The following is a 115,343-nucleotide window of genomic DNA, read 5'->3' as shown; positions in this document are numbered from 1 at the left end:
CCATTTACGTCATCGCTATGCGCCGGGTATTGAGCGCAATACGGAATCGTGGTTCTGTCTCGCGCTCCCCCATGAACGGGAGATCGTGTTTACCGAACACCTGACCTACCGCTGGGTGGATGCGGCGGATGCCGCTGCACTGACCAAATCGTGGAGCAACCGGCAGGCGATTGAAGAATTTGTAATTAACGTAGCCTGAAAAGGCGCGCTCTTTGAGGAAATTTTTATGGCAGGTCATAGTAAGTGGGCCAACACCAAACACCGCAAAGCGGCACAGGATGCCAAGCGCGGTAAGATCTTCACCAAAATTATTCGTGAGCTGGTTACAGCGGCACGTCTGGGCGGCGGCGATGCGGCGTCTAACCCGCGTCTGCGCGCGGCAGTGGATAAAGCCCTGTCCAACAACATGACGCGTGACACCCTGAACCGTGCTATCGCACGTGGCGTAGGCGGTGATGAAGACGCGAACATGGAAACCATCATTTATGAAGGTTACGGTCCTGGCGGTACGGCGGTGATGGTTGAATGTCTGTCCGACAACCGTAACCGTACCGTAGCGGAAGTGCGTCATGCCTTCAGCAAATGCGGTGGTAACCTGGGCACTGACGGCTCCGTGGCCTATCTGTTCAGCAAAAAAGGCGTCATCTCCTTCGAGAAAGGCGACGAAGACGTAATCATGGAAGCGGCGCTGGAAGCCGGTGCAGAAGACGTTGTGACCTATGATGATGGCGCAATCGACGTCTACACCGCGTGGGAAGAGATGGGCGCGGTACGTGACGCGCTGGAAGCGGCGGGTCTGAAAGCAGACAACGCTGAAGTTTCCATGATCCCGTCAACCAAAGCGGACATGGATGCGGAAACGGCACCTAAACTGCTGCGTCTGATCGACATGCTCGAAGACTGCGACGACGTGCAGGAAGTGTATCATAACGGTGAAATCTCTGATGAGGTTGCAGCGACTCTCTGATGAGAGCGTATAAACCGTTTACGGGAGACGCGTGATGTCGATTATCCTCGGGATTGACCCCGGCTCGCGCGTCACCGGTTATGGCGTCATCCGGCAGGTAGGGCGCCAGTTAACCTACCTTGGCAGCGGCTGTATTCGGACCAAAGTGGACGATCTGCCGTCGCGCCTGAAGCTAATCTATGCTGGCGTGTCGGAGATCATCACCCAGTTTCAACCCGACTTTTTTGCCATCGAGCAGGTCTTTATGGCGAAAAACGCCGATTCAGCGTTGAAACTGGGTCAGGCACGGGGCGTCGCCATTGTTGCGGCGGTGAATCAGGATCTTCCGGTGTTCGAATACGCAGCCAGACAGGTTAAACAGACCGTCGTGGGGATTGGTAGCGCGGAGAAAAGTCAGGTGCAGCATATGGTGCGCACGCTCCTGAAGCTTCCCGCGAACCCGCAGGCAGATGCCGCCGATGCGCTGGCGATAGCCATTACCCACTGTCATATAAGCCAGAACGCGGTTCAGATGAGCGAATCGCGGCTTAATCTGGCGCGAGGCAGGTTACGATAATGACAAATCAGGCTGGATGTTTATCCAGCCTTTTTTTATTATGTCGGCAGTTAATTTCTTCCAGAACGCAGGAGCGTCACGTGATAGGCAGACTCAGAGGCATCATCATTGAAAAACAACCCCCGTTAGTGCTGCTGGAAGTCGGTGGCGTGGGCTATGAAGTCCATATGCCGATGACCTGCTTCTATGAGTTGCCGGACGCGGGCAAAGAGGCAATTGTCTTTACCCAGTTTGTGGTGCGTGAAGATGCCCAGTTGCTATATGGCTTCAACAACAAACAGGAACGGATGCTGTTTCGCGAGCTGATCAAAACTAACGGCGTCGGGCCGAAGCTGGCGCTGGCAATTTTGTCCGGCATGTCCGCTCCGCAGTTCGTCAATGCCGTTGAGCGCGAAGATCCTGCTGCGCTGATTAAACTCCCAGGTATCGGCAAGAAAACCGCGGAGCGTCTGATTGTCGAGATGAAAGACCGCTTTAAAGGTCTACATGGCGATCTGTTCACGCCTGCCGCTGATCTGGTGCTTACCTCGCCGGGCGCACAAGCCTCTGACGATGCAGAACAGGAAGCGGTTGCTGCGCTGGTGGCGCTGGGATATAAACCTCAGGAGGCCAGCCGGATGGTGAGCAAAATTGCCAAACCGGATGCCAGTAGTGAAACCCTGATTCGTGAAGCGCTACGCGCGGCATTGTGAGGTAAAGGATGATTGAAGCAGATCGCCTGGTATCGGCAGGCACCCTTCAGGCAGAAGACGTGGTGGATCGCGCCATCCGCCCGAAACTGCTTGATGAGTATATTGGCCAGCCGCAGGTTCGTTCTCAGATGGAGATCTTCATCCAGGCGGCAAAACTGCGCGGCGATGCACTCGATCACCTGCTGATTTTTGGCCCTCCCGGTCTGGGAAAAACCACGCTGGCGAACATTGTCGCCAATGAAATGGGCGTTAACCTGCGCACAACCTCTGGCCCGGTACTGGAAAAAGCGGGCGATCTGGCGGCAATGTTGACCAACCTTGAACCGCATGACGTGCTGTTTATCGATGAGATCCACCGTCTGTCGCCGGTTGTGGAAGAGGTGCTCTATCCGGCGATGGAAGATTACCAGCTGGACATCATGATCGGTGAAGGTCCGGCAGCACGTTCCATCAAAATCGATCTGCCTCCGTTTACCCTGATTGGCGCGACGACGCGTGCCGGGTCATTGACCTCTCCGCTTCGCGATCGTTTTGGTATCGTTCAGCGTCTGGAGTTCTATCAGGTTGCGGATCTTCAGCATATCGTTGGCCGCAGTGCCCGCTATATGGGGCTGGAGATGAGCGAGGAAGGGGCGTTTGAGGTAGCAAAGCGCTCCCGGGGGACGCCGCGTATTGCGAACCGCCTGTTGCGTCGCGTACGTGACTTTTCCGAAGTAAAGCACGATGGCACGATCTCGGCTGAGATTGCAGCGCAGGCGCTGGATATGCTGAATGTGGATGCCGAAGGCTTTGACTACATGGACCGTAAGCTGTTGCTGGCGGTACTGGATAAGTTCTTTGGCGGTCCGGTCGGACTGGATAACCTGGCGGCAGCGATTGGTGAAGAGCGCGAGACAATTGAAGATGTGCTTGAGCCGTATCTAATCCAGCAGGGTTTCTTGCAACGTACCCCGCGCGGTCGTATGGCAACGGTGCGGGCGTGGAACCATTTTGGTATTACCCCGCCAGCGATGCCGTAGCAGAGGTCCCCTCTCCCGGGTGGGAGAGGGGAGAGGCGATCAGCTTGCAGGCTTCTTCATCATACTGAAGATAAACAGCAGCGCCGCACACAGCACCACAGACGGGCCGGCTGGGGTATCGTAGAACGCCGAGAAGGTTAACCCTCCCGTTACCGCAATCATCCCGATGATAACCGCGATACCGGCCATTTGCTCCGGCGTACGGGCAAAACGACGCGCAGTGGCCGCGGGGATAATCAGCAGGGAAGTGATGATCAGCGCGCCGACGAATTTCATCGCCACACCAATCGTTAACGCCGTCACCAGCATCAGCAACAGCTTCACGCGCTGCAGCTTCACGCCGTCGACAAACGCCAGATCCGGGCTGACGGTCATCGCCAGCAAATTACGCCACTGCCAGAGCAGAATACCCAGCACGACCACCACACCACCGGCGATGGAGATCAGATCTTCAGGCGTCACGGCCAGCAGGTCACCGAACAGGTAGGCCATCAGATCAACACGAATGTTCGACATCAGGCTCACGACCACCAGACCCAGCGACAGGGCGCTGTGGGCCATAATACCAAGCAGCGTATCGATGGCGAGGTGAGGGCGCTTTTCCAGCCATACCAGCCCTGCGGCCAGCAGCAGCGTGACCACAATCACCGCGTAGAAGGGATTCACGTCCAGTAACAGGCCAAAGGCAACGCCCAGCAGAGATGCGTGTGCCAGCGTATCGCCAAAATAGGACATTCTGCGCCACACCACAAACGAGCCCAGCGGGCCCGCGGCGCAAGCAAGCATAATCCCGGCCAGCCAGCCGGGCAGTAACAGTTCAATCATGAGTGTCCATTTCCCCGGCGCAGGACAATTCGTCCCTGTAAATCATGGCGGTGATTGTGATGATGGCGATAAATTCCCAGCTGCTCAGCGCCGCGAGGGCCGAACATGGAGATGAATTCAGGGTGCATTGACACCACTTCCGGCGTGCCGGAACAGCAGATGTGATGGTTAAGGCACAGCACTTCGTCGGTCTTGGCCATCACCAGATGGAGATCGTGGGAAACCATCAGCACCGCACAGTTGAGTTCGCGGCGTAGCTGGTCGATTAAATCGTAAAGTGCGACCTGACCATTCACGTCCACACCCTGCGTCGGCTCATCCAGCACCAGAAGCTGTGGGCTGCTCAACAGGGCGCGGGCAAGCAATACGCGCTGGGTTTCACCGCCGGACAGTTTCTGCAGCGGGGCATCGATCAGATGGCCTGCCTGCACGCGTTTCAGCGCCGGAAGAATATCGGCTTTATGTGTCCCGGGGCGCAGACGCAGGAAGCGGCTAACCGTCAGCGGCAGTGTGGCGTCGAGGTGGAGTTTTTGCGGCACATAGCCGATGCGTAATTTTTCCTCACGGCGGATAACCCCTTCGTCAGGTGTTACCAGACCCAGCACCACGCGCACCAGGGTGGATTTCCCTGCGCCATTGGGGCCGAGCAGCGTCAGAATTTTGCCGGGTTTCAGATCCAGCGACACGTCAGAGAGGACGCGGCGTTGGCCAAATGAGACCGAAATATTGTCGAGAGAAACCAAAGTCGTCATGTCAATTTAAGCTTGCAGAAGTCAACGAATGTTATAATATCACATCCCACGCATTCATTACGATGATTAGTCGCATTATGTTACATAAAAATACGCTTCTTTTCGCAGCATTATCCGCTGCCCTTTGGGGTTCAACAGCACAAGATGTTAACGCTGCTGTTGTCGCTTCGCTTAAACCGCTCGGTTTCATTGCTTCCGCGATTGCAGATGGGGTTACTGACACCCAGGTTCTGCTCCCTGATGGGGCTTCCGAGCATGATTATTCCCTGCGTCCATCTGATGTAAAACGCTTACAAAACGCGGACTTAGTTGTCTGGATTGGTCCAGAGATGGAAGCGTTTATGCAGAAGTCGGCAAAACAGGTGCCGGGCGAAAAACAGGTCGCCATTGCCGAACTCCCGGGCGTGAAACCGTTGCTCATGAAAGGGGCTGATGACGACGGTGATGAACATGATGCCGGACACGCCGACGGCGAAAAAGGTGATGGGGATCACCATCACGGCGAGTACAACATGCACCTTTGGCTATCCCCAGAGATAGCGCGGCTTTCGGCGGTTGCAATCCATGACAAATTAGTGGAACTTATGCCGCAAAGTCGAGCCAAACTAGACGCCAACCTGAAGGATTTTGAGGCACAATTAGCCGCAACTGATAAGCAGGTGGGTAATGAGCTCGCACCGTTGAAAGGAAAAGGGTATTTCGTTTTTCATGACGCCTATGGCTATTACGAGAAACACTACGGCCTGACCCCGCTGGGGCACTTTACCGTCAACCCTGAAATTCAACCTGGTGCGCAGCGTTTACATGAAATCAGAACACAGTTGGTTGAGCAGAAAGCGACATGCGTTTTTGCTGAGCCACAGTTCAGGCCAGCGGTCGTAGAAGCCGTGGCCAGGGGAACATCCGTGCGCATGGGAACCCTTGACCCGCTAGGAACGAATATCCAGTTGAGCAAAGCGAGCTATTCGCAGTTTCTCAGCCAACTGGCGAACCAGTATGCGAGCTGCCTGAAAGGAGATTAACGAGGAAGTGAATACGTGCAACAGATAGCCCGCTCTGTCGCCCTGGCATTTAACAATCTGCCTCGACCCCATCGCGTTATGCTGGGGTCTCTTACAGTTCTCACGTTAGCGGTCGCCGTCTGGCGGCCCTATGTTTACCATCCGAGTTCTGCCCCAATCATCAAAACCATCGAGCTTGAGAAGAGCGAGATCCGCTCTCTCCTCCCTGAGGCCAGTGAACCTATCGACCAGGCGGCTCAGGAAGATGAAGCCATCCCGCAGGATGAGCTGGACGATAAAACCGAGAATGAAGCGGGGATCCACGAATATGTCGTTTCGACGGGTGATACGTTAAGCAGCGTTCTGAACCAGTACGGTATCGACATGGGAAACATCAGCCAGCTGGCGGCGGCTGATAAAGATCTTCGTAATCTGAAAATTGGTCAACAGCTCTCCTGGACGTTAACCGCTGATGGCGATCTGCAACGCCTGACCTGGGAAATGTCCCGTCGCGAAACCCGCACCTACGATCGCACTGCAAACGGTTTCAAAATGACCAGTGAAATGCAGAAAGGCGACTGGGTGAACAGCGTGATGAAAGGGACCGTAGGCGCAAGCTTCGTCTCCAGCGCGCGCGATGCGGGGCTGACCAGCGCCGAAATCAGCTCGGTAATTAAAGCCATGCAGTGGCAAATGGACTTCCGCAAACTGAAGAAAGGCGATGAATTCTCCGTTCTCATGTCCCGTGAAATGCTTGACGGCAAGCGTGAGCAGAGCCAACTGGTGGGCGTGCGTCTGCGCTCTGATGGCAAAGATTACTACGCCATTCGTGCCGAAGACGGTAAGTTCTACGACCGCAGCGGTACCGGGCTTGCGAAGGGCTTCCTGCGCTTCCCGACGGCTAAACAATTCCGTGTCTCATCCAACTTTAACCCGCGCCGTTTGAACCCGGTCACCGGGCGCGTTGCGCCGCACCGTGGCGTTGACTTTGCCATGCCGCAGGGGACACCTGTGCTGGCTGTGGGTGATGGCGAAGTGGTGATTGCAAAACGCAGCGGTGCGGCCGGGTATTATGTCGCGGTGCGTCATGGTCGTACCTACACCACCCGCTATATGCACCTGCGTAAGCTGCTGGTTAAGCCGGGCCAGAAAGTGAAACGTGGCGACCGTATCGCGCTCTCCGGGAATACAGGGCGCTCTACCGGGCCGCATTTGCACTATGAGGTGTGGATTAACCAACAGGCAGTGAACCCGCTTACGGCGAAACTGCCGCGTACCGAAGGCCTGACAGGTAAAGATCGTTCCGATTACCTGGCGCAGGTGAAAGAGGTGATTCCGCAGCTGCGCTTTGATTAAGCCCTCTGTTTAGTGAAAAAGCCGGCCTCAGTATGTGCCGGCTTTTTGTTTTGTGCGCGAGCGGCTGCCTCGCTACACTATCTGAATGAAATTTTGCGTCACCAGACCCTGGAACCAGCATGGAAACCCAAAAAAACAATATTGAGTACATTCCTGAGTTTGAAAAATCTTTTCGCCACCCGCGCAACTGGAGTGCCTGGCTTGGCGTTTACGCATTTGCGGGGATTGCGATGTTACCTGCCTCGGTTCGCGATCCGGTACTGGGAAAAATAGGCCGCCTGGCGGGCCGGTTTGGTAAAAGTGCCCGTCGCCGTGCGCAGATTAACCTCCTGTACTGTTTCCCGGAGAAGAGTGACGCCGAGCGCGAAGCGCTGATTGACGACATGTATACGACCGCGCCTCAGGCCATGGCAATGATGGCCGAACTGGCGCTCAAAGGGCCGGAGAAAGTTCAGACGCGTGTTGACTGGAAAGGGCTGGAAATCATCGAAGAAATGCGCCGCAACAACGAGAAGGTGATCTTCCTCGTTCCTCACGGCTGGGGCGTGGATATTCCTGCGATGCTGATGGCGTCACAGGGGCAGAAAATGGCGGCAATGTTCCATAACCAGGGCAATAAGATCTTTGATTACGTCTGGAACACCGTGCGTCGCCGTTTTGGTGGCCGTCTGCATGCGCGTAATGATGGCATCAAACCGTTTATACAGTCCGTGCGTCAGGGCTACTGGGGTTACTATCTGCCGGATCAGGACCACGGCCCCGAGCACAGTGAGTTTGTGGATTTCTTCGCGACGTATAAAGCCACGTTGCCGGCGATTGGCCGCCTGATGAAAGTCTGCCGTGCGCGCGTCATTCCGCTGTTTCCGGTATACGACGGGAAAACCCATCGCCTGAGCATTGAAGTGCGTCCACCGATGGATGATTTACTGACGGCGGACGATCACACCATTGCGCGCCGAATGAACGAAGAGGTCGAGATTCTGGTGGGACCGCATGCTGAGCAATACACGTGGATACTGAAGTTGCTCAAAACGCGTAAGCCCGGTGAAACAGAGCCGTACAAACGCAAAGAACTTTTCCCGAAGAAATAAGCAGAAATAAAAAAAGCCCGCTCCGAAAAGAGCGGGCTTTTTAACAGGGACGTGCTTACTCGACGGTCAATACGCGAGTGGTATTGGTCGAGCCGATGGTGCTCATCACGTCACCCTGAGTCACAATCACGATATCACCGGAGACCAGATAGCCTTTGTCGCGCAGCAGGTTCACGGCGTCGTGGGCAGCCGCGACACCGTCGTTGGTGCTGTCGAAGTGAACCGGCGTGACACCGCGATACAGCGCCGTCAGGTTCAGCGTACGCTCGTGGCGAGACATGGCGAAGATGGGCAGACCGGAGCTGATACGGGAGGTCATCAGCGCGGTACGGCCAGATTCGGTCATGGTGATAATCGCCGTTACGCCTTTCAGGTGGTTAGCGGCGTACATGGCAGACATCGCAATCGCTTCTTCCACGTTGTCGAACTGCACGTCCAGACGGTGTTTAGAGACGTTGATGCTTGGGATCTTTTCAGCACCCAGGCAAACGCGTGCCATCGCGGCTACGGTTTCAGCAGGGTACTGGCCGGCTGCGGTTTCTGCAGAAAGCATTACGGCATCGGTACCGTCCAGCACGGCGTTAGCCACGTCCATCACCTCTGCACGGGTCGGCATTGGGTTGGTGATCATGGATTCCATCATCTGGGTTGCGGTGATCACGGCGCGGTTAAGCTGACGTGCACGGCGGATCAGTGCTTTCTGGATCCCCACCAGCTCAGGGTCGCCAATTTCCACGCCCAGATCGCCACGGGCAACCATCACCACGTCAGACGCCAGAATCACGTCATCCATCGCGTCCTGATCGCAAACGGCTTCCGCACGTTCCACTTTAGCAACGATTTTGGCATCACAGCCCGCATCACGTGCCAGACGGCGCGCGTAGTTCAGGTCTTCGCCACAGCGCGGGAAGGAGACGGCCAGATAGTCAACGCCAATCAGCGCAGCGGTCACGATATCCGCTTTGTCTTTATCGGTCAGCGCTTCGGCTGAGAGACCACCGCCAAGTTTGTTAATGCCTTTGTTGTTTGAGAGCGGGCCGCCGACGGTGACTTCGGTGAAAACCTTCATCCCCTGAACTTCCAGCACTTTCAGCTGAACGCGACCGTCGTCGAGCAGCAGGATATCGCCAGGCACAACGTCAGCCGGCAGACCTTTATAGTCGATCCCAACTTTTTCTTTATCGCCTTCGCCTTTACCCAGGTTGGCATCGAGCAGGAATTTATCACCGATATTGAGGAAGACTTTACCTTCTTTGAAGGTTGAAACACGAATTTTTGGACCCTGCAGGTCCCCGAGGATAGCAACATGACGGCCAAGTTTGGCCGCAATTTCACGCACTTTGTCGGCACGTAATTTATGGTCTTCTGGCGTACCGTGAGAGAAGTTCATACGCACCACGTTGGCACCCGCGGCGATAATTTTCTCGAGATTGTTATCGCGGTCAGTGGCCGGGCCTAAGGTGGTTACGATCTTGGTTCTGCGAAGCCTTCTGGACATGTAATACTCCGTTGACTGAAACAACTTTGGTGTTGCGTGAACATTAAATCGGCCTTCATCTGCTGCAAGGCAACAGAGAGAGGACCGAATGCCGTAAATCGTTACATCGTAGTTATTAAACTATTTAGGGAACATCGCTTTTCATAAGCAATTCTTTATCAAAACGCGATTCCTTAAGCGCTTCCTTGACACGCTTCAAGTTATCTCTGAATTTTGCGCCACGGCGCAGGGTGAAACCGGTTGCCAGCACGTCAATCACCGTGAGCTGCGCCAGACGGGAGACCATCGGCATATACATGTCGGTGTCTTCCGGGACGTCAAGGGTGATGGCGAGCGTCGCTTCTCTTGCCAGCGGCGTGCCCGCCGTCGTGAGGGCAATAACCATGGCATCGTTTTCACGCGCCAGTTGCGCCAGCTCCACCTGGCTTTTGGTGCGCCCGGTGTGCGAAATGAGTACCACGACATCATCTTCACTGCAATTCATACAGCTCATGCGTTGCAGGACAATGTCATCGGAATAAATGACCGGGACGTTAAAGCGGAAGAACTTATTCATGGCGTCATGCGCCACGGCCGCCGACGAGCCGAGGCCAAAGAACGCAATGCGCTTGGCCTGGGTCAGTAAATCCACCGCGCGGTTCACGGAATTCATATCGAGGGACTGGCGAACGTGGTCCAGCGTAGCCATGGCCGACTCAAATATTTTCGCCGTATAGGCATCAACACTGTCGTCTTCATCCACATTGCGATTAACATAAGGCGTGCCGTTTGCCAGACTTTGTGCAAGATGCAGTTTAAAATCAGGAAAGCCGCGCGTTTCAAGGCTACGGCAGAAGCGGTTAACCGTCGGTTCGCTGACGCCTGCCTCCTGCGCCAGAGCGGCGATGCTTGAATGAATCGCCTGAGCAGGAGCGGCAAGAATGACTTCGGCCACTTTTCGCTCGGATTTGCTAAGGTGTTCCAGTTGGAACTGGATTTTTTCCAGCATGTTCATTGTTAACAGGGCGCTCATGGGTGGAAACGATTTCATTAATTCATGAAATCATGATTCGATTTAGCCGATATTACCCCTGTGGCTTCCATAAAGGGTAACAGTCGACAAGATAATGTTGTTGTTTTTTTTCATTACTTGATCGGTGTCGGGTTTTGTTATGACCCTGTAGTTCAAAGAATCAACGCTTTTTGCGTGATTCCGCCACCACACGCGTCTGACGGCGAAAAAATCGCGGTATCGCACGCGAGGTTAAGCGCTAATGGTTTCGGGAATGACGTAAAAGCAGTACAGTGCAACGTAATAAAATTACAACGATACCTGGCAGAAGTACCAGGTGATCCAACTGAGGAGAATGACATGGCGGTAACGCAAACAGCCCAGGCATGTGACCTGGTCATTTTCGGCGCGAAAGGCGATCTTGCACGCCGGAAATTGCTGCCTTCCCTGTATCAACTGGAGAAAGCGGGCCAAATTCATCCGGATACGCGTATCCTGGGCGTTGGGCGCGCCGACTGGGACAAGGAAGCTTATACCAAGGTCGTACGCGAGGCGCTCGAAACTTTCATGAAGGAAAAGATTGATGAAAGTTTGTGGGATACCCTCAGCGGACGTCTTGATTTCTGTAACCTGGACGTGAACGACGTCAGCGCGTTTAACCGTTTAGGCGCGATGCTGGATCAGAAAAACCGTGTCACCATTAACTACTTCGCCATGCCGCCAAGCACTTTCGGTGCAATCTGCAAAGGCCTGGGCGAAGCGAAGCTGAACGCTAAACCGGCACGCGTGGTGATGGAGAAACCGCTGGGGACCTCTCTTTCAACCTCCCGCGAAATTAACGACCAGGTCGGCGAGTACTTCGAAGAGTGCCAGGTCTACCGCATCGACCACTATCTTGGTAAAGAGACGGTACTGAACCTGCTGGCGCTGCGTTTTGCCAACTCCCTGTTTGTGAATAACTGGGACAACCGTACCATCGACCATGTGGAAATCACCGTGGCCGAAGAGGTGGGGATTGAAGGCCGCTGGGGTTACTTTGACCAGGCCGGTCAGATGCGCGACATGATCCAGAACCACCTGCTGCAAATCCTTTGCATGATTGCCATGTCTCCACCGTCTGACCTGACGGCGGACAGCATCCGTGATGCTAAAGTGAAAGTGCTGAAGTCGCTGCGTCGCATCGATCGCTCAAACGTGCGTGAGAAAACGGTACGCGGCCAGTACACCGCAGGGTTTGCTCAGGGTAAAAAAGTGCCGGGCTACCTGGAAGAAGAGGGCGCCAACAAGGCGAGCAATACCGAGACGTTTGTGGCGATCCGCGTGGATATCGATGACTGGCGCTGGGCGGGCGTTCCGTTCTACCTGCGTACCGGTAAACGTCTGCCGACCAAATGCTCTGAAGTGGTCGTTTACTTCAAAAACCCTGAACTCAACCTGTTCAAAGAGTCCTGGCAGGAGCTGCCGCAGAACAAACTGACCATTCGTCTGCAGCCAGACGAAGGGGTGGACATCCAGATCCTGAACAAAGTGCCGGGCCTGGATCATAAACATAACCTGCAGACCACCAAGCTGGACCTGAGCTACTCCGAAACGTTCAATCAGACGCACCTTGCCGATGCTTACGAGCGTCTGCTGCTGGAAACCATGCGCGGTATCCAGGCGCTGTTCGTGCGTCGTGATGAAGTGGAAGAGGCGTGGAAATGGGTCGACTCCATCACTGAAGCCTGGGCTGCGGATCAGGATGCGCCGAAACCGTATCAGGCGGGCACCTGGGGGCCTGTCGCGTCCGTCGCGATGATCACCCGTGATGGCCGCTCCTGGAATGAGTTTGAGTAAAATAATCAGCTGCCTCTTAGGTGTTATTTTACCGGTAACATGATCTAACACAGCTCGTGGCACAATTTATAAACTTTTAAGCTCCGCGTGGATTCACCCGCGGAGCTTTTTTTATTACACTGCCGGAAGTGATTTTGCCCCTGAGCTCCGGACAGCAAGCGTTTCAGCGTTGTTAATAATCGCCAGCGACTTTGTAAACTCCCGAGCCCGGACAGATAAATTAGAGGAGCTTTTATGAATCCGACATTGTTACGCGTAACACAACGCATTATTGAGCGCTCGAAAGAGACCCGTTCTGCCTACCTCGCCCGGATTGAACAGGCTAAAAGTAATACCGTTCATCGCTCACAACTCGCCTGCGGTAACCTGGCGCACGGTTTCGCCGCCTGCCAGCCCGACGATAAAGCCTCGCTGAAAAGCATGCTGCGTAACAATATCGCCATCATTACCTCCTACAACGACATGCTTTCAGCGCATCAGCCGTACGAAGTGTATCCGGAGATCATCCGTAAAGCGCTGCACAGCGTCAATGCGGTAGGCCAGGTCGCGGGCGGCGTGCCGGCCATGTGCGACGGCGTGACGCAGGGTCAGGATGGGATGGAGCTCTCTCTGCTGAGCCGCGAAGTGATTGCGATGTCGGCCGCAGTGGGCCTGTCTCACAATATGTTTGATGGCGCGCTGTACCTCGGCGTGTGCGATAAAATCGTCCCGGGGCTGGCCATGGCAGCGCTATCGTTCGGCCATCTGCCTGCGATCTTCGTGCCATCAGGTCCGATGGCAAGCGGTCTGCCAAACAAAGAAAAAGTGCGTATCCGTCAGCTGTATGCGGAAGGTAAAGCAGACCGTCAGGCACTGCTGGAAGCGGAAGCCGCTTCCTACCATGCGCCGGGTACCTGTACTTTCTACGGTACGGCCAACACCAACCAGATGGTGGTGGAATTTATGGGCATGCAGCTTCCTGGTTCCTCTTTCATTCAGCCGGATGCGCCACTGCGTAAGGCCCTGACTGAAGCAGCTGCCCGCCAGGTAACGCGTCTGACCGGTAACGGCAACGCGTGGATGCCGCTGGGTAAAATGGTCGACGAGAAAGTGATCGTCAACGGTATCGTTGCGCTGCTGGCAACCGGCGGCTCAACCAACCATACCATGCATCTGGTGGCGATGGCGCGCGCGGCGGGCATCCTGATTAACTGGGATGATTTCTCTGATATCTCGTCTGTGGTGCCACTGATGGCGCGCCTGTACCCGAACGGCCCGGCTGACATCAACCACTTCCAGGCTGCCGGTGGCGTGCCGGTGCTGATGCGCGAGCTGCTGAAAGGCGGTCTACTGCATGAAGATGTGAACACCGTGGCGGGCTTTGGTCTGCAGCGTTATACCCATGAGCCGTGGCTCAATAACGGTGAGCTTGACTGGCGTGAAGGCGCCACCGCCTCGCTTGACGCACAGGTTATCGCCACCTTTGAACAACCTTTCTCTCGTCACGGCGGCACCAAAGTGCTCAGCGGTAACCTGGGGCGTGCGGTGATGAAAACCTCCGCCGTACCGGAAGAGAACCAGATTATCGAAGCGCCGGCCGTGGTGTTTGAAAGCCAGCATGACGTTTTGCCTGCGTTTGATGCCGGTCTGCTCGACAAAGATTGCGTCGTTGTGGTGCGCCATCAGGGGCCAAAAGCGAACGGGATGCCAGAATTACATAAACTTATGCCGCCACTTGGTGTATTATTGGACCGCCGTTTCAAAATTGCGTTAGTGACCGATGGACGCCTCTCTGGTGCATCAGGTAAAGTGCCTTCTGCCATCCACGTGACCCCGGAAGCTTACGACGGCGGTTTGCTGGCGAAAGTTCGTGATGGAGACATGATCCGCGTCAACGGTCAGACAGGTGAGTTAACCCTGCTGGTGGATGACGCTGAACTGGCGGCACGTAAGCCACATATTCCTGACCTGAGCGCATCGCGCGTGGGAACCGGACGCGAAATGTTTGGCGCGCTGCGTGAGAAACTCTCCGGTGCGGAGCAGGGCGCAACCTGTATTACGTTTTAAGACGACTTGATTTTATCGATCTGGCGAGAGAAAACTCTGATGAAAAACTGGAAAACAAGTGCAGAAGCAATCCTGACCACTGGCCCTGTCGTGCCGGTAATCGTGGTGAACAAGCTGGAACATGCTGTCCCGATGGCGAAAGCCCTGGTCGCGGGTGGTGTTCGTGTTCTGGAAGTGACCCTGCGTACCGCCTGCGCGATGGACGCTATTCGCGCTATCGCCAAAGAAGTGCCGGACGCGATCATCGGTGCGGGTACCGTACTGAACGCACAGCAGCTGGCTGACGTGACCGAAGCGGGCGCGCAGTTCGCTATCAGCCCTGGCCTGACCGAGCCGCTGCTGAAAGCTGCAACCGAAGGCACGATCCCTCTGATCCCGGGTATCAGCACCGTATCTGAACTGATGATGGGTATGGATTACGGCCTGAAAGAGTTCAAATTCTTCCCGGCTGAAGCTAACGGCGGCACCAAAGCGCTGCAGGCTATTGCGGGTCCATTCTCTCAGGTTCGCTTCTGCCCGACGGGCGGTATCTCTCCGGCAAACTACCGTGACTACCTGGCGCTAAAAAGTGTCCTGTGCATCGGCGGTTCATGGCTGGTTCCTGCGGATGCGCTGGAAGCAGGCGACTGGGATCGCATCACTAAACTGGCTCGCGAAGCGGTTGAAGGCGCGAAGCAGTAAGCGAAGACAGTATGAAAAACGGGCCTGCTGGCCCGTTTTTTTATCCTGCAACCTTCACGTTCGCGGCGGCTGTTTTGGCTCTTGCCACAGCCTCATCCACGTTTTCACCGGTCGCTAGCGCCACGCCAAGGCGGCGCGTGCCGTCAATCTCCGGTTTCCCGAACAGTCGAACCTGCAAGCCTGCACCCATAGCCCCTTCGACGTTATCAAAGGTGACGTTCTGGCTGGTTAATTGCGGCAGGATCACCGCCGAAGCCGCCGGGCCGTACTGACGAATGCCGCCAACGGGCAGGCCGAGGAAAGCGCGCACATGCAGGGCGAATTCAGAAAGGTCCTGTGAAATCAGCGTGACCATCCCGGTATCGTGCGGGCGAGGGGAGACTTCACTGAAAATTACCTCGTCGCCGCAGACAAACAGTTCCACGCCAAACAATCCGTAACCGCCCAGCGCCAGAACCACTTTACGGGCAATTTCCTGCGCACGTGCCAGCGCCAGGTCGCTCATCTGCTGCGGCTGCCAGGATTCACGATAGTCGCCATCTTCCTGGCGGTGGCCAATCGGATCGCAGAAATGGACGCCATCAACGGCGCTGACCGTCAGCAGCGTGATTTCGAAATCAAACTTTACGACGCCTTCGATAATCACGCGACCGGCACCGGCACGTCCTCCCTGCTGGGCATACTCCCACGCTTTATCCAGAGTGCTGCTGTCGCGGATAAAGCTCTGTCCTTTACCGGAGGAACTCATGACGGGCTTAATGAGGCACGGGTAGCCAATTTCGTCGACAGCCTGCAGGAAAGCGGCTTTATCGCCGGCAAAACGGTAGCCTGAGGTAGGTAAGGCCAGCTCTTCAGCCGCCAGACGACGAATGCCTTCGCGGTTCATGGTGAGTTTGGCTGCTTTTGCGCAGGGCACCACGCGCTGGCCTTCCTGCTCAAGGGCGATCAGCGTATCGGTAGCAATGGCTTCAATTTCGGGTACCACGAAATCTGGTTTCTCCTGCGTAATGAGCGTATGCAGGGCATCGCCATCCAGCATATTGATCACATAAGAACGGTGGGCGACATGCATGGCAGGTGCGTCAGCGTAACGATCCACTGCAATGACTTCCACGCCCAAACGCTGGCACTCAATGGCGACCTCTTTACCCAGTTCGCCCGATCCTAACAGCATCACACGCGTCGCCGCAGGTCGCAGCGCGGTTCCTAAACGAGTCATAACAATCCCCCTGAAAAAGTTGCGCGCATTATAAACGTAAACGTTTGCGTCTGTCTTGTTCAGGGCCCGAGAGCGATCAAGAAATTTGCGCTTCTTTAGCCGTGGCAGACATTTCCTGACGCCTGCTCGCTTACGCTGGGAGACATATTCACCGTTAAGTGAGGGAAACCATGTCAGGCTGGCTAAATCAATTGCAATCCATGTTGGGGCAGAAAACGTCGTCATCCGGCGAGCAGGGGCTGAGCAAACTCCTGGTGCCGGGGGCGCTTGGCGGGCTGGCTGGACTGCTGGTTGCCAATAAATCCTCGCGTAAGTTACTGGCAAAGTATGGTACCGGCGCGCTGCTGGCGGGCGGCGGCGCTATTGCGGGTACCGTACTGTGGAACAAATACAAGGACAGAGTGCGGACCGCGCACAGCGACGAACCCCACTTTGGTGAGCAGACCTCGCCGCTGGATCTGCGTACCGAACGGCTCATCCTGGCACTGGTGTTCGCGGCGAAAAGCGACGGGCACATTGATGACCAGGAACGATCGGCGATTGAGCAGCAACTGCGCGAGGCCGGTGTCGAAGAAAGGGGCAGAGCGCTGGTGGCGCAGGCCATCGAACAGCCACTCGAACCGCAGCGTCTGGCGCAAAGCGTGAAAAATGAGGAAGAGGCGCTTGAGCTCTATTTTCTGAGCTGTGCCGCCATCGATATCGATCACTTTATGGAGCGCAGCTATCTCAATGCGCTGGGTGATGCTCTGAAGATCCCACAAGATGTCCGGGACGGGATCGAGAAGGATATTCAGGAGCAAAAACGGGCATTACAGGGCTAACTGCCGCCGTCGCAGCCATGTTTCGCTTGCATCATGCGTGGGTTTTGCCAACCTTATAGGGTGTAAAACTCAAAAGAATGATGACATGCCACCGAAAGCCCGACGTACTCCTTATGCGATCACCACGCATGGCGATACGCGTATAGATAACTATTACTGGCTGCGGGACGACTCCCGTTCCCGGCCAGAAGTGCTCGACTACCTGCACGAGGAAAACGACTATGGCCGCAAGGTCATGTCCAGCCAGCAGGCGTTGCAGGAGCAGCTGTTAAATGAAATGGTGCAGCGTATCCCCCAGCGCGATATTTCCGCGCCCTGGACCAAAAATGGCTATCGATATCGCCATATCTACGAACCTGGCAACGAGTACCCTATCTACCAGAGACAGTCGGTGTTATGCGCCGAATGGGATGAGTGGGATATCCTGCTGGATGCCAACCAGCGCGCTGCTCACAGCGAGTTTTATACCCTCGGCGGCATGTCCATCTCCCCCGATAACACCATTATGGCGCTGGCGGAGGATTACCTCTCCCGTCGTCAGTACGGTTTGCGTTTTCGCAACCTGGAAACCGGTAACTGGTATCCGGAAATGCTGGATAACGTTTCGCCGGACTTTGTCTGGGCGAATGATTCCGAAACGGTCTACTACGTCAAAAAGCATGCCTCCACGTTGCTGCCTTACCAGGTGTGGCGCCACACCGTTGGGACAGATTCTGCTGACGACGAACTGGTTTACGAAGAGAAAGACGAAACGTTTTATGTCAGCCTGCACAAAACCTCGTCCCGCCACTATGTGATTATCTTCCTGGCCAGCGCCACAACCTCTGAAGTTCTGCTTCTGGACGCCGAGCTACCTGATGCGCAGCCGCTGTGCTTCCTGCCGCGACGTAAAGATCATGAATACAGCCTCGATCACTTCCAGCACAGCTTTTACCTTCGCTCTAATCGGGAGGGTAAAAACTTTGGCCTCTACAAAACCAAAGTACGCGATGAACGTAAGTGGGAAGTGTTAATCCCCGCCCGGGAGCAGGTGATGCTCGAAGGGTTTACGCTGTTCACCGACTGGCTGGTGGTTGAGGAGCGCCAGCGGGGGCTGACCAGCCTGCGGCAAATTAACCGCAAAACGCGGGAAGTGATCGGGATTGCGTTTGACGACCCGGCCTATGTTACGTGGATAGGGTTTAATCCTGAGCCGGAATCGTCGCGTCTGCGCTACGGCTACTCGTCTATGACCACGCCCGATACGCTCTTTGAGCTGGATATGGACACCGGGCAACGTCAGGTGCTTAAACAGTCCGAAGTGAAAGGGTTTGATTCCGACAACTACCGAAGCGAACACCTGTGGGTTACCGCCCGCGATGGCGTCGAGGTGCCGGTCTCGCTTGTTTATCATCGGGCGCATTTCCAGAAAGGTAAGAATCCGATTCTGGTTTACGGCTACGGCTCCTACGGCTCAAGCATGGACGCTGATTTCAGCAGCAGCCGGCTAAGTCTGCTGGATCGCGGTTTTGTGTTCGCCATTGCGCATGTTCGCGGCGGCGGGGAGCTGGGACAGCACTGGTATGAAGACGGGAAATTCCTGAAAAAGAAAAATACTTTCAATGATTATCTCGATGTCTGCGATGCGTTGATTGAGCAGGGCTATGGCGATCCTGAGCTTTGCTTTGGTATGGGCGGCAGCGCGGGAGGATTATTGATGGGGGCTGTCATCAATCAGCGCCCCGATCGCTTTAAAGGGATTATTGCGCAGGTGCCGTTTGTCGATGTGGTAACGACCATGCTGGATGAATCCATCCCGCTGACGACCGGAGAGTTTGAAGAGTGGGGCAACCCGCAGGATGAGATCTACTATCGCTACATGAAAGAGTACAGCCCGTACGACAATGTGGAAGCGAAAGCGTATCCGCACATGCTGGTGACCACCGGATTGCACGATTCACAGGTGCAATACTGGGAGCCTGCAAAATGGGTGGCGAAACTGCGGGAACTGAAAACCGACGACAACCTGCTGCTACTGTGCACGGATATGGACTCCGGTCACGGCGGGAAATCGGGACGATTTAAATCTTACGAAGGCGTGGCACTGGAGTATGCGTTTTTGATTGGCCTGGCACAGGAGACGCTGCCAGGCCGTGCGGAGCGTTAAGCTTCGCCAAGATAGTGCTTAAGCGTTAAACGCAGTTCCGGGCTCATCTTATCGAGGTTGTTATAGAGCCAGCGCAGATAGCCCGGATCTTTATCCGCAATATCGGAAACCGCCCGACCGCGGTATTTGCCAAAGGTGAAGGTAGTCAGCAATGCCGGACGCCCGGTAATGGTCGCCATATCATCAGGGGTCCAGCCGGAGTTATTCATAATATCAATGAGTAACGCGGCGGTGATGTAGCAGTCATACAGGGCGCGGTGATGGTGCAGACCCTCCGGCGTTCTGACGCTCAGCTTACGGGATTTGTACAACGCCATATTGCTGTACTTAATCCCAGGCCAGAGACGACGCGCCAGTTTCATCGTGCAAATCCATTCTCCGGGCATGTCGGGGAGCACCCGGCGGTCAAAACTGGCGTTGTGCGCGACGTACCACGGGCTACCGTAATAATGGGGTATCACCTCTTCTATCCACGGTTTGTCCGCCACCATCGATTCTGTAATGCGATGAATAGCCATTGCCTGCGGGCTGATCGGGCGGTCGGGACGTACCAGATGGCTCATTGGGTTGACTATTTTTCCATCAATCACGTCGACAGAAGCCACTTCCACTATTCCGCCCTGAAGATCGCAGGTTTCGGTATCGATGACGCGCAGCATTGAACTCTCCTGAGCCTAAAACGCCTAGCCTAAAGGAATGATATCGCCTTGCCAACCCTGTCTGCCAAGAGATCCGGTCAATAGCAGTTCACCTTTGTCCGCGCGGACGATCAGCTGACCTTTTTCATCCCATAACGCGCTGCCGCCGCGCGCGTTCGCCATTAACACCGCAATGGCATATTTGTGTGCGAATCGCTGCAGGGTACTGATGGATTGCCGCCAGCGGCTATCTCCCACTGACTGGCTGCTGGTAAACAGCGTCGCCTGTGGGTCGAGATTTGGCGAATCAGCATGTGCATCGATGATCGTCAGCTGTTTATCACCCGGGATCAGGCTTGCACCACGACCCTGAGGGTAGCGCAGGATGCTATGGCGAGAAGGGGTAAACAGGGCAAGGCCTTTCTGGCGATGGCCATTCACGTCGAGCGGAAGCCCGGCAATAATAGTGATCCGGTATAATTTCGCGGCGTTTAGCAACGGGGCCAGCTGTTTATCATCGGGAGGGGCAGGGAGCGTCGTTGTCCCTGGGCCAGTTAATGAGAGCTCCGGGAATACCAGCAAATCGCACTGCTGTCGTGCCGCTTCGGCAATGAAACGGAGATGGTGCGCGACATGTTCATCTACACTGTGGTGCAGCCCGGCATACTGGGCCGCAGCAATATTCCATTGTGACATCGTGACTTCCTTTACACAGAGTCGCAGTGATTTAAGAATACACCTAATTTAATCAGGGTTTTCTTATCCTGCCATATTCCGCGTAAGGAAGTGTAACGACTCGTTAAGCTTATTTAACTTTAGGTTCGTACGGTAAACGAGAAAGGTTAACTGAGGCGAGACGATGCGCAATTAAGCGTTCGCGAAACCAGTCGCGCAGATGAGCAGGTTGCTCACGTTCGACCACTTCAGCCACGATGGGCATGTTGTAACGCTCTTTAAATGCGACGCCGGCGGCAGCGAGATCGACATTCACTTTATCCATCTCGTCCTGAGGAAGGGCGGCCAGATTGATCTTCATTACCTTCTCCTTTTTAGACGGCGGCAACGTTACCGCGATTGCTCGACGATGACAAGCAGAGGTGGGATGATCCTCGACTCGCTTATTATACAGAGTTATTCTTTGCCATACAGGCATAACAAAAAGGAATGATTGCGATGGGTTTATCCTCTTCCCGCGCGGCAGGCGCACTGGTCTTTCTGGCCTCTTGCGTGATGTCACCCTCCGTGCTGGCGCACGCTCACCTTAAACAACAGACTCCGGCAGCAGATAGCCTCGTGACGGCACCGCGGACGCTGACGCTGACGTTTTCAGAAGGTATTGAGCCCGGTTTTAGCGGTGTGGTGGTGACGGATGCACAAAAGCAGACCATCAGGACCGGTGCCGTTAAACGCGACGAGAAAGACAAGACGCAGCTGAATGTGCCGCTGGATCGCGAGTTGACGCCCGGAACCTACCAGGTTGACTGGCATGTGGTGTCGGTAGACGGCCACAAGACAAAAGGCAGTTATCACTTTAGCGTGAAATAGCATGCTGGCGATGTGCTACGTAGGGCTGCGCTTTCTCCATTTCGGCGCGTTAATGCTTATTTTTGGCAATGCGCTTTATAGCGTCTGGTTTGCTCCTTCCTCTCTGCAACGGCTCATGTCCCGGCGTTTTCAGTCGCAGCAGAGAATGGCGGCGTTAATCAGCCTGGTGACAGCGCTCCTGATGTTTACGCTTCAGGGTGGGTTAATGGGGAATGGCTGGGGCGATGTCGTCAACCCCGACATCTGGCGTAGCGTGCTGGGGACGCAGTTTGGAAGCGTCTGGCTGTGGCAAATCATTCTCGCGGCCCTTACTGCCGGTACAGCATGGCTGGCTCCGCATAAAGGCTCACGGCTGTTACTGCTCGCCATGGGACAGTTCGTCCTTCTGGCCGGAGTGGGACATGCAACAATGAACGAAGGCGCGGTGGGCGCATTACAGCGTCTTAATCACGCTCTTCATGTGTTATGTGCTGCAACCTGGCTTGGCGGATTACTGCCGCTGCTGTTTTGCATGCGTCTGGCGAAAGGGCAGTGGCAGCCTGCTGCAATCTACACCATGATGCGCTTCTCACGCGTGGGGCATTACGCCGTAGCAGGCGTGGTGCTTACCGGCGTTTTCAATGCGCTGTTTATTCTGGGTATCGATATTCCCTGGCAGACCCGTTACGTGCAATTTTTGTTGTTCAAATGTGCGCTGGTGGCTTTGATGGTGGTAATTGCGCTGGCAAATCGGTATTTTCTGGTGCCACGGTTTCGTGCGCAAAGCGGGCGAGAACAACAAATATTTATCAGAATGACACAAGCAGAAGTGGTGCTGGGTGCGCTGGTGCTGGCTACAGTCAGTCTGTTCGCGACCTGGGAACCCTTCTGACAAGGTTAACTATCCTATGAAAAAGACACTACTTTCTCTCATCTTACTGGCCTGCACGGGGAGCGCCCTGGCCGCACCACAGGTCATTACCGTCAGCCGTTTTGAAGTGGGTAAGGACAAATGGGCGTTTAATCGTGAAGAGGTGATGCTGACCTGCCGTCCGGGGCACGCCTTGTATGCGATTAACCCAAGCACGCTGGTGCAATACCCTTTAAATGATGTCGCAGAGCAGCAGGTCGCCAGCGGCAAAAGCAGTGGACAGCCAATCAGCGTTATTCAGATTGATGATCCCGCGCATCCAGGGCAGAAGATGAGTCTGGCACCGTTTATCGAGCGTGCAGACACGCTTTGTTAATCTTCGGGTTTCCAATAAAAAACCGCAGATGCTTGCGAAAGCACTGCGGTTTTTCACTTTTAATGATGCTCATACGCTTTTTTTCCGGCCGCTTTAACTGAGGACTGGAAAACCTGGCGTCGTCATCTATTCTTAAAAGGCAAGGCGACTTAGCCTGCATTAATGCCAACTTTTAGCGCACGGCTCTCTCCCAAGAGCCATTTCCCTGGACCGAATACAGGAATCGTATTCGGTCTCTTTTTATCTATTTTAAATTTCAGTCACTTACAGCGATCTGCCACCAAAGTACTCTAAAATTGTCCGAACTTGAATATTCGGTATTTCCCGTTATACCACACCGTTTTTAACATTCACAATTCATTTACACGCAAATTTAGGGATCATCACGCACTCTTTTATCCTGCATCCCATTGTGTCCATGCGACGACAGTCAGTGCTGTTTGCCGCTTGAGTGTATGTCGGGACAGTGGCAATCATGGAAGATCGCTTGCAAATTTGCTTACAGGAACTGGGGTAACGGAGAGGTGTAGCACACATATGCGCGGCCATTAACCGTCAACTGTTGCGGAGCTATATCTTTTATCCGGGAAAGACTACGTTAAGGACAACCGGGAAAGGAGAGGGGGCATGGCATCAATGTTGATATAACCACAACACCCCGTTATGTTTGCTGGAAAGATATGACGTGATTAAAGGATAAAGTCTTTAAACTTATCTTTATTGTCAACGAGATAGGCTGGGAATACGGGTTTTTCTAGCGCCTGCCTGATTAGCTTCCTGTCTCTTCCCCAAATATCTTCTGCATTTTTGAGTACTTTCATAATGTGTTCTGGATTATTGAAATCAGGAGTATTGTATTCCTGATGAGAAATAGTCGCCATCTTCTCAGAAATGCGTTCAGGGGACATTACCCAGGAGAAATGCCAGCCACCATTATCGATAGTTTTATTCTTTAATTTAAAGAAGTTCCATTTAAACCACGACCAATTTTTATTTTTACGGGCATGCTTTATATTTCTGAAAGATTCAGGTTCACCATCAAAATAATTTAATAAATTTTTATATGTTGTTGCTCTCGGTAACGTGCATTTTCGGGGAGTACCATTAGTATTAAATACTTGCATATTAAACTGATAATTATAAAAATTTTGATGGATAGTCGTGCACAGATGGCGTGGGTTAATCCTGTCGATCACTGCGGGATCAAAAATTTCGTCTACATCAGAAACAAGAATGATATCGTCAGGCTGTGCGTTTACAAGCCCTTGCATAATGCTATTGCGGTGGTGCGATTCTACAGCCCAGGGATCAACTTCATTATCAGTGGTATATTTTGCACCCGGAATTTTTGTTGGGTCCGTATCGTTTACAACATAAATGATTTTATCGGCGAAACACGTGAACTTCTCGATGTCGAAATTGAGTTTCTTTGGTTTCCCGGTAAAAGTATATGTTGATTCAACAATAACGAATTTGTCAACGACATCCGAGAGTGTGTGTAGACGGATGTCTAACAACATATCTTCATCATAATATAAAAAACAATCATAAATCATCATCAATTCCTTAATCTTTTGCACCGATATCGCGCATTTTTCCTGTCACTTTATTTAATTCGTTTTCATTTAAAACTAAATGAGCGGCCAAAAAACACCCTGTACATCCCCATTACGCGAGGTAACTCACCGCCGGTGTATTTTCGCCAGCGATTGCTTCCTGCAAGCCCGGCAAACTTTGCCATTTGGGTACCCGTAAGACCGAGCGATGACTTGAGTAGAGCAAGGTCTTCCGGCGTAGGTGAGGCATAGTTTTCAATCAGAGGCATAACACACCAGTAAAAGCCGAACGGACATAGTTGGTTATCTAAATATAAGAAAATTAGGGTGGAGACAGCAATTGCATTCGTAAATCAGTATACAATTATAATCGTATCCCAACGAAATATCAGCAAAGTTTAGACACTTCAGTAATGAATAGCACCAGCATTTCTGTGACGATGATTGTACTACCTTTCGGGAGGTGAGACCCCGTGGCAAGAGGGCACGCTTTCGCACAACGGTAGCCCCTTCAGGATTTTTCATCAACGAACCAAAACAGAAACAAGCTTAATGTTCAGTCCGTTATTGTAAAATACCTTTGCAACAGCGGCAGAGTGGAGAGTAAATCACATTGAAAAGCGGGGCAAATGCACTGGAAGGAAGGTGAATTTTACCCCAAAGATCATCTGTTCTGGCCGGACGTAACCTCAAGGATCACTTTTTACCTATAAAAAAAAACCTTTCGACCGAATCGACATCAATCACCCGGCAAAACAGCATGCCCTTTTTGCCGGTTTTGTTAAATTTTTGTGCAGAGTTGAAGAAAGCTCTCAGCGCGCTTAAAAGCGTGATTTCACCTCAGCCTCAATGCAGTCAAGCAGTTCAAAGCGACGGCGATATTCCGCCCGTTTTTTACTGGCGATATCTTCCAGTGATTTACGCTCCATCTGTAACGGCAGTTGCCAGCAGAAGGGGGAGATTTTCTTACCGTCCAGACTCGCCCAGAATTCGTCATAGCTGGCATGGAAATGACGGCCTTTGCTCAGGCGGTAACGCAGTGCGCGGAAAACGTGCCCCTCATCACCGACAGCAAAAATCGCCCGGACGGATGAATGTGCGGCCAGCTGGAAAACCACTTCCATCAACACGCGTTTTGGAAACAGGCCATGGCAGGCGCGGGTCGCCAGTTTAATGGCGTCATGCGAGACGTTGCGACGTGGCCCCTGAAGCCCACCAATCACCAGCACTCGCTGCCCGTTGCTGCGTGCGACGCTAAACGTCAGGCTTGCGAGCACGGTATTCTCGCTGTCGCGCAGCCACAGCGTGCTTTCACCTTCCCGCTCGGCTTTGCCGGCAGAGGAGGCACTCACGGTATACGTCGCGTCGTTTTTTGCCTGAAATTGCACTATCGTCTGCTCTTGCGGGCTGGTCAGCGCGTTGGCGAGGGTGATATTTTTCAGGCTATCGACCCAGTGATAATGGCTGATGATAGCGTCAGCCCGATCGCCGGCCGTCAGGCCACGCATCAGATACTGCCGATGGGTTTTACTCGGTAAGGTAATTTGAGAGGCCAGCAGACGGTCAAAATCATCACGTCCTGAGAGCGTTTCCAGCACGCGATGGGTGGAAGACCAGAACAGGAGCGAGCGCAGCAGGAACTTCAGACGATACTCGCGCTTCTGCCAGATTGGACCCGGAACGCGTTTTCCTTTCACCAGCTCGGAAATGATATTTGTGCGATGCGGATAGAACACATCGTTGTGCAGGTGCATATTAGACACGTTAAGACCTCTCGTTTAATTCATGCCTTATTCTAAAGAGTCAGCAAAAAGGGATTAATAGCGCGCGGATCTTTATTTCCATTTGGTTTACCGTTCGTTTGGCTTTGTGAATGCTGCACGTGTCAGCTGCAATTTCTGCTGCGTCTATACTTAAGCAAGGAGGTTTTATGTATCAGCGAATCGATGGTGGGAAGTGGCGGCACGTCTGGGTTGTCAGCGACATACATGGTTGTTATCAGTGGCTCATGGATGAACTGAAACGCCGGCATTTTAATCCTTATGAGGATTTGCTTATTTCCGTAGGGGATGTAATTGACCGTGGCCCTGACAGTATTAAATGTTTACAGCTCATGAATGAAAAATGATTTCGTGCAGTACGGGGCAACCATGAACAAATGGCTATCGACAGCCTTGATAATAATGATTTTGCACTCTGGACAATGAATGGCGGAATTTGGTTTACCCGCCTTGAGCACACACAGCAGCAGCTGGCGCTGACGTTACTTAATGCGTGTCGGGAACTGCCGCACATTATCGAGATAACCTGTGCAAACGGTTTGAATGTGATTGCTCACGCTGACTATCCCGCAGCGGAATACCGCTGGCAAAAACCCGTAAGCGCCCAGCACGTACTATGGGATCGCGATCGGCTGATGGGGTTTATGGTCGGGAAAGGGCAGGGGATCGGCGGTGCGGACCATTTCTGGTTCGGACATACGCCACTTGACCGGCGGTATGATTTTAATAACCTGCACTACATTGATACCGGCGCCGTTTTCGATGGTTACTTTACGCTGGCGCAGCTTCAGTAATAAATAACCCGCCTTCGGGCGGGTTCTCTTTAGGTCAGGCAAGACGCATGACCCAGGCATCGGATTGACTATCGTAATGCTCACGGTAAAGGACTGAGTGTTCGCCATCAAGTATTGCCGGTACGCTGGTATCGGCATCCCAGGCATCCAGTTGCATGCACAAGTCCGGGTCGGATTTGCAGGGAATACTTAACGTTCGTTCGCCCTGTGCTTCGCCGCGCAATTCTGCGTCGTCGATTTCGAAAGCGCCAATACGCACGCTGGTTTTCGTCATATTGCTCTCCGGGTGTGTTATCAAAATCTGGTATGACCAGTATGGACATCCATTTTTGATCGTAGACAAGGAGAGCAAAATCGCCAGTAAAAAAATGCGCTTTTTTCAGCCGGTGCGATCGTTACCGGTAAACAATCGCCCATCACGAACCAGCTCTCGCGGATAGCTGTTTTTCAGTCGTGAGCCTACCTTTTTCGCCAGCCCTAACGGATAACCCTGATAGGTCACTACCACTTCATCATGCGATGGCGTGTTGTCCGGATATACATCACGGCCCCGGTACCACTCTTCGGCTTCCTGGTGCGTCAGGGCGAACGTATTCTCGCTGCCGGCGAGGGCGATAACAGCCTCATGCTGCCAGCGATAGCCTTTATTGTGCACTTCCGCGAGGCGGATCCCGATGCGGGAAAAACGTACCTTGCCGATAAGCGGCTCAATATTTGCCGGGAAAAGCCAAATCTCTTTATCGCGAATCCAAAGATGGCATGTGTCATCCCAGGCAAGCCCGACCTTAGCGGCGGCGGTAGTGACTTGCTCCGCCTCACGCCTTTTCATGGGGGCGAAGGGGAAATTGCCGACCTTAAACGTCGGGGCTGGCAGTGGCTCAACCGCCTGCGTTTTACGCAACCGTGCGACAAAAAAACCTTCGCAGTCATAAATCTGGGGGAAAACGTGCAGAAATCCTTCAGGCGTGACGGCTTCATTGGCTGAAGCGAACAAGCCGTTTAACGGCAGGAACTCGACGGCATCAGGGTATTGCGCCTTGAGCCACAGACAGACGTCCTCGTTCTCGTCACGGTTTAAGGTGCAGGTCGAATAAACCAATGTGCCACCGGGACGTAGGGCATGGAAGGCGCTGTCGATCAGTTCGCGCTGGGTGGCGGCAATCTCAAGGTTACTCTCCACAGACCAGTTTTTTAACGCATCAGGATCTTTACGCACCACCCCTTCGCCGGAGCAGGGCGCGTCCAGCAGGATGGCATCAAACGCTTCTGGCAGGGCTGCGCCAAATACGCGGCCATCGAAGTGCGTCAGGGCAACGTTATGGATCCCGCAGCGGCTGATGTTAGCGTGCAGAACTTTAACGCGACTGGCTGAAAACTCGTTGGCGAGAATGGCCCCGCGATTCCCCATCCTGGCGGCAATCTGCGTGGTTTTGGAGCCCGGCGCGGCAGCGACATCCATGACGCGTTCCGGCGCATTATCATCCGCAAACAGGGCGGCAACCGGCAGCATCGAGCTGGCTTCCTGGATATAAAACAGACCACTCAGATGTTCTGCGGTACTGCCCAATGGCAACGACGCTTCGTCATCCCGTTCAATCCAAAAACCCTCTGCACACCATGGTACTGGCGTCAGTTGCCAGTTATACGGCGAGACCAGCGCCAGAAAATCGGCGACGCTTATTTTCAGCGTGTTGACGCGAATACTCCGGCGCAACGGCCGCTGACAGGCGGCGATAAAATCGTCTAACGAGAGGTGAGAAGGAAGCGCCTCGCGCATCTGCGCCAGGAATTGTTCAGGAAGAAATACGGAGTTTTGAGCCACGTGCACACCACAGGGAAAAGTTCAGGGGCGCAGTGTAACATAAAGGCTCCGGTGCGTTGACACCGGAGCCCTGAGATTAACGCGGCAGGGCAGTGCCCCATTCACGCCACTCTTTCGGCTCGCTTTCGAGCAGCAGGAAGTGTTTGCCCGGTTGCGCTTTCGGCGCCAGCGGCGTCCCCGGTGGTGTAGCGAAAGCAATACCGCCACGAATGAACTGGTTGAAGGTGCCGGTTTTCACCACCCCACCCGTCAGACCGAAGTCCAGTGAATAGCCGGAGGCCAGCCAGAACACCGAGTTATTACGCACCAGGTGCTGGTAACGATCGCTGATGCGTAATGCCACCATCACGCGGTCAGAGAGCGTACCGAGCGTCAGGCCCGTCACTGTACCCACCTCAATCCCGCGGAACAGCACCGGTGTGCCGATGTTCAGCGAGCCTGCTTCCGGCACTTCCACCACAATGCTCAGGCCATCCAGATAGCGAGAGTCAGTGATCGTGGCTTCCTGCAGTTCAAAGTCACGGCGAGCATTCCCTTTACCGGGTTCGACGTTGATATAAGGCTGCAGGATGGTGTCGAGGTGCTCAACGCCAGCGGCCGAAATCTGTGGCGTCACCACCGAGAAGCGGGAGCCTGAGCGGGCGAAGGTTTGAACATATTCCGGGTAGAGCACGGCGGTGGCCTGCACCTCGTTACGCGCGGTGATAAGCGTCAGCTTCTGGATCTGCCCGATATCAATACCCAGATAACGGATAGGCATCCCTTCCGCCAGCTTCCCTGCATCAAAAGCATGCAGGGTAATCTGCCCGCCAACGGCACGGGCAGCGGTTTCAGACGGGAAGAGAATACGCTTATCGCCTTTACGCAGGTTTGCACCCGCACCGCTGAGGTTATCGAAGCTGATCGCTCCGCGCAGCGCACGTGAAAGCGGGGAGGCCTGCACGGTCAGCCCGTTACCGTTAAGCTGCACTTTCGCACCACCTTCGGCCCAGAACACGCTATTCGGTGTCAGCAACTTGCGATACTCCGGTTTGATATGCAGTTCGATATCAAACGCGTCCGCATGAGGGCGTACGGCAATCACTTCCCCGACCTCAAACTTACGGTACAGCACAACGGAGCCAGCCTGGACATCAGGAAGCGTCTCGGCGCTTAACGTCAGTGTCGTGGTTGGGAGATCGCTCATGCTGTTTTCAATCGCTTTGTCCAGGTTGGCATACAGCGGATAACTGTCGCGCACCGGGCCTTTATTGCCCGGTAAAATGCGGATCCCGCCGTTAACCCATTCGCTGGCGCTGGCACCGAGGAACTCAACGCCGTCGAGGCCAACCTTCACGTCGACGCGGCTGTTCACCACAAATTTACTGTCGCCATGGACAAGGTCGCTGTATTGCGGATCGATAGCCACCGAGAAGCTCACGCCGTTTTCAGAGAGCGTACGCTCCAGTACCTGGCCCACCTGGACGCCATGCAGAATCAGCGGCTGGCCGGCTTCGATACCGTAACTTTCAGGCGCGGTCAGTTTTACCGTTACGACGCCCGGTTTTTGCAGCAGCGCTTTATCTGCCGGCGCAACAACGAAACTGTTGCTGGGTTGACCTTCACCGGGGATCAGTTCAAACGTATTGCCGGTCAGAAGATTGCTCAGGCTGGTATCGTTCAGAGACAGTTTTGGGCTGCGCATCTCGATACGCGTTTTTTCACGCAGGAGATCAACCACGCTCGGGTCGACAGTCATCTCACCGGTCACGGAACCGCCTGGATTGAGCGTCATTTTGGTGAGTTGCCCAACCTGCAATCCCTGATACATAAGCGGTGTGGAACCCGCTTTCAGCCCTTTAGCGTCGGGCAGGGCGAGTTTGACGATCACGCCGCGCTGGCTGTGCGCCAGGTCAGCATACAATCCGAAGGTGTCATCTGCCGTGGCCGGGCTGGAGTTTTCCGGAGAGTCGAAGGCAACGGCACCGTTGACCAGTGCGGCCAGGCTCTCGAGCTTCACTTTGGCACCGCTCAGACTGAGATCGGCATCCACGCCGGAGACGTTCCAGAAACGGCTGCCTTTTTTCACTAGGTTAGTGAAGCGGCGATCGATTAACACATCAATCGTCACGCCCTGTTTATTCGGGTTGATGGCGTAATCATAAACGCGACCTACCGGAATTTTACGGTAATAAACCAGTGAGCCACTGTTGAGGGAACCCAAATCTGGTGCCTGCAGATGGATCATCAGATCGCCGTTGTTCAGTCGGTATTTTGGTTGGGTATCCAGCGCAACAAAGTGATCCTGCGGTTCACCTTTACCCGGCATCATGCCGATGTAGTTACCGCCAACCAGTGCATCCAGCCCTGAAACACCCGCCAGAGAGGCCTTAGGCGTTACCAGCCAGAACTGCGTTTCGCTGCGCAGCGCATCCTGCATATCGGACTTAATGCTGGCGCGGACCTGAATTTTATTCAGCCCTTTTCCCAGGCTGATGTCCTGAACGGTACCCACTTCAACCCCCTGGAAGCGGACAGGGGTTCGCCCGGCCACAATGCCGTCGGCAGACTGGAAGTCAATGGTGATGGTGCTTCCGCGATCTTCATAGCTCGTCCAGATAAGCCAGCCTGCAATCATCAGGGCGATGACAGGCAGCAACCAGAATGGAGAAATGCGGCGTTTTGTTTTAATTCTCGCTTCAGTCGGCGAAGCGGGCGTTTCCTGACTCATGTGCATCCCAAAGTAAGCGGCTATCCAGCCATTCCACAGCAAGAATAGTCAATATCACCGCGGAGCCGAAATAAAAAGCTGCGGGTCCCATTGTAAAAGCCAATAACTGGTCGCGATTGATCAGCGACATCATCAACGAAATCACGAACAAATCCAACATCGACCAGCGGCCAATCCAGGTGACGAATCGCAAAAGCAGAATTCGGGTACGTAACCCTTGCTCACATTTGAAGTGAATACTCAGGAGCAGGGTAAACATCACCACCACTTTGGTAAACGGCACCAGAATACTGGCGATAAACACAATTGCCGCCACCCCCACGTTGCTGTGGGCGAGGGAGATGATCCCGGAGAGGATGGTATCCTCCTGGCGCCCACCATTCACGTAAATGATGGAAATCGGCAGCATATTGGCCGGGATCAAAAAGACCAGCGAGGCAATCAGCGCGGCCCAGCATTTTTGCAGACTGTTGTTGCGCCGCAGTCTCAGGGGAATATGACACCGCGGGCAACGGCCACGTGGGTCGGGCAAGCCAGTATAGTGACACCCCAGACAGACCCGGAGACTTTCATCCGGTCGCGTGGCCGGGCGCTGAGGGTAAAAGCGCTCCCAGAGCTGTTCGACGTTCAGATGAATGAGTGTGAGGATGCTGAGCAAGACCAGGCAAATAAATGCAAAGAGTCCGACCCCGGGCTGCAAGAACGCATAGTCCTGGACTTTTATGGACGCCACGCCGACGCCCACCAGGTAGATATCCAGCATGACCCACTCTTTCAGTTTGTCCAGCATCAGCAACACGGGGCGGAGATTCATCCCCAGAATGTTACCAAACCAAAGATAGGCAATGGCGGCGACCAGCACCAGCGGCGCGCCGACCGTACAGAACAGCACCATGGCGGCGGTGAGCGGGTCACCCTGGCGCGTCATCTGCCAGATCCCCTGCAGTACGTTGGCATCAATACGCACACCAAGCAGGTACAGCTTCAGCAGCGGTTCGCCCCAGGCAAACGGCATAAGAAGCATCATGGTGATGGCCATCGCGGCGAGGCGGGTCAGCGACCAGTCGCGGCCGTCGCGAATTTTAGCGTCGCAGCGGGGGCAAAAAGCACTTTCATGCGATTTCATCTTCGGCAACATAAAAAGCGTATCGCACTGCGGGCAACGCTGATAATGTGCACGAGGCAAAGCTTCGCTTACCGTATGGACAGTTATCTTTTTTGTCGGCGTAATTTTGGTTGTTTTTAAGGCCATCAGCTGCGCACAAATAAGTATTGTTGAACGTTATATTAACTCATGAACGGATTCATCTTGAGCATGAGCGCATTTAATGCTTATTTTAATAGGCTATGCGGTAATTTTGTAAGACAACTAAGTGATTGAATAATGAACAAAACAGAATTCTACGCGGATCTTAACCGCGATTTTAAGGCATTGATGGCGGGTGAGACCAGCTTCTTAGCCACTCTGGCAAATACTAGCGCATTGCTGTTTGAACGGCTATCAGACGTTAACTGGGCCGGTTTTTACCTTCTGGAAGGTGAAACGCTGGTGCTTGGCCCGTTCCAGGGGAAAATTGCCTGCGTGCGTATTCCCGTAGGACGCGGCGTTTGTGGTACAGCGGTCGCGACTAATCAGGTACAGCGCGTCGAAGACGTCCATGCGTTTGACGGACACATTGCCTGTGACGCAGCCAGTAATTCTGAAATCGTTCTGCCTCTGGTGGTAAAAAATCAGATTATTGGCGTTCTGGATATCGACAGCACGGTCTTCAGTCGCTTCACAACCGAGGACGAACAAGGGCTGCGCGAGCTGGTGGCGAACCTCGAAAACGTTCTCGACGCAACCGATTATCAAAAATTCTTTGCGAGCGTAGCAGGATAATCAACGGATAACGTAGCATTTACTGATAGCGTCATTATAATGACGCCTGTTCATGCCTGCGCTTGTTGGCAACGTCCGTTGTAATCAGGAAATTTCATGGAAAATCAACCTAAGTTGAATAGCAGTAAAGAAGTTATCGCATTTCTGGCCGAGCGTTTCCCACAGTGCTTCAGTGCTGAAGGTGAAGCTCGTCCCCTGAAAGTCGGTATTTTTCAGGATCTGGTGGCACGCGTTGAGGGGGAAATGAACCTCAGCAAAACTCAGCTTCGTTCCGCCTTACGTCTTTATACTTCGAGCTGGCGTTACCTGTACGGTATCAAAGCGGGCGCGACGCGTGTTGATCTTGACGGCAACCCTTGTGGTGAGCTGGACGAGCAGCACGTTGAGCACGCACGTAAACAGCTGGAAGAAGCCAAAGCACGCGTTCAGGCACAACGTGCAGAACAGCAAGCGAAAAAACGCGAAGCCGCAGCGGCAAACGGCCAGGAAGAAGCGCCTCGTCGTGAGCGTAAACCACGCCCAGCGCCGCGTCGTAACGATAATAACGATCGCAAACCGCGTGCTGACAAACCAGCAGCTAAAGCCCCGCGCGCCCCTCGTGAAGAGCCGCGCCATACGCCGGTTTCTGACATTAACGCCCTGAGCGTGGGTCAGGCACTGAAGGTGAAAGCGGGTAACAACGCAATGGACGCCACCGTACTGGAAATCACCAAAGATGGCGTTCGTGTACAGCTGACTTCTGGTATGTCAATGATTGTACGCGCAGAACACTTGTTGTTCTGAAACGGAGGCCAAGCCTGGCATGAACACTTTTTTTAAGCTCACCGCGTTGGCGGGCCTGTTTGCTATAACGGGCCATGCTTTCGCAGTGGACGATATCACGCGTGTTGATCAAATTCCGGTCCTCAAGGAAGAGACGCAGCACGCGACGGTGAGCGAGCGTGTGACCTCACGCTTCACCCGTTCGCACTATCGTCAGTTCGATCTCGATCAGGCCTTTTCGGCCAAAATCTTTGACCGCTATCTGAACTTGCTGGATTACAGCCATAACGTACTGCTCGCCAGCGATGTCGAGCAGTTCGCTAAGCGTAAATCCGGGGTGGGTGACGAGTTGCGTTCAGGCAAGCTGGATCTGTTCTACGATCTCTATAACCTGTCGCAAAAGCGCCGCTTTGAACGCTATCAGTATGCGCTGAAAGTGCTGGAACGTCCGATGGACTTCACCGGCAACGACACCTTTAATCTGGACCGCAGCAAAGCGCCCTGGCCGAAAGACGAAGCCGAGCTGAATGCGCTGTGGGATGGAAAAGTAAAATACGACGAGCTGAGCCTGAACCTGACCGGCAAAGATGAAAAAGAGATCCGTGACACGCTGACGCGTCGTTACAAATTCGCTATTCGTCGTCTGGCTCAGACCAACAGTGAAGATGTTTTCTCACTGGCGATGACCGCTTTCGCTCACGAAATCGATCCACATACCAATTATCTCTCGCCTCGCAATACCGAACAGTTTAATACCGAAATGAGCCTGTCTCTGGAAGGTATCGGTGCGGTGCTGCAGATGGACGATGATTACACCGTGATCAACTCAATGGTCGCCGGTGGCCCGGCGTCGAAAAGCAAAGCGATAAGCGTAGGCGATCGCATTGTTGGTGTGGGTCAAACCGGACAGAACATGGTCGATGTGATCGGCTGGCGTCTGGATGATGTGGTTGCGCTGATCAAAGGCCCGAAAGGCAGCAAAGTTCGCCTTGAAATTCTGCCAGCCGGTAAAGGCACCAAAACCCGTATCGTTACCCTGACGCGTGAGCGTATCCGCCTGGAAGACCGCGCGGTGAAAATGTCGGTGAAGACCGTGGGTAAAGAGAAGGTGGGTGTTCTGGATATCCCGGGCTTCTACGTTGGGCTGACTGATGATGTAAAAGTCCAGCTGCAGAAGCTTGAAAAGCAGAACGTGAGCAGCGTCATCATCGACTTGCGCAGCAACGGTGGTGGGGCGCTGACCGAAGCGGTTTCACTGTCCGGGCTGTTTATCCCGTCTGGTCCGGTGGTTCAGGTGCGCGATAACAACGGTAAAGTACGTGAAGATGCCGACAATGATGGTGTGGTCTACTACAAAGGCCCGCTGGTGGTCTTGGTCGATCGCTTCAGTGCTTCCGCGTCTGAAATCTTTGCCGCCGCTATGCAGGACTATGGCCGTGCGCTGATTGTCGGTGAGCCGACATTTGGTAAAGGTACCGTACAGCAGTATCGTTCTCTGAATCGTATCTACGATCAGATGCTGCGTCCGGAATGGCCTGCACTGGGTTCGGTTCAGTACACCATTCAGAAATTCTATCGTGTGAACGGTGGCAGTACGCAGCGTAAAGGCGTGACGCCGGATATCATGATGCCGACAGGCACGGAAGAGACTGAAACCGGCGAGAAGTTTGAAGATAACGCATTGCCGTGGGATAGCATTAACGCCGCGACCTACGTGAAAGCGGGTGATATGACGCAGTTTGGTCCTGAACTGCTGAAAGAGCACAACGATCGCATCGCCAAAGATCCGGAATTCCAGTACATCATGAAGGACATTGCTCGTTTCAATGCCCTGAAAGATAAGCGGAATATTGTTTCTCTCAACTACGCTCAGCGTGAGAAAGAGAACAACGAAGATGATGCAACGCGTCTGGCGCGTATCAACGATCGCTTCAAGCGTGAAGGTAAGCCTCTGCTTAAGAAACTGGACGATCTGCCAAAAGATTACCAGGAGCCGGATCCTTACCTCGACGAGACGGTGCATATCGCTCTTGACCTGGCGAATCAGGAAAAGGCGAAGCCCGCCGTGCAACCCGCACCGGCAAAATAATCCCCCAACAGGCACAAGAAATTGTGCCTGTTTCTTTTTGTTCCGCATTCTCCCGTCAGGCAAATTTCCAATTGTGTAAAGTTGTGTCTTTCTGGTGACTTACGCCCGATGGATGCTTGAAAATAGCCGTAATACCCATACGATGTGGGTAATCGCATAGTGCGCTTTGTTAAACTGAGGTTAAAAGAAAATTATGATGCGAATCGCGCTCTTCCTGCTCACCAACCTTGCGGTGATGGTGGTTTTCGGGCTCGTGCTAAGCCTGACAGGAATTCAGTCGAGCAGCGTTCAGGGTCTGTTGATTATGGCGCTGCTGTTTGGTTTTGGTGGCTCATTCGTTTCACTTCTGATGTCGAAATGGATGGCACTGAAATCGGTAGGTGGTGAAGTCATTGAGCAACCGCGTAACGATATGGAACAGTGGCTGATGAATACTGTGGCTCAGCAATCGCAGCAGGCGGGTATCGCCATGCCGCAGGTGGCCATTTACCACGCGCCAGATATTAACGCCTTTGCCACAGGTGCCCGCCGTGATGCGTCTCTGGTTGCCGTCAGCACCGGGTTGTTGCAGAACATGAGCCGTGACGAAGCCGAAGCGGTTATCGCTCACGAAATCAGCCATATCGCGAACGGCGACATGGTCACCATGACCCTGATCCAGGGCGTAGTGAACACCTTTGTTATCTTCATCTCCCGTATTCTGGCGCAGATCGCGGCAGGCTTTATGGGCGGGAACCGCGATGAAGGGGAAGAGAGCAACGGCAACCCGCTGATCTACTTCGCGGTTGCGACGGTACTGGAGCTGGTATTCGGTATTCTGGCCAGCATCATCACCATGTGGTTCTCCCGTCACCGTGAGTTCCATGCGGATGCCGGCTCGGCGAAACTGGTTGGCCGTGAGAAGATGATTGCCGCGCTGCAGCGTCTGAAAACCAGCTATGAACCGCAGGAAGCGACCAGCATTATGGCATTCTGCATTAACGGTAAATCAAAATCGCTGAGCGAGCTGTTTATGAGTCACCCGCCGCTGGATAAACGTATTGAAGCGCTGCGCAGTGGTGAATACCTGAAGTAACGCTAAGAAGAGCAATGAGCCGGGCTGGAGATATCCGCCCGGCTTTTTTATGCCTGTACTCTGGGCTGGGTAATGCGCAGCCCGCTGATGATGGCGCCGAGGGTGGCAAGGGCGCCTGCGGTGAAAAGTGCAACGTGGTTGCCATTTTGCCCGGCAAGATTAAACATCAGCGCGACCAGGGCCGCGCCGGTGCTTTGTCCCAGCAGACGTGCGGTGCCCAACATACCGCTGGCACCACCGCTGCGATGGCGCGGCGCTGAGGTGATGATGGTGTGGTTGTTAGGCGACTGGAACAGACCGAACCCTGCACCGCACAGGATCATGCGCCAGATGATATCCAGATCGGTGGGTGATGAGGGGAGTAGTGCGAGTGCGAACAGCCCCGTGGCCATGACGGCAAGCCCCAGCGCGCCAAGCAATCCGGCGTGGACGCGCTCAATCAAATACCCTGCCAGCGGCGCCATTACCATCGTCGCCAGTGGCCACGGCGTTAACAGCAGTCCGGTCTCGACTTCAGTACGTCCCACCACACTTTGCAGGAAGAAGGGCAGAGAGACCAGGGCCAGCATCTGAGCGCAGAATGAGCAAACAGAAGTACAAATCGAGAGAGAAAAAAGAGGAATACGCAGCAGGTCGACAGGCAATAAAGGGACAGGGAGCGCGAGCTGGCGGCGTACAAAGAAGAAGCCAATCACCAGCAGCGCAATGAGCTCCGCGGCGGTAAGTATAAGGGACTGACCTTGTGCAAAGCCGCTCAGGGCAGTAATCAGCAGGCCAAAGGTCAGGGCATTCATCACTGCGCTGATAAGGTCAAAACGTGGCATCGTGCTTTTGGGACCGTTCGCGGGAAGATAGCGCAGAGCAAAGAAGAGGGCCACAATACCCAGCGGTACGTTAATGGCGAATAACCACTGCCAGGACGCGACAGAGAGTATGGCCGCCGCAAGGGTTGGCCCGGCCGCAGACGAGACGGCGACAATAAACGAGTTTATCCCCATACCGCGTCCCAGATGACGCTGCGGATAGATTAAGCGGATCAACGCCGTGTTGACGCTCATCAGTGCCGCCCCCCAAAGCCCTGCGCTATACGCGCAAGCGTCAGAGTATGCAGCGAATCAGAAAGGGCACAGAAAAGTGAAGTAAAGGTGAATACCAGCAGGCCGCATTGATACACCCGTCGGTAACCGAACATATCGCCCAGAAAGAGAACGAGAGCAGTGAAACCACGATCGCTATCTGGTAGGCATTGACTATCCATATAGAACTGGCAGGGGAGGCATGCAGGTCGCTGGCAATGGTTGGCAGGGCAACGTTAGCGATTGCACCGTCAAGGACGGCCATTGAAATACCGATAACAATCGTGGCGATAACGCCATACCGCTGAGGCAAAGGCAGGCCATCGGACAGGTTTTTTTCCATTAGGGATGAAAAGCTCAGTGTGAAATTATTCTCAGGGTAACTATTTTAGCATCGTTATTTCAGTTTTATGTCGCAGATTTGTAACGAAGTAAACGAGGATCGATTGCAGGTAACATGACGGGAATTTATAATAAAAACCGGTTCTGATTTTTATAAAACACTCTCTATGAGGTGGTAAATGGCAATTGCAGATTTGGATAAACAGCCAGATTCTGTTTCTTCCGTGCTGAAGGTGTTTGGCATCTTACAGGCGCTCGGAGAAGAGCGTGAAATTGGTATTACAGAGTTGTCGCAGCGTGTGATGATGTCGAAAAGCACCGTTTATCGCTTTTTGCAAACCATGAAGTCACTGGGTTACGTCGCACAGGAAGGCGAGTCTGAAAAGTATTCTCTGACGCTGAAACTGTTCGAGCTCGGGGCCCGTGCGCTGCAAAACGTGGATTTGATCCGCAGCGCAGATATCCAGATGCGTGAGATCTCTCGCCTGACCAAAGAGACTATCCACCTGGGGGCACTGGATGAAGACAGCATTGTCTACATCCATAAAATCGACTCCATGTACAACCTGCGCATGTATTCACGCATCGGTCGTCGTAATCCGCTTTACAGTACCGCGATTGGCAAAGTGCTGCTGGCGTGGCGCGATCGCGAAGAAGTGAAGCAGATCCTCGAAGGCGTGGAATATAAGCGCAGCACTGAACGCACTATTACCAGCACTGACGAGTTATTGGCCGTGCTCGACAAAGTACGTGAGCAGGGGTATGGCGAAGATAACGAAGAGCAGGAAGAAGGGCTGCGCTGTATCGGTGTGCCGGTATTTGACCGCTTTGGCGTTGTCATTGCCGGGCTGAGTATCTCTTTCCCGACCCTGCGCTTTTCTGAAGAACGTCTGCATGAGTATGTGGCGATTCTCCATACAGCCGCACGCAAGATTTCTGAACAAATGGGCTATAACGACTACCCGTTCTGATCCTTACGGGCACAAAAAACGCCGCACACAGTGCGGCGTTTTTTATCAGTATCAATCGGGGTGATTAGCCGTTATCAATGACGACGGATGTTTTACGCAGAACCGGGCAGTTGGTTAAACCAATGATCCCGCTGTCTGAATGAATATATTGTGCCGTGCTCATGCCCTGCGCGGTCATGTATTTGCATTGAATCCCTAATCCAGCGGCGTTTTCGGTGCTTCCCACAAGCACGCCATAGCCGGTTAACAGAAGGCCAACCCATACTACGGCCAGTGCAATAATTGTACGAATGATTAAATGCATCATTGCCTCTTTATCTTTGTTGTCATGCAGTAAGCCTAAACGGTTTACTCTATGAAACAAGTGCATGATTCTGAAAACGACCAGATGGCGGTACAGTTAGTCCTTGTTTAAGATAGCCGTGATAACCTGGTTATATCGGGCCTTTAGACGGAGTGTGGAGTGAAAAAAATACGCTGGGTGATTCTGATTATTGTGCTGGTAGCCTGTGTGGTGTTGTGGACGCAGACTATCAATGTGATGTGCGATCAGGATGTACAGTTTTTTAGCGGCGTTTGCGCAATCAATAAGTTTATTCCGTGGTAACACGCATTTTTTCTCAAGGTGATTTCCTTCCTTCGCACCAGTGGTAAGATAGACGTTTTTATTGAGGTGGTGAAATGGGTGAGTTACTGAATTCAGGGCTGCTAAATATGGCATCCCTGATGATCTCGTTGGTTGTTCTGCTGGTGGGGCTTGTCATTTGGTTTTTCGTAAACCGTGCCAGTTCCCGTACAAACGAGCAGATCGAACTGCTGGAAGCGCTGCTTGACCAACAAAAACGTCAGAATGCGCTGTTACGTCGTCTGTGCGAGGCTAACGAACCAGAAGAGAAAGCGTCGGCGAAAGACGCGGTTGCTGAAGACAACACTGAGCAGGATGACTTTATCCGCCTGGTGGCTGAGCGTTAATTTGTCTTATCCGGGAGGTGGCTGTGGTCTGGAAAAATCCCTGGTATGACCCCTCCCTGAAACATCACACACCGAACGGTTTTCGTAATACTGACCCCGTCGGGCATCAGCCCGGTGACGTTGATCGCTGGCGAAAAGCGCGCAATGAAGCTGGCTTACCCCGCCCCCCGGCAAACGGATATGAGGACTTTATCCGCCAGTGGTGGCAGCCGGCAACGCTTAAGCAGCCGCAGGGAAATGGGGTATGGTGGCTCGGACACGCAAGCCTGTTGTTGCACATTGATGGTAACACCCTGCTGACCGACCCCGTTTTTTCTCGCCGCGCCTCTCCCTTACCTTTCCTCGGACCACAACGTAAAACGCCTCCCGCTCTGTCTGTCGAACAGCTCCAGCAGCTCGATGCAGTGGTTATTTCCCATAATCATTACGATCATCTGGATGACGCGACCATTCGCCGGATCCTTAAACGCTTCCCCGACGTCACTCTGTTTGTTCCCTTAGGTCTGGGAGACTGGTTTCGCCGCCGGGGGGCAAGACGCATTGTTGAGCTCGACTGGTGGCAGAGTTTCACCTGGCAGGGGATAACGCTGTCCGCCGTACCGGCGCAGCACTGGAGTATGCGCACGCTCTGGAACCGCAATCGCTCCCTGTGGTGTGGCTGGGTGTTTGAAGGGCGGCATCATCGTTTCTGGTTCAGCGGCGACACGGGCTATTCACCTGAACTGCTGCGGATACCGGAAAGGCTGGGTAAAATTGACGCCGCGGCGTTGCCCGTTGGCGCTTATGCACCACGGTGGTTCATGGCCGTACATCATATGGATCCGCAATCTGCCGTTGCGTTGTGGCAACAGTTGGGATGCCCACTGGCGTTTCCCATTCACTGGGGCGTGTTTGAACTGGCTGATGAATCGCTTGATGACCCCGTGCGAGAGTTAACTGCAGTCCTCGATAATTTAGCACCGGTTAATAATTCCTTCAGGATACTGAAAATTGGTGAATATTTATCCTTATAAACGAAGCGCTGGATTGTTGCATATATTCTGTATGTCTAAGGTCTAAAGAATGTTTTATTTTTATCGAAACGTTTTGCTTGCCTTGTTTTGATGCAGAGTCATAAAAATTTCATTATTTTGGTGCATAACATTCTTTATTAGCTGGTGCTTTTTAATACAGTTTAGCGTGAAGGATTAACATTGTATTTCTACTGTAACAATACAGGGGCGTTACAATGATTTAAGCATAAGTTTTCACAAATTGTTCTAACTCAATCAATGTAGGGGTTTTTCTTAGCGGGTTGCTGGACGCACTGGAATGATTGAGCTATGTTAAAAAAGTCTTAGATAACAGCGGTTGTGAAAGCAACGGCGAGTCTGTGTAAGTGAGCAGGGCTGTCCATATGTCATGCGCATAATTGTGCAAAAGCATACCGGCACAGTTCGAATTTGTGCGGCGGATCGAGACATGTTTAAAAATGGCTTGCCATATTAAACATAGTGTGTGATAACACGTTTTGGGTCAAACGAGGTACAGTTCTGTTTATGTGTGGCATTTTCAGTAAAGAAGTCCTGAGTAAACACGTTGTCGTTGAATACCGCTTCTCTGCCGAACCTTATATTAGTGCCTCATGCAGTAATGTCTCAGTTTTATCTCAGTAATGCCTGCGGGCTAAGAAAACACTCTAAGGAATTTTGCAAATGGCAAAGATTAAAGGTCAAGTTAAGTGGTTCAACGAGTCTAAAGGTTTTGGTTTCATTACTCCTGCTGACGGCAGCAAAGACGTGTTCGTACACTTCTCTGCAATCCAGGGTAACGGCTTCAAAACTCTGGCTGAAGGCCAGAACGTTGAGTTCGAAATTCAGGACGGCCAGAAAGGCCCAGCTGCAGTTAACGTAACTGCTATCTGATCGAACCACTGCTGACTGAAGCACGTAGTACTTCACTCTCAGACATAAAGCCTCGCATATAGCGGGGCTTTTTTATGTGCCTTATCTTTCAAAATATTACCATCCCCGCTCTTGTTAGTAACTTGTTGCAAAGCTACGAGGTTAGTAGCACTGTTTTCCCTCCCTCTGGCCGTCTTTTCCCGTTAAATCAGGGCGTTGTTTAACAGTCCTGGGGTTCAGGTGAAGAAGAAAATGATAACGACCGCCGGCAATTTCACGCCGGCGCGTTTTGCGCTGCTCTGTTTAGCCATTTTTTGCAGTCTGGCGTTTTTGCTGGGCCGCGTTGCCTGGCTGCAAATTATTAAACCTGACAACCTGGTCAAGCAGGAGGATATGCGATCGCTGCGCGAACTGCCGATTGATGCTCCCCGCGGAATGATCATGGATCGTGAGGGCCGGCCGCTGGCGGTCAGTGTCCCGGTCAGGGCCGTGTGGGCCGACCCAAAAACGGTGCTGGCAAAAGGGGGCGTGGGCTTTGACGATCGCTGGCAGGCGCTGGCGAATGCGTTACATCTCTCCCTGAACACCCTGTCATCACGGATAAACGCGAATCCACAGGGGAGGTTCATCTACCTTGCCCGGCAGGTGGATCCTGCTCAGGCAAAATGGATCGATAAGCTGAATTTGCCGGGTATCAATTTACGCGATGAATCACGCCGTTTTTATCCTGCCGGGCATGTGGCGGCAAACCTGATTGGTTTCACCAATATTGACGGTCAGGGTATTGAGGGGGTGGAGAAAAGTTTCAACACCCAGCTAACAGGCAAGCCGGGCGTCCGCCAGGTCAGAGAAGACCGTTACGGTCGCGTGGTGGAGAATCTGACGGAAGTCGCGCCGGTGCCTGCGCACAATATTCAGCTCAGTATTGATGAGCGCCTGCAAACCATCACCGAAGATGCGCTAGATAACGCAGTGGCCTGGAACAAGGCGGAGTCGGGGGCATCAGTGCTCATTAATATCCCCACCGGTGAAATCCTCGCGATGGCGAGCTATCCGGATTTCAACCCCAATAACCGCCAGGGCGCGACAATAGACGATTTTCGTAACCGTGCCATCAGCGATACGTTCGAGCCAGGTTCAACCGTGAAGCCGCTTGTGCTGATGACGGCATTGCAACAGGGGCTGGTGCAGCCTGACAGCGTCATTGACACCCATCCGTATATGCTTGACGGGCACCGCATTCGGGATGTGGGTTACTACCCTGAACTCTCGATGACCGGGATCCTGCAAAAATCGAGCGACACCGGCGTATCTCGCCTCTCGCTGGCGATGCCTGTTCAGCACCTGATTGATACCTACCGGAACTTTGGTTTTGGTACAAACACCGGGCTTGGCTTAACCGGCGAGAGCGCCGGTCTGTTACCCCAGCGTAAATACTGGAGCCAGCTCGACAGGGCGACCTTCGCCTTTGGCTATGGTCTGATGGTCACCCCCCTCCAGCTGGCGCACGTCTATGCCACCATCGGCGGCTTCGGGCTGGAACGACCCCTCTCAATTACCCGTATCGATCCGCCCGTTATCGGGCACAGAGTCATGCCGGAAGAGATTGCTCATCAGGTCGAGCATATGATGGAGAGCGTTGCGCTGCCGGGCGGGGGCGGCGTTAAGGCTGCGGTGCGTGATTACCGTGTGGCGGTGAAAACCGGTACGGCGAAGAAAATCGATGACAGCGGCAAATATGTCGATAAATATGTCGCCTATACCGCGGGCGTCGCGCCTGCCAGCGATCCGCGTTTTGCGCTGGTGGTCGTGATTAACGATCCTCAAAACGGGGCGTACTATGGCGGCGCCGTCTCCGCACCGGTATTCAGCGAGATTATGGGTAACGTATTGCGTCTTGAGAACGTCAAACCCGATGGTCTGGCGCCTGATTCCTCGCACCTTATCGTCATGCGTTAACCCAGGCGTTTTATACCGGGGCGAATAGCGGTACACTTCGCCCTTTGATTTACGCCCCGGAGTTGCCATGTCCTTCAGTTGTCCCCTTTGCCACGCGCGTCTGACGCGATCAGAAAAAAGTTATGCCTGTCCGCAGGGACATCAGTTTGATATGGCGAAAGAAGGCTACGTGAATCTTCTGCCGGTGCAGCATAAGCGCTCGCGCGATCCGGGTGACAGTGCTGAGATGATGCAGGCACGCCGGGCATTTCTCGACGCCGGGCACTATCAGCAACTCAGAGAGGCCGTCGCGCAATTGCTGGAAGATAATCTGACTGACAGTGCAGCAGGCGTGCTGGATATTGGCTGCGGGGAAGGGTATTACACCGCGCGGTTTGCTGAGGTTGCACAAGAGAAGGGCGCGCAGACATTTGGTCTGGATGTTTCCAAAGTGGCTATCCGCGCGGCGGCAAAACGCTACTCCGGCGTGACGTTCTGCGTGGCATCGAGCCACCGGCTGCCGTTTGACGATGCCAGCATGGATGCGGTTATCCGCATCTATGCGCCCTGTAAGGCGCAGGAGCTGGCACGCGTTATCAAACCGGGCGGATGGGTCATTACCGTCACGCCAGGTCCCCGACATCTGATGGAGCTTAAAGGGCTTATCTATGATGAGGTTCGGCTGCATGCGCCACATTCTGAGCAACTGGCGGGCTTTACGCTGAAGCAGGAGCAGACGCTGGCCTACGAGATGAACCTGGCAGGGGAAGAAGCTGTAGCGTTGTTGCAGATGACGCCATTTGCATGGCGGGCGAAACCGGACGTGTGGGAAACCTTAGCGAAGCAAACAACGTTTCGCTGCCAGACGGATTTCAGTATCCACTGCTGGCAGCGCGAAGATTAACCGGCGAAGTGTGCCCAGAGGATCTGGGCACCAATGCCAATCAGCACGATACCGCCCAGGATCTCGGCGCGTTTGCCCAGCAGGGGGCCAATAAACCGGCCAACCATCATTCCCAGCGTCGACATAATCAGCGTGGCACAACCAATGGCCAGCGCGGTCGCAATAATATTGACCTGCAGGAATGCCAGGCCCACACCGACGGCCATGGCGTCGAGACTGGTGGCGATGGCGGTGGTCACCAGCAGCCAGAAACCGTGGCGGTGCTGCGGCTCGTCTTCCTCATCGCCATTGCCGCGAAAACCTTCAATCACCATTCGCCCCCCCAGAAATACGAGCAGCACGAAAGCGATCCAGTGGTTCCACTCCAGTATGAACTGGCTTGCCAGCATACCAAGACCCCAGCCGATGAGCGGTGTCAGCGTTTCGATAGCACCAAAGATAAGGCCTGTGCGTAGCGCTTCAGAGAATTTGGGTTTGTGCAGCGAGGCACCTTTACCGATGGAAGCGGCAAAAGCGTCCATGGACATACCGAAAGCAAGAAGAAGGGTTGCGGAGATATTCATTAAAGCGTCCAGACCGGGGGATATCCATATGACACATCACTGCCCCCAGTAAACAGCAGTTGATGTATCTATGGTCTCGCCTGACCGCCTTGCACAAATCTGTGCGGCAAACGGTCCGTACGTGCCACGTTTTTCAACGAGTATGTTGACACGTACATTTCCTGCGAACAGGAAATCAGCTACTCCCCAACGACGGGCGCAACCTTAACATATTTTGAGAATATAAAACAACAATGAAACGGCATTATTTCGTCAAGGTGTTGATAACGATTTTCATTTAGATTTATGCGTGAAAATAACGTTAATAAATATAAGAGAAATGACAGAATGGAATATAGCTTTGGCTATATCAGGTGCGCAAAATAAACGCAGAATATAGCCAAAGCTATGTGGTTAACTTACTGAGTTTTAAGCATAAGTTTGTATATTCTTTCCAGGTCGTCAATATTCTTGACCCGAATAAGCAGCCGGCGTTGCTCTAATTGCATCACCAGTACACCATCTTCCGATAAATTCATCTCTTTAATACGGTTATATTCTATCCATACATTGGCGAAGAAAAACCCGCGGCTTTTAAAAATGATTTTCGGAACACGGATCCAGAACAGATAAATCGCCATTAATGCCAGCGCACATAATAACCATGTGGTTAATATTGCACCATGACCGGTCACGTTGTTGTATATAAGAATGACGATGAGACCGGCGAAGATAAACGCATCCACGCGGCCGCGTCGCAGAAGGGGCAGGGAGAGCAGCGTTTCGCCGTGGCGGCGGGGCATGATGAACTCGTCATAGATCGCATATGCCAGAAGGGCCACAATAAACAAAACCAGTACGATGTCCGTGACAGTCATTCATCCTCCAGATAAAAAAACCGGGGGCAAGCCCCCGGCGTATTACGTGATGTCTTACAGGCCCAGCAGACCGACAGCGTAGCCCGCGATACCGATGACGAAGAAGCCAACAATGATCCACAGCGGGTTAACTTTCTTACGCAGCAGCCACATACAGGCGAAGGTCAGCAGCAGCGGTACCAGACCCGGCATCAGCTGGTCCAGAATCGTCTGCACGGTGGTAACACGGGTCTGACCATCCTGACCGGTGATGGTGGACACCACCAGCGGGATGTTCACGTGCGTCCACTTGTTAACCAGTGCCCCCATGACAAACAGGCCGAGGATTGACGCCCCCTCAGTCAGTTTCTGCAGGAAGCCGCCGCCCATATCCTTAACGATGTCCACCCCTTTACGGTAACCGTAAGCCACACCGTAGTAACGGGTCAGCAGACGCACCGCGTTGAACAGGATGAAGAACAGCAGTGGCCCAAGCAGGCTTCCGCTCATGGCGATACCAGCACCCAGCGCCGCGAAGACCGGACGCACGGTACCCCAGAAGATTGGGTCACCGACGCCGGCCAGCGGGCCCATCAGACCGACTTTGATACCGTTGATGGCACCATCGTCAATCTCTGCGCCGTTTGCACGCTGCTCTTCCATCGCCAACGTCACGCCCAGAACCGGAGCCGCCACATAAGGATGGGTGTTAAAGAATTCCAGGTGACGCTTAATCGCCTGACGGCGCGCTTCGTTGTTTTCCGGATACAGGCGTTTGATAGCCGGTACCATGGAGAAACAGAAGCCCAGCGCCTGCATACGTTCGAAGTTCCATGAACCCTGAAACAGGTTAGAACGGATGAACACGCCACGAATATCACCCGGAGTGAGTTTTTTCTCGGTGGTAGTTTTTGTCATATCAACCATTTCGCTCACCTGCTAGTCCAGTTCGTTATCGAGATCGTTATTACCAGCAGCCTGCGCTGGGGCACCCGCAACGCGGTTATATTTCGGGCTGAGCTGGATGTAGAGAATCGCCATCACTGCACCAATCACACCCAGCGCAACCAGGTTGAAGTTGGTGAACGCAGCAGTAACGAAGCCGAGGTAGAAGAACGGCATCAGGTAGCCTGCGCGCATCATATTGATAACCATCGCATAACCAACCACCACAATCATACCGCCTGCGATGTTCAGACCGCCGGTGACCACTTCTGGAATGGCGTTCAGCATGCTCTGTACTTCACTGGTACCGACGGAGATCGCAACGATAACGGCCGGGATCGCGATACGCATCGCCTGCAGGAACAGGGACGATACGTGGATCCAGGAGAGCGCCGTCAGGTTGCCATTTTCGGCCGCCTTATCCGCCGCGTGCTGGAAAGCCACGGTGATAGTACGCACGATGATGGTCAGTACCTGACCTGCTGCTGCCAGCGGGATGGCCAGGGCAATACCTGCACCGATACTCTGGTGACCGGCAATAACCAGAACCGTAGAAATGATGGACGCCAGCGCGGCATCAGGCGCAACTGCCGCACCGATGTTCATCCAGCCCAGGGCAATCATTTCCAGGGTACCACCGATGATGATCCCGGTTTTCATATCACCCAGAACGGCACCAATCAACGTACAGGCCACCAGAGGGCGGTGGAACTGAAATTCATCAAGTACGGATTCCATACCCGCAATACACGCGACGATGAACACCAGCACAATCTGAAGAGTGGTAATCTCCATTGTACTTCTCCTATTACATAAGCTTTATGTGAAAAACCGGCGCGGGCTTATTTCCCAACTTTACCGATCAGATCCATCATTTTCAGTTTCTGATCCGTGGAAACCTTACGGGCTTCCAGTTCGATACCGCGTGCATTCAGCTTGTTGAATGCCTCGATATCTTTCGCATCGACTGAAATGGCGTTGTTGACCTGCGTTTTGCCCTGACGGAATGCCATACCACCAATGTTTACGGAGGTAATTTTCACGCCGCCTTCAACCAGGCGTTCAACGTCTGTCGGGTTTGTGAACAGCAGCATCACGCGCTCGCCCGCATATTTCGGGTTGTTATAAACGCGGATCATTTTGGCGACATCCACCACGTGCGCGGTAACGCCAGGAGGAGCAACCTGTGTCAGAAGGGTTTTACGTACGGTATCAGCAGCAACTTCGTCGCTGACGACAATAATGCGTCGAACGTTGGTCTCTTTGGTCCAGCGCGTTGCCACCTGGCCGTGGATTAAACGGTCATCGATACGGGCAAGGCCGATCACCATGTAATCATTCGGGCCCATGGGCTTCGCTGGGGCTGCGGCTTTTGGCGCCGCGGCCACTGGAGCAGGCTTCTCAGCCGGTTGTGCTTTCAGCGCTTTCACGCCTTCGCGACCGGTTTCAACTGCCAGAGCGACCAGTTCATCAAAACTCGGATTGTCGTCGCGTGCCATGAAGGTTTCCACCAACATGGGGATATTCACCCCGGCGACAACTTCATAATGCTCTTTATCGACGACAATGCGGCTGGCAGCATTGAACGGACTGCCTCCCCATGTATCAACGAGAAACAGCACGCCTTTGCTGGTATCCAGTTTCTGCAGTTGAGCAGTGTACTTCTCAATCAGCGTTTCAGCGTTTTCACCGGGAACGAAATCGATCCAGCCGACGTTTTCCTGCTCACCCAACAGCATCTCTGCTGTTTTGAGTAACTGCTCTGCAGCCCAACCATGTGTGCCTATGACAATAGCAATGGTCACTTGCTACCTCCTTTTATTATCATTAATACGCCTGCCAGGCAGTCGCACTGTGAATCGTATCTGGCCAACCGAATCGATTCAGAAAAGGGTTAGAGTTAAAAAACTAAGACTTCCGCGAATTATTTTAGATAGTGAAAAAATAATTTATGTGATGAAGATCCGTAATTTAGCTATGGGTTACAGAATTATCTGTAAGGTAAAGCAGCTGTGTTACAGATCTTTGCAAAGGAACGTAAATCTTTGCTAAAAACGCATTGTCTCTGATATGTTTAGCCTCCGTTTAATTGTTCAGGAGTATAGGGCTACAGCCCACTATATGGACCGTCACCGACGTCAGTCATCCTCCAGGCCATTCCGCGCCTGTTTCACCGGCGATCCTCGCCACGTATCGACTCTGTCTGCCTCTGTTTTGCCCACGTTGAGTGGGGCACCGTTTGGTCATTCCGTTAGCAGGAGCGTTTCATGGAATTCTTAATGGACCCGTCAATCTGGGTGGGATTGCTCACGCTGGTCGTGCTTGAGATTGTTCTCGGCATTGATAACCTGGTGTTTATTGCCATCCTTGCGGACAAACTGCCGCCAAAACAACGTGATAAAGCGCGTCTGATCGGCCTCTCTCTGGCTCTGGTCATGCGTCTGGCACTGCTGTCCGTGATCTCGTGGATGGTTACGCTGACGAAGCCGCTTTTTTCCGTCATGGATTTCACTTTCTCCGGCCGTGATTTGATCATGCTGCTCGGGGGGATATTCCTGCTTTTCAAAGCAACGACAGAGCTTCACGAGCGGCTGGAAAATCGCCAGCACGATGATGGACACGGTAAAGGCTATGCCAGCTTTTGGGTCGTGGTACTGCAGATCGTGGTGCTTGATGCGGTCTTCTCGCTGGATGCGGTGATCACGGCTGTCGGCATGGTGAACCACCTCCCGGTGATGATGGCTGCGGTGGTTATCGCGATGGCGGTGATGCTGCTGGCGTCTAAGCCACTGACGCGCTTTGTGAATCAGCATCCGACGGTCGTGGTGCTCTGCCTTAGCTTCCTGCTGATGATTGGTCTGAGCCTGGTGGCGGAAGGTTTTGGCTTCCATATACCAAAAGGCTACCTGTACGCAGCCATTGGCTTCTCGATCCTCATCGAGCTGTTTAACCAGATTGCACGACATAACTTTATCAAGCAGCAGTCTACCCAGCCGCTGCGTGCGCGTACGGCTGATGCGATTCTGCGTCTGATGGGCGGTCGCCGTCAGGTCAACGTGCAGAATGACAATGAAAGCCGTAACCCGGTTCCCGTCCCGGAAGGGGCATTTGTGGAAGAAGAGCGCTATATGATTAACGGCGTGCTCTCCCTGGCCTCCCGCTCGTTGCGCGGCATTATGACCCCGCGCGGTGAAATCAGCTGGGTCGATTCCCGCCTGAGCGTTAATGAGATTCGCCAGCAGTTGCTCTCTTCACCGCATAGCCTGTTCCCGGTATGCCGGGGTGAACTGGACGAGATCATCGGCGTGGTGCGTGCGAAAGAGATGCTGGTGGCGCTGGAAGAAGGGATTAACGTCGAAGCCGTCGCCGCCGCATCACCGGCGATTGTGGTGCCGGAAACGCTGGATCCTATCAACCTGCTTGGCGTCCTGCGCCGCGCACGCGGTAGCTTTGTTATCGTCACCAATGAATTTGGTGTGGTGCAGGGTCTGGTGACGCCGCTCGACGTGCTTGAAGCCATTGCCGGTGAATTCCCGGATGCGGATGAAACCCCGGAAATTGTCTCCGACGGTGACGGCTGGCTGGTGAAAGGCACCACCGATCTGCACGCGCTACAGCACACGCTGGGTCTGGAAAACATCATCAACGATGAAGAGGACATTGCGACCGTGGCTGGGCTGGTTATTGCCGTTAACGGACAAATCCCGCGGACCGGCGATATCATTGAACTGCCTCCGCTGCAGATCACGATAATCGAAGCGAATGACTATCGCGTCGATATGGTGCGCATTGTTAAAGAGCAGTCGGCCCACGACGAAGAAGAGTAACTGAGCCTAGCGTAACGGCATCAGCGGAACGATATGCCCGTTACGCGGTGCTGGCGGAGACGAACTCTCCGCCAGCCATTGCGGAAATTCCCTCAGCGGCATAGGCTGCGCAAACAAAAATCCCTGCAGTACCTCTACCCCGTGATGACGCAAATACCGCGCCTGCTCGGGCGTTTCTACCCCTTCAGCCACCAGCTCAATGCTAAGCCGTTGTCCGAGCGCAATGATGATGTCCGTCACCGTGGAGTTCACGGCATCAGTGCCGATAGCGCTGGTAAAGGACTTATCAATTTTCAGCACGTCCGGATGCAGCTTTTCCAGCCACGAGAGTGAGCTATTGCCGGTGCCAAAATCATCAATGGCCAGCTTCACGCCCTGACGGTGTAGCTCTCTTACAATGCGATAATCCACGTCCTGCAGCGCGTCACGCTCCGTCAGCTCCACAATCAGCTGCTGGCTGGGGTGCGCACTGAACCAGTAGCGGTTCAGGTCCTGAATGAGCGTTCCATGCCGGAAATGGCTGGCGGCGGCGTTGATGCCAATGTGGAAGCCGGGCGTTGCCGGAAAATAGCCAATCTGACTCACCGTCTCGTTAATGACGTAACGTGTGAGAGGGATAATCAGGTTGTGCTCTTCGGCGAGCGGAATAAAAACGTCCGGGGAGATCCATCCCTGACGGGGGTTGTTCCAGCGCAGCAGGATCTCCACCCCCACGCATTTCTGCGTGCGGGCATTCAGCAGCGGCTGGCAAAACAGCTCAAATTCACGCGCGGCCAGGCCAAGGTTAATTTCCCAGGTAAAACTCATGCGGTTCGCGGTCGCAAGCCAGGCGACGTAACCCATCAGGAGACTGAGCATCAGCGCCAGCGGCAGCTGAGAGGGCAAATATATCAACGCCAGCTCGCTGGCTCCCGGGCCACTGACGGTAATGGTGAACGGGAAATGGCTGGATTGCTGGCGCAGAACCCTCTCATCATCGTTTATTGTCAGCGAGTCGGAGACATTTTCACCGTAGCGCAGGTATTTATCCCCTACGGTCAGGGCCACGTCGGTGATAAGCGGGCGCTGTGGCTCCAGCATCAGGCGAGTGATGAGATCGATATTCACAATCTGCATCACACCATCTTCTCCGCTATCAGAAACCGGATACCACTGAATCAGGATCGGGCTTCCCTTAAGCAAGGATTTGTCGGTGGAGAGCACCAGCTTTGTTTCGGCGGAGGGCAGGGCAGGCTGAATCTCTCGCAACGGGACGTCGCGATTGCCGAAAATACTTGAACAGTAAAGGATACCGTCTTTGACCAGTGCAATTGAGCGCACCGTTTGCAGTGAGGCCGCCTGTTTTCGTAACACTAAATGCGCCTGAGAGCAGGGCGCTCCGACCAGTGCCAGCAGCGGGTTGCGCCCTTTTTCCAGCGGCAATAAGACGTTATCCAGCACGTTGACGGAGTGCGCCGCAAAGTTCAGGGTGTTTTGCTGATTTACGTTACGCTGTGAAATAAAGCGTATACCCAGCGTAATGATGAGCGTAAGAAGCGCAACCATCACGCAGACGATGACGCGTTTTCGGCGATACTTTTTTATGATCCTCTGTGCTGTTTGCATGGGAGGCCGCCCAATACGCCTTCAGCACCAAAAGCCGAGGCAACACAGCAAGTGTAGTGGGGAAATATTAAGTCGACGAGAAAGGGATAAAAATTCGCCCATCCGTGGAAGATGGGCGAGAGAGGCGTTGAGGCGAAACGGTTAGTCGCACTGCACCTTTATCGCCAGACCGCCGCGGGAGGTCTCACGATATTTGGCGTTCATGTCTTTACCGGTTTCGTACATGGTCTCGATAACCTTGTCCAGCGAAACGCGTGGCTCGCTGGTACGGCGCATGGCCATACGCGTGGCGTTGATCGCTTTTACCGACGCGATAGCGTTACGTTCAATGCACGGTACCTGCACCTGACCCGCAACCGGATCACAGGTGAGACCGAGGTTATGTTCCATACCGATTTCAGCCGCCACACAGACCTGCTCCGGGCTGGCGCCCAGCAGCTCTGCAAGACCGGCCGCGGCCATAGAACAGGCCACGCCCACTTCACCCTGACAGCCCACTTCAGCGCCAGAGATAGACGCATTCATCTTGTACAGCGCACCAATCGCCCCTGCTGCCAGGAAGTAGCGAATGTAGATATCAGGCGTTACGGGTTCAATAAAGTGATCGTAGTAGGCCAGTACCGCCGGAACGATACCGCACGCGCCGTTCGTTGGTGCAGTCACCACCCGGCCACCCGCGGCGTTTTCTTCGTTCACCGCCAGCGCAAACATGTTCACCCAGTCGACCACGTTCATCGGGTCGTTAGAGAATTTGTCTGTGGTGACCAGCATACGGCGCAGCGCAGAGGCGCGACGCGGTACGCGCAGTGGCCCAGGCAGTACGCCTTCGGTGTTCATGCCGCGATCGATACAGGCCTGCATGGTTTGCCACACGTTCGCAAAATAGTCTTCAATCTCTTTTTTGCTGTGCAGCGCCAGTTCGTTCTGCATCACCATGCCGGAAAGTGACAGACCGGTTTCATGGCAGTAGTCCAGCATCTCTTTGGCGGACTTGAACGGGTAAGGTACGTTCACATCACCCGTTGTATCTTTGCCGAAGTGTTCCTCATCAACGATAAAACCACCGCCAATGGAGTAATAGGTTTTGCTGTAGATCACTTTGTCGCCGTTAAAGGCGTGGATCTGCATACCGTTTTCATGCAGGGAGAGGTTATCGCTACGAAAACGCATGCCGTCATCATGCGGGAAATCCACTTCATGCTGACCGTTTGCCAACAGCAGGCGGCCGCGCGTTTCCACGTCGCGGATAAATGCCGGAATGGCATCAATATCTACGGTATCCGGCATATTGCCCGCCAGACCCATAATAATGGCGATATCGGTGTGGTGGCCTTTACCCGTTAATGACAATGAGCCGTAAACATCCACGGCGACACGGGTAACGCTTTCCAGTAATCCTTTTTCGACCAGATCATCGACGAACTGTTTACCGGCCTTCATCGGGCCAACAGTATGGGAAGACGAAGGGCCAATTCCCACTTTGAACATGTCGAATATACTAATCACTTTCACACTCCTGACAGGGTTACCGGGGTTCCAGTAACGATGTTATAACTGCGCATAGTGTAAGAGGGAAGACCGACCTCGGCTTAACTATTCACATGAATTAAACTAATGGTTAACGATGGTTTTGCTAATAGCGCGACGCCGATCGCAAACCTTGCAGAAGAGGGTGGAATGTAAAGTATAGTCAAGGCTTCAGGCCGATTTGCAGCGCCAGTTCACGAATGATGCCCGCCGTCATGCCCCAGACAAAATAATGCTGATACCAGGACAACCACACCCGGTGCGCATGACCCCGACGCTGGATATCCAGCGGATGATAACGCCCGAGCCGAAGGGCCTCTTCCAGCGGCATCTCAAACACCGCAGACACTTCATCGACGCTGGCGTGATATTGCAGATCCGGCGGGATAATGCCGACCACCGGTGTGACCTGAAAACCGGTCACGCTGTCGACCGGCGGCAGCACGCCAATGATCTCAACCGCTTCAGGCGGAATGGCGACCTCTTCCTGGGCTTCGCGCAGCGCGGCGGCAATCAGCGAGGCGTCAGAACTGTCCACGGCACCGCCCGGAAAGGCGACCTGACCGGCGTGCTTACGTAAATGTGGCGAACGCTGGGTGAGCAGCAGACCCGGCTGCTCACGACGGACCACCGGGATCAACACCGCTGCCTGACGTTGATTGAGGGCTTCGCGGCTCACGTTGGGCCGCAAAAGCTGAAAGCGCGACAGAAAATCATCCAGCGTCAGGTTCTCTTTTTCCACCCGTCATTACTCCAGTTGTTTCAGGATACGGTTAACTTTATCAAAGGTTTCCTGATATTCCGCATCGACCTGGCTATCAGCAACAATTCCGCCCCCTGCGGAACAGTACAGATTCCCGTTACAGGCGGTCAGCGTTCGAATGGTGATGCTGGTATCCAGCGTACCGCAGAGACTGATATAGCCAATGCTGCCGCACCAGGCGTTTCGACGATGCGGTTCCAGCTCATCGATTATTTCCATTGCCCGCACTTTAGGCGCGCCGGTTATCGAGCCCCCCGGGAACGCGGCGCGAAGCAGATCGCAGGCCGTGCGCGAGGCGGGCAGTTGCGCGGTAATGGTGCTGACCAGGTGATGCACCGCGGGGAACGGCTCAACGACAAACAGTTCAGGGACACGCACGCTTCCCGGTACAGCGACCCGGCCAATGTCGTTACGCATGAGGTCGACAATCATCAGGTTTTCAGCGCGATCTTTTAACGAGGCCGCCAGTTTTTCCGCCTGCTGGCGGTCGGCAACAGGATCGGCCAGCCGGGGAAGCGTGCCTTTAATCGGTCGCGTCTGAATAGTGCCATCGGCAAGATGAATAAAACGCTCGGGCGAGAGGCTCAGGATAGCGCCCTGTTCCAGGCGCAGAAATGCACTGAACGGTGCCCGGTTACTGGCGTTGAGGCGGGTAAATGCCTGCCACTCATCGCCTTCACAGGTTGCCTGAAAACGCTGGGCAAGGTTGACCTGATAGCAATCACCGCTCTGCAGATAGCCCTGAACCCGCTCAAACTTCGCGGCGTACTCCCGCGCGGTCATGTTGGCGCGCCACGCAGAGGTCAGGTGGAAATCCGCTGTTGCGACGGGGACCTGTGCCTCAAGCCAGGCAAGCCGGGCGGACACATCCTGATGGCTGAGCAGAGAGACCGCCTGCTTGTGGTGATCGACGATTATTGCCCAGTCATAAAGCCCCACCGCCATATCCGGCAGCGGAATGTCGTCCTGCGCAGTCTCCGGCAAGGTTTCGAAGCGGCGACCTAAATCATAGCCGAACAAGCCCAGCGCACCCCCCTGGAAGGGAAGGTCGGGATTTTGCGGAACGGTTAAGCCCAGCGCGTCCAGCGCCTGCTGAAGTAATGACAGCGGATCGTCCGTTGACTGCGTTTCGCCCGTCGTAGTCACATTCCCTTGTGTTATCAGGGTCTGCAGAGGGTCGGCAACCAGAATATCAAAGCGGCTGTAGGGATGATCCGCATATCCGGAGTGCAGCAACATCGCAAAAGGAAGATGGCTGAGGCGGGCAAACCAGAATTCCGCGGCGTCTGAACGCCAGGGTAATGAAATGACTGTAGGGGGTAACGGGTTCATGTGTGGCATACTACCGGGCAGCGTGAAATAATTAGCGCGGATAATTTAGCAGGAGTTGACAATGTTTGCAGGTTTACCTTCTCTGAGCCATGACCAGCAGCAGAAAGCGGTTGAGCGTATTCAGGAACTGATGTCCCAGGGGATGAGCAGCGGACAGGCGATCACGCAAGTTGCTAATGAACTTCGCGCCACCCACACCGGCGAGCGGATCGTGGCGCGTTTTGAGGATGATGAAGAGGAGTAATCCGGCTTAAACCGCCGCGATAATCTTAATTTCGACTTTGTATTCCGGCTTCATCAGCGTCGCCTGTACGGTACACCGTACGGGCGCATGTCCCGCCACAACCCAGGCATCCCAGGCTTTATTCATCGCCGCAAAATCGTCTTTACTGGCAAGAAAAATGGTCGCATCCAGAATGCGTGATTTGTCGCTGCCTTGCTTTTCCAGCACGGCGTCAATCTGCGCCAGCGTATTCGCCGTCTGTTCGAAGGCATCTGCGTCGAGATTTTCCGGTACACCGGTGTAGTAGAGCGTCTGGTTATGGATGACCACATCAGACCAGCGTGCTTCGGCATCAATGCGCACAATTGTCATAAACATTTCCTCGTTATTTTCATGTCAGTCGGCAAGACTGCCATATTGTGTTCCCCTCGTCACTATTTGGGGTGGCACTGGAGAGGATGGGCTGACATAATCCCTGTGCAAAAATACAGTGAGAGAGCAACGTGGCAGACGATTTTTCCCCAGAAGGTCAGTTAGCACAGGCGATTCCCGGTTTTAAACCGCGTGAACCCCAGCGGCAGATGGCGCATGCCGTGGCCCGCGCAATCGACACCGCGCAGCCGCTGGTGGTGGAAGCCGGTACCGGCACGGGCAAAACCTATGCCTACCTGGCGCCAGCGCTGCGGGCTAAAAAGAAAGTGATCATCTCCACCGGGTCTAAAGCGCTGCAGGACCAGCTTTACAGCCGCGATCTGCCCACGGTTGCCAACGCCCTGAAGTATAAAGGCCGCCTGGCGTTGCTGAAAGGCCGCTCCAACTACCTCTGCCTGGAACGGCTTGAGCAGCAGGCGCTGGCAGGCGGCGATCTGCCGGTGCAGACGCTCAGCGATGTCATTATTCTTCGCGCCTGGGCCAATCAGACGGAGGAGGGGGATATCAGCACCTGCGCGAGCGTGCCGGAAGACTCTCCCGCCTGGCCGCTGGTCACCAGTACCAACGACAACTGCCTGGGGAGCGACTGCCCGCTGTATAAAGATTGTTTTGTGGTGAAAGCGCGTAAAACCGCCATGGATGCGGATGTCGTGGTGGTCAACCACCATCTCTTCCTTGCCGATATGGTGGTTAAAGATAGCGGCTTTGGCGAACTGATCCCGGAAGCGGACGTGATGATCTTCGATGAAGCCCACCAGCTTCCTGACATCGCCAGCCAGTATTTTGGCCAGTCGCTCTCCAGCCGCCAGCTGCAGGACTTAGCGAAAGATTTCACCATTGCCTACCGCACCGAGTTAAAAGATACCCAACAGCTGCAGAAGTGTGCTGACCGCCTGGCGCAAAGTGCGCAGGATTTTCGCCTGCAACTGGGTGAGCCGGGCTATCGCGGTAATCTGCGTGAGCTGCTGGCAGACAAAAATATCCAGCGCGCGCTGTTGCTGCTCGATGATGCCCTTGAGCTTTGTTACGACGTGGCGAAACTATCGCTCGGCCGTTCCGCACTGCTGGATGCCGCCTTCGAGCGCGCCACGCTCTATCGGGCACGCCTCAAACGGCTGAAAGAGATAAACCAGCCGGGGTTCAGCTACTGGTATGAATGCACCTCCCGCCATTTCACACTGGCCCTGACGCCGCTGACGGTGGCGGATAAATTCAAAGAGGTGATGGCGCAAAAACCGGGAAGCTGGATCTTCACGTCGGCAACCCTTTCGGTGAATGACGATCTACACCACTTTACCGGGCGTCTGGGGATTGAGCAGGCGGAGTCGCTGCTGCTGCCCAGCCCGTTTGATTATGAAAAACAGGCGTTGCTCTGCGTTCCGCGTAATCTGCCTCTGCCTAACCAGCCCGGCGCGGCGCGCCTGCTGGCGGCAATGCTCAGGCCGATGATCGAGGCCAACAACGGCCGCTGTTTTATGCTCTGCACCTCCCACGCGATGATGCGCGATCTGGCGGAGCAGTTCCGCGCCACCATGACTTTGCCAGTTCTGCTTCAGGGCGAGACCAGCAAAGGGCAACTGTTACAGCAGTTTGTCAGTGCCGGTAACGCCCTGCTGGTAGCCACCAGCAGCTTCTGGGAAGGGGTGGACGTGCGGGGAGATACCCTGTCACTGGTGATCATCGATAAACTGCCGTTTACCTCACCGGACGATCCGCTGCTGAAGGCACGTATGGAAGACTGCCGTTTGCGCGGCGGCGATCCTTTTGATGAGGTCCAGCTACCGGACGCGGTGATCACCCTTAAACAAGGGGTAGGACGTCTGATTCGCGACACAGACGACCGCGGCGTGCTGGTCATATGCGATAACCGGCTGGTGATGCGCCCTTACGGTGCGACCTTCCTTGCCAGCTTGCCGCCCGCGCCGCGCACGCGGGACATTAAACGCGCGGTTCGCTTCCTGGCAAACCCAACGGCGGAGTAATTTGCCCGTGAGTATGCTAAGATGCGCGCCATTTTGTGACTGACCATTGCGAGAGCGCGACGACTGATGCGAATTCTGGCTATTGATACCGCGACAGAGGCCTGTTCTGTGGCTCTGTTGAACGACGGTGCTATCTCTGCTCATTTCGAAGAGTGCCCACGAGAACACACCCAACGCATTCTGCCTCTGGTTAAAGAGATTTTAACCCGGGGCAACACCACCTTAACCGACCTCGACGCACTGGCCTTTGGCCGTGGCCCCGGCAGCTTTACGGGCGTACGCATTGGAATTGGCATTGCGCAGGGGCTGGCGCTGGGCGCAGAACTGCCGATGATCGGTGTTTCCACGCTGGCAACCATGGCGCAGGGCGCATGGCGCATGACCGGTGCAACGCGCGTTCTGGCGGCCATTGACGCCCGAATGGGAGAAGTTTACTGGGCAGAATACACCCGCGATGAAAACGGCATCTGGCACGGTGAAGAGACCGAGGCTGTCCTCAAGCCGGAAGCGGTGACCGAGCGGCTGAAACAGCTGTCCGGCGAGTGGGCGACAGTAGGCACCGGCTGGCCGGCATGGCCAGAGATGGCTAACGGCACCGGGATCACGCTGACAGACGGCAACATGCTTCTGCCCGCCGCAGAGGATATGCTTCCCATCGCCTGTCAACTGCTTGAGGCGGGCAAAACCGTGGCCGTTGAACATGCGGAGCCGGTTTATTTGCGAAACACCGTCGCGTGGAAGAAACTTCCGGGCCGGGAATGAATCTCAGTAACAGGAACTGAGAAAAAGGAGTCGCATCATGGCGGTTCAGACTAACGTTGTACGCCTTTTTATGGTAGGCGCAGTGGCCATAGCACTGAGCGGATGCGTTTCCGTTCCTGATGCGATTAAGGGCAGCAGCCCCACGCCACAGCAGGATCTGGTTCGTGTGATGAATGCGCCTGAGCTTTACGTCGGTCAGGAAGCGCGCTTTGGCGGCAAGGTTATCGAGGTGCAAAACCAGCAGGGGAAAACCCGTCTGGAGATTGCCACCGTTCCGCTGGATAGCGGTGCGCGGCCCATCCTTGGCGAACCTTCCCGTGGGCGTATTTATGCCGACGTTGGCGGTTTTCTCGACCCGGTCGATTTTCGCGGACAGCTGGTCACCGTCGTCGGCCCGATTACCGGTTCGGTAGAGGGCAAAGTCGGCAACACGCCGTATAAATTTATGACCATGCAGGTCAACGGGTATAAGCGCTGGCGGCTGACACAGCAGGTCATCATGCCACCTCAGCCGATGGATCCGTGGATGTGGGGTCCACATCCTTATCGGTATGGCTACCCGGGCTGGGGCTGGTATAACCCGGGGCCTGCACAGGTTCAGACAATCGTTACTGAGTAACTCCCTGTAATTGTTAGAAAAGAGACAGCGGCTCAGCCGCTGTCTCTGTTTTTTACGAATAAAACGAAAAAAAAGAGTGACGCGCTTCGCAACCTTAAATCTGAACAATTAATAAACTGGTACGCTGAGTTAATATAATGTTAACAAACTGTTTATTATCGGGGTTGTGATGACGACGAACACTCATTTCAGAGGTGATGCATTGAAGAAGGTTTGGCTTAACCGTTATCCCGCAGATGTTCCTGCCGAGATCAATCCTGACCGTTATCAATCCCTGGTTGAATTGTTTGAACACTCGGTGAGGCGTTACGCAGACCAGCCTGCTTTTGTGAATATGGGCGAGGTCATGACGTTCCGTAAACTTGAGGAGCGTAGTCGGGCGTTCGCCGCCTATCTGCAGGAAGGGCTGGGGCTGCAAAAAGGGGACCGCGTCGCGCTGATGATGCCGAACCTGCTGCAATACCCGGTGGCGCTGTTCGGTGTCCTGCGTGCCGGGATGATTGTTGTCAACGTTAACCCGCTGTATACGCCGCGGGAGCTGGAGCATCAGCTAAACGACAGCGGTGCCGCCGCCATTGTGATTGTCTCTAACTTTGCCCACACGCTGGAAAAAGTGGTCGACAAAACCCAGGTCAAACACGTCATCCTGACGCGTATGGGGGATCAACTCTCAACCGCCAAAGGGACACTGGTTAACTTTGTCGTCAAATACATCAAACGTCTGGTGCCGAAATACCACCTGCCGGACGCGATCTCCTTCCGCAGTGCGCTGCAGACGGGCTACCGCATGCAATACGTTAAACCGGAAGTGGTATCAGAAGACCTCGCGTTTCTGCAGTACACCGGCGGCACAACGGGTGTGGCTAAAGGCGCCATGCTGACCCACCGTAACATGCTGGCAAACCTTGAACAGGTGAATGCCACCTACGGACCGTTGCTGCACCACGGAAAAGAGCTGGTGATCACCGCGCTTCCGCTTTATCACATCTTCGCGCTGACCATGAACTGTCTGCTGTTTATTGAGCTGGGTGGTCAAAACGTATTGATCACAAACCCGCGCGATATTCCGGGGCTGGTGAAAGAGCTGGCGAAATATCCGTTCACCGCCATGACTGGGGTGAATACGCTGTTTAACGCGCTGCTCAACAACAAAGAGTTCCAGAAGCTCGATTTCTCCACGCTGCACCTCTCTGCGGGTGGCGGTATGCCGGTTCAACAGGCCGTTGCCGAACGCTGGATGAAACTGACGGGTCAGTATTTGCTGGAAGGCTATGGCCTGACGGAATGCGCCCCGCTGGTCAGTGTGAATCCGCATGATATCGACTATCACAGCGGAAGCATTGGCCTGCCGGTTCCGTCGACCGAAGCCAAACTGGTTGATGATGACGATAACGACGTGGCGCCAGGTGAACCGGGCGAACTCTGTGTCAAAGGGCCGCAGGTGATGCTGGGCTACTGGCAACGTCCCGATGCGACCGATGAAATTATCAAAGACGGCTGGCTGCACACCGGTGATATCGCCGTGATGGATGAAGAGGGCTTCCTGCGTATTGTCGATCGTAAGAAAGACATGATCCTGGTTTCCGGTTTCAACGTCTACCCGAATGAAATCGAAGATGTGGTGATGCAGCACAGCGGCGTGCTCGAAGTGGCTGCCGTAGGCGTCCCTTCCGGGAGCAGCGGCGAGGCGGTGAAGATTTTTGTGGTCAAAAAAGATCCTTCTCTTACAGAGGAGGCGCTGATCACCTTCTGTCGTCGTCAGCTGACCGGCTACAAGGTGCCGAAGCTGGTTGAGTTTCGCGAGGAACTGCCGAAATCGAATGTCGGAAAGATATTACGACGAGAATTACGTGACGAAGCCCGTGGCAAAGTAGACAATAAGGCCTGAGCTTCACGCTAATCGCCCAGACGCCGGTTAAGCCGGCGTTTTTTATGGGCGCAAACAAAAGAGAATCCGTTTTGAATTACCAGATGATCACGACCAACGACGAGCTGGCTTCGCTGTGCGAAGTGACGCGCGACTTTCCTGCCATTGCCCTGGATACCGAGTTTGTCCGCACCCGGACCTACTATCCGCAGCTGGGGTTGATTCAGATGTACGACGGTAAACACGTGTCGCTGATCGACCCGCTCGGCATTACCGACTGGACGCCGATGCGTGACCTGCTGCTCGATACTGCGGTAACGAAATACCTGCACGCAGGCAGTGAAGATCTGGAAGTCTTTCTGAATACTTTTGGCGTCATGCCACAACCGTTGATTGATACGCAGATCCTCGCGGCCTTCAGTAATCGACCGCTCTCATGGGGCTTTGCCGCCATGGTTGAGGAGTATACGGGCCTGACGCTGGATAAAAGCGAATCCCGCACCGACTGGCTGGCACGCCCATTAACCGAGCGTCAACTGGAATACGCGGCGGCAGACGTGTTTTACCTCCTGCCGATTGCCGGCCAACTGATGAAAGAGGCGGAAGCGTCAGGCTGGTTGCCCGCCGCGCTGGATGAGTGCCGAATGACGCAGCAGCGTCGTCAGGAAGTGGTTGATCCGAAAGAGGCCTGGCGCGATATCAGTAACGCCTGGCAGCTGCGTACGCGTCAGCTGGCGTGTCTGCAGCTGTTAGCGGACTGGCGTTTGCGTAAAGCACGCGAGCGCGATCTGGCCGTTAACTTTGTGGTACGCGAAGAACACCTCTGGGCGGTCGCGCGGTATATGCCGGGCAGCATGGGCGAACTGGACAGCATCGGGCTTTCCGGCAGCGAGATCCGTTTCCACGGTAAAACCCTGCTTGCGCTGGTGGCAAAAGCGCAGGAAATGCCGGACGAAGCACTGCCGGAGCCACTGCTGAATCTGATGGATATGCCGGGCTATCGCAAGGCGTTCAAGGATATCAAAGCGCTGGTGCAGGACGTCGCGACGCAAAGCAAACTGGGCGCGGAACTGCTGGCGTCACGCCGTCAGATTAACCAGCTGCTGAACTGGCACTGGAAGCTGAAACCTCAGAATGGTTTGCCGGAAATGATGGCGGGCTGGCGCGGGGAATTGATGGCCGATCGCCTGAATACGGTGCTGGAAGGTTATCCGCGATAATGAAAATGCCGGGTCATGCTGACATGCCCGGCACATTTCCCCGGCGGCATACGCTTACCGGGGATACACAATCCCGAACTACGGACGTGACTCTTCGGCTTCCGGGAGCGTAACGTTCAGCTCCAGAATCGAAATATCCCCGTCTTTTTGCTCCAGCTGCACCGTGACCATCTCCGGGTCAATCTGCACATACTTACAGATCACTTCCAGGATGTCCTTACGCAGCTGCGGCAGGTAGTGTGGCTCGGCGTCACTACGACGACGCTCCGCAACGATGATTTGCAGTCGTTCTTTTGCGATGTTGGCGGTGTTCTTTTTCCGCGAGAGAAAAAAGTCCAGTAATGCCATAACTTATCCTCCGAACAGGCGTTTGAGGAAACCTTTCTTCTCTTCTTCAATGAAGCGGAAAGGACGTTCTTCTCCCAGCAGACGGTCAACGGTATCCGCGTACGCTTTACCTGCATCTGCCATTGTATCCAGGATCACTGGCTCGCCCTGGTTAGAGGCGCGCAATACGGATTGATCTTCCGGGATCACGCCGACCAGTTTGATGCGCAGGATCTCCAGCACGTCTTCCATGCTAAGCATGTCACCTTTGTTCACGCGACCCGGGTTATAGCGGGTCAGCAGCAGGTGCTCTTTAATGGGTTCTTCGCCATTTTCCGCACGACGCGATTTGGAGGCGAGGATCCCCAGAATACGGTCCGAGTCACGCACGGATGAGACTTCAGGGTTGGTGGTGATGATGGCTTCATCAGCGAAGTAGAGTGCCATCAGGGCGCCCGTTTCGATGCCGGCAGGGGAGTCACAGACAACGAAGTCGAACTCCATTTTTTTCAGCTCGTCGAGCACCTTTTCCACGCCTTCGCGGGTCAGGGCGTCTTTATCACGCGTCTGAGAAGCCGGAAGGATGTAGAGGTTTTCGGTGCGCTTGTCTTTAATCAGCGCCTGGTTCAGTGTGGCGTCGCCCTGAATGACGTTCACGAAGTCATAGACCACGCGACGCTCACATCCCATGATCAGGTCGAGGTTACGCAGACCGATATCGAAATCGATAACGACGGTTTTCTTTCCCTTCTGGGCCAAACCAGTAGCGATGGCCGCGCTGGAGGTGGTCTTGCCAACGCCTCCTTTACCCGAAGTAACAACAATAATGCGTGCCATAGAAATTCCTTGTTAAAAAGGGATCAATTCAACGGTTGAACGGTCAACGCGTCGTCTGCCAGTCGCAGACGAGCCGCTTTGCCATAAAATTCGGCTGGGATCTTGTCGCTCAGCCAATATTCACCTGCGATGGACACCAGTTCCGCCGTCAGATGAGTACAAAATATTTGCGCATCCCTGTCACCACTTGCACCCGCGAGCGCACGCCCACGCATCATACCGTATACGTGAATATTGCCATCTGCAATCAGCTCTGCGCCAGCGCTGACGTGGCTTGTAACAATCAGATCACAGTTTGGTGCATAAATGCGCTGACCGGAACGAACCGGCACATCAATCAATCGCGTTTTTGTGACAGGTGTAACGTTTTGCACCGGAGGAGGGGGCGTTTGGACTGCCGCAGGGGCAGGACGCGCGGCTTTTTCTTTGCCTTCGGTCAGAATGGGCAGACCTGCCCGGTCAATTTCTGCTTTCAGCTCAGCATCTTTGCAGCCGCTGATACCGACGATACGCAGCCCGGTCGCGGCCACGGCTTGCTGGAGAAGTTTCCAGTTAACCGGTGCATCCAGACCACTGACATTCACGACGACGGGGGCATGTTTCAGAAAAGCGGGAGCCTGCGCAATTTTGTCTTCTAACGCCTGACGAATAACCTCGGGTTTTGCATCATGCAAATGTACCACTGATAAGGTGAAGCTACTGCCTTTAAGCTCGATTGGCGTGTTTGACATCCTGGCCTTACTCAATTTGCTATTAACCGCAACACCGCCGTTGCGATATTCCGAAGAGTATCAGGCATGTTATAGTCAGGAGTATATTGAGGCAAGCAACCACCCATTAATTCAGAGTAAAAACATGTTTTGTGTGATCTACAGAAGTACAAGTCGTGACCAGACCTATCTTTATGTCGAAAAGAAAGACGATTTTTCGCGCGTACCTGAAGAATTAATGAAGAACTTTGGCCGACCTCAGCTGGCGATGCTGCTGCCGCTGGATGGCCGTAAGAAACTGGTCAACGCCGATCTGGAAAAAGTGAAAACCGCATTAGCGGAGCAAGGCTATTATTTACAGCTCCCGCCACCACCCGAGAATTTATTAAAACAGCATCTTGAGGTGAACGGGAAAAAATAGTCCCGGCTGTTTTCGGGGTTAACACATCAACCGTTTAGGGGTCGTACATGTATCAACATCATAACTGGCAAGGTGCATTACTGGATTATCCCGTCAGCAAAGTGGTCTGCGTAGGCAGTAACTATGCCAAACATATTCAGGAGATGGGCAGCGCGACGCCAGACGAGCCGGTCCTGTTCATCAAACCCGAAACCGCGCTGTGCGACATTCGCCAGCCGCTGGCGCTGCCGCAGGGGTTGGGGTCGGTGCATCATGAAGTGGAACTGGCCGTGCTGATTGGCGCGACGCTGCGTCAGGCCTCCGAAGAGCATGTGCAAAAGGCGATTGCCGGATACGGTGTCGCGCTCGACCTGACCCTGCGTGATGTTCAGGGCAAAATGAAGAAAGCGGGGCAGCCGTGGGAAAAGGCCAAAGGGTTTGATAACGCTTGTCCGATCTCCGGTTTTATTCCGGTAAGTGAATTTACCGACGATCCGCAGAACACCCCGCTCAGCCTGAAGGTTAACGGCGAGATCCGCCAGCAGGGCACCACGGCAGATATGATCCATAAAATTGTGCCACTGATTGCCTACATGAGCCGCTTCTTTACCCTGAAACCGGGCGATGTGATCCTCACCGGTACGCCAGAAGGTGTCGGCCCGCTGCAGGCCGGTGACGAACTGGACGTCAGTTTTAACGGCCTGTCACTGAAAACTCGCGTGCTGTAAAAGCATCTTGCCGCCTGAAGAGGGCGGCAAAACTTGCAACAACGTGCCAGACTCGTTATAAGGTGCGCTCTCTTTTGACGTGTGGACATCCTGATGAACAACATTCCTTTCTGGCAAAGCAAAACTCTCGACCAAATGACAGACGTGGAGTGGGAATCGTTGTGTGACGGTTGCGGGCAGTGCTGCCTGCATAAATTGATGGATGAAGATTCGGACGAAATCTATTTCACCAACGTTGCCTGCAAGCAGCTGAACATCAAAACCTGCCAGTGTCGCAACTATGAGCGTCGCTTCGAGTATGAGCCGGATTGCATCAAGCTAACTCGTGAGAACCTGCCCACCTTCGAATGGCTGCCGCATACCTGCGCCTATCGTCTGCTGGCGGAAGGCAAAGACCTGCCAAAATGGCACCCGCTGCTGACGGGCTCCAAAGCGGCGATGCACGGTGAACGCATCTCTGTGCGTCATATTGCGGTGAAAGAGTCAGAGGTACAGGACTGGGAAGATCACATCATGAATCATCCCAACCGTGGATAAGAAAAAACCCGCCGAGGCGGGTTTTTTTTACCTGCCAAACAGGTCGCGTTTCTTGGGTTTGAACGGCTGTGCGATGAGCACCAGCAGCGCCACAATGAAGTAGGCCACAAAAATCCCCACCAGCCACTGCGGCATCTCAAGGCTCAGGAATTCCCACTGGCGCACAGAGCAGTCACCGGAAGCAACAAACACCTGCGGCAGCCACTTATCAAGCGGCAGCCAGCTCGGGAAGCGGGCGGCGAAATCACAGGTCATAAAAGGTGACGGATGCAGTTGCATCATGGTGTGCTGCCAGGAGAGCTCAATACCTTTCCAGGCGCTGTACAGCCAGATGGCAATTGCGGCATAGCGTAACGGCGATTTAGGGGCAATCGCACCCACCAGACCCGCACCCATAATGCCGAACAATGCACAGCGTTCGTAAATACAGAGTACGCAAGGCTGAAGTCCCATCACATGCTGGAACCACAGCGCGACCATTTCCAGCGCAAAGGCGGTCAGGGCCATTAACAACCACGCTCCGCGACCGCGAGAGCACTGGTTTAAAAATCTCAACATAATCATTTCCCTGGAACATGCTTAGAAAGCGCAGTGTAAACGAATTCGTTTTTCGCGCCACCTGTACCTGACGAAATAAAACGTAATTGGATGTTTATCGTGCGAAAAGGTAAACGGGCAGCAAGCTGCCCGATATATCAGGTTTACTGCGCGGCAAGTATACCCGCTTGTATCAACCATTGCGTACAGGGAATAAGGGTAATTTTGACGCAAAGCAATCCTACAAGCGTGAGCACCAGCGTATAGGGAAGCGCCATCCAGACCATTCGCCCATAAGAAAGACGTATGAGTGGAGCCAGCGCAGAGGTCAGCAGGAACAGAAACGCTGCCTGACCGTTGGGCGTCGCCACCGACGGCAGGTTGGTCCCGGTGTTAATTGCCACCGCCAGCAGTTCGAACTGTCCGGCGCTGATGACGCCTTGCTCCATGGCTGTTTTGGCCTCGTTGATGTAGACCGTGCCAACAAACACGTTATCCGAGATAGACGACAGCAGCCCGTTAAACAGATAAAACAGCGAAAGCTGAGCATCCGGTGCCGCCTGCAAGACAAAGGTAATGATCGGCGCGAAAAGCTTCTGGTCGATGATCACCGCGACGACCGCAAAAAAGACGGCCAGCAGGGCGGTAAAGGGCAGGGCTTCCGTAAAGGCTTTGCCAATCGCATGCTCATCCGTCACGCCGGTAAAACTGGTGGCGAGAATAATCACCGACAGGCCAATTAAACCGACTTCGGCAAGATGAAACGCCAGCGCGGCGATAAGCCAGACGCCAATGACGCCCTGTGCAATAAGACGCAGCGTCTCCTGACGCGTCCGCTGGCTACGGCTTTGCTGGTTGAATTTCTGCAGCTCCTGACGCACGGGCGCCGGAATATGCGCACCATAGCCAAAGAGGCTGAATTTCTCCACGACTACACAGGTCGCCAGACCGCACACCAGAACCGGTATGCTCACCGGTGCCATTCGCAGGAAGAAATCACCGAAATGCCAGCCCGCAGCTTTAGCAATAATCAGGTTTTGCGGTTCACCCACCATCGTCATCACGCCGCCCAGGGCGGTCCCGACGCCGGCATGCATCATCAGGCTGCGCAGGAAGGCGCGGAACTGTTCCAGCACCTCGCGGTGGTCATTATCGACCTGGCTGTCATCAAGCAGGTCATCGCCGGGACGTGAAGAGGCCACCCGGTGATAAATACCATAAAACCCGACCGCGACGCTTATCACCACGGCGACCACCGTCAGCGCATCCAGGAAGGCTGAAAGAAATGCCGCAGCCACGCAGAAAGCCAGCGACAAAAGCGTTTTTGAAGGAATGCTCAGCAGCAGGCGGGTAAAAATAAACAGCAGCAGCTGTTTCATAAAGTAGATGCCGGCCACCATAAACATCAGCAGCAGAAGCACTTCAAGGTTTGAGGCCAGTTCAGCTTTTACATGCTCGGCGCTGGTCATCCCAATGACAACCGCTTCAATGGCCAGCAAACCGCCAGGCAGCAGGGGATAGCACTTCAGCGCCATGGCCAGGGTGAAGATAAACTCCGCGACCAGCAGCCACCCGGCAATAAACGGGTGCACAATAAAGATGAGAGGATTAACAACCAGGAACACCAGAAGTATCAGCTTGTACCAGTCGGGAGACTGGCCTAAAAAATTGCGCCATAACGCGCGCCCAAAAGAAATTTCCACGACAGACGTTCTTCCCCGTGAAGTAAAACAAAACATCAGTATACGCAAAAATCACGGCCTGGAGGGGGATTCGGCTGCAATGTAAATTTCATAAAAATGAAACGGCGATCCCTCTTTTCTCTCACTGCTGCGCTATCTGCCTCTGCGAGCCTCTGGTATGATGAGTGCAATTTGCTAAAGCTGTGTAATGGAAATCTCACTATGGTCATTAAGGCGCAGAGCCCGGCGGGTTTCGCGGAAGAGTACATCATTGAAAGCATCTGGAATAATCGTTTCCCTGCAGGGTCCATTCTTCCGGCTGAACGCGAACTCTCTGAACTGATTGGCGTCACTCGCACCACGCTTCGGGAAGTGCTCCAGCGACTGGCGCGTGATGGGTGGTTGACGATTCAGCATGGCAAGCCAACAAAAGTAAACAATTTCTGGGAAACCTCCGGGCTGAATATTCTTGAAACGCTGGCGCGCCTCGATCATGAAAGCGTGCCGCAGCTGATTGATAATCTGCTCTCCGTGCGTACCAATATCGCCACCATCTTTATTCGTACGGCTTTCCGTCAGCACCCGGAAGATGCGCTCCAGGTTCTGGCCAGTGCCAACCAGGTGGAAGACCATGCGGATGCGTTTGCCACCCTTGATTACAACATCTTCCGCGGCCTGGCGTTTGCCTCCGGTAACCCGATTTACGGCCTCATCCTTAACGGCATGAAAGGGCTCTATACCCGTATCGGTCGTCACTACTTTGCCAATCCGGAAGCCCGCAGTCTGGCGCTGGGCTTTTACCACAAGCTGAGCGAGCTCTGTTCCACCGGTCAGCACGATCAGGTGTATGAAACCGTGCGCCGCTACGGCCGCGACTCCGGTGAAATCTGGCACCGGATGCAAAAAACGCTGCCGGGTGACCTGGCCATCCAGACCCGCTAAAAGAAAAAACCTCTCAGCTGAGAGGTTTTTTTTCGCCCTGACGCGGGCGTTTCGGTTCAGGCAGGCACTACAGCGTATTCATCCGCGTCGGGCAGCGCTCCAGCAGCTCCACGCTACCGTCTTCATTCTGCTGCTCCAGCAGCACGTCAAAGCCCCACAGGCGATGCACATGCTTCAGCACCTCTTTGCGCCCTTTATCCAGCGGGGCACGGTTGTGCGGGATGTAGCGCAGCGTCAGAGAGCGGTCACCGCGGAGATCCACGTTCCATACCTGAATATTGGGTTCAAGATTACTCAGATTGTACTGGGAAGAGAGGCGAGAGCGGATCTCCCGGTATCCCTCTTCGTTATGAATCGCTGAAATTTCCAGGAAGTTGTTACGGTCATCATCCAGCACGGTGAAGAAGCGGAAATCGCGCATGATCTTCGGCGACATAAACTGGCTAATAAAGCTCTCATCCTTGAAATCGCGCATCGCAAAATGCAGCGTTTCCAGCCAGTCCGAACCGGCAATATCCGGGAACCAGTATTTGTCCTCTTCCGTTGGCGACTGACAGATACGTTTGATATCCTGGAACATCGCAAAGCCGAGGGCATACGGGTTGATGCCGCTGTACCACGGGCTGTTGTAAGGCGGCTGGAACACCACGTTGGTATGGCTGTGGAGGAATTCCATCATAAACCGTTCGGTGACTTTCCCCTCGTCATACAGATGGTTGAGGATGGTGTAATGCCAGAATGTCGCCCAGCCTTCGTTCATCACCTGCGTCTGTTTTTGCGGATAGAAGTACTGGCTGACCTTACGCACAATGCGCAGGATCTCACGCTGCCATGACTCCAGCAGCGGCGCGTTCTTCTCCATAAAGTAGAGCAGGTTTTCCTGTGGTTCAGACGGGTAGCGGCGCGCCTCAGCGACAGCTTTCTCTTCTTCACGCTTAGGCAAGGTGCGCCACAGCATATTCACCTGGCTTTGCAGATACTCTTCGCGGCTTTTCTGCCGGGCTTTCTCCTCCTGCAGGGAAATTTTCTGCGGCCGTTTGTAGCGGTCTACGCCGTAGTTCATCAGCGCATGGCAGGAGTCGAGCAGTTTCTCTACTTCATCGACGCCGTAGCGCTCTTCGCAGTCGGTAATGTATTTACGGGCGAAGATCAGGTAATCGACGATCGAGCTGGCGTCCGTCCAGCTGCGGAAAAGATAGTTATTCTTGAAGAAAGAGTTGTGCCCGTAGCAGGCATGCGCCATCACCAGCGCCTGCATGGTAATGGTGTTCTCTTCCATCAGGTAAGCGATACACGGGTTGGAGTTGATGACGATTTCATACGCCAGCCCCTGCTGGCCGTGTTTATACAGCCGTTCCGTTTCAATAAATTTTTTACCAAACGACCAGTGCGGATAATTGATCGGCATCCCGACGCTGGAATAGGCATCCATCATCTGTTCGGAGGTTATGACTTCAATCTGGTGAGGATAAGTATCCAGGCGATAGAGTTTTGCTACCCGGTCGATTTCAGCGAGGTAGACATCCAGCAACTCAAAGGTCCAGTCGGGTCCATCGCTGAGACGTGTGTTGTCCTTGTTCAGGGAATCAATAGTAGCCATTAGCGCGCCCTCGTTGTGGGTGCTCTCTCTGTCTGGAGAGCCTCCTTTCAAGCATAGATCAACGTGTTAAAAAGCGTGCTGGAGCAGAAATTTTTTCTTTACGATTTCCCGTTTTCAATACGGTAAAAAAAGCGGTTCACGCAGAGTTTTATGCTGGTTAAAAATAACGCGCAGCAGGAGATCCCAAATAAGTCCTTTCCCCGCCAGTAGGGGAAGATGTGAGATAAGTCACCATAAAAAAGTCGTATGTTGAATAATATTTTCAACTAGGTTATCAATCTGTAATTAGAAGATTGTTCTTTTGCACATTATGGAGTGGCTATGCGTGTTGTCATACTGGGAAGTGGTGTGGTTGGCGTAACCAGCGCCTGGTATTTAAGTCAGGCGGGGCATGACGTAACCGTTATCGATCGTGAGCCAGGCCCTGCGCTGGAAACCAGTGCGGCGAATGCCGGGCAAATCTCTCCGGGCTATGCGGCACCGTGGGCGGCTCCCGGCGTGCCACTGAAGGCGATTAAATGGATGTTCCAGCGCCATGCACCGCTGGCCATTAGCCTCGACGGCACGCAGTTCCAGCTTAAGTGGATGTGGCAGATGCTGCGCAACTGCGACACCCGCCATTACATGGAAAACAAAGGGCGTATGGTGCGTCTGGCGGAATACAGCCGTGACTGCCTGAAAACCTTGCGCGCCACCACCGGCATTGAGTACGAAGGCCGTCAGGGCGGTACGTTGCAGCTGTTCCGCACGGCGCAACAGTACGAAAACGCCACCCGCGATATCGCCGTGCTGGAAGATGCCGGTGTTCCGTACCAACTCCTCGAGGCCAGTCAGTTGGGACAGGTTGAACCGGCGCTGGCGGAGGTGTCCCACAAACTGACGGGCGGCCTGCGTTTACCCAACGATGAAACCGGCGACTGTCAGCTCTTTACCCAGCGTCTGGCGCAGATGTGCGAGCAGGCAGGGGTAACATTCCGCTTTAACACGCCCGTCGATAAATTGCTGTCGGAAGGCGGTAATATTTACGGCGTGAAATGCGGCGAAGAGGTGATCAAAGCGGATGCCTACGTCATGGCCTTTGGCTCTTACTCCACCGCCATGCTGAAGGGCATTCTGGACATTCCGGTCTATCCGCTGAAGGGGTACTCCCTGACCATCCCGGTGAAAGAGGACAGCGGTGCACCCGTCTCCACCATTCTGGATGAAACCTATAAAATCGCCATTACTCGTTTCGACAACCGTATCCGCGTAGGCGGCATGGCGGAGATTGTCGGCTTCAACACCGAGCTGCTGCAGCCGCGTCGTGAAACGCTGGAGATGGTCGTGGGCGATCTCTTCCCACGCGGCGGTTTTGTCGAGCAGGCCACGTTCTGGACCGGTCTGCGTCCAATGACGCCAGACGGCACGCCGATTGTGGGCCGCACCCCGTTCAAAAACCTGTGGACGAATACCGGACACGGCACCCTCGGCTGGACAATGGCCTGTGGCTCAGGTCAGTTGTTGAGCGACTTGATTTCCGGGCGCACCCCGGCAATTCCGTTTGACGATTTAAGTGCCGCGCGCTATCAATCTGGGTTCACCCCCTCGCGTCCACAGCACCTGCACGGCGCGCATAACTAAGGAGTTGTCATGTCCCGTCCTGTTCTGGCTCAGCTGGACTTGCAGGCCCTGAAGGATAACCTGCAGATTGTTCGCCGTGCTGCGCCAGGTTCACGCGTCTGGTCGGTGGTGAAAGCGAACGCCTACGGCCACGGTATTGACCGCATCTGGAGCGCGCTCAGCGCGACCGACGGTTTTGCGTTACTGAATCTGGAAGAGGCCATTTTGCTGCGCGAGCGCGGCTGGAAAGGCCCTATCTTATTGCTGGAAGGGTTCTTCCATGCCGACGATCTGCCGTTGCTGGATAAGTACCGGCTGACCACCAGCATTCACAGCAACTGGCAGGTTAAAGCCCTGCAGGACGCCAGACTGCATGCCCCGCTCGACATTTATCTCAAGGTGAACAGCGGCATGAACCGCCTGGGCTTCCAGCCCGAGCGGGTACATACGGTATGGCAACAGCTGCGCGGCATCAGGAATGTGGGCGAAATGACGCTGATGGCGCACTTTGCCGACGCGGAAAAACCCGATGGCATCGCCGAGGCGATGGTGCGGATTGAGCAGGCGGCTGAAGGTCTGGCGTGTTCGCGCTCGCTCTCTAACTCGGCGGCCACGCTGTGGCACCCGGAGGCGCACTACAGCTGGGTACGCCCGGGGATCATTCTGTACGGCGCGTCACCGTCAGGGCAGTGGCAGGATATTGCCAACAGCGGCCTGAAACCGGTGATGACCCTGCGCAGCGAAATCATCGGCGTACAAACGCTGAAGGCCGGTTCCACGGTGGGCTACGGTAGCCGTTACCGGGCGACAGGCGAACAGCGAATTGGCATTGTGGCGGGAGGCTATGCCGACGGCTACCCGCGCATCGCTCCGACCGGCACGCCGGTGTGGGTGGATGGCGTTCGCACGGGTACCGTGGGGACGGTCTCAATGGATATGCTGGCGGTAGACCTCACACCGTGCCCGCAGGCGGGGATTGGTTCACCGGTTGAGCTGTGGGGAAATGAAATTAAAATTGACGATGTGGCCGCCGCTGCAGGGACCGTTGGCTATGAGCTGATGTGCGCTCTGGCGCCGCGCGTACCGGTTGTGACGGTGTAACTATGCGATGTGCCGGGGGGCGATAACGCCTTCCCCGGCCAGTAAGACACGAAACCTAAACTACTCTGACTCTTCTTCCATCGGCCTTACGCCGACTTTGCGTACCGCGTTATCTTCTTTCTCGGCCACCGTCCAGATCATCCCGGCAAACTCGACCTGGTCACCGACAACGGGTGCTGCGCCAAGCAGTTGCTGGATAATTTCCCCCAGCGTTTGCTGCTTATCGCGATACTCCAGCCCTTCATCCAGACCGTAAATCAAGGCAACATCTGCAAATTTGGCGTTCGCTTCCAGAATAAAATCGCCGAAGAAACGCTGATCCAGCGCCACCGGTGGCGACTGGCTGAACAATTTACCCAGCGCGGGCAGGTCGCGCTCGCGGCCAATCACGCACAAAATATCCCCTTCACGCAGACGGGTGCTGCCGGTAGGGTGAAGCAGAACATTGTCGCGGAACAACGCGGCAATCCGCGTTTCGGCGGGCATATGCAGATCGCGTAGCGACGCGCCCACGCACCATTTGTCTTCGCTAAGCTGATACACAAACTGTTCCCACGGGTTTTCCGGATGAATATCCAGCCCGACGCGGGAGACGGGCCAGCCAACGGGGGGGATCACCACTTTTGCCTTTTTCGCCGCCCAGCCGAGTGACGTGCCCTGGAACAGGAGTGAAATCAAAACAACGAAGAATGCGACGTTGAAGAACAGTCGGGCGTTATCCAGGCCCGCCATCATCGGGAACACGGCAAGGATAATCGGCACCGCGCCGCGCAAACCCACCCAACTGATAAAGATACGCTCGCGCAGGTTAAAGCCGCGAAACGGCAGCAGGCCTGCAAACACCGACAGTGGACGGGCGAAGAAGATCATCCACGCCGACAGCATCAGCGCCGGCACGGCGATAGGCAGCAGGTCTGAAGGGGTAACCAGCAGGCCAAGCACCAGGAACATGCCAATCTGCGCCAGCCAGGCCAGTCCGTCGAAGTTCTGCAAAATGGCGTGACGGTTGCGAATAGGGCGGTTACCCATCAGGAAGCCGCAGAGGTAGACGGCAAGAATGCCGCTGCCATCCAGCGCGGTGGTGACGGCAAAAATCAGAATGCCGCCGCTCAGCGCCAGCAGAGGGTAAAGCCCGGCGGGAAGTGAAATCCGGTTGATCATCTGCTGCAGCAGATAGCCGCCGCCGAGGCCAAGAATAATCCCCAGACCAAACTGCTGCAGGATATGCCAGGCAAACATCCAGCTCAGCCCGCTTTCGTGCTGCTGGATCATCTCAATCAGCGTGATGGTGAGAAACACCGCCATGGGATCGTTACTGCCGGATTCAATCTCAAGCGTGGAGCCAACACGTTCGTTAAGCCCTTTACCGCCAAGCAGGGAAAAGACCGCCGCCGCATCGGTTGAACCGACAATAGCGCCAATCAGCAAGCCTTCCATGATATTGAGATGGAACAGCCAGGCGGCCATCATCCCGGTCAGGCCGGATGTGATTAATACGCCTACGGTCGCCAGCGACAGCGCCGGCCCTAAGGCGACGCGGAACGAGCTCGCCTGAGTGCGCATCCCGCCGTCCAGCAGGATCACTGCCAGCGCGAGGTTACTCACCATGTAGGCGAAAGGGTAGTTATCGAAAGGAATACCGCCGATGCCATCGATGCCAGCCAGCATGCCGATAGCAAGGAAAATAACGAGAATAGGTATGCCGAGACGCGATGAAAATGAACTTAATAATATACTACAGGTTACAAGCACAGAACCCAGAATGAAAAGGCTGATTATCGCTGCGGCATCCAATGTTGTCTTACTCCCACCTCAATGTTAACGCTGTTACTAAAACCCTAACATATTAACCACGGCAACAGCGTTTTATTAAGGGGTTTAACGGCTTTTTATGCCTTTATGACCGGATGACCGCTTATTGTTAACCGACTGCCTGAATCATCATGTATCAGGGACGCATGTGCCCCCAGCGCAAGGGTTACGGTTTGTTGCTCATGGCCAAAATCCAGACCGGTGATAACCGGGATATCGAGACGGGAACGGATGAAATCAACCATCGTTTCAAGGGAGTAACCGGCGTCGTAATCATTGGGTGCCGCACCGCTAAAACTGCCCAGCACGATTGCTGACTGACGTTCAAGGATCCCGGCATGATAAAGCTGCAATAACATGCGCTCGACGCGGAACGGATGTTCGTTAATATCTTCCAGCACCAGAATGCCGTCTTCGATGTCCGGCAGCCACGGCGTACCGATGAGCGAGACCAGCATTGCCAGGTTACCGCCCCAGAGTTGGCCTTCACAGGCCCAGTACGGCCCCTGGCCTTGCCACGTTATGCTGTAGGTGGGGTTTTGCAGGGCGCGCCAGAAATGCTCAAGGGTAAACGCATCGAGCGCCGGCGCACCAAAATTTCCGGCCAGCATCGGGCCGCTGAAGGTAATGACGTTATGCAGCGCCAGCAGCCCAAGCTGGATGACCGTGAAGTCGCTGTGGCCGCATATCAGCAGCGGGTCCTTCTGTTGACGCTGTGCCAGACCTTGCCAGTCAATGCTCTCCAGTAACCGGCTCGCGCCGTAGCCCCCCCGCACCGCAAGCACGATCCGATCCTCACCCTTCAGGTTCACCAGGCTGTTGATATCATTCAGTCTCTGGGCCTCAGTTCCGGCAAAACGCTGCTGGCGGCGAGGGATAATCGTCTGATTTTCTACCTGGTGGCCGAAGCCCAGTAAACGCTGAACGCCCCGTTGTGCCGCGTCCTGATTGATGCAGTAGCCCGACGGTGCGATAAGATGAAACTGAGACATGGCAATTCCTTGCTGAATGAGAAACTAATTGTCTATATCATGCCGCTTATACGCTGCCCGCTTCAAGGGGTGGCGCACTGCGATGACCGGCTATAAGGATAGATGACGTGAAATTGAGATGGTTTGCTTTTTTGATTGTGTTGCTTGCGGGCTGTAGTTCCAGACATGACTATCAAAATCCGCCCTGGAACCCGGAAGTGCCGGTGAAACGGGCCATGCAGTGGATGCCGATCAGCGAGCAAGCCGGGAAGGCATGGGGCGTCAGTCCGCGTCTTATCACCGCGATCATTGCCGTTGAATCCGGCGGTAATCCCACGCTTGTCAGCAAATCAAACGCAGTGGGGCTGATGCAGCTCAAAGCGTCTACCGCAGGTAAAGAGGTCTACCGCTACATGGGCTGGAGCGGTCAGCCGTCGACCAGCGAGCTGAAGAACCCGGAGCGTAATATCTCCATGGGGACAGCCTATCTCAGCATTCTGGAGCATGGCGTACTGAAGGGCATCGACGACCCGGAAGTGATGCAATACGCGCTGGTGGTCTCTTACGTCAACGGGGCCGGGGCGCTGTTGCGAACCTTCTCCTCTGACCGTAAAGAGGCGATAGAAGAGATTAACGGCATGGACAAAGATGAATTCGTTGAACATGTGGCGAAAAATCATCCGGCACCACAGGCTCCGCGTTACATCTGGAAAGTACAGAAAGCGATGGATGCCATGTAATGCCGCAGGCGGGCGGCGGTCACGCTGCCCGTTTTCCTCACAGAACTTTATTCGCACGTTCCCGTGCTTCGCGCTCCAGTGCAAAGATAATGCGCTGCAGTTCGCGCTCTGAACCGGGTCCGACGTTCAGGAAGCGGAAACTCAAACGTGGCGTGGTAATCGTTTCGTTTTTGCTGTCCACCACCTTCCGCTCGCTGATGGCAATCAACTGGGCATCAAAATAAAACCGTCCCCAGCCGGCCATATCCAGTTCAATTTGCGAGAATCGCATGCCTTCGACCAGTCCGTCAGGTTTCGGCGTATCCATCAGCGCGCCCATACCGCCCAGCGATAGGTCGAAGAGGCGGAAGCGGAGCTCTTTTTTGTCCGGCATTTTAGCCTTACAAAAATAGGCAGGGTGAAGGGGGGCGCTGATGCGGAAATATTCCCGGCGCTGCACAAACCACAGGTTGGCAGGCAGCGGTGTGACAAACGCGGGAAGACCCTGGTATTCGCTCATCTCAAGGCGCGGGAGCACAAATTCCACTTTTGCACCGTGGGTCTCTGCCATCACCGCGAGTTTCTCTGCTTTCAGTGCGGCGCGGTTTTCATACTCCTGACTGCCCAGATCGATAACCAGTCGCTCCTGCGAGACGTCGAGGATCTTGCTGATGAACTGATTGTTTGACCAGCTGATGCGCAGCGGCACTTCACCTTTTTGCAGGTCACGCAATACCCCTAATACAGCCAGCGGATTTTGCTTGAGGAACTGCTCACTGTAATTACTCACGCCGGATGGCTCCTTGATAGATGACAGACTGTCTTTGCGTTATCGGCACTGCACAATGAAACTTAATACAAACCGATGAGTTTTTTTTCAGATTGCAGAGAAGATAAGTCGGTGAGATGAAATTAGTTTTCCAGGGATGACCTATACTTAAGTTACCTGCGCAGAAGGTTTTCTGCGCATGCATTAAACCTGCAAGAGGGCATCGCTATGGGTATTATCGCCTGGATTATCTTTGGTCTAATTGCTGGCGCTATCGCTAAACTTATCATGCCGGGAAATGATGGCGGCGGCTTCATACTGACGTGTGTGCTCGGTGTCGTGGGGGCGGTTGTAGGCGGCTGGCTGGCGACGATGTTTGGCTTTGGTGGCAGCATCAGCGGTTTTGACCTGCACAGTTTCCTGGTGGCTGTCGTGGGTGCCATTGTGGTGCTGGGCATTTTCAGGTTACTGCGACGGGCATAACTTCACTAAAACGGCTCTCAAGGAGGGCCGTTTTTTTACGTGCATATTGATTTGCTAATCGAAATGATAATAATTGTCGTTCCTGATTACATTTAATCACAAGACGACTTTATGAACCCCTCTCGTTTCACGTTATGCGCGTTGGCAGGAGCCGTGACGCTGGCATTGCAGGTACAGGCGTTTGCCGAAGAATCAACCATCGTAGTCACGGGCTCAGAGCAGGGCAGCGTACTGCCCGACTGGACGAACAGCGCAACCAAATCAGCCGTTGCCGAGAGTAAAACCCCGCAGGTGATCAATACCCTGTCGGCACAGGAAATCGATAAACGTCACGCGAACTCCGTGAATGAGATCCTGCGCTATGCACCGGGTGTGTCGACCGAGGTGCGCGGAAACACCTCCTACATGAGCGAATATAAAATTCGCGGATTTACCGTCGATCAGGAGTTCTACAACGGGCTGCAGTTGCCCTATAACGTTACCGGCAATACCAAAGCCCGCATCGATCCGCTGTTGGTTGAAAGCGTTGATATCCTCAAAGGTCCCTCATCGGTACTGTACGGCGGTGCCTCGCCGGGCGGGCTGGTGAATATTCAGAGTAAAAAACCGCAACAAGCCGCCCGGACCGAACTGGGCTTTAACACCGGCAACCGTAACCTGAAAGAGGGGTATCTGGATTCGACCGGGCAAATTGCCGATAGCGACTGGAACTACCGTCTGCTGGGGAAAGCGACGGAGAGTGACGATCAGCCGCACACCTCCCGGTATGAAAACTACCTGGTTGCGCCGTCTGTCACCTGGCAACCGGACAACAAAACGCGTCTCACCCTTGATGCGCTGGCGCAAAACTCCCCAAGCCTGACGCCGTCTAACCCGCTGCCGCTCGCCTGGCTGCGTTCGAAATATGCGGGCAAGCGAGATTATGCCGGCGACGAATGGAGCGGGTTTAAACAGCGCCAGTGGATGCTGGGTTACAGCTTTGAACATGAATTTGACAGCGGCTGGGGCTTTAACCAGAAGGCACGCTATTTTGACATCGATACCCACCAGCGCAGTATTTATGCAACCGGGCCGGGCAGTGAAGTCAACCAGCTTAACCGCTTTGCCTACACCACGGATGAAGATCTCCGGAGCTTCAACATTGATAATCAGGTGACCAAAACCGTTGCGCTGGGTGAGTGGAAACACCATCTGCTGGCCGGGTTTGATTACCAAAAGCTGAATTCCCACTTCCACTACCGCTATGCCTCGACAACACCGGGGATTGATATGCGCAATCCGGACTATTCACAGGTCCATGAGGATGCGCTGGGGCTGTATACCGCGCAGAAAAACCGTCTGAGCTATCAGCAGAATGGGTATTACCTGCAGGATCAGGTGGAGTTTGGCGGCTTAAATCTGTTGGGCAGCCTGCGCTATGATGATTATCGCTCCGTCACCACCGATTATCTGCATAACGGCGACAAGGCGTGGGTATCGCAGGATCGCGTTACCAAACGACTGGGCGCGCTCTACGCCTTCGACAACGGTCTCTCTCCGTTTATCAGCTATTCAGAAGGGTTTGCCCCGGTCTCGCCGCAGGGAACCCTGACGGCGAAAGAAGTCAAGCCGACCACCAGCAAGCAGGTGGAGGGCGGGGTGAAATATCTGCTGGCAGAGTACGCCACCACCTTTACCGCCTCAGTGTTTACTATTCGCCAGAAGAATGTCGTCACCTCCGATCCCGGCTTCCTGAACTATCGTCAGACCGGCGAAGTGGAGTCTAAAGGGGCGGAGTTGTCTGTGATTGGCCGTCCGACAGACAATCTGAACCTGATTGCCAACTACGCATACACTCACGCCATCAATACGCAGGACGATAAGTATCAGGGCAAACGCCCTACGCAGGTGCCGGAAAATGCATTCAACCTGTGGGGGGATTACACCTTTGAGAATACGCCACTGAAAGGATTGATGCTGGGGGCCGGGGCGCGCTACACCGGGCCGATGGAGATTTCACCGGCGAACGACGCGGGTAAACTCGGTGGCACCACGCAGTACGATCTGGCGGCATCCTATCGGATGGGCGAAATTCTGCCTTCGCTTGAAGGGCTGACCCTGAAAGCGAGCGCGCAGAACATCACCAATAAAGAGACGTTGACCTGTTACGATGCGACCAACTGCTGGATTGGACGTGACCGAACCTATCAGTTAGGCGCGAGCTACAGCTTCTGATGCCCTGTTAAACCCCGTAAGACGGCCCATTCACCCTCTCCTGGCGGGAGAGGGTGAGGGAATGAGGCCGCTTTATTGCGCCGTACTTTTCGCCGGTGCGACAGCATCGTTTGCTGCCGGCTGATTCTCCGGCACGCTGTCGCACGGTTTCTCTTTCGGACAGACCAGATCCAGCATTTTCAGCGTCACGCCGTTGCTCCAGCCGAAGCCATCCTGCAGCGGATATTCACCGCCACCGCCCCCTGTACCGGTACTCGAAACGTCATACTTCTCTACCAGCTTCTGTTCGCGGTCATAGGTATGCTGAACATTTTTCAGGAAGCGCCAGGTCACATCCATTGCCACCTTATCCTGCCCGTAATTCTGCAACCCTTCCGTCGCCACCCATTGCAGCGGTGCCCAGCCGTTAGGTGCATCCCACTGCTGGCCGCTGTTGATGGTGGTGGTGGAAATGCCGCCCGGTTTGAGCAGGCGTGACGATGCCGCTGCAGCGACCTTATCAGCGCGATCCTGCGAAGCCGCCTTCACATAGAGCGGATAAAGTGCGGCTGCCGTAAGCTGATTACGCACCTTTTTGCTCTTAAGATCGTAATCCGCGTACCAGCCCTCTTTATCATTCCACAGATGGCTCTCGATCGCTTTCTGACGCGCGGTCGCCAGCGCGTCATACTTGCTGGCAGCGGAGGTATCGCCGGATGCCTGGCTTGCCCTGGCCAGCAGTTTTTCCATCTTAAACATCAGGGCGTTAAGATCGACAGGCACAATGCTGGTGGTGCGGATCGTGCCCAGTTTTTGCGGATCGTCCATCCAGCGGGAGCTAAAGTCCCACCCCGAGGCGGCCGCTGAGCGTAAATCGCGGTAGATCTCCGTGGCCGGTCGGTTAGGATTGCTTTTAGCGGTGGTTATATCGTCGAGCCAGGATTCAGGACGCGGCGTATCGCGGTCATCCCAGTAGCGGTTGAGTACTGAGCCATCGTCCAGCTTCACTACACGTTTGTTGGCTTGTCCGGCCTGCAGCGTGTCGGCCCCCTCCATCCAGTAGGCGTACTCTTTCTCCATTTGCGGACGGTATTTCTTCAGCGCATCGCTGTCATGGGTCGCCAGCAACTCGACCATCAGCGCGAAGAACGGAGGCTGGGAGCGGCTCAGGTAGTAGCTGCGGTTGCCGTTCGGGATATGTCCCCAGCTGTCCAGCTCGTAAGCGAAGTTGTCGACCATATCGCTGATTTTGTCCCAGTGGCCACTCTCAGCCAGCCCTAACATGGTGAAATAACTGTCCCAGTAGTAGACCTCGCGAAAACGTCCACCAGGTACGACATAGGGTTTAGGCAGCGGCAGAAGGGAATCCCACTTATTACTCGCTTTATCGGTGGTGCGGGTCAGCACGGGCCAGAGGTCATCAATGTGTGCACGTAAAGTTTGCCCGGCAGGCGGGACGTATTTTTCACCCTCCGCTGGCAGCGTAAAGTTCATTTCCACAAAGTGCTTCAGATCGAAGCCAGACTGAGTGCGCTGCATCCGATAATCCGCCAGAATCATCAGCGGATCGCTTTTCGGCACGGCGTCAGCAAAGGTCTTTTGATCGGGAAACAGTTTGGCACTTTGCACATCATTAAAGAGAGGACCAAGTAAAATATCGGGGGAGCTTGTCTGGGTGGTGAGTTGTTCTTCCGCATAACCCCATGTTGTCACACCGAGTAACGCGCCGCCCAAAGCCAGGTGCAAAAGAGCAGGGCGTAGTGTACGAGGTCTTATCATCGGTTCATCTCCTGTATTCGCTGAGCAGCGTTGCCGCTGTTATCAATCACCTGAAAACCTTAGACGAATATTGGCCGCTTCGCGTGTCGAATATCCCATTTTGCGCATAACCAGACAATTTACCGTCTGGTTATGCGCCGGAAGGGATTGGGAGAATTTGCTATCTCGATGAAAGGTAATTCTTTTTTATGATAAATAATTATATTGCTTTTAATTTAATCAACGGGCGCAAATCATGGCGCGATAATAATATGCGTGTAATGCTCTTTTATTCCGGAATAGCGCAAGGTGCTCCCTTAGCACGCCCCATAATTAAATCGCGAAAGGTGACTGGCAAAAAATACGTATCGCTAACGCCTGGCTCAGACCTCTTCCGGGGTCTGGCTGGTCTCGCGCAACGTGCCCGGCGCATGCCCAATAATGCGCTTAAATGCCCGACTGAACGCGGCCAGTGAACCGTACCCCAGACGCAACGCGACGGTTTCAATGGGCTGATTTTCGTGGCGGATGTATTGAATGGCCAGCCGCATCCTCAGTTCGCTGAGATATTTTGCCGGTGTGGTTCCCGTGGCCGCCAGAAAACGTTCAGCAAACACGGAGCGGGAAGTGCCCGCTTCTTTCGCCAGATCCGCCACGCTCCAGTTCAGGCCTGGCTGCTGATGCATGGCGTAAATGGCCCGGCTCAAACGCGGGTCGCGCAATACCTGCACCCAGCCGGTAGCTTTGCCGCAGCCTCCTTCAACCCAGCCACGCACGATCAACGCGGCCACCACGTCGGCAAGTCGCGCGAGGATCCCGGCGAATCCGGCCTGGCGGGTCATTGATTCCCGCTCCATCGCTGCCAGCAGCGGATGAATTTCCGGCCATGTGGACATCAGCCGGCTCACCATCATCACTTCCGGCATCGCCTTGATCAGCGGCTGCATCCCACCCAGTTCAAAATCCATGCATCCACTGAAGATGATGGTGTTCTCGCTTTCCGGACACGGCTCACAGGTGATCGCGCAGACCGAACCGCAGATAGGCTCGCTGGGGAATGCACTGACCGGGGTAATGCTGGCGTGCTCGTCAGAGAGCAGGGCATGGGCGTTGCCGTTCGGGATAAAAAGGGCGTCGCCGCCATTCAGCGTGAAGGTGGCGCCACTCTCCATACGCAAAAGGGCGCTGCCGTGGCTGACAAAATGGAACTGGGCTTTGCCGGGCGCCTGGTGAAACGCCACGCCAAACGGCGCGCTGGCCTCAATCCGACGGTATTTCACGCCCGACAGGCGCATGCCGCGCAAAAGTTCGCTGATCAAATCGGGTGAATGAGCGGTCATGACGCAACTCCGGACGAATAATCAATAAGTGGAGATTATATGTCATAGATCGTCCAGGGTGAACCCACTATGCTTTTGCGACAGTTGTCACATTTTTATAACGGGAGAACAACAGATGAATTCATGTGTCGTGGCGAGAGAGGCGGTCACGCCTGCAAAACCCGCCTGGCGAGCCGTCTACTCACTGGGGCTTGGCGTATTCGGCCTGATCACAGCAGAATTCCTGCCCGCCAGTTTGCTGACGCCGATGGCCGCGAGCCTGGGGGTGTCCGAGGGGATGGCCGGACAGGCGGTGACGGCCACTGCGCTGGTGGCGCTGGTCACCGGGTTGCTCATCACGCCGGCCACCAAAAATATCGACCGTCGCTGGGTATTGATATTCTTCTCGGTGCTGCAGATCATCTCCAGCCTGCTGGTGGCTTTTGCGCCCACGCTGCACGTCCTGCTGATGGGCCGGCTGTTGCTGGGTGTGGCGATCGGGGGATTCTGGGCGATGTCGACCGCCACGGCGATGCGCCTGGTGCCCGCCGATAAAGTGCCGAAAGCGCTGGCGGTGATCTTCTCCAGCGTCTCGATTGCGACGGTGGTGGCGGCGCCGCTGGGAAGCTATCTGGGTAGCCTGATTGGCTGGCGTAACGTCTTTATTCTCTGCATTCTGCCGAGCATGCTGGCGCTGCTGTGGCAGCTCTGGGTACTGCCGTCCATGAAGCCGGAAAGCAGCGGCAGCCTGAGTACGCTGTTCCGCGTGCTCCGTCGTCCGGGGATGATTGGCGGCATGCTGGCGACCATTCTTATCTTCAGCGGCCACTTTGCCTTCTTTACCTACCTGCGTCCGTTCCTTGAAACGGTGGGGCAGGCGAGCGTGGAGAGCATCTCGCTGATCCTGCTGGGCTTTGGGATTGCCAACTTCATCGGCACCTCCGTCGCCGGGCATCTGCTGGCGCGTAACCTGCGCCTGACGCTGGCACTGGTACCGTTCGCGATGGGCGTGCTTGCTCTCACCATGGTGGCGTTTGGTCATCTGGCGATGCTGGACGGGTTACTGGTCGCGCTGTGGGGCTTTGCGTTTGGTCTGGTACCGGTGGGCTGGTCAACGTGGCTTGCCACCACCGTGCCGGATGAAGCCGAAAGTGCGGGTGGTCTGCTGGTGGCCTCTATCCAGCTGGCGATAAGCGCCGGTGCGGCAGTGGGCGGGGCGGTATTCGACCTCAACGGTGCCAGCGGTGTCTTCGCGGGCAGCGGTTTCCTGCTGGTGACGGCCATGGTAATTGTGTTTATGGGCGTGAAAGTCAAAGCAGAGTGACGAACGCGTGCCCGGTCAGCGAAAGGCTACCGGGCAGCGACACCCACTCAGAGTGGGAACGGGGGGAAGGTTACAACCCTTTCTTATCCATCAGCACCGCCAGATCCACCAGACGGTTTGAGAATCCCCACTCGTTGTCATACCACGCCAGGATCTTCACCATTTTGCCGCCAATCACGAGGGTGGAGAGCCCGTCGATAATTGACGAGCGCGGGTCGCCCTGATAATCACTGGAAACCAGCGGTTCATCGCTGTAACCCAGAATGCCTTTCAGGGGGCCACTGGCAGCGGCTTTCCGGAAGGCGTCATTCACCTCCTCAGCGGTAACGTCACGGCTCAGGGTTACCGTCAAATCCACAATCGACACCACCGGAACCGGCACGCGCAGGGAATACCCGGTCAGTTTACCGTCAAGTGAGGGGATCACTTTCCCCAGCGCTTTCGCCGCACCGCTGGAGTAAGGCACAATCGACAGCGCTGCCGCACGTGCACCGCGCAGATCCTTCTCTGGCTGATCGTGCAGTGCCTGACTGTTGGTATAAGCGTGCGTGGTGTTCATCAGGCCATGCTCAATACCGAACTGCTGATGCAGAACCTGAGCGGCGGGGGCCAGGCCATTGGTCGTACAACTGCCGTTACTCACTACGTAATGCTGAGCCGGATCGTACTGTTCATGGTTGACACCCATGACCACCGTCAGGTCATCGTTTTTGCCGGGGGCGGAGATGATGACGCGCTTAGCCCCACCGTGCGTGATATGCACGGCTGCTTTTTCCCGTTCCGTAAAGAAGCCTGTGGCTTCTATAACCACGTCAACGCCGGCATCACGCCACGCGATATTCGCCGGATCGCGTTCGCTAAAGACGACGATCCGCTGGCCATCGACCTGCAGTGCCCCGTCCGCGGCTTCAACGGGAGCCGGCAGCGTGCCGAGAAGGGAATCATGTTTGAGCAGATGGGCGAGGGTTTTGCTGTCCGTCAGATCGTTAATTGCCACAATCTGCACATCCGGGTTACCCAGCGCCGCGCGCAGGAAATTACGTCCGATACGGCCGAAACCGTTAATGCCGACCTTAACCATAGTGCACTCCTTATCTCTGTTGTCTGGCGTCACTGTAGGCGTCAGGCCGGATGGCGTAAACGACAAAAAAGGATCACATTATGCCATTTTGCGACAGTGGAAGCGCTGACGATACTCGCCAGGCGTGAGGTGGAGTTGTTTCTCAAAGACGCGACGCAAATTGATGCTGCTGCCAAACCCGCTCTGCTCAGCAATGCGTTCGAGAGGGTCGCTGGTCTGTTCAAGCAGTTGCCGGGCGGCGGCAAGGCGTGCTTCGGTGACATAACGCGCCGGAGAGGCGCCTGTTTCACGGGTGAACACGCGGGTGAAATTGCGCGGGCTCATCGCCGCTTTTTGCGCCAGATTTTCCACGCACAGGTCAGCGGTCAGGTTCTCCAGGATCCAGGTTTGCAGGTCGCTTATCGGGCCGGATGTGCCGGGCTGCTGAAGATTATAGCGACTGAACTGGAGCTGCCCGCCGGGGCGGCGCAGATACATCACCATATCCTGCGCCACCTCGCGAGCGAGGGTAAAACCGTAATCGTCTTCCACCAGCGCCAGGGTCAAATCAAACCCGGAGCTAACCCCACCGGAGGTCCAGATGGGACCGTCCTGAATATACAGCGGGCCACCTTCCACATGGATGGCCGAGTACTGGGTTTGCAGGGTCTCCAGCAGCCGCCAGTGGGTGGTTGCCCGGCGTCCATCAAGCAGGCCGGTCTGGGCCAGCAGCATCGCGCCGCCGCAAATGGAGGCTATCCGCCGCGCGTGTGGCGCAGCCAGGTGCAGCCAGTCCACCACCGCCGTGCTCTCCTGCTCGTTCATTCCGCGGCCGGTGATAATAATCGTATCAAGCGGTTCACGCGGATCCAGCTCCGGCAGGCGATAATCCGCCAGCAGATTCAGGCCGGACTGGCCGTGGATCACCTGGTGAGGCTGGGTAGTGGCGATGATTATGCGGTAACAGGGATGGGCTAGGCCTTCCGGATGCAGCCGGTTCGCCTGCATCAGAATGTCTGCGATACCGGCGGCTTCAAACAGCATGCCGCCGTCAGGGACGATAATCAGAATCTTCTTCATGTCCTGAAAAGTACCTTTATTGCAAAATAAGTCAAGCTGCGAACGAGAGGGATATCTCGCGCTGCCCGCGTTTCTGGCAAAGCAAAGCGATATAAGTTCTTTGTTATTTCAGGCGTTTTCCCCGATCGTCAGGGTATTCTCTCTGGCGAAACGGCGTCTGAAGGCATGGGTAAACGAAGCTCCCTCTATTTACATCCGCAACAACGCGATCAAATTCACCACCTCGCCTCGGGGTTTTTGTGGCGAAGCGAACTGCCCACGTGGATCGTCATCATCACCCTTTACAGTGGCTGGTTTGCCACGCTGGCGTACTGGAAAACGCTGGGATTGCTGCCCGCTACGCTGCTGCTCATCGGATTTACCACCTGGTATATGTCACTCCAGCATGAACTGATCCACGGCCATCCCACGCGGTTTGCCTGGCTTAACGCGCTGTTTGGCACGCTTCCGCTGGCGGTGTGGTATCCGTATGGTCTGTACCGGGACTCTCATCTTGCCCATCATCGCCACGATAGCCTGACGATCCCGGTGGATGACCCGGAGTCGTACTATTTTACTGAGGAGAGCTGGGCACGTTTTTCGCCCTGGCACAAGCGCGTGATCCATGCACGGAATACCTTCTGCGGCCGGCTGTTGCTGGCACCGCTGCTGGATATCCTGCAGACGCTGTCCAGCGCCGTGACGGCGTTTCGCCATCTTCACCTGCGCGCAATGGCAATGTGGCTCGTCCACGCGGCGCTGCTGGCAGCGCTGTTTGCCTGGATGATGCACAACGGTTTCTCACCCGTCTGGTTTGTGCTGGCGGTAAGTTATCCGGCGCTGGCGCTGACCAAAGTGCGCTCCTTTTATGAACATCGCGCGGCGGATGATCCGCTGGCGCGTTCTGTCATCAACGAAGCAGGGCTGTTCTGGCGGGTGCTGTTTTTAAATCTTAACTACCATTCAGTCCATCACGATTTACCGGGTGTTCCGTGGTATGGGCTAAAAAGCGTCTATCTGCAAAACCGGGCGGCGTACCAGCGGCGTAACCACGGTTTTCTGGTCAGGGGTTATAGTGAATGGATGCGACAGTTCTGGGGGCGGGCGGTCAACGTCACCGCTCACCCAGGGCGTCAGCACGAGGGAAGTCATGAGTAACCCGCTGGCGTTTCCGATGTATGCCATCAATCGCACCGACACCGATGCCCTCTGGCGAGCGGTACAGCACCTGCTTGCCGAACGCGGCGTGCCGGTGAGCGAAGGCGTACCCGATGATTCTCTGCTGGCCCACTGGCAGCAGCCCGGGCTTGTCCTCAGCCAGACCTGCGGCTACCCGCTGATGACGCAATTGCCGGACGTACAGGTCGTGGGCTGTTTTCACTATCAGGCGCCAGGCTGCGAAGCGTTTTATTACCGTAGCCTTCTGGTGACGAGCGCCCAGAAGCGCTCCCGGACACTGGCTGATTTTCGCGGCCGATGGGCGGTATGCAATTCTGCGGATTCGCAGTCAGGTTATCACGCCCTGCGAAAAAAAGTGGCGCCACTTGCACCCGATGGCCATTATTTTGCCCGGACGACCTTTAGCGGCAGCCATCGCCAGTCGCTGATTGATCTAAAAGAGGGTAAGGGCGATATCGCCGCTATCGACTGCGTGACGTACGCGCTATTGCAGCGTCATGAACCGGCGTTGCTCGACGGGCTGGCGGCGATCGACAGTACTCCCCTGACACCCGGGTTACCGCTGATTACCGCGCACAACACATCCCCTGAAACGCTTAACGCTCTTCGTGATGCGCTGAATACGCTGGTGACTGCCCCGCAATACCGGGACGTTTGCAAGGCGGTGCTGATCGGCGGGTTCAGTGTGGTGACGCGTCAGTCTTATTCGGTGTTGCTCGACTGACGCGTTATCACATGACCTCACTCAATGCCGTTGTTCTCCGCAAGATAAAGCGCCTGCGCGTCGGTGAAACAGCGCAGTGCCAGTGAGGAGACGGGGGCCTGTCGACGCATGATCAGGCCGATAGGGGCTTCGATGTTCGAGTCGGTTATGGGGGTTATCCGGAAGTGGCTGTTCAGGTTCTCCAGCCCGTTGTTCAGCGGCATCACGGCACAGCACACGCCGCTTTGTACCGCCTGAATGATCTGGAATGTGGAATCGCTTTCAAAGACAGACTCGGGATTAATGCCGGCAGATTTAAAGCTCACCTCCATATGCTCGCGATAATGCATCCCCTTGGTCAGAAACCCCAGCGGAAATGCCATCAGTTCCTGCCAGGTCAGCGTCTCCTGATCCAGCTGGAAGTGGCGGATATCGTGCAGCAATCCCATTTCGGTTTTTGGCAGCTGGATAATGTCAAACGGACGGGTGTCAATGCTGTTCAGGTAGCAAATCCCCAGTTCAAGCTGATTCCGGCTGACGCCGTCGGCAATTTGTTGCGAGGACATTGAGTAGAGGCTGTAGGTCAGCTCCGGGTATTTTTGCGTCAGCTGGCGGATAAAGATCATCGGATCCACGCTGGCCAGCGGCACCATTCCCAGACGCAATTCACCCACCACTTGCCCTTTGCACAGCGAGGCTTCGGCCTGCAGGCCGTCGTGAGCGGCCAGTACCGCGCGCGCCCATGCCAGAATGCGTTCGCCTTCGGGCGTAAAGCCTTCAAAACGTTGCCCGCGAGTAATCAGCACCAGCCCCAGCTCCTCTTCCAGGCTGCGAATACGCATGGAGAGGGTCGGCTGGGTGATGTTGCACTGCGAGGCTGCTTTACCAAAATGCCGGGTCTGATCGAGTGCGATTAAGTACTTTAACTGTTTTATATCCATCGTATTTCTCTGCGCGGAAAGCCTTACAGCACGCGGATCTCTTTCGAACGCAGGATGAGGCGGACCGGAACCGATTTATAAGACGGCGTACCGCTGTCCTTATCCAGATAATCAAGCGGAACCAGTACGTTGGCCTCCGGGTAGTAGGCTCCGACGGAACCCGGCGCAATGCTGTAGGCCACAACGGTAATGTCTTCCAGACGCTGAACGCTCCCCGGCAGGGCGGTTTCGATATCCACGCGATCGCCATGCTCCAGGCCTGACTGCGCCATATCGTCTTCATTCATAAACAGCACATCGCGACGGCCAAAGACGCCGCGGTAGCGGTCATCAAGGGCGTAAATGGTGGTGTTGTACTGGTCGTGGCTGCGCAGCGTGATCAGGCGCAGCACATTATCGCCTTCACCACTGGCGTTCTCATTGACGCCGTCGAAAACCGAAAACATCGCTTTGCCCGTCGCTGTTGGCCAGATACGTTCTGTGGGCGGCAGCGGCATGCGAAAACCACCGGGAATGCGGATCCGTTCATTGTAATTCTCGAAGCCCGGAATGGTCTGCTCAATCAGGTTGCGGATACGGTCATAATCCTCAACCAGCGTCATCCAGTCCACGCGGGTCTCCCGCAGGGTGGCTTGCGCCATTCCGGCGACAATGGCCGGCTCAGCGCGCAGGCGCGGAGAGGCGGGTTTCAGCTTACCGGAAGAGGCATGCACCATCGACATAGAGTCCTCCACGGTAATGGACTGGCGTCCGGTGGCCTGGACATCCAGCTCGGTACGACCGAGGCACGGCAAAATAAAGGTCTCTTTCCCCACCAGCAAATGGGTGCGGTTGAGCTTGGTACCGATGTGCACGCTCAAATCCAGCGTATTCATTGCCGGAAAACCGTTCTCGTGATCGGGCATCGCCACCGCAAAATTTCCCCCCAGACAGATCAGCGCTTTTGCACGTCCGTCGATCATGGCCTGCGTTGCCTGCACCGCATCATGGCCGTGGTGAGCAGGGGGCTCAAAACCGAATACCTCCTTCAGGCGGTTGAGAAATGCCGGTGTCGGTTTCTCGCTTATGCCCACGGTGCGGTTACCCTGAACGTTCGAGTGGCCGCGCAGTGGGCATATCCCCGCGCCGGGTTTGCCAATGTTACCGCGCAGCAGCAACAGATCAGCGATCAGGCGGACATTCGCGGTGCCTTTATTATGCTGGGTGATGCCCATCCCGTAGGTGATGATGGTGGCATTCGATTTTGCGTAGGCCTCGGCCACGGATTTGAGCGCTGCCCGGCTCAACCCGGATTCACGCTCAATGGCCTCCCAGTCGGTTTGCGCAATGTCCGCAGTAAACGCCTCAACGCCCAAGGTGTGTTCAGCAATAAAGGCGCGATCGAGCACGTTTCCGCGTTCGTTCTCCATCTCCAGCAGGTGTTTTGCGATCCCTTTTAACGCAGCGGCATCGCCCCCGGCTTTCACCTGGAAATAGGTGGAGGCGATATCGGTAGAGCTGTAGGTTGCCATCTCAATAACGCTTTGCGGATCCGCGAAACGTTCCAGCGCGCGCTCGCGCAGGGGATTAAAGACGATAATCGGTACGTTGCGGCGAGCCAGCTCATGCAGCGTGCCCATCATCCGCGGATGGTTGGTACCAGGGTTATGACCAATGGAGATAACCAGCTCCGTTTTATCGAAGTCATCAAGTGAGACGGTCCCTTTCCCGATACCAATGGAACGGGGTAAACCGACGCTGGTGGCTTCATGGCACATATTCGAGCAGTCGGGGAAGTTATTGGTACCGTACTCGCGGGCGAACAGCTGGAACAGATACGCGGCTTCGTTCGAGGCTCTGCCGGAGGTATAAAATTCGACCTGGTCAGGCTCAAGCCCGCGCAGCACCTCACCGATACGCTGGAAAGCGTCGTCCCATTCCACTGGCTGGAAGGTATCACTTGCCCGGTCATAGCGCAGGGGATGGGTCAGACGACCATAACCTTCCAGCTCAAAGTCAGATTTAGCCAGCAGCGAGGACACGCTGTTTTTGGCGAGAAAATCCGTGGTGACGCGTTTATTGGTGGCTTCCCAGGTGACGGCTTTCGCCCCGTTCTCACAGAACTGGAACGTGGATTTGTGTTCTTTATCGGGCCACGCACAGCCAGGGCAGTCAAAACCGTCAGGCTGGTTTGTGCGCAGCAGAGTTGTGGGGGCATCCAGCGTATCCATTTGGGTACGTACCGCAATGGCCGTCGCCTTTAACGCCCCCCAGCCACCGGCTGGGCCGTCATAGTGCCTGATACCGGGAACTGAGCGTCTTTTCTTATTCATACCAACTCCTGACTTGTGCGGTCATGACATCACCTGCGCCCATAAACCACCGGGTTTGCCAATAAGCGAAAACAATGATGGCGTCTGTTACCAGAGGCCAGAGCAAAGTTAAATGCATTGAATTGAATGGCTATATTTTACAGTGGCTTACAAGCTAATCGGCGTAAACATTTAAAGAAATTATAACGAAATTTTATCATTTTTATAATAAATCTTATCTATCACCTGTTCACTCTGCGCTATGGCGAAAGCGAAGCGATGATGAAGTCAGCGTTAAATTTCAGATGAAGGTGGCTGAAGGGCAGGGCGACGAAGACCCCTGCAGACAGGAGGAATCGGTGCAAATTAATCGTCGCTATAACCAGGAATATGTAGCTGTGCTTAATTGTTAATATCGGAAAATTACCAGATTAAATCCGAAAAGGAGATTAAAAGACAAACTTATTTTGAGGTGTAAAATTAACTTTTCTCAGTTTCCCTGAAACAATTTCATATATTGAGACAGGTCTGGCTGAAATTGAAAGTTACCTCGATAATGCAACAAATAATTCATATTGGATATATTTTCTTCGCCCCCCATAAAGCCAGATTCTACTAATTATGGTAGTAGCAGTAATAGGGTTATTGCGTTAATGAAAGTGATTCTCTTTTGTGGAATTTCATTTTAAATCAGATGGATATGTGATTTTGGCTTGAGGGGAATAGACGATTTTAGCTAAATCGTATTTTTTTCTCAGATTAATCCTATAATGTCTCGAGTGCTTCATTAACCATCAGTTATGAAGCGGTAAATATTGAATTGGTGGCAAGCTCATGTAAACTTGCTTACCGTTTGTCAAAATATGTCAGGAAGACGCTGGGCCTTATTCTGAAGGGCTCGTGCGGTAGCTATGCCCTTAAATAGTAACGCCCCGAAAATATACTGACTATTTTAACAATAGCACCTAAGTCAAACTTCATCCCCTTTATCTCCATCATCGAAATATCGCTACGGAAAAGCATATGAAAATGCGCGTACTGTTTTCACTTCTGTTTGTAATGGCGGTGGCGGGCTGTAAAGCGCCGCAGAAACCTGTGATCAACGACGACACGATCGTGACCAGCCAGGTCAATGGCGTCACGTTAACCCACCGTCATGCTGTTTTACCTCCTGCAGAGTTTACTCAGCTCAATGAGCCGTATCGTGCCATGTATCCTGCCTCGCTGATGAGCCGTCCTGACTTCGGCGGAAAGGTTATCCGTACCCTGGAAACCGGTAAAACGTATGTGGTCCTGGGTCAGGTTGAGCACTACTGGATGGCGCTTGCCGATGAGGGAAATGATCAGCTGATTGGCTACGTCCCGATGCGCGCAGTGATCAAAGCCGATCAGTACGAAGCGACCGTCCGTAAGCAGGCCCAGCGTGCGAAAGTGCGTAAGAAGGCAACCTGTGTTGATGTGGACGGTAACAGCAAAGCCTGCAAAGACAGCGCTAACGGTACCTGGATCCTGAACTAAACCGCGTCCCTGAGCGTATTTTTATGAATAATAAAAATTTTCATTGGTTGTGGTCCGTCTTTTACGCGGCGATTTTCGCCCTTGTCAGTGGTTGTACGTCGTCTTCACACAGCGACCCTTCCCGCTACAATCTGCAGTTTCAGGCTCATCCACAAATCAATGAATCTGCGCCGCTAAAAGTCAGAGTGCTGTTGCTGAAATCCGATGCGGATTTCATGTCCAGCGACTTCTATTCCCTGCAGAACAACGCGTCAGCCACGCTTGGCGCGAATCTGCTGAACAGCGATGTTTTCTTCCTGATGCCGGGTCAGCTCTCGAAAACCCTGAGTGGACAGAGCTCTCCCGACGCCCGCTACATTGGTGTGATGGCGGAATATCAGATGCTGGATGGCAAAAAATGGCGCGTTTCACTCCCTCTGCCTGTGCCAGGCGAAAACCATATCTACCAGTTCTGGAAATGGTCAGCGGATGAACTCCAGGCCAACGTTTTTCTCGACGTGAATGGCATCCGGGTCATCAGCCAGTAACGCGCTTCATAACAGGAATTACATCATCATGACGAAAGCAGAAAAGGTCGTCTGGACCGAAGGCATGTTCCTACGCCCACACCATTTTCAGCGGACTGAAAGCTATCTGCTCAACCACGTTCGTGAATGGGGTGCGCTGCAGCGTTCATACCTTTGGGGCTTTCTCGACGTTGAGCTGGACGAAGCGATGCTGCGCCAGGGATGCATTGCCCTGAGCTACTGCAGTGGACTGCTGCCTGACGGAACCTTTTTCCAGGTGCGCAATGGCCGCAATGGTCCGGTGCCGCTGAAAATCCCTGACAATCTCACCAATGAAAAGGTGGTGCTCGCACTGCCGGTTCGCCGTGGAGAGAGAGAAGAGGTGATCTTCAGTGACGAGCCGGCCTCGCTGGCGCGCTTCATCGCCTTTGAGCAAGAGGTGGAAGACGACAACGCCATGTCGGTAGGCGATGCCACCGTGCAGTTTGGCCGCCTGCGTCTGACCCTGATGCTGGAAAAAGATGTAACGGCAGAGTGGACCGCTATCGGCGTGGCGTTTGTGACCGAGAAACGCAACGATAACCACGTGCGTCTCGATAGCAGCTACATTCCGCCGATGCTGAACGCCAATAACAGCCCGCAGATCTACAGCATGATTAACGATCTGCACGGCTTACTGGTACAGCGCAGCCAGCAAATTGGCGGTCGTCTGCGCCAGCCTGGCCGCTTTAATACCTCGGAACTGATTGAATTCACGCTGCTCTCACTGGTGAACCGCCATCTGGGCGAGGTTTCGCATTTAAAAACGCTTCCGCTGCTGCATCCGGAAACACTCTGGCGCAGCTGGCTGCCGTTTGCGACCGAGCTCGCTACCTGGGCGTCTCAGCGTACCGCTGAAAGCGTGCTGCCGATTTACGATCACGACGACCTAGCGGGTTGCTTCAGCAAACTGATGATGCTGCTGCGTCAGGGGCTGTCTCTGGTGATGGAAGACCATGCCATTCAGCTGCCGCTTAACGAGCGTTCCCACGGTCTGAACATCGCGACCGTGCCGGAAACCAGCATGGTGCGTGAGTTCGGTTTCGTGCTGGCGGTCAAAGCCAACGTGCCGGGCGAACACCTGCAAACCCATTTCCCTGCCCAGATGAAAGTGGCGCCGGTCTCGAAAATTCGCGATCTGGTTCAGCTGCAACTGCCTGGCATTATGCTGCGCGCCATGCCGGTCGCACCGCCGCAGATCCCCTGGCATGCAGGCTACAGCTACTTCGAGCTGGAGAAGGGGAGCGAGCTGTGGCACGAGATGGATAAGTCCGGCGCTTTCGCCCTGCATCTCGCAGGCGAGTTCCCGGGACTTGATATGGAGTTTTGGGCCATCCGTAGCCCGACTGAATAATAAAGCGAGCGCTTAATATGCAGGAACGACAGGATACCGGCAGTGATGCCGCGTTTACCGGAGCCAGTAGCAACAATCAGCTGGTGGCGGCCGCCAATCCGCTGCTCAATGCGATTCCGCAAATCCGTCATTCGGTATCACATGACGATCAGGTGGCGTTGCGCCAGCGCCTGATCGATGAGATCCGCCGGTTCGAAGTGCGCTGTCAGCAGGCCGGTCTGGCCTATGAGGTGATCGTCGGGGCACGTTACTGCCTGTGTACGGCACTTGATGAGGCCGCCGCGCTTACCCCCTGGGGCAGCAGCGGCGTCTGGTCCAGCAATGGTCTGCTGGTGACGTTTCATAACGAAACCTGGGGCGGCGAAAAGTTCTTCCAGCTGCTGGCGCGTCTGTCGCAAAACCCGCGCGAACATATTCTGCTGCTGGAGATGATCAACTACTGCCTGCTGCTCGGCTTCGAGGGGCGCTATCGGGTGCTGGATAATGGCCGCACCCAGCTTGAAACCATCAAGCAACGGCTGTGGCAGATGATTCGCGGCGTGCGTGGCAGTTACCCGCCACAGCTCTCTCCGCATCCGGAAGATCGTCCGGTACTGCGCAAGCTATGGCGACCCATGGTACCTCTGTGGGCCTGTGTGGCGCTGGCCGGGTTTATCGCCTGCCTGTTCTATATCGTGCTTAACTGGCGGCTTGGCGATAGCACCAACCCGGTATTAGCAAAAATTTATCAGTCACAGCTTCCCGAAACGACTATCCAGCAACCTGCCCGCCAGCTGCCTGCGGTGCTGAACCTGCGTGGTTTCCTGAAGCCGGAAATTGAAGCCGGTCTGGTTGCGGTAAAAGATGAAGCGGACCGTAGCGTGGTGATCCTGAAAGGGGACGGCCTGTTTGCTTCCGCCTCAACCGTGGTACGTGACCGTTATGAGCCGGTGATAAACCGTATTGCACAGGCCATGAATAACGTCAGCGGTAAAATTCTGGTGGTGGGCTACAGCGACAACGTGCCAATTCGCAGCGCGCGCTTTGCCTCTAACTATGAACTGTCGCTGGAACGTGCCCGGTCAGTTCAGAAAATGCTGCAGGGAAGCCTCTCTCAACCTGAACGTGTGAAAGCGGAAGGCCGCGGCGAGATTAATCCAGTGGCACCTAACAATACGCCGGAAAACCGTGCCCGTAACCGCCGGGTGGAAATTACTCTGCTGGTGTCGCCTGAAAATACCCAGGCTGAGCTGAACGGATTGCCGCAAGGAAACTAAGGATGCTGACTACTCTTCTTTCCATTTTGACCAATCGCATTCTGTGGAGCTTCCTGGGCGTCACTGCGCTTGCGGCGGTTATCTGGATGATTGGCCCATTGTTGTCCATCGTGGACACCCGTCCGCTCGAATCTGAACAGAACCGCATCATCAGTATTGCGGTGGTTTATCTGCTCTGGGCGCAGGGCCACATTCTGCCGCGGCTGTACAATGCCTGGCTGAACCGCAAGCTGATGGACAAACTCAATGAGAACACCACCAGCCCGGAAGCAGCGGATCCGCAGAAGCGACTGAACAACGAGGAGCAGATCCTCGCCAGCCGTTTTGACGAAGCCGCACAGATGCTGAAAAAAGCGCACTTCAGCAAAGCGGGACAGGGTGCCCAGTGGACGCAGCGCTTTAGCACGCAATATCTGTATCAACTGCCGTGGTACGTCATCATCGGCGCGCCGGGCAGCGGTAAAACCACGGCGCTGGTCAATTCCGGACTGCAATTCCCGCTGGCCGACCGTTTCGGTAAGACCGCGCTGCGCGGGATCGGCGGCACGCGTAACTGCGACTGGTGGTTCACCAACGAGGCCGTACTGCTGGACACCGCGGGTCGCTATACCACCCAGGAGAGCGAACAGGTTCAGGACGCCGGTGAATGGCTTGAGTTTATGGGGTTACTGCGTAAGTATCGCCGTCGCCAGCCGATCAACGGTGTGATTATTACCATCAGCATTTCTGACCTGCTGACGCTCTCGCCTGAAGCGTCACGCCAGCAGGCGGTCAACCTGCGCCAGCGTCTCTCTGAGCTGCATGAGCAGCTGGGTATTCGCTTCCCGGTGTATGTCATGGTGACCAAAGCTGACCTGCTTAAAGGCTTCCGTGCCTGGTTTGCCGATTACGACAAAGCGCAGCGCGACCAGATCTGGGGCTTCACGCTGCCGTGGGAGCAAACCAAACACGCTGATTACGACCTGATGGGTAACTTCCAGCAGGAATTTTCCCTCTTACAGCAGCGCCTGGATGCCGGACTGCCGGAAACTCTGCTGCAGGAGCATGACGCAAAAGCGCGCGCGGAAGCGTATCTCTTCCCGCAGGAGTTTGCCGCACTGCGTCCGCTGCTGGCTGACTACCTGAGCACGGTCTTTGCCCGCTCTAACTTTGAAACCGAATTCTCCCCGCGCGGGATCTATTTCGCCAGTGGTACCCAGGAAGGCATGCCGTTTGACCGGGTGATGGGCGAACTTAACCGTGCGCTCTCCTTGCCGGAAGGTGAAGAGGGAAATCGCTGGGATTCCGTCAGCAAAGAGGCTCCGATCCCGGGGGCGAAAGGGCAGAGCTTCTTCATCAAGAACCTGCTGCAAAACGTCATTTTCCAGGAAGCCGGCATCGCCGGGGAAAACCGCTGGTGGGAACTGCGTAACCGCGCCGTCATTTGGTCCGGCTATGCGGCGCTGCTGGCCCTACTGGTGATCCTCGGTGGACTGTGGCTGACCAGCTATGCCAGAAACAAGGCTTATCTGGAAGAGGTGGACGCAAAGGTGCCGCTGCTGGATCAGCAGAGCAAGGCGCTGCAGAATCAGCCTCAGCGCGATCTGTTTGACCTTCTGCCCTTGCTGAATGGCCTGGTCGATCTGCCGAAAAGTGACGCGTTTGATGTTAACGATCCGCCTGTCTCACGCCGTATGGGGCTCTATCGTGGCGATGACGTCAGCGATGCATCGCAGTCTCTGTACCAGAAAGCGCTGGACCAGATGCTGCTCCCTGCCGTGGCGATGCATATCACCACCTGGCTGCGCAACGATAACGGCAGCGATGTGGAATACAGCTATGAAGCGCTGAAGGCCTACCAGATGCTCTATCAGCCGAAGCACTACGACGGCAAATTCCTGCACTCCTGGGTAATGCTTAATCTGCAGCGTAACCTGCCGCAGAACGTGACTCAGGCGCAGCTTCAGCAGCTTGAGTGGCACCTGACTCAGCTGCTTGAACCGAAAATTCAGGCCTCGCCGTACGCGCAGGATGAATCCCTGGTCGCGCGTGAAAGGGCGCTAATCAACCAGCAGCCACTTTCCACCCGGGTGTATGGTCGTCTGAAGCGTCTGCTGGAGCATGATGAAAACCTGAAACCGGTGTCGCTCTCCGACCTGGGCGGTCCGCAGAGCGAGCTGGTGTTTTCACGCAAAAGCGGCAAGCCGGTGAGTGAAGGCGTACCGGGTCTTTATACCCCGGACGGTTACTGGAAAAGCTTCAACGGCCAGATTGACAGCGTCACCACTGCCCTGCATGAAGACGATGCGTGGGTGCTGGGGGCGACCTCAGCCCAGGAAGATAAACAGCAGATCGATAACGCCGTGCGCCAGCTCTACATGCGCGACTTTATCGCCAACTGGGATCGCTTCCTCGCCGACATTCAGCTTAATAACAGCGCCGATCTCTCCCAGCGTATCAATACCGCGCGTCTGCTCTCCGGGGCAAACTCGCCGCTGCGCCGTCTGGTGCTGAACCTGAGCCAGGTCCTGACGCTTTCACGTAATGCGCCAGCCCCGGACGATGCCGGTAAAGCGCAAGCGCAAAGCAACCGTGCCACCCGCACGCTCGAAGCGTTATTCAGTAATAATGACAATGCCCCGACGCAGGCCGCGGTGGTCACTCAGGCACCTGAACAGCTGGTAACCGATCACTATGCTCCAATGATTGAGCTGGCGCAGCCGCTGGAGAAGGGCGGGAAGACCATCGTCTTTGATGATTTTCTCAAGCAGGTCGATGAACTTTACCGCTACCTGACTGCCGTTCAGGACGCGGCCAACAGCGGCATGCCTGCTCCGGGAGGCGAGGCGATTAGCCGTCTGCAGGCCAGTGCCGGTCGTCTGCCGGGCGGTCTGCAAACCATGTTCAGCAATATGGCGGTGGGGGCCAGCAGTGATACCCAGCGTCGCGACCTCGAAAACGTGCGTAAGCGGATCAACGTCGAAGTCGGCGGTTTCTGCCGTCAGGCAATCGCTGGCCGTTACCCGCTGGTGCGCAGCGCCAGTACGGAGGTCACGCCGGACGATCTCGCGCGCATGTTTGCGCCAGGCACCGGGCTGATGGACACCTTCTTTCGTGACAACCTGACCAATAAAGTCGATACCACGCAGGCGAACTGGCGCTTTATGCCGGGCATTGATGGAAAAACGCTGCCCGGAAGTGAAGGGCTCCTGAGACCGTTCCAGCAGGCGCAGTCCATTCGCGATGCTTTCTTTGCTAACGGTGCCACCACGCCATCTTACAAAGTGACGGTGCGCACCGTCAGAATGGATAACACAATCCTTAACCTGACGCTGGATGTTGACGGTCAACTGCTGCGCTACAGCCACGGTCCACAGGCTGTGCAGATCATGAACTGGCCGGGGCCGGGCGGGACTAACCAGGTGCGTATGCAGCTGGGTCTGGCTAACGGCAGCACGGCTACGCTGGTGACTAACGGTTCCTGGGCGCTGAACCGCTTTTTCGATAAAGCGCGTACCAGCCCGGGGGCGGGAAGTCTGAGTCGCCAGGCGACCTTCAACGTAGACGGACATCAGGTTACGCTGGAATTTGCGCCAAACAGTATTCGTAACCCGTTCCAGCTTCCCCGTTTCTCATGCCCATAACCGCAAGGACAGCCGTATGACGAATACCCCTGCGATGAACCGCTACAGCTGGTATGGCAAACTGCCCAGCGCCGGAGATTTTTTGCAGCGTCGCTTTCCTGACACCCTGCAACGCCAGTGGTCGCACTGGTTCCAGGTCGGCCTGCTGGCCTGGCAGCAGGAAGAGCAGCGCAGCGGTGAGCGCCCGTTTAACAAAGCGCCGGTCTGGAATTTTGTCGTACCGCCGATGCTGGGCAGCCAGATGATTCAGATGGGCTGCCTGCTGCCGGGACGTGACAGCGTTGGTCGACAATATCCGGTCTGCATTCAGCTCAGCTTTGCCCCCGCGGACTGGTCATCACGTCTGCTCAGTCAGGCTGAAAGCTGGTATCAGCAGATTGGCCGTCTGGGCCTGCATGCGGTACGTAACAGTTTTTCTGCCTCACAGCTCGATGACATGCTGATGTCCATTCCGGCACCGCAGCCCGTCGAGCCGCAAAAGCGCTCAGATATTCTCGATGTGATTGGTTATGACGAAGACGGCCAGAGCACGCTGGGCTGGCCTCAGGCAGCAGAGTGCTTTGACCCGCTTCGCCAGACCAGCTACTGGTGGACCAACCGCTGCGACGGCTACCCGCTCTACACCCATGTTCACAGTGGCAACTTCACCGGGCAGCTCTTTACGCTGCTGTTCGACCCGGCAGGTGGCGCCCGCCCGGGCCGTCACGGTCTCTATCCGCCCATGTTTGAATAAGCAGGGATCTTATGAATATCGAAGAATTTCTCGCGCCAATAAGCCCCGACAAGCCCTGTGGCGAAAACCTGGAGTATGACGCTGATTTCCAGCTCATGAATCAGGCCAGCCAGGGCAAAGCAGAGCAGCAGTTTGGCGACACCATCATTCCGGCAGAACCTGCTGACTGGAATACGGTGGAAAAATTCGCCACCAGCCTGCTGAGCCGCACCAAAGATCTGCGCGTCATGCTGGCGTTAACGCATGCATGGACACGTCGCCGCGGCCTTGCGGGCTACGCCGACGGGCTGTTACTGGTGCAGGAGGCGATCACGCGTTACTGGGAGCCGCTCTATCCGCTGCTGGAAGAGTATGGCGAAACCGACCCGTTTTACCGCATTAACGCCCTGGCCGGGCTGAGTGATAAGTCTGACCTGACCGTCGCCGTGCGTAACGCCTCGCTGCTGCGATCAAATGGCGATGAAATTTCACTTCGCGACGCTCAGGCACTGCTGGATGGCAGTAAAACCGAATGTCCGGATTACCCCGGTGGCCGTCCAAGACTGATTGACGAGCTGGCCCGCGGCGATCAGCCGGGCACGTCGGCGGTGATAGTGATTAACGAACGGCTGCTGGCCATTCGCGAGTTGCTCACCGGCCATCTTGGTGAAAGCGGCGTTCCGGAGATGGAACAGCTGCTGAAAACCGTCGGGCTGGTCGCCAGCGCCTGTCAGGTAACCGACATCAGCAAGCTGCTGCCCAACCGGGAGGCACAGGCTGAGCTCAGCGCTGAACCTCAACCGGCGGTCGCACAACCCGTTCAGCAGGTTACAGACTGGCGCAGCGTGCAGGTCACCAGCCGCGCCGATGCACAGCTGATGCTGGAGAAAGCCAAACAGTATTTTGCGCAGTACGAACCGAGCCACCCCGCACCGTTGATGATTGAACGGGTGCAGCGGCTGTCAGAACTTAACTTTATGGACATTATTCGCGACCTGGCGCCAGACGGCGTTAACCAACTGGAAAACATCTTTGGACGCCGCGAATAACGCGTCCTGGCATTATGACGACAGGCATGGAGCCTGCCGTTTCACCTTCACCGCGCATCTTTGATGGAGAACATCATGGCAATGAGTAACAGTGGGCAGAAATTTATCGCACGTAACCGTGCCCCCCGCGTGCAGATCGAGTACGACGTAGAGATCTACGGTGCAGAACGTAAAATTCAGCTGCCGTTTGTGATGGGCGTCATGGCCGATCTGGTCGGCAAACCGGTGGAAAACCTGCCGGCAGTCGATGAGCGTAAATTCCTCGAAATCGACATTGATAACTTTGACGAGCGCATGAAAGCGCTGAAACCTCGCGTGGCGTTCCAGGTGGATAACACGCTGACCGGCGAAGGTAAGCTCAACGTTGATCTGACCTTCGACAGCATGGACGACTTCCTGCCGGACGCGGTAGCCCGCAAGGTTGAGCCGTTGAACAAGCTGCTGGAAGCACGTACTCAACTCTCCAACCTGCTGACCTATATGGATGGCAAAAACGGCGCGGAAGAGCTGATCGCTAAAATTCTGCAGGATCCGACGCTGCTCAAATCTCTGAGCCAGTTGCCGAAAAATGACGAAAGCGCGAAAGGTAGCGAGGAATAATCGATGAGCAACCAGACTCAACAACACGAGCAGCAGAGTGGTCAGGCGTTCAGCCAGGATGAATTCAGCGCGCTGCTGAACAAAGAGTTCCGCCCGAAAACCGATCAGGCGCGCTCCGCGGTGGAAAGTGCGGTAAAAACGCTGGCGCAGCAGGCGCTGGAAAATACCGTTACCTTCTCCAGTGACACCTACCGCACCATTCAGAACCTGATTGCCGGTATCGACGAGCAGCTGTCTCAGCAGGTGAACCAGATTATTCACCATGAAGAGTTCCAGAAGCTGGAGAGCGCCTGGCGCGGTCTGAGCTACCTGGTGAACAACACTGAAACCGACGAGATGCTGAAGATCCGCTTTATGAGCATCTCCAAGCAGGAGCTGGGTCGTACCCTGAAACGCTTTAAGGGCGTGGGCTGGGACCAGAGCCCAATCTTCAAGAAAATTTACGAGCAGGAGTACGGTCAGTTTGGTGGCGAGCCGTTTGGCTGCATCGTCGGCGACTACTACTTCGACCACAGTCCGCAGGACGTTGAACTGCTGGGCGAGATGGCACGTATCGGCTCGGCGGCCCACTGTCCGTTTATCACCGGTACCGCACCGGGCGTGATGCAGATGGAGTCCTGGCAGGAACTCGCGAACCCGCGCGACCTGACCAAAATCTTCCAGAACACCGAGTATGCCGCGTGGCGTTCACTGCGTGAATCCGAAGATGCACGCTACCTTGGCCTGGTAATGCCGCGCTTCCTGTCGCGCCTGCCGTACGGTATTCGCACTAACCCGGTCGACAGCTTCGATTTCGAAGAGCAGACCGATGGCGCGAACCACAACAGCTACTCCTGGGCGAACGCCGCGTATGCCATGGCTGCCAACATCAACCGCTCCTTTAAAGAGTACGGCTGGTGCACTTCAATCCGCGGCGTGGAGTCTGGCGGGGCGGTTGAAAACCTGCCGTGTCATACCTTCCCGAGCGACGACGGCGGCGTGGACATGAAATGCCCGACCGAGATCGCCATCAGCGATCGTCGTGAAGCCGAGCTGGCGAAGAACGGCTTTATGCCGCTGGTTCACCGCAAAAACTCTGACTTTGCCGCTTTCATCGGCGCGCAGTCTCTGCAGAAACCGGCTGAGTACCACGACCCGGATGCGACCGCTAACGCGCGTCTGGCATCCCGTCTGCCGTACCTGTTCGCCTGCTGCCGCTTTGCCCACTACCTGAAGTGCATCGTGCGCGACAAAATTGGCTCCTTCCGTGAACGTGAAGAGATGGAACGCTGGCTGAACGACTGGGTGATGAACTATGTGGACGGCGACCCGGCTAACTCCTCACAGGAGACCAAGTCCCGTAAACCGCTGGCGGCTGCCGAAGTGCAGGTGCAGGAAATTGAAGATAACCCGGGCTACTACGCCGCGAAATTCTTCCTGCGTCCACACTACCAGCTGGAAGGTCTGACCGTTTCTCTGCGTCTGGTTTCGAAACTGCCGTCACTGAAGACGAAAGATGCATGATGTGCGTTGCCGGTCCTTCGGGGCCGGTAAATTAGCTGGTGGGTATCCAATTCATAAAATTAACCATCGACATTCATTAACCTCAGGGAGACTATAAATTGGGAGCGAGTTCGCCAAAAGAAATTGCCGATGGCATGTTGAAAATCTTTAATCCGCGTACACAAAGTGGTCCTGAAATATTCGCTCGCAGTACGGTCGATGGCTTTTTGTCCATCCCGGAAGACTTGTGGATGTTAACTAAGGATTTTCTGGATTCGGATCATCGCTGGAGAAATGAAACCGATAAAATTAGGTTGCTGACACTCATCAAAAAAGGGCTGACCTCAGAAGATGTACGTAGGCTAATCAACACAGTGATTAAACGCTATCTGTCTGGTTTATCTGAAGAGCAGTCAAAGAAATTGCTCCTTAAAATAGGTGGGTCGCAAGTAGGCGGAATTACCTTTAAAATGGTTTTCGTTAATGAGTTAATTACATTATTTGTCTCTAAAATCATTCCACGATTCCTTGTTTCTGCCGGTATCACAGGGGTTTTGAGTGTTGGTGCTTCAATTTCGCGCTCCGTATATACCTCATATGATTTGCTGAAATTGAATAAAGATATTTATTATGAATTGCGCGGAGCCGGTGATTTGGATTTGTTATATTTTTTGGTTGAGGATAATATTAAACCATTCATTGAGGCGGTGAATTTTCAACAAAGCCATGGTGCAGTAGATGAGGAGATTTTTAGCCGGTTTGTGTCAGGGGTAATACGTGTTTGAAAAAACGATTAAGTATACTTTCGTCTATCTGATGTTACTTGTGTCGTTTATGATGTTCTTTACGACTCTGGGTTATTATGTTTTTGTATTTAGCTGGGGTGGCAGTGTAATGAAAATAGCGATAAATGCTGTCCTGTTAATCTCTTTGGTAATTGCATCCATCGCTATTTATTATTTTGCTGAAAAAATGAAGTCAAGGCTATGATTTTCGCCATGCCTTCAATAAGTAATGAACCCCAAAAATAATGATAATTAGGAAAATGATTTTTCCAAAAATTAAACCGGCAGACATTGCTGTTATTGCTTCAAGCGAAAATACATACCATATTGATTGAGAAATATCAAAAAGAGTAAAAGCCCCAATGGTTATAAATATAATCATTAGCACTAATAAGATGATTTTCTTCATTCGCTGACCCTTAAATTGTAAAAAATCAATAGATTTTATTCTAGATGATTAAAAGGTTAATTGTCTAGCTCTTAGTTGAAGTATTGAGTGACTAAGTTAATTTAGGGTGGTTGTCATTGCAGCCACTCTGAACAGTCTGCACGAATGTGTTTTCGTCAGGCTGGAGGCAGAGGTAAAATATGGACGGTTTTATTCAGCCCCATGCTTTCCTGTTTGCCATATAAGTGCTTTTTCGAAAGCAATATTGTTCATCCACGAAGAGTAGATATTATGGCTATTGATATGTTTCTGAAGGTCGAGGGTGTTACGGGCGAATCTAAAGATTCTAACCACACCGGCTGGACTGATATTACCTCCTTCTCCTGGGGCGCTTCCCAGCCAGGTAATATGAGTGTTGGTGGCGGCGGCGGTGCCGGTAAAGTTAACTTTAACGATCTGCACGTTAACGCTCTGATCGACAAATCCACTACAGCAATTCTCAAACACTGCGCAAGCGGTAAGCACCTGACTAAAGTTGAACTGTCCGTGTGCAAAGCGGGTGGTCAGCAAGTAGAATATACCCGCATCACGCTGGAAGATGTGCTGGTAACTTCTGTTCAGTACACCGGTGCAGACAACGGCGACACCGTTGGTGTGACCTATGCATTCCAGGCTGCGAAAGTGAAACAGCAGTACTGGGAGCAGACCACTGCTGGTGGTAAAGGTGCTGAAAGCAGCGCTGGCTGGAACATCAAAGAAAACAAAGAAGCGTAATGATAGTGGGCCCGAAAGGGCTCACTTTTACGTGACCTTCTTTGAATGGAGAAAGAAGAATGTCTGCTATGCGTCCTGCTTTTGGTGCTGCCTGGAACAGATTCAAAGAAGTTAACGTTAATGTGGAACAGGTTGGCAAATTATTGGGTGGAAAAGTTCAGCATAATATCGATGCTGGTATTTTTAAAAATGCCTGTCCCATACGTATGAGCTATGTCTTGAATTATTGTGGTATACCTATTCCGTCTAATAGCAAATACGCGACAGTGACCGGAAATGACAAAAAACGCTATATGTTCCGCGTTAAAGATATGATTGCATTTCTTCCTACTGTTCTGGGGCATGCAGATATGTCAGTCGCCTCTCCTACACCAGCACAATTTTCAGGCAAGCAAGGCATTATTATCTTTACCGGCCATGGGTGGAGTGACGCAACCGGACATGTAACACTCTGGAATGGAAATATTTGCTCGGATGACTGCCATTTCCTTGGATCACCCGGCAATGGTTCGTTTATTCCTACGAATGCAACATTCTGGAGCCTGAAATGAAACGTTTATTACTGCTCGCATTAGCGTTAAATGCCACCGTTGTTTATGCTCAAACATTGCCTGATGTCAGTGCTTTTACTCAACAACAAATCTTTGAAAACTGGGTGCAAAATCGTTGCATCAGTAAGATTGCTGACAGTAAGAGTTTAAAAGATGATGCAGAGGCCAGCGCTGCCGCATGGCTCGAAGCAAGCAATCTACCTGCAGAGAATTTTGAAAAAGCGGATAACGTTATTGTTTCCTTACTTAAAGAGAAGATAGGCGGTAGCGAACCGGGCCATTATCAGGTATTGAAGTGCAGCTTAATCACCAACAGCGACGCAATTCGAACGCTAAACACCCAAAAATAGAGTCATTTGGTGGTCATGTAGAAGCTGGTGGGCAAATGAATAATTTAATATTACGTGGAGAAGAACGTGAGTTCGAATATGTTCTCCACTTTTGAAATTTTTCTTTTGTTCTGGTGATGACTTTTTATATTCATTGTCGAAACCATTACAGCGAGGTTTCGTGAGTCTATCAGCCATTAACGCAAGCTGGGTTGCTACAAAAAGAGATTTCCATAAGTGTAATGGCGTTTCGTCTGATTCTGAAATGGTCTGGATCTCTTCGTATAACAAAAAGATTATTTTTACGGTGGCTATTTTTAAATGCTTTTAATTCTGGCAAGTAACAATGGAATCTGAGTTCTAATTAACTTTACGCTCAAACGCCGCCGTTCTCGCCCCGAGAGCGGCAGCGTTTGAGCGCTAATCATACCAGCAGGAATACGCCATGCGATTCACGATTATTTCTACAAAACCCGGTCATCAGCCGCCGCAGAGCAGCTGTGATTTTTATGCCCCGGGCGGCACCATTGGGCGCGGTACGGATAACAATCTGGTATTGCCGGACAATGACCGCACCATCTCGCGTTTGCAGGCCATTGTTCACGTTGACGCCCAGGGCGAATGCCGCGTCACTAACCGTGGCAGCGTCACCCGCGTGGTATTGAATGACATTCCGCTTGAGCGCGGACGTCAGGTTGAGCTGCAGGATGGGGACATTCTCGGTATTGATGATTACCGTATCGAAGTGACCGAACTGATTCATGATACGCAGCCAGTCAGCCGCATGGCGGCGACCATGCAGCAGCAGGCGCGTCCAGCCGCGGCCCCTGCGGCAGCCCCGCAGCCGAAGCCTGCGAGCGCCGCCCCGCGCGGGAAGGCGGAACCGACTGCTGTGCCGTCGGAAATCTGGGATAGCCTGATGCAGGAGTTCTCTATCTCCGACAGCATTTCCAGTTCTCGGGCGAAGCCGCAGCCGGCAGCGTCGCACGATCCGTTCTCCCAGCCTGTCGCACCTGAGCGTAACGCTGAAGATCCGCTGGCGATGTTCAATGACAGCGATCCGAAGCTTGAGCGTAAGAACGTGGATCCGGATACGCTGTTCAGTGACGAAGCATTGTTCAAAAAAGAGAGCATTTTTGACGACGTCACCCCGTCTACGCTGGTGCCGCCCAATGAAGCTAAACCTGCGCAGCCACAAGAAGAGCAGACGGATGAACTCGATCCGCTGGCACTGTTTGGCGGTAGTGCCAGCGCACCTGCCGCACGAAATGATGACCCCCTCGGGTTGATGGGCGGGGCACCGTTAACCCATCCGGATGAGATTGTCGGCGATAAGCCAGAGGCCGTCGTTGAGCCAGACCTGACGCCAGAGCCGCAAGCAGAACAGGAAGAGGACGTCCTTGCCGCTTCTCCGCTGTTTGCTCCTGAGCCGCAGGTGCCGCCGCGCGCGGAAGAAGAAGAGCCGGCGCGACCGGATTATGCCGGCTTCACCATGCCAACCCCGCAGGCCGTGGCGCGCAGTAATGCCCTGGCACCTAAAGGGCGTTTGCGTATTGACCCGGTCAAAAACGCGGCGTCGCCAGCAGCCCATAATGGCGAAAAGGGTGAAGTATTGCAGGGCGAATTACTTGAGGCACTGCTGGAAGGGATGGGGCTCAGCGAAATGCAGCCCGTCCCGCAGTTTGACCGTGAAAATATGCGTCAGCTGGGGCAAATTCTGGGCATGTTCTCTCAGGGCACCGTGGCGCTGCTTTCTTCGCGCTCCATTCTCAAGCGCGGCGTAAAAGCCGATATGACCATGGTACTTGATGATGCCAACAACCCGTTCAAACTGTTGCCGACCGGGAAAACCGTTCTGATCCAGATGTTCGGTACGCCAATGCCGGGCTTTATGCCGCCGACAAAATCCGTGCGTGACGCGCTGATCGATCTGCAGGCGCATCAGCTGGGTATGATCTCCGGTATCCGCGCCATCATTGCCGCCATGCTGCAATCCTTCAACCCGGAACAGCTGGAAGAGCAGGCGAAGCAGAACGGGATGACCTCCCGGCTGGCGCTGCCGGGCAGCCGCAAAGCCGCGTTGTGGGACTACTTTGTCCGCAGCTACGGTGAAACGGCAGGCGAGATTGAGGATGACTTCCACACCCTGTTTGGCGAAGCCTTCCTTCATGCTTATGACATGGAGGTAAATCAGTACAAAGACTCACAGAGCGGATCGGAAGAAAAATGAATATCGCAACGGCTTCTCTCTCCCGCCAGGGGACGCGCGCCAGCAACCAGGATCAGACGGGAGAAACCATAGGGGAACGTTCAGCCTGCTTTGTCGTCTGTGATGGTATCGCTGGTCTGCCGGGCGGTGAGGTGGCCGCTGAACTGGCCCGCAACAGTATTATCTCCCGCTTCGATGGCGACAAGCACCTGAACGCGCAGCATATTCGCGACTATGTGCAAACGGCGAATCGCACCATTCTCAGCGAACAGCAGGCGGTTCAGGATTATCGTCGAATGGGCACCACGCTGGTCAGTCTGTTTATCGACAGAGATTACCGGCTGGCCTACTGGGCACATGCCGGGGACAGCCGCCTGTATCTGTTTCGCCGGGGCTGGCTGTGGCATGTCACCACCGATCACAGCCTGGTTCAGCAGATGAAAGATGCAGGGCACGACACCGATAACCTCAACAGCAATCTGCTCTATCTGGCGCTGGGTATTGAAAACGGTGGGCCAGAAGCGAGCTACAGCGATGTGGTGCAGGTCGAAGACGGAGATGCATTTCTACTCTGTACAGACGGTTTCTGGCACGGCGTCAGCGAAGAACAGATGAAACAGTCGCTGCACATGGTTAACACGCCGCAAGAGTGGCTGACCTTAATGAACCAAATCATCCAAAAGAATGGCGAACAGGAGGGGAATGCTCAGGATAACTATACCGCCCTGGCGGTATGGATGGGCAACCCTCAGGACACCACTTTGCTGCATACGCTTTCTGACGCAGCACAATTTCTTCCCTGCGGAACTGATTAGACACACAAGGAACGATATGAAACTTTGGCTATCGGGTTTAGCACTTCTGGCGGTGGCGTCCACCGCGCAGGCTGAGAATTTCCGCATCGTGCAGTCTCCTGCGCAGAAGCTGGATATCTGGATTGATAACATCAAAGACAACACCCCACAGAGCTGGTGTAAGTCAGAGATTGCGCTGCGTATCGTGGCGAATGGCAACAAAGACGTTTCGGTTCTGGAGAACTTTGTCCCGCGTCTGGGCTCGCTGCTGGAACACCAGTGCAGCAAAGTCAGTAAACTGAGCTGGACGCTGAACGATCCGTCCGGGACGACGCTGGCGCAGGGGACAGCAGGCAAAGCGCAGGACTGGGCGCTGGTGGTAAAACAGCAGCAGACTGCGCCAGTGAGTACTCCGGCCAGCGGTGCGTTGCTGCAGCCGGATCAGAACGCGGAAACCCACACGGTTGCTGCCGATCGCACGCCGTGGCAGGAATTTACCCTTCAGGACGGCTGCCATCTGCGTACCTTCTGGGAAGGGGGCTCGTCTGCTCCGGCGCTCTTTATTCCGGATTCAGACACCACCCGCTGCGGAAACGGGAGCTGGCTGAGTGGTCACACGGTTATCTCCCAGTCCCGTAATGGTGGACAAAAAGAGATACCGGTGACCTACATTCACGGCTTCCCGGTCATGGGACTGAATCAAAGTGCCGACCCGGAAAACGCGCTGATCACCTCCGTCAACAAAGAGCGCATGGTTTTCAGCACCTCCAACAGCGACCAGAGCTGGATGATCCTGCCTTACGACAGCAGCCTCAACGGCTGGAAAAGCAACGGCACGGTGGCCGTGGAGATTTCACGTGAGACCGCCAGCGACGATGCAAAACTGCAGGCGCGTATCGCCGCGGTGAAAAAAATCTGGGGCGCCTGGGTTACCCCTGGCACAACGCTCAATATCGTCCTGATTGACACCCTGCGCCCTCAGCTGCGCGATCCGGCAGTCGGCGCCTGGCGCGCGGCAAACTAAGGAATGGCTATGAATACGCTCTATCAACACCTGGCGGGTGAATCGCTGAGTGACGCGCTGGTGCGTCTTGAAGCTGAGATCAAAGCCCGTCCGGCCGATGCCGATCTCCGCGCCGCGTTTGTGCAGTTTTTGACCCTCAGTGGTAACTGGACGCGTGCCCTGACTCAGCTGAAAAGCTGGCTGGCACTTAAGCCCCAGGCTAAACCAACCGTTACCCTGCTGGAGCAGTCCATCCAGGGCGAGCTGCAGCGCGCGCAGGTGATGGCGGGGCAGGCTCGTCCTGCCATGCCTGAAACGCAGTGGCCGTGGCTTACCACGCTTGCCGCCGCGCTTAATGACGCGGGAGAGCGTGCTCAGGCGCTGCGTCTGGAAGCCCTTGAGCAGGCGCAGGCAACGGCGGGTCAAATCACCCTTGAGAATGACGAGACGCAGGCATTCGCATGGCTGATGGACGGCGATGCTCGTCTGGGGCCCGTGTGTGAAACCATCGTCAACGGCCGTTATTTCTGGCTGCCGTTTAACGCCATCGCCGAGATCCGTTTCCAGGCCCCTGCCAGCGTGACTGACCTGGTGTGGCGTCATGCGCTGGTGCGCCTGACGGACGGTACCGAACAGGTTTGCCAGATCCCGGCGCGCTATCCTTTCGCACCGGATGCGTCTGACGCGGTTAAGCTCGCGCGCACCACCGAATGGCTGCCGCTCGACAATGACGGCACGCTGTATGAAGGCATGGGGCAGAAAGCCTGGCTTAGCGAGCAAAGCGAAAGCCCATTGCTGTCGTTGAACCTGGTGACGTTTGCTGCGGATGGAGCCCATGAGTAATCCCGCTGGCGAAGGCGATCTGCTGCGCAGCGGCTGGCAAGCCCGCAGCAAGCAGGAGAAGGTGGGGGCGCGCGATAAAATGCAGCCCTCGCTGCTGGATCGCCTCACCGATAACGATCCGGAAAAAAAACGCGAGTCCGCCAACAGTAATCTGATTACCCACGCCGCCCTGCGCCGCAACGTGCTGCGGGATCTGCAGTGGTTGTTTAACACCATCAACCATGACGCATCCGGTGACCTGAGCGCGTTGCCGCATGTGAACCGCTCGGTGGTTAATTTTGGCGTCGCGCCGCTGGCCGGGAAAAGAATGTCAGACATTGAATGGCACGACATTCAGCGCAAGCTTACCGAGGCCATCATTAACTTTGAACCGCGTATTTTGCCGCAGGGACTGCAGGTCCGCTGCGTGTCAGACACCTCGTCACTGGATCTGCACAACGTGTTGTCCATTGAGATAAAAGGGCGTCTGTGGTGTGTGCCGTACCCGCTGGAGTTTCTGTTTCGCACCGATGTCGATCTGGAAAACGGCCATTTTGAACTGAAAGATGCGGGGTGATCATGGAAAGTAAACTGCTCGAATATTACAACCGTGAACTGGCCTATCTGCGTGAAATGGGCGCTGAATTTGCCGAGCGCTATCCCAAAGTTGCGGGTCGACTGGGCATGCGCGGCATCGAAGTGGCGGACCCGTATACAGAACGCCTGATGGAGGGGTTCGCGTTCCTGACCTCCCGCGTGCAAATGAAAATGGATGCGGAGTTCCCCCGCTTCTCCCAGCGTTTGCTGGAAATGATTGCGCCAAACTATCTCGCGCCAACCCCCTCAATGGCGATTGCTGAAATCCAGCCCGACAGCACGCGTGGCGATCTGAGCAACGGTTTTAAGGTGCCGCGCGGCACCATGATGGACAGCCTGGCGCTGAAAAAGACCGGGGTCACCTGCAGCTACACCACGGCGCATGAAGTTAATCTGCTGCCGCTGAAAATCGATAAGGTCGAGCTGGGCGGTGTACCTGCCGATCTGCCGCTGGCGCAGCTGGGCCTGAGCCAGCGGGGGATCAACAGCGCGTTACGGATCCGCATTGCCTGCGATGGCCCGCAGCATCTTGGGCATCTGGATTTTGACCGTCTGGAGTTTTTCCTTAGCGGCCCGGATATTGAAGCGCTCAAGCTGCTTGAGCTGGTCATGGAGCACCACGCCGGGATTGTCTGCCAGACCGTCAGCAAGCACCCGCAGCGACAGCTGCTCTCTGCGGATGCCTTGCGACAGGAAGGGTTTGAGCCGGACCAGGCGCTGCTTCCGGACGACCTGCGCAACTTTGACGGCTATCGTCTGCTGCAGGAATACTTTGCGTTTCCGGCACGGTTCCGCTTTATCAGCCTCAGCGGTCTGGGCAAGCTTATCCAGCGCTGTGAAAATGAAAAAGCGTTCGATATTTTCATCCTGCTGGATAAAAGCGATGAGCAGCTGGAGCGGGTGGTTGATGCCAGCCATCTGGCGATGCATTGCACGCCGGTGATCAACCTTTTCCCGAAAGTGGCGGCGCGGCAGAAGCTGAGCGAGAGCCAGCATGAATATCATCTGGTGGTGGATAACATCCGTCCCCTGGATTATGAAATTTATGCGGTAAACAAAATCTTCGGCAGTGCCGACGGCCAGCGTGACGACCAGACGTTTCGTCCTTTCTGGAGCACCTGGAGCGGTGATGCGGGCAACTATGGCGCCTATTTTTCCCTGCGCCGCGAGCAGCGAGTGCTCTCTGAACATGCCCTGCGCTACGGCACCCGTACCGGTTATATCGGCTCCGAAGTCTTTGTTTCGCTGGTGGATGAACAGCATGCACCCTGGCAGGAAAATCTGCGCTATATCTCCGCGGAAGTATTGTGCACCAGCCGCGACCTGCCGCTGATGCTTCAGCAGGAGCTCGGACAGTTCATCATGGCCGATTCCATGCCGGTGAAATCCCTGACCCTGCGAAAAG

The 115,343-nt window shown here is 54.6% G+C and carries 109 protein-coding genes, 2 pseudogenes and 1 riboswitch (2 of these 112 cut by a window edge); of the genes and pseudogenes, 68 read left to right on the top strand and 43 right to left on the bottom strand.

The window, feature by feature from the left end; all coding sequences use genetic code 11:
- From nudB to ruvB, 5 genes are all read left to right on the top strand, one after another.
- Positions 1-199, top strand: partial view of a dihydroneopterin triphosphate diphosphatase gene (nudB, locus tag BH714_RS09700; RefSeq protein WP_014170644.1) — the end only. Its footprint begins 245 nt before the window's first position; 199 of the gene's 444 nt are visible here — the last part of the coding sequence; its start codon lies off the left edge, out of view; it ends in the stop codon at positions 197-199.
- Between the two features lie 27 nt (positions 200-226).
- Complete coding sequence (locus tag BH714_RS09695) at positions 227-967, top strand: YebC/PmpR family DNA-binding transcriptional regulator (protein ID WP_014170643.1); 741 nt, start codon at positions 227-229, stop codon at positions 965-967.
- Between the two features lie 34 nt (positions 968-1,001).
- Positions 1,002-1,523 carry a crossover junction endodeoxyribonuclease RuvC gene (gene ruvC, locus BH714_RS09690; protein WP_025203848.1) on the top strand — a complete coding sequence of 174 codons (522 nt, stop codon included), beginning with the start codon at positions 1,002-1,004 and terminating at the stop codon, positions 1,521-1,523.
- Between the two features lie 80 nt (positions 1,524-1,603).
- A complete protein-coding gene (gene ruvA, locus BH714_RS09685) occupies positions 1,604-2,215 on the top strand; it encodes a Holliday junction branch migration protein RuvA (RefSeq protein ID WP_020883395.1) in 612 nt (203 codons plus the stop codon).
- 8 nt (positions 2,216-2,223) lie between these two features.
- Positions 2,224-3,234 (top strand): Holliday junction branch migration DNA helicase RuvB, encoded by a 1,011-nt coding sequence (ruvB, locus tag BH714_RS09680; protein ID WP_014170640.1) that lies wholly within the window; start codon positions 2,224-2,226, stop codon positions 3,232-3,234.
- Positions 3,235-3,273: 39 nt separating this feature from the next.
- Here ruvB and znuB read toward each other — a convergent pair whose 3' ends face one another.
- Together znuB and znuC are read right to left on the bottom strand one after the other, a co-directional pair.
- Entirely contained in the window at positions 3,274-4,059 is a 786-nt protein-coding gene (gene znuB / locus BH714_RS09675; protein ID WP_040017788.1) for a zinc ABC transporter permease subunit ZnuB, read from the bottom strand.
- On the bottom strand, positions 4,056-4,811 hold the full coding sequence (znuC, locus tag BH714_RS09670) for a zinc ABC transporter ATP-binding protein ZnuC (RefSeq protein ID WP_014170638.1): 756 nt from the start codon (positions 4,809-4,811) through the stop codon (positions 4,056-4,058). The genes znuB and znuC overlap by 4 nt, the downstream gene beginning before the upstream one ends.
- 77 nt (positions 4,812-4,888) lie before the next feature.
- Between znuC and znuA the strand changes: the two genes are divergently transcribed.
- The 3 genes from znuA to lpxM all read left to right on the top strand — a co-directional run bounded on the left by znuA (position 4,889) and on the right by lpxM (position 8,259).
- The gene (znuA, locus tag BH714_RS09665; RefSeq protein ID WP_025203849.1) at positions 4,889-5,833 is read left to right on the top strand and encodes a zinc ABC transporter substrate-binding protein ZnuA; all 945 of its coding nucleotides are present in this window, start codon (positions 4,889-4,891) and stop codon (positions 5,831-5,833) included.
- Between the two features lie 15 nt (positions 5,834-5,848).
- Entirely contained in the window at positions 5,849-7,168 is a 1,320-nt protein-coding gene (mepM, locus tag BH714_RS09660) for a murein DD-endopeptidase MepM (RefSeq protein ID WP_014170636.1), read from the top strand.
- A 119-nt stretch (positions 7,169-7,287) separates the two neighbouring features.
- Positions 7,288-8,259 carry a lauroyl-Kdo(2)-lipid IV(A) myristoyltransferase gene (gene lpxM, locus BH714_RS09655; RefSeq protein ID WP_032678429.1) on the top strand — a complete coding sequence of 324 codons (972 nt, stop codon included), beginning with the start codon at positions 7,288-7,290 and terminating at the stop codon, positions 8,257-8,259.
- Between the two features lie 55 nt (positions 8,260-8,314).
- Here lpxM and pyk read toward each other — a convergent pair whose 3' ends face one another.
- Together pyk and BH714_RS09645 are read right to left on the bottom strand one after the other, a co-directional pair.
- Positions 8,315-9,757: a pyruvate kinase gene (gene pyk, locus BH714_RS09650; RefSeq protein ID WP_020883399.1), complete on the bottom strand. Its 1,443-nt coding sequence runs from the start codon at positions 9,755-9,757 to the stop codon at positions 8,315-8,317.
- 124 nt (positions 9,758-9,881) lie between these two features.
- The gene (locus tag BH714_RS09645) at positions 9,882-10,751 is read right to left on the bottom strand and encodes a MurR/RpiR family transcriptional regulator (protein WP_025203851.1); all 870 of its coding nucleotides are present in this window, start codon (positions 10,749-10,751) and stop codon (positions 9,882-9,884) included.
- A gap of 357 nt (positions 10,752-11,108) precedes the next feature.
- Here BH714_RS09645 and zwf point away from each other — a divergent pair, with 357 nt between their 5' ends.
- The 3 genes from zwf to kdgA all read left to right on the top strand — a co-directional run bounded on the left by zwf (position 11,109) and on the right by kdgA (position 15,311).
- Positions 11,109-12,584 carry a glucose-6-phosphate dehydrogenase gene (gene zwf, locus BH714_RS09640; RefSeq protein WP_020883401.1) on the top strand — a complete coding sequence of 492 codons (1,476 nt, stop codon included), beginning with the start codon at positions 11,109-11,111 and terminating at the stop codon, positions 12,582-12,584.
- 234 nt (positions 12,585-12,818) lie between these two features.
- On the top strand, positions 12,819-14,630 hold the full coding sequence (gene edd / locus BH714_RS09635; RefSeq protein ID WP_014170631.1) for a phosphogluconate dehydratase: 1,812 nt from the start codon (positions 12,819-12,821) through the stop codon (positions 14,628-14,630).
- A 39-nt stretch (positions 14,631-14,669) separates the two neighbouring features.
- Complete coding sequence (gene kdgA / locus BH714_RS09630) at positions 14,670-15,311, top strand: bifunctional 4-hydroxy-2-oxoglutarate aldolase/2-dehydro-3-deoxy-phosphogluconate aldolase (protein ID WP_020883402.1); 642 nt, start codon at positions 14,670-14,672, stop codon at positions 15,309-15,311.
- A gap of 40 nt (positions 15,312-15,351) precedes the next feature.
- On the opposite strand, the gene purT is transcribed toward kdgA, so the two are convergent.
- Complete coding sequence (gene purT, locus BH714_RS09625) at positions 15,352-16,530, bottom strand: formate-dependent phosphoribosylglycinamide formyltransferase (protein ID WP_040017782.1); 1,179 nt, start codon at positions 16,528-16,530, stop codon at positions 15,352-15,354.
- 170 nt (positions 16,531-16,700) lie between these two features.
- On the opposite strand from purT, the gene BH714_RS09620 reads away from it, so the two are divergent.
- Both BH714_RS09620 and ptrB read left to right on the top strand, forming a co-directional pair.
- A complete protein-coding gene (locus BH714_RS09620; protein ID WP_020883404.1) occupies positions 16,701-17,351 on the top strand; it encodes a tellurite resistance TerB family protein in 651 nt (216 codons plus the stop codon).
- 85 nt (positions 17,352-17,436) lie between these two features.
- Positions 17,437-19,497, top strand: a complete 2,061-nt coding sequence (ptrB, locus tag BH714_RS09615; protein WP_040017781.1) for an oligopeptidase B — start codon at positions 17,437-17,439, stop codon at positions 19,495-19,497.
- Here the strand turns inward: ptrB and exoX are convergent.
- The 3 genes from exoX to BH714_RS09600 form a co-directional block, all read right to left on the bottom strand.
- Positions 19,494-20,156, bottom strand: coding sequence for an exodeoxyribonuclease X (exoX, locus tag BH714_RS09610; protein WP_014170626.1), 663 nt, complete (start codon positions 20,154-20,156; stop codon positions 19,494-19,496). The genes ptrB and exoX overlap by 4 nt on opposite strands.
- Positions 20,157-20,180: 24 nt before the next feature.
- The gene (locus tag BH714_RS09605; RefSeq protein ID WP_040017780.1) at positions 20,181-20,831 is read right to left on the bottom strand and encodes a carbon-nitrogen hydrolase family protein; all 651 of its coding nucleotides are present in this window, start codon (positions 20,829-20,831) and stop codon (positions 20,181-20,183) included.
- Between the two features lie 109 nt (positions 20,832-20,940).
- Positions 20,941-21,171 carry a DNA polymerase III subunit theta gene (locus tag BH714_RS09600; RefSeq protein WP_013096102.1) on the bottom strand — a complete coding sequence of 77 codons (231 nt, stop codon included), beginning with the start codon at positions 21,169-21,171 and terminating at the stop codon, positions 20,941-20,943.
- A 137-nt stretch (positions 21,172-21,308) separates the two neighbouring features.
- On the opposite strand from BH714_RS09600, the gene yobA reads away from it, so the two are divergent.
- From yobA to BH714_RS09585, 3 genes are read left to right on the top strand one after another with little or no spacing between them, the layout of a single operon-like run.
- A complete protein-coding gene (gene yobA / locus BH714_RS09595) occupies positions 21,309-21,680 on the top strand; it encodes a CopC domain-containing protein YobA (RefSeq protein ID WP_020883407.1) in 372 nt (123 codons plus the stop codon).
- A 1-nt stretch (position 21,681) separates the two neighbouring features.
- A complete protein-coding gene (gene copD / locus BH714_RS09590; protein WP_040017778.1) occupies positions 21,682-22,551 on the top strand; it encodes a copper homeostasis membrane protein CopD in 870 nt (289 codons plus the stop codon).
- A 16-nt stretch (positions 22,552-22,567) separates the two neighbouring features.
- Complete coding sequence (locus tag BH714_RS09585; RefSeq protein ID WP_014170622.1) at positions 22,568-22,906, top strand: YebY family protein; 339 nt, start codon at positions 22,568-22,570, stop codon at positions 22,904-22,906.
- 689 nt (positions 22,907-23,595) lie between these two features.
- Here the strand turns inward: BH714_RS09585 and BH714_RS09580 are convergent.
- From BH714_RS09580 to BH714_RS09575, 3 genes are all read right to left on the bottom strand, one after another.
- Positions 23,596-24,462 (bottom strand): glycosyltransferase family 17 protein, encoded by an 867-nt coding sequence (locus BH714_RS09580; protein ID WP_020883409.1) that lies wholly within the window; start codon positions 24,460-24,462, stop codon positions 23,596-23,598.
- A gap of 65 nt (positions 24,463-24,527) precedes the next feature.
- The gene (locus BH714_RS23595) at positions 24,528-24,731 is read right to left on the bottom strand and encodes a hypothetical protein (RefSeq protein ID WP_236918400.1); all 204 of its coding nucleotides are present in this window, start codon (positions 24,729-24,731) and stop codon (positions 24,528-24,530) included.
- A gap of 552 nt (positions 24,732-25,283) precedes the next feature.
- Positions 25,284-26,225 carry a VirK/YbjX family protein gene (locus BH714_RS09575; RefSeq protein WP_014170619.1) on the bottom strand — a complete coding sequence of 314 codons (942 nt, stop codon included), beginning with the start codon at positions 26,223-26,225 and terminating at the stop codon, positions 25,284-25,286.
- Positions 26,226-26,392: 167 nt separating this feature from the next.
- On the opposite strand from BH714_RS09575, the pseudogene pphA reads away from it, so the two are divergent.
- Positions 26,393-27,037 (top strand): annotated as a pseudogene (pphA, locus tag BH714_RS09570) (protein-serine/threonine phosphatase).
- A 34-nt stretch (positions 27,038-27,071) separates the two neighbouring features.
- Here the strand turns inward: pphA and BH714_RS09565 are convergent.
- From BH714_RS09565 to yebS, 4 genes are all read right to left on the bottom strand, one after another.
- Positions 27,072-27,311: a YebV family protein gene (locus BH714_RS09565; RefSeq protein ID WP_020883412.1), complete on the bottom strand. Its 240-nt coding sequence runs from the start codon at positions 27,309-27,311 to the stop codon at positions 27,072-27,074.
- A 105-nt stretch (positions 27,312-27,416) separates the two neighbouring features.
- Positions 27,417-28,859 (bottom strand): 16S rRNA (cytosine(1407)-C(5))-methyltransferase RsmF, encoded by a 1,443-nt coding sequence (rsmF, locus tag BH714_RS09560; protein ID WP_040017777.1) that lies wholly within the window; start codon positions 28,857-28,859, stop codon positions 27,417-27,419.
- Between the two features lie 76 nt (positions 28,860-28,935).
- Positions 28,936-31,569, bottom strand: a complete 2,634-nt coding sequence (locus BH714_RS09555; RefSeq protein WP_020883414.1) for a PqiB family protein — start codon at positions 31,567-31,569, stop codon at positions 28,936-28,938.
- Complete coding sequence (gene yebS, locus BH714_RS09550; protein WP_040017775.1) at positions 31,538-32,821, bottom strand: membrane integrity lipid transport subunit YebS; 1,284 nt, start codon at positions 32,819-32,821, stop codon at positions 31,538-31,540. The genes BH714_RS09555 and yebS overlap by 32 nt, the downstream gene beginning before the upstream one ends.
- A gap of 132 nt (positions 32,822-32,953) precedes the next feature.
- Between yebS and BH714_RS09545 the strand changes: the two genes are divergently transcribed.
- From BH714_RS09545 to htpX, 4 genes are all read left to right on the top strand, one after another.
- A complete protein-coding gene (locus BH714_RS09545; protein WP_040017774.1) occupies positions 32,954-33,451 on the top strand; it encodes a GAF domain-containing protein in 498 nt (165 codons plus the stop codon).
- A gap of 96 nt (positions 33,452-33,547) precedes the next feature.
- Positions 33,548-34,234, top strand: a complete 687-nt coding sequence (gene proQ / locus BH714_RS09540) for an RNA chaperone ProQ (RefSeq protein WP_014170612.1) — start codon at positions 33,548-33,550, stop codon at positions 34,232-34,234.
- Positions 34,235-34,253: 19 nt separating this feature from the next.
- A complete protein-coding gene (gene prc, locus BH714_RS09535; RefSeq protein ID WP_040017773.1) occupies positions 34,254-36,302 on the top strand; it encodes a carboxy terminal-processing peptidase in 2,049 nt (682 codons plus the stop codon).
- Between the two features lie 193 nt (positions 36,303-36,495).
- On the top strand, positions 36,496-37,377 hold the full coding sequence (htpX, locus tag BH714_RS09530; protein WP_014170610.1) for a protease HtpX: 882 nt from the start codon (positions 36,496-36,498) through the stop codon (positions 37,375-37,377).
- 47 nt (positions 37,378-37,424) lie between these two features.
- Here the strand turns inward: htpX and BH714_RS09525 are convergent.
- Positions 37,425-38,796 (bottom strand): annotated as a pseudogene (locus tag BH714_RS09525) (MFS transporter).
- 178 nt (positions 38,797-38,974) lie between these two features.
- Here BH714_RS09525 and kdgR point away from each other — a divergent pair.
- Positions 38,975-39,766, top strand: coding sequence for a DNA-binding transcriptional regulator KdgR (gene kdgR / locus BH714_RS09520; protein WP_014170608.1), 792 nt, complete (start codon positions 38,975-38,977; stop codon positions 39,764-39,766).
- Positions 39,767-39,830: 64 nt separating this feature from the next.
- On the opposite strand, the gene BH714_RS09515 is transcribed toward kdgR, so the two are convergent.
- On the bottom strand, positions 39,831-40,070 hold the full coding sequence (locus BH714_RS09515; RefSeq protein WP_020883418.1) for a YobH family protein: 240 nt from the start codon (positions 40,068-40,070) through the stop codon (positions 39,831-39,833).
- A gap of 159 nt (positions 40,071-40,229) precedes the next feature.
- On the opposite strand from BH714_RS09515, the gene mgrB reads away from it, so the two are divergent.
- From mgrB to rlmA, 7 genes are all read left to right on the top strand, one after another.
- Positions 40,230-40,373, top strand: coding sequence for a PhoP/PhoQ regulatory lipoprotein MgrB (mgrB, locus tag BH714_RS09510; RefSeq protein ID WP_014170606.1), 144 nt, complete (start codon positions 40,230-40,232; stop codon positions 40,371-40,373).
- A 74-nt stretch (positions 40,374-40,447) separates the two neighbouring features.
- Entirely contained in the window at positions 40,448-40,738 is a 291-nt protein-coding gene (locus tag BH714_RS09505; RefSeq protein ID WP_020883419.1) for a YebO family protein, read from the top strand.
- A 23-nt stretch (positions 40,739-40,761) separates the two neighbouring features.
- Entirely contained in the window at positions 40,762-41,751 is a 990-nt protein-coding gene (locus tag BH714_RS09500; protein ID WP_040017771.1) for an MBL fold metallo-hydrolase, read from the top strand.
- A gap of 525 nt (positions 41,752-42,276) precedes the next feature.
- Complete coding sequence (locus BH714_RS09495) at positions 42,277-42,393, top strand: DUF2627 domain-containing protein (RefSeq protein WP_032611517.1); 117 nt, start codon at positions 42,277-42,279, stop codon at positions 42,391-42,393.
- Positions 42,394-42,432: 39 nt separating this feature from the next.
- Positions 42,433-42,642, top strand: coding sequence for a transcription antiterminator/RNA stability regulator CspE (gene cspE, locus BH714_RS09490; protein WP_001062678.1), 210 nt, complete (start codon positions 42,433-42,435; stop codon positions 42,640-42,642).
- A gap of 231 nt (positions 42,643-42,873) precedes the next feature.
- A complete protein-coding gene (ftsI, locus tag BH714_RS09485) occupies positions 42,874-44,580 on the top strand; it encodes a peptidoglycan glycosyltransferase FtsI (RefSeq protein WP_072126430.1) in 1,707 nt (568 codons plus the stop codon).
- Positions 44,581-44,647: 67 nt separating this feature from the next.
- A complete protein-coding gene (gene rlmA / locus BH714_RS09480; RefSeq protein WP_014170602.1) occupies positions 44,648-45,463 on the top strand; it encodes a 23S rRNA (guanine(745)-N(1))-methyltransferase in 816 nt (271 codons plus the stop codon).
- On the opposite strand, the gene mntP is transcribed toward rlmA, so the two are convergent.
- The 5 genes from mntP to manX form a co-directional block, all read right to left on the bottom strand.
- Positions 45,460-46,026, bottom strand: a complete 567-nt coding sequence (mntP, locus tag BH714_RS09475) for a manganese efflux pump MntP (protein WP_014170601.1) — start codon at positions 46,024-46,026, stop codon at positions 45,460-45,462. The two genes, rlmA and mntP, sit on opposite strands and share 4 nt — an antisense overlap.
- Before the next feature lie 10 nt (positions 46,027-46,036).
- Positions 46,037-46,226: riboswitch (yybP-ykoY riboswitch) on the bottom strand.
- 198 nt (positions 46,227-46,424) lie between these two features.
- Complete coding sequence (locus BH714_RS09470) at positions 46,425-46,883, bottom strand: DUF986 family protein (RefSeq protein WP_014170600.1); 459 nt, start codon at positions 46,881-46,883, stop codon at positions 46,425-46,427.
- A 54-nt stretch (positions 46,884-46,937) separates the two neighbouring features.
- A complete protein-coding gene (locus BH714_RS09465; protein WP_006810994.1) occupies positions 46,938-47,789 on the bottom strand; it encodes a PTS mannose transporter subunit IID in 852 nt (283 codons plus the stop codon).
- A 12-nt stretch (positions 47,790-47,801) separates the two neighbouring features.
- Positions 47,802-48,602 carry a PTS mannose transporter subunit IIC gene (gene manY / locus BH714_RS09460; protein ID WP_014170599.1) on the bottom strand — a complete coding sequence of 267 codons (801 nt, stop codon included), beginning with the start codon at positions 48,600-48,602 and terminating at the stop codon, positions 47,802-47,804.
- Between the two features lie 47 nt (positions 48,603-48,649).
- Positions 48,650-49,612, bottom strand: a complete 963-nt coding sequence (gene manX / locus BH714_RS09455; RefSeq protein WP_040017768.1) for a PTS mannose transporter subunit IIAB — start codon at positions 49,610-49,612, stop codon at positions 48,650-48,652.
- Positions 49,613-49,877: 265 nt separating this feature from the next.
- On the opposite strand from manX, the gene BH714_RS24495 reads away from it, so the two are divergent.
- Both BH714_RS24495 and yoaE read left to right on the top strand, forming a co-directional pair.
- A complete protein-coding gene (locus tag BH714_RS24495) occupies positions 49,878-50,087 on the top strand; it encodes a protein YoaL (protein ID WP_071605456.1) in 210 nt (69 codons plus the stop codon).
- Complete coding sequence (gene yoaE / locus BH714_RS09450) at positions 50,075-51,634, top strand: CNNM family cation transport protein YoaE (RefSeq protein ID WP_040017767.1); 1,560 nt, start codon at positions 50,075-50,077, stop codon at positions 51,632-51,634. The genes BH714_RS24495 and yoaE overlap by 13 nt, the downstream gene beginning before the upstream one ends.
- 6 nt (positions 51,635-51,640) lie before the next feature.
- Here yoaE and BH714_RS09445 read toward each other — a convergent pair whose 3' ends face one another.
- From BH714_RS09445 to pabB, 4 genes are all read right to left on the bottom strand, one after another.
- Complete coding sequence (locus BH714_RS09445) at positions 51,641-53,239, bottom strand: EAL domain-containing protein (RefSeq protein ID WP_040017766.1); 1,599 nt, start codon at positions 53,237-53,239, stop codon at positions 51,641-51,643.
- 141 nt (positions 53,240-53,380) lie between these two features.
- A complete protein-coding gene (gene sdaA, locus BH714_RS09440) occupies positions 53,381-54,745 on the bottom strand; it encodes an L-serine ammonia-lyase (RefSeq protein WP_020883424.1) in 1,365 nt (454 codons plus the stop codon).
- A gap of 184 nt (positions 54,746-54,929) precedes the next feature.
- Complete coding sequence (locus BH714_RS09435) at positions 54,930-55,508, bottom strand: CoA pyrophosphatase (protein WP_014170594.1); 579 nt, start codon at positions 55,506-55,508, stop codon at positions 54,930-54,932.
- Between the two features lie 6 nt (positions 55,509-55,514).
- A complete protein-coding gene (gene pabB / locus BH714_RS09430) occupies positions 55,515-56,861 on the bottom strand; it encodes an aminodeoxychorismate synthase component 1 (protein ID WP_040017765.1) in 1,347 nt (448 codons plus the stop codon).
- A gap of 61 nt (positions 56,862-56,922) precedes the next feature.
- Here pabB and BH714_RS09425 point away from each other — a divergent pair, with 61 nt between their 5' ends.
- Positions 56,923-57,105 carry a YoaH family protein gene (locus BH714_RS09425; protein ID WP_020883426.1) on the top strand — a complete coding sequence of 61 codons (183 nt, stop codon included), beginning with the start codon at positions 56,923-56,925 and terminating at the stop codon, positions 57,103-57,105.
- Positions 57,106-57,111: 6 nt separating this feature from the next.
- Here BH714_RS09425 and BH714_RS09420 read toward each other — a convergent pair whose 3' ends face one another.
- A complete protein-coding gene (locus BH714_RS09420) occupies positions 57,112-57,456 on the bottom strand; it encodes a RidA family protein (protein ID WP_014170591.1) in 345 nt (114 codons plus the stop codon).
- Between the two features lie 131 nt (positions 57,457-57,587).
- Between BH714_RS09420 and BH714_RS09415 the strand changes: the two genes are divergently transcribed.
- From BH714_RS09415 to rnd, 5 genes are all read left to right on the top strand, one after another.
- Positions 57,588-59,498 carry an ATP-dependent DNA helicase gene (locus tag BH714_RS09415; RefSeq protein ID WP_040017764.1) on the top strand — a complete coding sequence of 637 codons (1,911 nt, stop codon included), beginning with the start codon at positions 57,588-57,590 and terminating at the stop codon, positions 59,496-59,498.
- A 66-nt stretch (positions 59,499-59,564) separates the two neighbouring features.
- Positions 59,565-60,260 carry a tRNA (adenosine(37)-N6)-threonylcarbamoyltransferase complex dimerization subunit type 1 TsaB gene (gene tsaB / locus BH714_RS09410; protein ID WP_014170589.1) on the top strand — a complete coding sequence of 232 codons (696 nt, stop codon included), beginning with the start codon at positions 59,565-59,567 and terminating at the stop codon, positions 60,258-60,260.
- Between the two features lie 37 nt (positions 60,261-60,297).
- Complete coding sequence (locus tag BH714_RS09405) at positions 60,298-60,879, top strand: Slp family lipoprotein (RefSeq protein ID WP_040017763.1); 582 nt, start codon at positions 60,298-60,300, stop codon at positions 60,877-60,879.
- Positions 60,880-61,081: 202 nt separating this feature from the next.
- Positions 61,082-62,767 carry a long-chain-fatty-acid--CoA ligase FadD gene (gene fadD, locus BH714_RS09400; RefSeq protein WP_040017762.1) on the top strand — a complete coding sequence of 562 codons (1,686 nt, stop codon included), beginning with the start codon at positions 61,082-61,084 and terminating at the stop codon, positions 62,765-62,767.
- Positions 62,768-62,850: 83 nt separating this feature from the next.
- Positions 62,851-63,966 (top strand): ribonuclease D, encoded by a 1,116-nt coding sequence (gene rnd, locus BH714_RS09395; protein ID WP_123266851.1) that lies wholly within the window; start codon positions 62,851-62,853, stop codon positions 63,964-63,966.
- A 78-nt stretch (positions 63,967-64,044) separates the two neighbouring features.
- Here rnd and minE read toward each other — a convergent pair whose 3' ends face one another.
- Genes minE through minC form a run of 3 tightly spaced genes read right to left on the bottom strand, consistent with a single transcriptional unit; the run spans position 64,045 to position 65,861 of the window.
- Complete coding sequence (gene minE / locus BH714_RS09390; RefSeq protein ID WP_008500504.1) at positions 64,045-64,314, bottom strand: cell division topological specificity factor MinE; 270 nt, start codon at positions 64,312-64,314, stop codon at positions 64,045-64,047.
- 3 nt (positions 64,315-64,317) lie between these two features.
- Positions 64,318-65,130, bottom strand: coding sequence for a septum site-determining protein MinD (gene minD / locus BH714_RS09385; protein ID WP_014170584.1), 813 nt, complete (start codon positions 65,128-65,130; stop codon positions 64,318-64,320).
- A 23-nt stretch (positions 65,131-65,153) separates the two neighbouring features.
- Positions 65,154-65,861 (bottom strand): septum site-determining protein MinC, encoded by a 708-nt coding sequence (gene minC, locus BH714_RS09380; protein ID WP_020883433.1) that lies wholly within the window; start codon positions 65,859-65,861, stop codon positions 65,154-65,156.
- 124 nt (positions 65,862-65,985) lie between these two features.
- Between minC and BH714_RS09375 the strand changes: the two genes are divergently transcribed.
- From BH714_RS09375 to BH714_RS09365, 3 genes are all read left to right on the top strand, one after another.
- On the top strand, positions 65,986-66,261 hold the full coding sequence (locus tag BH714_RS09375) for a YcgL domain-containing protein (RefSeq protein WP_020883434.1): 276 nt from the start codon (positions 65,986-65,988) through the stop codon (positions 66,259-66,261).
- Positions 66,262-66,308: 47 nt separating this feature from the next.
- A complete protein-coding gene (locus BH714_RS09370; RefSeq protein ID WP_020883435.1) occupies positions 66,309-66,968 on the top strand; it encodes a fumarylacetoacetate hydrolase family protein in 660 nt (219 codons plus the stop codon).
- Positions 66,969-67,061: 93 nt separating this feature from the next.
- A complete protein-coding gene (locus tag BH714_RS09365) occupies positions 67,062-67,505 on the top strand; it encodes a YcgN family cysteine cluster protein (protein ID WP_020883436.1) in 444 nt (147 codons plus the stop codon).
- A gap of 27 nt (positions 67,506-67,532) precedes the next feature.
- Here BH714_RS09365 and dsbB read toward each other — a convergent pair whose 3' ends face one another.
- On the bottom strand, positions 67,533-68,063 hold the full coding sequence (dsbB, locus tag BH714_RS09360) for a disulfide bond formation protein DsbB (RefSeq protein ID WP_020883437.1): 531 nt from the start codon (positions 68,061-68,063) through the stop codon (positions 67,533-67,535).
- Positions 68,064-68,206: 143 nt separating this feature from the next.
- Positions 68,207-69,745 carry a sodium/proton antiporter NhaB gene (nhaB, locus tag BH714_RS09355; RefSeq protein WP_040017761.1) on the bottom strand — a complete coding sequence of 513 codons (1,539 nt, stop codon included), beginning with the start codon at positions 69,743-69,745 and terminating at the stop codon, positions 68,207-68,209.
- A 201-nt stretch (positions 69,746-69,946) separates the two neighbouring features.
- Between nhaB and fadR the strand changes: the two genes are divergently transcribed.
- Positions 69,947-70,666, top strand: a complete 720-nt coding sequence (fadR, locus tag BH714_RS09350; RefSeq protein ID WP_025203875.1) for a fatty acid metabolism transcriptional regulator FadR — start codon at positions 69,947-69,949, stop codon at positions 70,664-70,666.
- A gap of 67 nt (positions 70,667-70,733) precedes the next feature.
- Here fadR and BH714_RS09345 read toward each other — a convergent pair whose 3' ends face one another.
- Positions 70,734-72,266: a SpoVR family protein gene (locus tag BH714_RS09345; RefSeq protein WP_020883440.1), complete on the bottom strand. Its 1,533-nt coding sequence runs from the start codon at positions 72,264-72,266 to the stop codon at positions 70,734-70,736.
- A gap of 321 nt (positions 72,267-72,587) precedes the next feature.
- On the opposite strand from BH714_RS09345, the gene BH714_RS09335 reads away from it, so the two are divergent.
- Positions 72,588-73,886 (top strand): D-amino acid dehydrogenase, encoded by a 1,299-nt coding sequence (locus BH714_RS09335; protein ID WP_020883441.1) that lies wholly within the window; start codon positions 72,588-72,590, stop codon positions 73,884-73,886.
- Between the two features lie 9 nt (positions 73,887-73,895).
- Positions 73,896-74,966: a catabolic alanine racemase DadX gene (gene dadX, locus BH714_RS09330; protein WP_040017760.1), complete on the top strand. Its 1,071-nt coding sequence runs from the start codon at positions 73,896-73,898 to the stop codon at positions 74,964-74,966.
- 60 nt (positions 74,967-75,026) lie between these two features.
- Here the strand turns inward: dadX and BH714_RS09325 are convergent, their stop codons facing one another.
- Positions 75,027-76,760 (bottom strand): potassium/proton antiporter, encoded by a 1,734-nt coding sequence (locus BH714_RS09325; RefSeq protein ID WP_040017759.1) that lies wholly within the window; start codon positions 76,758-76,760, stop codon positions 75,027-75,029.
- Between the two features lie 95 nt (positions 76,761-76,855).
- Positions 76,856-77,770, bottom strand: a complete 915-nt coding sequence (gene ldcA, locus BH714_RS09320; RefSeq protein ID WP_040017758.1) for a muramoyltetrapeptide carboxypeptidase — start codon at positions 77,768-77,770, stop codon at positions 76,856-76,858.
- A gap of 107 nt (positions 77,771-77,877) precedes the next feature.
- Between ldcA and emtA the strand changes: the two genes are divergently transcribed.
- The gene (gene emtA / locus BH714_RS09315; RefSeq protein WP_014170571.1) at positions 77,878-78,489 is read left to right on the top strand and encodes a membrane-bound lytic murein transglycosylase EmtA; all 612 of its coding nucleotides are present in this window, start codon (positions 77,878-77,880) and stop codon (positions 78,487-78,489) included.
- A gap of 37 nt (positions 78,490-78,526) precedes the next feature.
- Here the strand turns inward: emtA and ycgR are convergent, their stop codons facing one another.
- The gene (gene ycgR / locus BH714_RS09310) at positions 78,527-79,258 is read right to left on the bottom strand and encodes a flagellar brake protein YcgR (protein WP_020883443.1); all 732 of its coding nucleotides are present in this window, start codon (positions 79,256-79,258) and stop codon (positions 78,527-78,529) included.
- A 207-nt stretch (positions 79,259-79,465) separates the two neighbouring features.
- Here ycgR and BH714_RS09305 point away from each other — a divergent pair, with 207 nt between their 5' ends.
- Positions 79,466-79,720 (top strand): GlsB/YeaQ/YmgE family stress response membrane protein, encoded by a 255-nt coding sequence (locus tag BH714_RS09305; RefSeq protein WP_010432765.1) that lies wholly within the window; start codon positions 79,466-79,468, stop codon positions 79,718-79,720.
- Between the two features lie 111 nt (positions 79,721-79,831).
- Positions 79,832-81,934: a TonB-dependent siderophore receptor gene (locus BH714_RS09300; protein WP_020883444.1), complete on the top strand. Its 2,103-nt coding sequence runs from the start codon at positions 79,832-79,834 to the stop codon at positions 81,932-81,934.
- A 72-nt stretch (positions 81,935-82,006) separates the two neighbouring features.
- On the opposite strand, the gene BH714_RS09295 is transcribed toward BH714_RS09300, so the two are convergent.
- Together BH714_RS09295 and BH714_RS09290 are read right to left on the bottom strand one after the other, a co-directional pair.
- Positions 82,007-83,692 (bottom strand): alpha,alpha-trehalase, encoded by a 1,686-nt coding sequence (locus BH714_RS09295; RefSeq protein WP_014170568.1) that lies wholly within the window; start codon positions 83,690-83,692, stop codon positions 82,007-82,009.
- A gap of 362 nt (positions 83,693-84,054) precedes the next feature.
- The gene (locus BH714_RS09290) at positions 84,055-85,011 is read right to left on the bottom strand and encodes an AraC family transcriptional regulator (protein WP_020883446.1); all 957 of its coding nucleotides are present in this window, start codon (positions 85,009-85,011) and stop codon (positions 84,055-84,057) included.
- 115 nt (positions 85,012-85,126) lie between these two features.
- Here BH714_RS09290 and BH714_RS09285 point away from each other — a divergent pair, with 115 nt between their 5' ends.
- Complete coding sequence (locus tag BH714_RS09285) at positions 85,127-86,314, top strand: MFS transporter (protein ID WP_040017757.1); 1,188 nt, start codon at positions 85,127-85,129, stop codon at positions 86,312-86,314.
- Between the two features lie 70 nt (positions 86,315-86,384).
- On the opposite strand, the gene gap is transcribed toward BH714_RS09285, so the two are convergent.
- Together gap and BH714_RS09275 are read right to left on the bottom strand one after the other, a co-directional pair.
- Complete coding sequence (gap, locus tag BH714_RS09280; RefSeq protein ID WP_040017756.1) at positions 86,385-87,395, bottom strand: type I glyceraldehyde-3-phosphate dehydrogenase; 1,011 nt, start codon at positions 87,393-87,395, stop codon at positions 86,385-86,387.
- Positions 87,396-87,473: 78 nt separating this feature from the next.
- Positions 87,474-88,454 carry a GlxA family transcriptional regulator gene (locus BH714_RS09275; protein ID WP_040017755.1) on the bottom strand — a complete coding sequence of 327 codons (981 nt, stop codon included), beginning with the start codon at positions 88,452-88,454 and terminating at the stop codon, positions 87,474-87,476.
- 165 nt (positions 88,455-88,619) lie between these two features.
- Between BH714_RS09275 and BH714_RS09270 the strand changes: the two genes are divergently transcribed.
- On the top strand, positions 88,620-89,591 hold the full coding sequence (locus tag BH714_RS09270) for a fatty acid desaturase (RefSeq protein WP_040017754.1): 972 nt from the start codon (positions 88,620-88,622) through the stop codon (positions 89,589-89,591).
- Complete coding sequence (locus tag BH714_RS09265; RefSeq protein WP_040017752.1) at positions 89,584-90,336, top strand: phosphate/phosphite/phosphonate ABC transporter substrate-binding protein; 753 nt, start codon at positions 89,584-89,586, stop codon at positions 90,334-90,336. Before BH714_RS09270 ends, BH714_RS09265 begins: the two co-directional genes overlap by 8 nt.
- Before the next feature lie 17 nt (positions 90,337-90,353).
- On the opposite strand, the gene BH714_RS09260 is transcribed toward BH714_RS09265, so the two are convergent.
- Together BH714_RS09260 and BH714_RS09255 are read right to left on the bottom strand one after the other, a co-directional pair.
- Positions 90,354-91,256, bottom strand: coding sequence for a LysR family transcriptional regulator (locus BH714_RS09260; RefSeq protein ID WP_020883452.1), 903 nt, complete (start codon positions 91,254-91,256; stop codon positions 90,354-90,356).
- Positions 91,257-91,279: 23 nt separating this feature from the next.
- A complete protein-coding gene (locus BH714_RS09255) occupies positions 91,280-93,568 on the bottom strand; it encodes an FdhF/YdeP family oxidoreductase (protein ID WP_040017751.1) in 2,289 nt (762 codons plus the stop codon).
- 1,002 nt (positions 93,569-94,570) lie between these two features.
- On the opposite strand from BH714_RS09255, the gene BH714_RS09250 reads away from it, so the two are divergent.
- From BH714_RS09250 to BH714_RS09205, 10 genes are all read left to right on the top strand, one after another.
- The gene (locus tag BH714_RS09250) at positions 94,571-95,065 is read left to right on the top strand and encodes a hypothetical protein (RefSeq protein ID WP_014170557.1); all 495 of its coding nucleotides are present in this window, start codon (positions 94,571-94,573) and stop codon (positions 95,063-95,065) included.
- 23 nt (positions 95,066-95,088) lie between these two features.
- Positions 95,089-95,592 (top strand): type VI secretion system lipoprotein TssJ, encoded by a 504-nt coding sequence (gene tssJ, locus BH714_RS09245; protein WP_014170556.1) that lies wholly within the window; start codon positions 95,089-95,091, stop codon positions 95,590-95,592.
- Between the two features lie 28 nt (positions 95,593-95,620).
- A complete protein-coding gene (gene tssK, locus BH714_RS09240; protein ID WP_040017749.1) occupies positions 95,621-96,964 on the top strand; it encodes a type VI secretion system baseplate subunit TssK in 1,344 nt (447 codons plus the stop codon).
- A gap of 17 nt (positions 96,965-96,981) precedes the next feature.
- Positions 96,982-98,220 (top strand): DotU family type VI secretion system protein, encoded by a 1,239-nt coding sequence (locus tag BH714_RS09235; protein WP_014170554.1) that lies wholly within the window; start codon positions 96,982-96,984, stop codon positions 98,218-98,220.
- Between the two features lie 2 nt (positions 98,221-98,222).
- Complete coding sequence (gene tssM / locus BH714_RS09230; protein ID WP_014170553.1) at positions 98,223-101,843, top strand: type VI secretion system membrane subunit TssM; 3,621 nt, start codon at positions 98,223-98,225, stop codon at positions 101,841-101,843.
- A gap of 16 nt (positions 101,844-101,859) precedes the next feature.
- Positions 101,860-102,576 carry a type VI secretion system-associated protein TagF gene (gene tagF / locus BH714_RS09225; protein ID WP_020883457.1) on the top strand — a complete coding sequence of 239 codons (717 nt, stop codon included), beginning with the start codon at positions 101,860-101,862 and terminating at the stop codon, positions 102,574-102,576.
- An 11-nt stretch (positions 102,577-102,587) separates the two neighbouring features.
- On the top strand, positions 102,588-103,604 hold the full coding sequence (tssA, locus tag BH714_RS09220) for a type VI secretion system protein TssA (protein ID WP_020883458.1): 1,017 nt from the start codon (positions 102,588-102,590) through the stop codon (positions 103,602-103,604).
- A gap of 75 nt (positions 103,605-103,679) precedes the next feature.
- The gene (gene tssB / locus BH714_RS09215) at positions 103,680-104,204 is read left to right on the top strand and encodes a type VI secretion system contractile sheath small subunit (protein WP_008502644.1); all 525 of its coding nucleotides are present in this window, start codon (positions 103,680-103,682) and stop codon (positions 104,202-104,204) included.
- Between the two features lie 3 nt (positions 104,205-104,207).
- A complete protein-coding gene (gene tssC / locus BH714_RS09210; protein ID WP_014170549.1) occupies positions 104,208-105,707 on the top strand; it encodes a type VI secretion system contractile sheath large subunit in 1,500 nt (499 codons plus the stop codon).
- 98 nt (positions 105,708-105,805) lie between these two features.
- On the top strand, positions 105,806-106,471 hold the full coding sequence (locus tag BH714_RS09205) for a hypothetical protein (RefSeq protein ID WP_236918399.1): 666 nt from the start codon (positions 105,806-105,808) through the stop codon (positions 106,469-106,471).
- Between the two features lie 199 nt (positions 106,472-106,670).
- Here BH714_RS09205 and BH714_RS09195 read toward each other — a convergent pair whose 3' ends face one another.
- Positions 106,671-106,880 (bottom strand): hypothetical protein, encoded by a 210-nt coding sequence (locus BH714_RS09195; protein WP_040017744.1) that lies wholly within the window; start codon positions 106,878-106,880, stop codon positions 106,671-106,673.
- A gap of 270 nt (positions 106,881-107,150) precedes the next feature.
- Here BH714_RS09195 and BH714_RS09190 point away from each other — a divergent pair, with 270 nt between their 5' ends.
- The 9 genes from BH714_RS09190 to tssF all read left to right on the top strand — a co-directional run.
- The gene (locus tag BH714_RS09190) at positions 107,151-107,633 is read left to right on the top strand and encodes an Hcp family type VI secretion system effector (RefSeq protein WP_014884229.1); all 483 of its coding nucleotides are present in this window, start codon (positions 107,151-107,153) and stop codon (positions 107,631-107,633) included.
- A 59-nt stretch (positions 107,634-107,692) separates the two neighbouring features.
- On the top strand, positions 107,693-108,184 hold the full coding sequence (locus BH714_RS09185; protein WP_040017742.1) for a type VI secretion system amidase effector protein Tae4: 492 nt from the start codon (positions 107,693-107,695) through the stop codon (positions 108,182-108,184).
- Positions 108,181-108,534, top strand: a complete 354-nt coding sequence (locus BH714_RS09180; protein WP_040017741.1) for a T6SS amidase immunity protein Tai4 family protein — start codon at positions 108,181-108,183, stop codon at positions 108,532-108,534. Before BH714_RS09185 ends, BH714_RS09180 begins: the two co-directional genes overlap by 4 nt.
- A 424-nt stretch (positions 108,535-108,958) precedes the next feature.
- Complete coding sequence (tagH, locus tag BH714_RS09175; RefSeq protein ID WP_040017740.1) at positions 108,959-110,743, top strand: type VI secretion system-associated FHA domain protein TagH; 1,785 nt, start codon at positions 108,959-108,961, stop codon at positions 110,741-110,743.
- A complete protein-coding gene (locus tag BH714_RS09170; RefSeq protein WP_014170545.1) occupies positions 110,740-111,537 on the top strand; it encodes a PP2C family protein-serine/threonine phosphatase in 798 nt (265 codons plus the stop codon). Before tagH ends, BH714_RS09170 begins: the two co-directional genes overlap by 4 nt.
- A gap of 16 nt (positions 111,538-111,553) precedes the next feature.
- Complete coding sequence (locus tag BH714_RS09165; RefSeq protein ID WP_040017738.1) at positions 111,554-112,540, top strand: hypothetical protein; 987 nt, start codon at positions 111,554-111,556, stop codon at positions 112,538-112,540.
- Positions 112,541-112,549: 9 nt separating this feature from the next.
- Entirely contained in the window at positions 112,550-113,362 is an 813-nt protein-coding gene (locus BH714_RS09160) for a type VI secretion system accessory protein TagJ (RefSeq protein ID WP_032680804.1), read from the top strand.
- Positions 113,355-113,918: a type VI secretion system baseplate subunit TssE gene (tssE, locus tag BH714_RS09155; protein ID WP_010432861.1), complete on the top strand. Its 564-nt coding sequence runs from the start codon at positions 113,355-113,357 to the stop codon at positions 113,916-113,918. Before BH714_RS09160 ends, tssE begins: the two co-directional genes overlap by 8 nt.
- A gap of 2 nt (positions 113,919-113,920) precedes the next feature.
- Positions 113,921-115,343, top strand: partial view of a type VI secretion system baseplate subunit TssF gene (gene tssF, locus BH714_RS09150; RefSeq protein ID WP_040017737.1) — the 5' portion only. It continues 449 nt past the right edge of the window; 1,423 of the gene's 1,872 nt are visible here — the first part of the coding sequence; its start codon is at positions 113,921-113,923; its stop codon lies off the right edge, out of view.

The organism is Enterobacter ludwigii, from assembly GCF_001750725.1.
Taxonomy (GTDB): Bacteria; Pseudomonadota; Gammaproteobacteria; order Enterobacterales; family Enterobacteriaceae; genus Enterobacter; species Enterobacter ludwigii.
Note: the sequence above shows the minus strand (reverse complement) of the source record. Positions and strands in the feature narration are given on the sequence as shown.

What these genes read in the sequence shown, in the direction of transcription:
- BH714_RS09695 (WP_014170643.1), top strand. Translation starts at nt 227, where the DNA reads ATGGCAGGTCATAGTAAGTGGGCCAACACCAAACACCGCAAAGCGGCA.
- ruvC (WP_025203848.1), top strand. Translation starts at nt 1,002, where the DNA reads ATGTCGATTATCCTCGGGATTGACCCCGGCTCGCGCGTCACCGGTTAT.
- ruvB (WP_014170640.1), top strand. Translation starts at nt 2,224, where the DNA reads ATGATTGAAGCAGATCGCCTGGTATCGGCAGGCACCCTTCAGGCAGAA.
- znuB (WP_040017788.1), bottom strand. Translation starts at nt 4,059, where the DNA reads ATGATTGAACTGTTACTGCCCGGCTGGCTGGCCGGGATTATGCTTGCT.
- znuC (WP_014170638.1), bottom strand. Translation starts at nt 4,811, where the DNA reads ATGACGACTTTGGTTTCTCTCGACAATATTTCGGTCTCATTTGGCCAA.
- znuA (WP_025203849.1), top strand. Translation starts at nt 4,889, where the DNA reads ATGTTACATAAAAATACGCTTCTTTTCGCAGCATTATCCGCTGCCCTT.
- lpxM (WP_032678429.1), top strand. Translation starts at nt 7,288, where the DNA reads ATGGAAACCCAAAAAAACAATATTGAGTACATTCCTGAGTTTGAAAAA.
- pyk (WP_020883399.1), bottom strand. Translation starts at nt 9,757, where the DNA reads ATGTCCAGAAGGCTTCGCAGAACCAAGATCGTAACCACCTTAGGCCCG.
- BH714_RS09645 (WP_025203851.1), bottom strand. Translation starts at nt 10,751, where the DNA reads ATGAACATGCTGGAAAAAATCCAGTTCCAACTGGAACACCTTAGCAAA.
- zwf (WP_020883401.1), top strand. Translation starts at nt 11,109, where the DNA reads ATGGCGGTAACGCAAACAGCCCAGGCATGTGACCTGGTCATTTTCGGC.
- edd (WP_014170631.1), top strand. Translation starts at nt 12,819, where the DNA reads ATGAATCCGACATTGTTACGCGTAACACAACGCATTATTGAGCGCTCG.
- kdgA (WP_020883402.1), top strand. Translation starts at nt 14,670, where the DNA reads ATGAAAAACTGGAAAACAAGTGCAGAAGCAATCCTGACCACTGGCCCT.
- purT (WP_040017782.1), bottom strand. Translation starts at nt 16,530, where the DNA reads ATGACTCGTTTAGGAACCGCGCTGCGACCTGCGGCGACGCGTGTGATG.
- BH714_RS09620 (WP_020883404.1), top strand. Translation starts at nt 16,701, where the DNA reads ATGTCAGGCTGGCTAAATCAATTGCAATCCATGTTGGGGCAGAAAACG.
- ptrB (WP_040017781.1), top strand. Translation starts at nt 17,437, where the DNA reads ATGCCACCGAAAGCCCGACGTACTCCTTATGCGATCACCACGCATGGC.
- exoX (WP_014170626.1), bottom strand. Translation starts at nt 20,156, where the DNA reads ATGCTGCGCGTCATCGATACCGAAACCTGCGATCTTCAGGGCGGAATA.
- BH714_RS09605 (WP_040017780.1), bottom strand. Translation starts at nt 20,831, where the DNA reads ATGTCACAATGGAATATTGCTGCGGCCCAGTATGCCGGGCTGCACCAC.
- BH714_RS09600 (WP_013096102.1), bottom strand. Translation starts at nt 21,171, where the DNA reads ATGAAGATCAATCTGGCCGCCCTTCCTCAGGACGAGATGGATAAAGTG.
- yobA (WP_020883407.1), top strand. Translation starts at nt 21,309, where the DNA reads ATGGGTTTATCCTCTTCCCGCGCGGCAGGCGCACTGGTCTTTCTGGCC.
- copD (WP_040017778.1), top strand. Translation starts at nt 21,682, where the DNA reads ATGCTGGCGATGTGCTACGTAGGGCTGCGCTTTCTCCATTTCGGCGCG.
- BH714_RS09585 (WP_014170622.1), top strand. Translation starts at nt 22,568, where the DNA reads ATGAAAAAGACACTACTTTCTCTCATCTTACTGGCCTGCACGGGGAGC.
- BH714_RS09580 (WP_020883409.1), bottom strand. Translation starts at nt 24,462, where the DNA reads ATGATTTATGATTGTTTTTTATATTATGATGAAGATATGTTGTTAGAC.
- BH714_RS23595 (WP_236918400.1), bottom strand. Translation starts at nt 24,731, where the DNA reads ATGCCTCTGATTGAAAACTATGCCTCACCTACGCCGGAAGACCTTGCT.
- BH714_RS09565 (WP_020883412.1), bottom strand. Translation starts at nt 27,311, where the DNA reads ATGACGAAAACCAGCGTGCGTATTGGCGCTTTCGAAATCGACGACGCA.
- BH714_RS09555 (WP_020883414.1), bottom strand. Translation starts at nt 31,569, where the DNA reads ATGAGTCAGGAAACGCCCGCTTCGCCGACTGAAGCGAGAATTAAAACA.
- yebS (WP_040017775.1), bottom strand. Translation starts at nt 32,821, where the DNA reads ATGGCCTTAAAAACAACCAAAATTACGCCGACAAAAAAGATAACTGTC.
- BH714_RS09545 (WP_040017774.1), top strand. Translation starts at nt 32,954, where the DNA reads ATGAACAAAACAGAATTCTACGCGGATCTTAACCGCGATTTTAAGGCA.
- proQ (WP_014170612.1), top strand. Translation starts at nt 33,548, where the DNA reads ATGGAAAATCAACCTAAGTTGAATAGCAGTAAAGAAGTTATCGCATTT.
- prc (WP_040017773.1), top strand. Translation starts at nt 34,254, where the DNA reads ATGAACACTTTTTTTAAGCTCACCGCGTTGGCGGGCCTGTTTGCTATA.
- htpX (WP_014170610.1), top strand. Translation starts at nt 36,496, where the DNA reads ATGATGCGAATCGCGCTCTTCCTGCTCACCAACCTTGCGGTGATGGTG.
- kdgR (WP_014170608.1), top strand. Translation starts at nt 38,975, where the DNA reads ATGGCAATTGCAGATTTGGATAAACAGCCAGATTCTGTTTCTTCCGTG.
- BH714_RS09515 (WP_020883418.1), bottom strand. Translation starts at nt 40,070, where the DNA reads ATGCATTTAATCATTCGTACAATTATTGCACTGGCCGTAGTATGGGTT.
- BH714_RS09505 (WP_020883419.1), top strand. Translation starts at nt 40,448, where the DNA reads ATGGGTGAGTTACTGAATTCAGGGCTGCTAAATATGGCATCCCTGATG.
- BH714_RS09495 (WP_032611517.1), top strand. Translation starts at nt 42,277, where the DNA reads ATGTGTGGCATTTTCAGTAAAGAAGTCCTGAGTAAACACGTTGTCGTT.
- cspE (WP_001062678.1), top strand. Translation starts at nt 42,433, where the DNA reads ATGGCAAAGATTAAAGGTCAAGTTAAGTGGTTCAACGAGTCTAAAGGT.
- ftsI (WP_072126430.1), top strand. Translation starts at nt 42,874, where the DNA reads ATGATAACGACCGCCGGCAATTTCACGCCGGCGCGTTTTGCGCTGCTC.
- rlmA (WP_014170602.1), top strand. Translation starts at nt 44,648, where the DNA reads ATGTCCTTCAGTTGTCCCCTTTGCCACGCGCGTCTGACGCGATCAGAA.
- mntP (WP_014170601.1), bottom strand. Translation starts at nt 46,026, where the DNA reads ATGAATATCTCCGCAACCCTTCTTCTTGCTTTCGGTATGTCCATGGAC.
- BH714_RS09470 (WP_014170600.1), bottom strand. Translation starts at nt 46,883, where the DNA reads ATGACTGTCACGGACATCGTACTGGTTTTGTTTATTGTGGCCCTTCTG.
- BH714_RS09465 (WP_006810994.1), bottom strand. Translation starts at nt 47,789, where the DNA reads ATGGTTGATATGACAAAAACTACCACCGAGAAAAAACTCACTCCGGGT.
- manY (WP_014170599.1), bottom strand. Translation starts at nt 48,602, where the DNA reads ATGGAGATTACCACTCTTCAGATTGTGCTGGTGTTCATCGTCGCGTGT.
- BH714_RS24495 (WP_071605456.1), top strand. Translation starts at nt 49,878, where the DNA reads ATGTTTAGCCTCCGTTTAATTGTTCAGGAGTATAGGGCTACAGCCCAC.
- yoaE (WP_040017767.1), top strand. Translation starts at nt 50,075, where the DNA reads ATGGAATTCTTAATGGACCCGTCAATCTGGGTGGGATTGCTCACGCTG.
- BH714_RS09445 (WP_040017766.1), bottom strand. Translation starts at nt 53,239, where the DNA reads ATGCAAACAGCACAGAGGATCATAAAAAAGTATCGCCGAAAACGCGTC.
- pabB (WP_040017765.1), bottom strand. Translation starts at nt 56,861, where the DNA reads ATGAACCCGTTACCCCCTACAGTCATTTCATTACCCTGGCGTTCAGAC.
- BH714_RS09425 (WP_020883426.1), top strand. Translation starts at nt 56,923, where the DNA reads ATGTTTGCAGGTTTACCTTCTCTGAGCCATGACCAGCAGCAGAAAGCG.
- BH714_RS09420 (WP_014170591.1), bottom strand. Translation starts at nt 57,456, where the DNA reads ATGACAATTGTGCGCATTGATGCCGAAGCACGCTGGTCTGATGTGGTC.
- tsaB (WP_014170589.1), top strand. Translation starts at nt 59,565, where the DNA reads ATGCGAATTCTGGCTATTGATACCGCGACAGAGGCCTGTTCTGTGGCT.
- BH714_RS09405 (WP_040017763.1), top strand. Translation starts at nt 60,298, where the DNA reads ATGGCGGTTCAGACTAACGTTGTACGCCTTTTTATGGTAGGCGCAGTG.
- rnd (WP_123266851.1), top strand. Translation starts at nt 62,851, where the DNA reads ATGATCACGACCAACGACGAGCTGGCTTCGCTGTGCGAAGTGACGCGC.
- minE (WP_008500504.1), bottom strand. Translation starts at nt 64,314, where the DNA reads ATGGCATTACTGGACTTTTTTCTCTCGCGGAAAAAGAACACCGCCAAC.
- minD (WP_014170584.1), bottom strand. Translation starts at nt 65,130, where the DNA reads ATGGCACGCATTATTGTTGTTACTTCGGGTAAAGGAGGCGTTGGCAAG.
- minC (WP_020883433.1), bottom strand. Translation starts at nt 65,861, where the DNA reads ATGTCAAACACGCCAATCGAGCTTAAAGGCAGTAGCTTCACCTTATCA.
- BH714_RS09375 (WP_020883434.1), top strand. Translation starts at nt 65,986, where the DNA reads ATGTTTTGTGTGATCTACAGAAGTACAAGTCGTGACCAGACCTATCTT.
- BH714_RS09370 (WP_020883435.1), top strand. Translation starts at nt 66,309, where the DNA reads ATGTATCAACATCATAACTGGCAAGGTGCATTACTGGATTATCCCGTC.
- BH714_RS09365 (WP_020883436.1), top strand. Translation starts at nt 67,062, where the DNA reads ATGAACAACATTCCTTTCTGGCAAAGCAAAACTCTCGACCAAATGACA.
- dsbB (WP_020883437.1), bottom strand. Translation starts at nt 68,063, where the DNA reads ATGTTGAGATTTTTAAACCAGTGCTCTCGCGGTCGCGGAGCGTGGTTG.
- fadR (WP_025203875.1), top strand. Translation starts at nt 69,947, where the DNA reads ATGGTCATTAAGGCGCAGAGCCCGGCGGGTTTCGCGGAAGAGTACATC.
- BH714_RS09345 (WP_020883440.1), bottom strand. Translation starts at nt 72,266, where the DNA reads ATGGCTACTATTGATTCCCTGAACAAGGACAACACACGTCTCAGCGAT.
- BH714_RS09335 (WP_020883441.1), top strand. Translation starts at nt 72,588, where the DNA reads ATGCGTGTTGTCATACTGGGAAGTGGTGTGGTTGGCGTAACCAGCGCC.
- dadX (WP_040017760.1), top strand. Translation starts at nt 73,896, where the DNA reads ATGTCCCGTCCTGTTCTGGCTCAGCTGGACTTGCAGGCCCTGAAGGAT.
- ldcA (WP_040017758.1), bottom strand. Translation starts at nt 77,770, where the DNA reads ATGTCTCAGTTTCATCTTATCGCACCGTCGGGCTACTGCATCAATCAG.
- BH714_RS09305 (WP_010432765.1), top strand. Translation starts at nt 79,466, where the DNA reads ATGGGTATTATCGCCTGGATTATCTTTGGTCTAATTGCTGGCGCTATC.
- BH714_RS09300 (WP_020883444.1), top strand. Translation starts at nt 79,832, where the DNA reads ATGAACCCCTCTCGTTTCACGTTATGCGCGTTGGCAGGAGCCGTGACG.
- BH714_RS09295 (WP_014170568.1), bottom strand. Translation starts at nt 83,692, where the DNA reads ATGATAAGACCTCGTACACTACGCCCTGCTCTTTTGCACCTGGCTTTG.
- BH714_RS09290 (WP_020883446.1), bottom strand. Translation starts at nt 85,011, where the DNA reads ATGACCGCTCATTCACCCGATTTGATCAGCGAACTTTTGCGCGGCATG.
- BH714_RS09285 (WP_040017757.1), top strand. Translation starts at nt 85,127, where the DNA reads ATGAATTCATGTGTCGTGGCGAGAGAGGCGGTCACGCCTGCAAAACCC.
- gap (WP_040017756.1), bottom strand. Translation starts at nt 87,395, where the DNA reads ATGGTTAAGGTCGGCATTAACGGTTTCGGCCGTATCGGACGTAATTTC.
- BH714_RS09275 (WP_040017755.1), bottom strand. Translation starts at nt 88,454, where the DNA reads ATGAAGAAGATTCTGATTATCGTCCCTGACGGCGGCATGCTGTTTGAA.
- BH714_RS09270 (WP_040017754.1), top strand. Translation starts at nt 88,620, where the DNA reads ATGGGTAAACGAAGCTCCCTCTATTTACATCCGCAACAACGCGATCAA.
- BH714_RS09265 (WP_040017752.1), top strand. Translation starts at nt 89,584, where the DNA reads ATGAGTAACCCGCTGGCGTTTCCGATGTATGCCATCAATCGCACCGAC.
- BH714_RS09260 (WP_020883452.1), bottom strand. Translation starts at nt 91,256, where the DNA reads ATGGATATAAAACAGTTAAAGTACTTAATCGCACTCGATCAGACCCGG.
- BH714_RS09255 (WP_040017751.1), bottom strand. Translation starts at nt 93,568, where the DNA reads ATGAATAAGAAAAGACGCTCAGTTCCCGGTATCAGGCACTATGACGGC.
- BH714_RS09250 (WP_014170557.1), top strand. Translation starts at nt 94,571, where the DNA reads ATGAAAATGCGCGTACTGTTTTCACTTCTGTTTGTAATGGCGGTGGCG.
- tssJ (WP_014170556.1), top strand. Translation starts at nt 95,089, where the DNA reads ATGAATAATAAAAATTTTCATTGGTTGTGGTCCGTCTTTTACGCGGCG.
- tssK (WP_040017749.1), top strand. Translation starts at nt 95,621, where the DNA reads ATGACGAAAGCAGAAAAGGTCGTCTGGACCGAAGGCATGTTCCTACGC.
- BH714_RS09235 (WP_014170554.1), top strand. Translation starts at nt 96,982, where the DNA reads ATGCAGGAACGACAGGATACCGGCAGTGATGCCGCGTTTACCGGAGCC.
- tssM (WP_014170553.1), top strand. Translation starts at nt 98,223, where the DNA reads ATGCTGACTACTCTTCTTTCCATTTTGACCAATCGCATTCTGTGGAGC.
- tagF (WP_020883457.1), top strand. Translation starts at nt 101,860, where the DNA reads ATGACGAATACCCCTGCGATGAACCGCTACAGCTGGTATGGCAAACTG.
- tssA (WP_020883458.1), top strand. Translation starts at nt 102,588, where the DNA reads ATGAATATCGAAGAATTTCTCGCGCCAATAAGCCCCGACAAGCCCTGT.
- tssB (WP_008502644.1), top strand. Translation starts at nt 103,680, where the DNA reads ATGGCAATGAGTAACAGTGGGCAGAAATTTATCGCACGTAACCGTGCC.
- tssC (WP_014170549.1), top strand. Translation starts at nt 104,208, where the DNA reads ATGAGCAACCAGACTCAACAACACGAGCAGCAGAGTGGTCAGGCGTTC.
- BH714_RS09195 (WP_040017744.1), bottom strand. Translation starts at nt 106,880, where the DNA reads ATGAAGAAAATCATCTTATTAGTGCTAATGATTATATTTATAACCATT.
- BH714_RS09190 (WP_014884229.1), top strand. Translation starts at nt 107,151, where the DNA reads ATGGCTATTGATATGTTTCTGAAGGTCGAGGGTGTTACGGGCGAATCT.
- BH714_RS09185 (WP_040017742.1), top strand. Translation starts at nt 107,693, where the DNA reads ATGTCTGCTATGCGTCCTGCTTTTGGTGCTGCCTGGAACAGATTCAAA.
- BH714_RS09180 (WP_040017741.1), top strand. Translation starts at nt 108,181, where the DNA reads ATGAAACGTTTATTACTGCTCGCATTAGCGTTAAATGCCACCGTTGTT.
- tagH (WP_040017740.1), top strand. Translation starts at nt 108,959, where the DNA reads ATGCGATTCACGATTATTTCTACAAAACCCGGTCATCAGCCGCCGCAG.
- BH714_RS09170 (WP_014170545.1), top strand. Translation starts at nt 110,740, where the DNA reads ATGAATATCGCAACGGCTTCTCTCTCCCGCCAGGGGACGCGCGCCAGC.
- BH714_RS09165 (WP_040017738.1), top strand. Translation starts at nt 111,554, where the DNA reads ATGAAACTTTGGCTATCGGGTTTAGCACTTCTGGCGGTGGCGTCCACC.
- BH714_RS09160 (WP_032680804.1), top strand. Translation starts at nt 112,550, where the DNA reads ATGAATACGCTCTATCAACACCTGGCGGGTGAATCGCTGAGTGACGCG.
- tssE (WP_010432861.1), top strand. Translation starts at nt 113,355, where the DNA reads ATGAGTAATCCCGCTGGCGAAGGCGATCTGCTGCGCAGCGGCTGGCAA.